Consider the following 115343-nt stretch of genomic DNA (forward strand, 5'->3'; position numbering starts at 1 on the left):
AAAAGGTAAGGATGGGAATATGATTATCGGATCATCTTTAGTGGAAATTAAATGAAAAGAGTCTTTATTATCTATAATATTGATATGTGAACTAATTTTAAGTCTATTCCAGTCATTTGAGAAAATCAACTGATGACTATTATTAAATATTTTTTTCTTTGTAAGAGTATTAAATCCCTTGGGTACAAATGGCAGCATTCTTTCTACCCATTCTTCAATGACAATATCCGGCTTATCTAATTTTATATTTTCTATTAAAGATAAGTAATTACTTTTTTCCCATACATAAGTGACCTGTTTAAATTTTCTTGAGAAGTAAGGCTCTAATGCCACAAAAAAAGAATCTCTGAAAATAAGTGTTTTAAGTTTTTGCCCCTCACATAGCATTGTATAATACTTTGGCCAGTTATCATTAGCATTAATAGCTCTTGTTGGTATGCAAGATTTATTAAAAATAGGTTGTGGATCAATATCAGCAGGAAACTCAACACCCATCAGTGTAGCTAAATCCATAGCCCCATTACGTTTTTTATCTTTTAGTTCTTTTAGTTCTACCTGAATTTTTCCAGGAAAGCGTTTTTCCACTTCTTGCATGATTTCATATTGTGCAATATTCGCTGCATAATGATTCCAATGAGAATCTATTTTATAATATAGTTGCTGTTTATCTCGTTGATTGATTAATTTCTGTCTTAAATCAATCACTGAAATATCTGTATGTTTTCTTAGATGCTCGATAATTTGATCAGTTGCAGAATATTTATTCACCTTATCAATATAATCTGGTAATTTATTCGCATAAATCGTATGTTTATTTGGTGCTATTACAAATAAATATTCAATGCCCTGTGCATTTAACCAGGAATTGAGATCTGTCATATAATTTGCAAATGCCTCTAAATCTTTTTGGGAATATAGATTGGTATTTCTATAATCTCCAACAGGATCATCGTTTCTGTTATAGCCCTTTTTTATGGATCCTAAAAACAACCAGCCATCCTTGCCTATCGTAACATCTTGGGATGGTGTATCACCCAGATTATATTTCACTAATTTATAATATGTTGTCAGCCAGTCTCGCAAACCAAAATTATCACTATAATAAGTATTAAATAATTTAGGAAATTTTTTAGCCTCTTCTATAGTATAGGGTAATTTTGGCCGCTTTGATAAAACCCTTTTTTCCACTTTAGAAACCTGCTTATCATTTTCAATAATACTGATAAAAAAAGGAACAAATATAGCAACTAAAAATATTATTGCAGTCAGTATTGCGTTAGCTTTATATAAAACTCTTATTTTCATCTTTGACCTTCTCCTAAAACCTAAAGTAAATAAATGGGTTATATGTAGCGGAGGCTATTTTTAAGATGCTAAAAAATAATAACAATGAAAGTATGAATAACTTGGGTATTTCTATTAAAAAAATATGCTTAATAGAGCTTCCCCTTGCGAGTTTCCCAATATTTTTATTTAAATATGGGTAAGTAGGGACAGATAAAATAATTCCGATAAAGAATGCATACATTGCCTCATGGGACACTACCTGTGAAAATTGTAATGATGTAGTTTGATAATGAAAGAAGTCTATCATTGAATGTAAATAATTGATGGCTTGTGACAGGGTATTAGATCTAAAAAACACCCAGCCAATAATAACAACCATAAGTAAATAAAAGTGTTGCACTGGTTGCCATAATTTTTTTAGCAGTTTTGAAAAACCAGCATGTTCACTGGCCAAAAATATTCCATGAAAAATCCCCCACACCAAAAAGCTCCAATCTGCACCATGCCAAAATCCAGTTAAAATAAACACAATGAGCAAGTTAAGGTAAACCCTGGTAGCTGATACTCTATTGCCACCTAATGGAATATACACATAATCTCTAAACCAGGTTGATAATGAAATATGCCAACGCTGCCAAAATTCTCGTAGAGACTTTGAAATATAAGGGTAATTAAAGTTCTCCAGAAATCGGAAGCCAAACATTCTACCCAAGCCAATTGCCATGTCGGAATAACCTGAAAAATCAAAAAATATTTGTAAGGTGTAGGCTATAATTCCTATCCATGCCAAAGGCATTGTTAGTTCATTGTCAGGAAGTAGGAAAATGGTATCTGCAACTTCTCCTAATGGGTTGGCAAGTAATACTTTTTTTGCAAGACCATAAATAAAACGCTGAACCCCGCTGGCAAATAATTCAACTGAGTGTTCTCTGTTGGTAATTTGTAATGACACATCGTGGTAGCGAACAATAGGACCAGCAATTAATTGTGGAAATAGGGAAATATAAAGTGCAAGATTAAAAATATTTTTTTGTGCTGGCACTTCTTTTCTGTAAACATCGACAATGTATGAAATTGCCTGAAAAGTAAAAAATGAAATACCTAAGGGGAGGTGAACGGGTGCTAATGTGATTGCCGGGAGGTTTATTAAGGAAAAAATAATATTAATATTGTCGGCAATAAAATTGGCATACTTGAAAGAAATCAATAATAAAACATTAATAATTATGGCAGATGTGATTAATATTTTTTTATATTGTTGATTTTTATCAATTAGTTGACCAAGAAAATAGTTAGAAATGATAGAAAATATCATTACTAAAAGATAAAAAACCTCACCCCAAGCATAAAAAGAAAGGCTGCATAACAACAGGGTAATATTCTTGATTATTTTTGGAGAAAGATAATAAATCAGAAGTGCTATTGGCAAAAATCCAAATAAGAAAATTGGGGTACTAAAAACCATATTTATAATTCAATTTTGATAAAAGTAGTATCAGTATTTTTGATTTTTCATAAAAAATCAAGTAATGATTGCTCGGTATCTGTAATATGCAATTGCTGACAGAATAACAGCCGAAACTGCGTTTCTTCCGCACCGGGTAGCAATAAGCGTTCTAATAAGCGATTCAGCGTCAGGTCAAAATAGCGCAAGGCTGCCCGATGTTGGCGCAACATCCGAATAAACCACTCAATCCGCTCCTGCTCTATTTCATTTAATAAACTTAATTCATCTGTAGAACCGATGCCACTGAATTCACTGAAACAGGCCTGTAAATCCAGACGGTAGCGTAAATTTGCTGGAAAAATATCTTGCCAGACATGACAATTGCTTGGCAACGGCAATTGTTGTCCGTAACAATTCAGCACTTCGCTTAATGTTGGCCAGCCTTCGTGGGCAATCCAATGTAAAAATGCTTCTTTGGTGTTAAACGGTTCGTACACTAAATAAGGTGCAATTTCCAAAGCGATATCGTACCAGTTCTGCTTGGGGCGATAACGTTGATCAATCTGAATAATGGTATCTCCCTCCGTTTTGTCTAATTGTTTCCAATCTTCTATTTGATCAATTTCTTCAGGTTGTAAATGCTCACCCTGCTCATAGCGTTGTACCAGCGCCCATTCTACAAAATAACCCGATTCAATGTCACTAATCAATTTTTCCAGGGCTTCAGCAACAATTTGCTCATTGCCTGGGGCGTTGGTTTCCAGCGTGATAAATTCGAAAAAGTCCCAAACCTGGATCTCTTGTGGAGAGCTTTGTGCATGGTGAGATGAGAATGGTGTCATAATGTTCCCAAAATCAATGTTTTTAAAATCAGATTTTTTAAAATTGGATATACAGGTGCATGAAGCGTTATACTACAAAAACCATCGTAAAAAATATTAAATGAATTTTTTTTTACCATCGATATTTATGAAAGTTTCCCAATACATCCCATTTAATAAACGTTTATCCACCCATCTGGCTGCCTGGGTGCTGGTGATAACGATCTCCTTAGGTTTGGTATTTAGCGCCTTACAGGTGTACCTGGATTATTTTAATGTGCGGGCTGAATTTGACAATACCATTAACCAGGTACTCAAAACTATGGAAAAACCTGCCGCGCAGGCAGCTTATACAATGGATGCGGTGCTGGCTTATGATGTCGTCATGGGTTTATTTAAATATGAGGCCATTCGCAAGGTAGCGTTGTTGGATGAAATCGATAATGCACTCGCTGAAGAAGAGAAAGAAGCTTTAACTTCAAAAATAAACTGGTTTTCATCGTTGTTTTTTGAGCGTCAGCGCATTTATACCGTACAATTATATGCCAACACTTATACTGAAAATGAAGAGGTATTTGGCTCACTGAAAGTGACAGTGGATCTGCACTTGCTTGCCAGCGGATTTTTAGATCGCGCCATGATTGTGCTGTTATCCACAATGGCCTGGAACTTGATTTTAGGTGCCTTAATCTTTTTATTGTTTCAATATCTGGTCAATCGCCCCTTAAATAAAGTGACTTCCACGCTGGCAACAATTGATCCGGCACATCCCCATCTCACTTTGAACTGCCCGGAACATCACCAGGAAGATGAACTGGGACAATTGATCAATACCACGAACACGCTGCTAAATGCCATTGATACCCGGGTGAATGAAAGGGAAGTTTTATTACAGCGTATGGAAATGGCGCGTCAGGCCGCAGAAGTTGCCAATATTGCCAAAAGCCAGTTTATTGCTAAAATGAGTCATGAGTTGCGCACGCCGCTGAATGCCATTATCGGTTACAGTGAAATGCTGCAAGATGAAATTGATGAAATGACAGAACAGGAAATGATTGAGGATTTAACCCGTATACATGGTGCTGGCACGCATTTATTGAATATGGTGAATGATATTCTGGATATTTCTAAAATTGAAAGTGGGCGCATGGAATTAAACATCGAAAAAGTGCCAGTTTGTGATTTAATCGAGGAAATTTTTACCATTGTCGAACCCAGAGCTGAAAAAAACAAAAATACCCTACAGTTTGAATGCCCCAAAACCCTGGACGATTTTTATACCGATGCCACTAAACTTCAGCAGAGTTTGTTGAATTTATTAGATAATGCTTGTAAATATACCGAAGCAGGCAATATTTCGTTTCTCACTAAAAAAATAATACGCGATGATCGTACCTGGCTGATTTTTCAGATTACTGATACTGGCGTCGGTATGAGTCGCGAACAACGGGATCAGGTTTTTGTGGCATTTTCACAAGCAGATGACAGCAGTACCCGTGCTTATGACGGTATCGGGCTTGGCTTGTCGATTACAAAAAATCTGCTTGATATGCTGGGTGGGGATATTTCCCTGGAAACAGAATCTGGAAAAGGCAGTACCTTTATTGTCCATATCCCTTCTCTTGAGCCAACTGAATAAATTAGGGCGGTGGAAGTGCTTTTTAGCAATGCAACAGCGAAAAGATACTTACACCAAACTTAGATTAATCAATAATACAATAAATTTAATAAAGGAGTCTTTATGTCTGTTTTTCCCCGCCGCAATGCGTTGATGCTGAGTATCGCACTGGCACTTTCTATTCCTCATGTACACGCAGAGACACCGGCTGCAACACCATTTGCACCATCAGCAGCATCGGAAGCTGCGCCAGCACCGGCAGCATCAGAAGATACATCAGCAGCAACCGCCCCTGCCGAAGGAGAGATGATATCACTGGATTATCAAATTGACAAAGGTGCGACAGAAACCGCTAGTACTGCGGGGGAAAACCCTTTTCCCATGCTGCTGGATATTTTGAAAAAGTCAATCGCAGCAGGTCAAAAAAATGCAGAAAAAGCCGTCAAAACGGAAGTGCATTTGCCTTATCCAGAAGATATGATTGAATCGATTGCAGGAGAACTGCCAAATTTATTCCTGGAAACCAGCGTTGATGCACAGGGTGCGGGTAGCACTGAATTTTCCATGGAAAAACTGGTCAGCGATATTGAAAGTGACGATGCTAAAGGTAAAATCAATTGGCAGGGGTTAAAGGGTAAAATTCAGTATCAAGCCGATCTGAAAAAACCCGGTGGTGAAGTCAGCATTCCAGGTTTAAGCATAGATGCGGCTGATGAGTTTGAAATGTCGATGGAAGGTTTGGCACTTTCCGGTCAATTAGACGACTATTTAGAACCACTCAAACTGAACATTGAATTACCTACGCTGAACTTCAAATCTGAAGATGGTGAGTTTGAGTTGCAACGCTTGAGCAGCGCAACGGACTTAAAAACTGGCCCATTTGGTCTGAAACTGGGTACCAGCGACATAAAAGTCGGTACGCTCAGTTTTACGGCAGAAAAAGATGAAACCGGCTCAATTCATGGTTTGAACATTGACGGCAAAGCCAAAATGAATGGCGATAAGCTGGTGGGTTACACACTGGGTTTTGCTATCAGTCAGTTCTTTTTACCTGAAAGCGTCGATACTGAAGGTCTGAAAGATATCCGGGTCGATTTCCAGCTGGATTTGCTCAACCTGGATGCGGAAAGTATCGGAAAACTGCAAGACACCATGCGTGAAATGCAGGCACAGGGCATGGGCGAAGAGATGATAGGCATGGCCATGATGGGGCAACTCATGCAGGCTGCGCCCGTATTTATTAAAAATTCTCCGGTTATAGCGATTAAAAAACTGCTCCTGAAAACGGCTAAAGGCGCGATTGATGGTAATATCAAAATTGCTTTAGATGGTAGCAAACCCGTCAACCTGCAAGACCCTAACTCCATTAAAATGGCTTTACAAGGGGATGCACATGTCAGTTTATCCGGTGAATTACTGAAAAACATTCTGACTCAACAGATGGCGGCAGAAATGCCACCAGAAACCCCGGAAAATAAAGGTAAAATGCCTTCTGCTGCGGATATGGCACAAATGCAGATCGATGCTTTTGTACAACAGAAATTCCTGGTGAAAGATGGTGATGATTACACCCTGGATGCCAAACTAGAAGGTGGTAAGCTGCTGGTGAATGGTCAGGAAATTCCTTTACCGATATAAAGATATTTTGATGCCCTCAGTGGTTTTATGCTGAAGCAGGATAAACCTGATAAGTTTCTAAAACTTGTCAGGTTTTTTTTGGCTTTTCTATAATTTTTGTGGGCAAGAAGCTAAACCCCGTTCACTAAGGAGTGAGGATAAAATAAATACAGAAACTGGGCGCAGGATTTTTATTCATTTTCAAGGCGCGAAAATAGGCGCATAGCAAGCTATGTAACTGCCTAAGTCCAAACAGGCGGAACGCAGAAAATGGAGAAAAAGACCAGCCAAGTTGCTGAAGTTATAAAATTCTCGCTCCTAATATAGAAATAGAATCAGTTACTTGAGTGATAAACTAGTTCCACCACAGGAATCAACCAGGCATCACAACGCAAACGCCTACGGTATTGTGCTTCACAATCTTCAGCATGACGTAATACAACAGCCAATACCCTTACCTGCTGGATATGTGACCAATGTCTTGCCCAGCGTTGTTGTCCACTTCGCGATAATTGCGCCAGCGCTACCTTATTTTCATTAAATAAAACTAAATGTTCGCCCTGCTTCTCAGGATATAGCGTATCACCTGTCTGTATTTTTTGCAGCACCTGGTGAATGTTTGCTTGCGGCGGTTGGCGTCCGGCAAAATCCAGAAAAATATCCTTGAGGCTGAGTATTTCATAACGCCAGGGGGGAAACTGCTGAGTCACAAAATTGTGCTGTGTCCGAAAATATAAATGCTCACCCGCATCTAACAGGGTAATATGTGGGTGTTGCCGGTTTTGGGTTTGAAACAATAATAAATGCTCCCGCGCCCGTGTCATTGCTACGTAATACAGGCGGCGACTTTCATCACTGGTTTCAAACCTGTCATCATCGGGAATGCACAGGACTTTGAACTCCAGACCCTTGGCTCGGTGTATTGTCGTCAGTAAAATACCTTGATGTTGATGTGCTTCGCGTTTCCACTCTCGCAAATTATCATAACAAAATGCCAACAAATGTTGATTGGGTAAAACATGATTCCCGACTTCATTTTGCCATGCCAGCAATATGTTGTGAATTAAATGTAACCAGGCATTGTTTTCATTTGCCGGATATAAAACCAGCCAATCAGTGACGCTTTGCTGTTGTTTCGCCTGTGTATCCAGTTGTTGCAGAAATGTCGCTATCTCACGGATGCGGTAAGGGCTGGGCAATTTTTCACTATCCAGCCCCCAGTTGACAGGAATATTTTGTTGCTCGCATAAGGCGCGTATGGGCATTAAGGTTTCCCAGGTGTGTGCCAGCACTGCGCAGTCCTGCCATTGCCAGTGCTGCTCCCGGTTTTTATGTACATCTGGATGCAGGGCTTGCAGGCGTTGCAGTTCGTTGAGTAACGTCAATGCTTGCTGCTGGGCATTGCTCACGCTGAAAATCTGCACCCGTCCCTGTCCCAGTGAATCTGCTTGTTGCCACGCCCCGCCTGCGGGTTCGTGCTGACGTTGGGTGTTAATGCGAATGACATGATCCTGTTTCATGCGCTTTGAGTTGTGTTGGATCAGGCTGTTTGCGGTCTGGATAATTGCGTCACTGGAGCGATAATTGTCCACCAGATGATAAATTTCAGCCTGATAGTCTTGCTGAAAACGCTGAATAAAACTGACGTGCGTACCGCGAAAGCTGTAAATATTTTGATCGTCATCACCCACCGCCAGAATGCTTAACTTGGTATCGGCATCCTGGGTACGTCCAGCCAGTGCAGAAATAAACGCATATTGCTGCGCGTCTATATCCTGATATTCATCCACCAGAATATAAGCATAACCCGCCAATAAACGCTCACGTAATTCATCGCCCAGCAGACCCGGAAAATCCTGATCGCCACGCAGTAGCGCCGTGGCCTGTACTATCAATTGTTCAAAATTGATGTCGGTTTTTGTGCCAGGGCTGACCATTGAACGCCCACACAGGCGTAAAGCCATGCCGTGATAGGTCTGGATAGTCACGCCAAAAGCATCATCACCCACTAAGTCACGCAGACGACGGCGCAGGCTGAGCGCGGCACTGCGGTTAAAACACAACACCAGGATACTGGCAGCCGCTACCCGCAACACCCGTAGCAGATAGGCGCAGCGATGTACCACAGTTTTGGTTTTACCGGAACCCGGCCCCGCCAGAATTAACATATTTTGTTCTGCGCTGGCGGCAACAATACTGGTTTGTACCGGATGTTGCAGACTTTCTACGATTTGATGATAAGACGCGGCACTGGTGGCGCGTTTAAGCATGGCCTTGTCATGCTTGAAATAACGTTGAATAAAATTTTTACGATCCAGCAGAAAATAGGCTGCCACCAGATTCAGCGCATCTTGAATTTTTTTCTGTGCCAACCTTGCGTATTCATTCATCACATGAATTTGTAGTATACGCTCGCCATAGTGATGATCCAGCGCGCCATAATCACTCTGGTTATAACGCCGCCCTTTGGCTTCTGGTTGTATCGTGATATGCATTGCCGCACGAAATATCGCCAAACCCTGCTGTAAATTTAATACCCCCTGCTCATGTAAAAATAATAAACCGCGTTCAGCAGCAGCCAGTGAATCTTTAAGTTGTGTTTGCAAGGCAAGGTCATTACTTAAAGCTTGTTGCAACTCATCCAGAGTAAAGCTCAGTAACAGTTCTTTGCGCTGGTTTTCACCGGTTGCCTGCGCCTTGTGCTGTAAATGTTGCACCAGCACCTGCGCCACTGCCTGACGGCGTTTAGCAGTCTGTTCCAAAGCATTCCAATCACGTTGCAGGTGCAGTTTGTAAAAATCCTGTGCAACATAGTGTAAACTCAAACTACCGCGATTACCTGCCAGCCCCTTGCCATCTTGAGACAGGCTTTTTAATAATTGTAATAAGGTTTGGGGATGGATTGCATGATCCCGTTCCAGCAAATGCTGGCTGAGCTGGCGCAGATTTAAGTCCATCCAATCACCTTCCTTCGCGTCAGGTTCCTGTTCGCGTAGCACACTGATCATTGCGCTTTCCAGACTGCATACCTGGCTTAATAGCTGCTGTGCATTATTGCGGCCTTTTGCCCGAAAAAAGGCAGTTAATTGCAAACCCTGATTAATAAAACCCTGCTGCGCCATGTCTTGTAACAAGCGTATGGCTTCCTTGGCAGGCGTGGTATCGGTTTCCGGCGCAACTTCAATCTGCGCGGTGGCAGCCAGCGCGTCAGCGGTCAGCCCTTCGTCAATATCCATATTCAGCAATACACTGAACAAGCGTAACCATTGCTTTTTTTTATCTTGAGATACATGCAGTTTTTCCAGTCGCGCTTCGGCCTGTTGCATATCCAGCAAAACCTGTCCCTGAAAAACCTGGGTGCTGTTTTCATCGCGCTGCACAAAACCTGAACGCTCCAACCAGGCAATTGCAGTTTTCACCTTGGTATCCATCATGTGATCAGTATGCTCAAAACTCAGGCTTTCATTGCCAAGCTGTTGCATTAATTCTCCGCTGCTAATCACCACAAGATTTTGATCCTGGCGACGGCTGCGGCGCAAGACCCGTAAAATTGTGCTGATGTCGCGTCGGGTCAGTTGTGATAAGGCGCTGAGCTTAAACTGCCGTTCAATATCGGTTTCGTCATAAAGCAAAATACAGTCAGCCGTTTCACGATCACGTCCAGCGCGTCCGGCTTCCTGTAAATAATTTTCTAAAGAGCCGGGAATATCGGCGTGAATAACCAGACGCACATCATTCTTGTCAATGCCCATGCCAAAGGCATTAGTGGCACAAATTACCGGTAATTCACCAGCGATAAAAGCATTTTGTAATGTATGTTTTTCTGGAGGTTCCAGACCGGCATGAAAAGCCGCTGCATGAATTGGCTGTTCATGTTCCGCTAAAAATGTGGCGATTTCTTCTGTGCGTTTGCGGGTAGTGGCGTAAACAATGGCGCAACCACTTTCCAGATGGTGTAACAAGTCGTGGATTCGCGTATTTTTTTCCATGCTGCTGGTGGGTATGATTTGAAACGACAGATTATCCCGTTCTACGCCACCTGCAAATAAGGTCAAATCCTGCGCTAAAAACTGCTTGAAATGTCCCCTGATTTCGGCAATAACATCCTGCTTGGCAGTAGCGGTAAATGCTGCAACGGGTGGTATAGGCTGTTTGATTGTGGCGGAAAACTCTCGGATAAAACGTGCGGCATACCAATAATCCGTGCGGAAATCATGCCCCCATTTTGACAGGCAATGCGCCTCGTCAAATACCCAGCAAGCAATTTCACGTTGTTTGATGGTTTCGCGGAAACTATGATTGCGTAATTGTTCTGGTGATACATATAAAATCGCGGTATCCCCCAGGCGTATCCGCTCCAGCACCTGCCCGCGCTCTGGCGATGTTAATAAACCATTTAAGGCATCGGCAAACGGCGTACCGGTACGCCGTACCAGGCCATCCACCTGATCTTTCATCAGCGCCTGCAAAGGAGATATAACAATGGTCAGTACGCCGCGCCGTTGATAATGTGCCAGCGCCGGAACTTGATAGCACAGAGACTTACCACCGCCAGTGGGCAGAATTGCCAATAAAGGCTGGCGCTGCATCCCTGCTTCCACTATGCGTTGCTGTAAGCTGCTGCCATCTTCAGCTTGCGGTATGGGGCGATACGCCTGAAAGCCAAAAAAATTCTGTAATTGTTTGACCGCATTGTGATGTTCATGACAATAAGCACAATCCGCCTGCCCACAATTTGTTTCTCGCAAACTGTGCAGAATGTCAATGATTTCAGGGAACTGATAACGCACCCAGGGCGGCAGCACAGAATTACCTTCCGCGACACTCAACCAGGCCAAGGCATAAGCCCAGGCTGGCGTAATCTTAAAATTTTGCAGCCATTGCGCCAAAGCATGAGCACATAAACGATCAGCATAACGCTTTTGTTGCAGCAGCGCTTTTGCGGTATTCAACTGGATTTCAGGGATACCCAATGCCTGAAAAAAATCTTGTATTCCTTGTTCCTGGGAAAAACAAAAACGATAAAATGCCAGTAAATCTCCCTGCCCGTTTTGCTTCATGCGTTCAAAGCTGTGCCATTCCTCAGTCAATAATTGTGCGGACAAACGTGCGTCAGCAACGGGATCATTAACTGTATCATGTACCAGTTTGTAATCTTTGACCAGATGGTGATAAGGAGTTTGCGGAAAGGCCAGCGGGGAAAGCAATAAGGTATCTAGCAAGGGTTGCTTGAGGATGAGCGCCTGTGGGTTGTGGCTTTGCAGCACGGGCATGTCATGGGCAACAATATTATGTCCCAGTACATAATCCGCAGTTGCTGCAAATTGTTCTAAATCAATTATCGCCTGTGCCAGATCAAAATGGCCTTGACGCATGAAAACCTGATCCCGGTAAACTGCACCAATTTTGAAAACAGTGTTTTCTGTATCGGTTTCCAAGTCCAACCAGAGACAGCGTTGTAAAAGCTCTGTTACCTGCATAACAGGCATTATACAAGTTCTGCGTTACATAAACAGTGATATAGCTTGCTATGTGCCTGTTTCACCTCATTCCTAACACTTTCGTTGGAAATAAGCTAATACACAAATCGCAATGTCCACCATGCGAATGTTGCGTTGCCAAAATCTGTACTTTTGGATACCTGCCTATTAATAGAATATTTTTGTCGATTTCAAGGTGGATGGGGTTTATCACCTGTCATATCATAAAAAATGATATGATAAAAATCCTCATCATGTAACTTGTAACCGACTGAAAAACAAAATTTGGCACTGACTATGAAAATCAACGAATCTGACTTTAATCATTTAGTTGATGCAACCCTGGAATGGGTCGAAAACTATCTGGATGAACGCGATGTTGATATTGATTATGAAACCAGTGCAGGCATTTTGACCCTGGAATTTGAAAATGGCAGTAAGCTGATTATCAATCGTCAGGCACCTGTGTCACAGCTCTGGCTGGCAGCACGTAGCGGCGGTTTTCATTTTGATTATGATGATGAACAGAAACAATGGCGTTGGGATAAAGATGGCACGACATTTTGCCATATACTTAATCAGGTTTGTCTGGAGCAGGGTGCTTTTAGCAGCAGCGATATTGATTTTTGCCAGGAGTAAACCCACTTGCAACAGGAAGAGTTACTCTTTATTTTTTTACTGGCAGTTGCCGCTCATAATGTATATCTCTGGTATCGATTGGGGCTCCTGAAAATACGCTATGATAAGTGTGAAACACAATATCATGACTTACAAAAGGAGTTTGAAAAACAAACAACCGCATTGCGTCATACTGAAGCCAATCTGGTGCGTGCACATCACATGGCAAAATTGGGGAATTTTCGCCATAACCTGATCACAGGGGAAATTATCTGGTCTAAAGAATTATGTCAGATGGTAGGACTGGGGGATCAGGAACGTTCTCTAACGCTGGATGAAGTTAATCATTTATTACAACCAGAAGAAATCAAGCGTTTAGAACAGGCTTTACATGAGGTAATCACCCAAGGTTGCGTGGCTGATCTCGATATTTCCATTTGTCATTCAGACAAGCAGGAATTTTCCTATTACCATAATCGTTTTGAAGCAATTTTTAATGAGCAGGGACGTGCTATTGAAGTATTTGGTACGCTTCAGGATATTACCATGCACAAATGCACGGAAAATTCCCTGAAAAAACAAAATGCTTATGAACATGCCATTGCAGAATGTTCCCGTAGCTTATTAATGCCGCCATTAGATAATGAGCAGAAAAAACGGGAAATCTTAACCCAGGCATTAAAATCATTGCTGGATGGTTTACATATCAGTCATGTTACGCTGATTAAAAATGTCCAGGATCCCAATCTCGGAGCCTGTCTTGAATATGTGGCTAAAGTTGCTGTAAAACAGGATGTTTTGCACCGGGAGGCACAATATTTACCGTGGTCAATTTTTCCATCAGAATTACAAGAAACCTTAAGGAAAGGCTACAGTATTGGAGGAATAACACATGAACTGTTCAAAGCGTATCCAATAGCACTAAAACATTTTGACACACTGTCTCAATATTGTTTTCCCATTCATTTTAATGATCAATGGTGGGGCGCTATTAGCTTTGGTGATTGCTTTGAAGCACGCAAGCTAGATGAAATGGAAATCATGCTGTTGCAAACCGTTGCCGAAATGTTCAGTAATACTTTACAACGCTGGGAAAATACCACAGCATTGAAAAAGGCCATTAAGGCGGCTGAAACTGCCAACCATGCCAAGTCAACATTTTTAGCCAATATCAGTCATGAATTACGTACCCCGTTAAATGGTATTTTGGGTTATACCCAGATTTTGCTGCGCCATGGCAACCTGGCTGAAAAACAGCAAAATAGCCTGGAAATTATTCAACAAAGCGGCAGTCACCTGCTGACATTGATCAATGATGTCTTGGATATTGCCAAGATAGAAGCCGGTAAACTCAGTTTAAAACCCACTTCGATTTATCTGAAAAATTTTCTGGCAGAAGTGGTTGCCATGATGCAGATGCAGGCACAGCAAAAAGATTTATCCTTAATTTATCAGCCGGATAATAGCCTGCCAGACATCATCTGGGTCGATGAAAAACGTTTGCGACAAGTGTTATTAAACTTATTGGGTAATGCCATTAAATTTACCGCGCAGGGTGAAGTCACGCTATCAGTATACGCACAGTCAAAAATACCAGAAACAACAGCCAAACCAACAGAGTCAGCACCGCAAATGGGTCTTTTTTTTGAAATAAAAGATACGGGTATCGGCATCACAACTGAGCTGCAAAAAAATATTTTCAAACCTTTCCAGCAGGCGAATATGAATGCAATGGGTACAGGTTTGGGTTTAACTATTTCCCAGCAGTTAGTTGAGAAAATGGGAGGGCATATTCAGGTAGAAAGCTTACCAGAACAGGGAAGCCGTTTCTGGTTTGAGTTGAAATTTCCTATTTCTGCCACCACCATTGCACCAGAAAAGCACTTAAACAGTGCTAAAATTACAGCTTATCGTGGTAAACCACGGCATATTCTGGTGGTGGATGATGTTGATTATAATCGCATGTTATTATCAAGTTTATTAAGTCCACTGGGATTTAAAGTGGGGCAAGCTGATAATGGAGAAAAGGCTTTAGCTTATTTGCAGCAACAAGCGGTGGACTTGATATTGATGGATTTAACCATGCCGGTAATGGATGGTTTTACTGCCTTTCAAAAGCTGCGCGCCTTGCCTGGATTGGAAAAAGTGCCTGTTATTGCAATTTCTGCTAATGTTTCACAAGCTGTTCAAGATCAAGTTAAAGCAATGGGCTTTGATTATTTTTTACCTAAACCGGTTGAACCCCAATGTTTGTATTCACAAATGAAAACCTGCTTAAATCTGGAGTGGATAGAAACCACAATATCACCACAACCCACAAAAAAAGTAGCTGATGCTAAATTTCAAGTACCTCCCTTGGCAAGTCTGATGCGTTTAAGAAGTTATGCTGAAACTGGAAATATGGCTCAAATACGGCAATGGATTACAGATATTCAGGCAGAAAATAAGCAATACCTGGCATTTTCTGAAAAAGTTGCAAAACTATCTGAAAATTATAATAATCAGGGGATTATAAGTCTTATTCGTTCTATGGAAACAAAAAAAGCTGAACTCAGGTAAAACAATGTTTCAAAACTCAAATACAAGCACCATGCAAGCTCAGACTCTGCTGATTATTGATGATGAACCCAGTAATCTTTGTATTGTAGAAAGTTATCTTGAAAAAGCTGGTTTTAACCTATTACTGGCTTTAAGTGGTGAAGAAAGCCTGCTGATCGCAAAAAAAGCATTGCCGGATTTAATTTTGCTGGATGTTATGATGTCCGGGATGAATGGGTTTGAGACTTGTCTGCAATTAAAAAAGGCTCCCGAAACACGAGAAATTCCAGTGATATTCATGACAGCCCTGGATAATATGGAAGATAAACTGAAAGGCTTTGATGTGGGTGCGGTGGATTATATTACCAAACCGCTCAATGAGAAAGAGGTATTAGCCCGGATTTCCACACATCTGCAATTACGCAGTCTGCAAAAGGATTTACAGGATAAAAACCAACGCCTGCAAGAAGAAATTCAACGTTGTACCACTGCTGAACTTGCCCAGAGAGAAAGCGAAACACAATTTCAAGTCATCTTTAATAATGCCTATGTGGCAATTAGTTTGATGAACGTAACAGCGAATTATCTACAAGTTAATGAAGAGTTCATCCGTTTATTGGGGTATTCCGCTGCCGAACTTGAGCAGGTACGATGTCAGGATATTACTCATCCAGATGACCAGGCTTTATCTGAACAAAATCTAAGCCGTATTCGTCATCGGGAAATCACCTCCTGTGCTTTTGATAAACACTTTATACGTAAAGATGGTTCGATGTTTCTCGGCAGTAATTGGTTGGCAGGGCTTTATGATGAAGACACCCAATGCTGTTATGGTTTTGTTTGTGTTATCACGGATCTAACTGAACGTGAGCAAACCTACGCTAAAATTCAAACCCTGTCACGGGCGGTGGAACAAACTCACAGTGCTGTGGTGATTACAGATAACACCGGCTGTATTGAATTTGTAAACCCCGCATTTACTGAAGCAACGGGATATTCTACTGAAGAAGCAGTGGGAGCCTATCCCAATATCTTAAAATCAGGTTATCAGGATCAAGCTTTTTATACCAACATGTGGGTCACCTTAAAAAGTGGTGAGTTATGGCAGGGGGAACTGGTTAATAAACGTAAAGATGGCACTATTTATTGGGAATATGTAACAATTTCACCCATTAAAGATGAACAGGATCGTATTATTAATTTTATCGCCGTCAAAAAAGATATTACAGAACGTAAAGCCGCAGAAATTGCCTTACAAGAAGCCAAAGAAAAAGCAGAAATTGCCAGCCAGGCAAAAAGTGCTTTTCTGGCAAATATGAGTCATGAAATTCGCACACCCATGAACGCAATTCTGGGATTTACTGAAATTCTTAACGGCATGATCACAGATCCCACACAGCAGGATTATCTAAAAACGATACAAAATAGTGGTGAAACCTTACTGGATCTGATTAATGATATTCTTGACCTATCCAAAGTGGAAGCAGGAAAAATGCAATTGGATGAAACACCGGTTAATCTCATCAAAGTGTTCCAAGAAATTGCGCAGATGTTTAAACCTAAAACTCAAGCCAAGGGATTGGATTTCCAAGTTGATATTGCCCAAGCGTTGCCAGAATGGTTATTGCTGGATGAAACCCGAATACGCCAGATCTTAATCAACCTTCTGGGTAATGCCATTAAATTTACACAACAGGGGGTTATTCGGCTCAGTCTTATTATTCATGATTTGGATATTAAAAATCATGTTTGCTCATTGGAATTTTCAGTGCAGGATTCAGGTATTGGTATTCCTTTAGAGCAACAAGAGAATATGTTTAAAGCCTTTGAGCAGCAAGCAGGACAAAGCCAGGCAAAATATGGGGGCACAGGTTTGGGACTGGCTATTTGTCAACAACTGGCAATGCTCATGAAGGGAGAAATTCAGGTTTCCAGTCAAGTGGGCAAGGGCAGTATTTTTACCATTAACCTGGATAAGCTGAAAATTCTGCATCCCCCAAGCAAAAGACTCAAAGCGCATCAGCCTGAACAAGACGTTAATTTTGCACCAGCGACCATCCTAATTGTTGATGATCAAATGGTTAATCGTAAATTACTGGATTTACAACTGAAAAAATATGGATTTAAAAATCTGCACGCCAATAATGGTGAAGAAGCGCTGTTTATTATAGAAGAGACCCAGCCGGATTTGATTTTGCTGGATATGATTATGCCCATTATGAATGGTATGGAAACCATACAACAGCTTAAACAAAATCCCAAAACAAGGGCGCTTCCAGTGATTGCAGTTACCGCAGATGCCATTACTGACGAAGCGAAGGCCTTCAGCCAATTGTGTGATGGCGCAGTAACCAAGCCCATTGCAAAATCAGAGTTATTGGAAATGCTGAAATCTTTTTTAACGATAGAAACTCAGACTCAAACTTAGATTCTGTTTCAGGTTAAGTTACCCAATATTCGCCTCAAATAATGAAAAAATCTGCCTCAAACCAGCTTTCCCTCGCTGCGGCCTCTGTTCTCGGACAGCCTCCTAGTCATCCGGCACTTCCGGCATAGACTGTGGCAAAGAAACAATAAATTCTGAACCCTTGCCTTCCTCGCTTTCCACTCGCAGTTTGCCACCCATCAAGTGACAAAAGCGTTCACTGATTACCAGCCCCAAACCCGTACCACCGTATTTTCTTGTTGTTGAGTCATCAGCCTGGGTGAAAGCATCAAAAATCTTTTGCTGCTGCGCCTTAGTGATGCCGATGCCGCTATCCTGAACATTAAAAACCAGCCAGGGCACTTTGCCTCTTTGCTGTTTACGGATTGTCAGGGTGATCGAACCTTTTTTGGTGAACTTGGCGGCATTACTGAGTAGATTAAACAATACCTGACGAATGCGCATGGGATCGGAATACATAAATTCGACTTCATCTGTCATGTTCAGAATAAACTGATTATGGCGCTGTTCAAATAAAGGAAATAAGGTATCACCAATTTCCTTGACTAACTGATGCAGGTTGAAATTTTCAGCAATTACCTGCATTTTGCCCGCTTCAATTTTTGAAATATCCAGGACATGATTAATCAAAGATAATAAATGTTTGCCGGAATTATTGATTTTTTCCAGGTCATTGTGGACTTCTTCAAAATTTAGATTTTCCGCATCTTCCATCAACATTTCACTGTAACCAATCACGGCATTCAGCGGCGTGCGCAGTTCGTGTGACATATTTGCCAGAAACCGTGATTTGGCCTGATTGGCTTGTTCTGCGGTATCGCGTGCCGCCAGTAAGTCATGGGTGCGTGACAATACCCGACTTTCTAATTCATCATTCGCTATGGATAAGGCTTCCACTGCGCTGTTCAATGCGGCTTGTTGGTATCGAATGCGGATGATGACAAATGCAATAATCAGAATACAAATGAGTACAGCAAAAATATCCAGTAAAATGACTTTGTCACGCGTGCCCTGATATTTGGCAACAATGGCTTTAACTTCCTGCTCGGCAATCTGGTTCCCCACCTGAATCATTTCTCCCAGTTCCTGAAAAATAATCCGGTTTACATCTTGTGCTTTTAACAAATCTTCGCGCATTTTGGTTATATCACTTTCACCATTGCGAATCATCGCCACCACTTCTCCGAGGGAGTTCTGCCCCGCCCCTAATACGTCACGCTGGGCTTCCAATTGCAGTAATTCTTCCTGACTTAAATCCAGTTGATAAAGCTGGTCACGGGTGATAATAAAACGACTGCCATTGTCAAAAAAATCATTCGTTTTTTCTTCTCTGATAAAAGGATCATTAGTGACAGTCATGTAAAATACATTCAACATGCGCTCACGGATGACATTGCGCATGGTGTTCATCAGTTCAGATTTTTTCTGATGTTTTTCAATCAGTTTTTCCAGTTGTTGATTGGCTTTTTCAACCTGAGACAAGCTGATATAGGTGACTGCCAGTAAAATCGTCAACACAGCCAGAAAGCCTGTTATCAGCAGGAAGCTTTGTTTAGAAATACGGGACTTTTTGGTTTTCATAATCAGCTGGTTAATCTGAACTCGATATAAGGTTTTTTAGAAAAATAGTAAAATCTATCGTTTTTCATAAAATAGTTTCACGGCTAACATCTTTTGAATAGAGGGAGTTATTCATCAGCCACCTGGAAATTATTTATCTGAAAAACGATATATTCAACTTATTTAGCCGGAGGCATATTTTTTTGCATTTGCTGGTTCATGCGCTGCATTGCCCGCTGCATCATTTGTTGCGGTGTCGCAATTTCAAAGCCTGTTGGTATAATAAAATCATTGGCAGGCACAGAGACATCCGTCTGAATTTTTAGAACTTCAAAATCTCTGTTGCCATCAGGTGACTGGGTGCGCAGTACAATGCCTTTTGCCAGCAAATCTCCTGCCACTTCTTCGGCAACGATAAAGCAAGGGTTCATTTTCATAAACGGCATGGCACCCACAGCTTTTTTACGTTCTGCATTCATTTTACCCATGCTTTCCATAAAGTGCTTCAGGTGTTTTACCTTAAGTGCTGGTTCGGAAACGTATTGATCGGCGCATAATTTACCATCGGCTTTCACCTGATAATGTGTTGTTGGGTAACCGGCAATTTCTGGGCCAGTTCCCACTTTAATCAATTCACTTTTAGCCGCAGGTTTGTCAGCAGGTGCCTGCTTGAGTTGTTTAGGCATTTTTGGCATTTGTGGTGGTGTTGACATGTCAATGACCATTTTTTCTTTTGGATTGACCATAAATGTTTTGCCAGCACCAACATCCATCAACACATATTGTCCATTGGGCAGAGCACCGTTCATACGTCCTTTTAAACCCTCAACCAACATTGTTTGTTTAAATGTTTTAACTTCTTTGGTCATGGGATTTGGGCGGGTTGATTGCTGTTCGATCAGCGTGGCTGCATTTGCAGCACTTGCAACGCTCCCGATTAATAAGGTATTAATCAGTATGGCGCGATAATTTTTTTTATAAAACATGGTTTTTTTCCTGTTATATGCATAAAAATAAATATTCCTTAGCATATCATTTGAAGTGTCAGGTTTGTAGATATCTGAAAAAATATTCATGCATAAAAAAACCCACGGTCTCTGATGTAAATCAGAGGCCGTGGGTTTTTTTATATACAGGATTAACTACTTAAACCGGCAAAAATTTTATCGCGGATATCGGTAACAGAGCCGATACCATCGACTTTAACATATTGCGGTGCACCCGCTTCACCGCCACTGGCCCAGCTTGAGTAGTAATTAACCAATGGCTCGGTTTGTTCATGATAGATGCTCAGACGTTTACGCACGGTGTCTTCTTGATCATCATCACGTTGAATCAAATCTTCACCAGTTTCGTTATCTTTACCTTCCACCTTGGGTGGATTAAATACAACATGATAGGTACGACCAGAAGCAAGATGTACCCGGCGACCTCCCATGCGTTTGACAATTTCTTCATCGTCAACTGCAATTTCAACCACATAATCAATGGCAACGCCCGCTTCTTTCATGGCGTCAGCCTGCGGGATCGTGCGTGGAAAGCCGTCAAACAGAAAACCGTTCGCGCAATCGGCTTCGGTGATGCGATCTTTTACCAGACCGATAATAATTTCATCAGATACCAAACCACCGGCATCCATGATTTTTTTAGCTTCCAAACCTAAAGGCGTTCCTGCCTTAACGGCTGCACGGAGCATATCGCCCGTAGAAATCTGAGGAATATTATATTTTTCAGTAATGTATTGAGCCTGGGTACCTTTACCTGCGCCAGGGCCACCTAACAGAATTAAACGCATGGCTTATTTCTCCGTGTTTAGGAGTGAGAATTTTCTAACACTCGAATTCGAGTGCTTATTCTCGCTCCTTAAGGGTGTAAAAAAACCCTTATTATGCCGCGTCATTATTAATAAGTGTATATATTTGAATTTATGGGGGTATCAAATAACCCAAGAGAGTAACTGTGTGATGATTTAAAATTGCTTATTCTAAAATCATCAGTTATAATCCGCGCCCTGATTTTGAGAAATTGCACCGGAGAGGTGTCCGAGCGGTCGAAGGAGCACGCCTGGAAAGTGTGTGTACGTTAATCGCGTACCGAGGGTTCGAATCCCTCTCTCTCCGCCATCATATTAAAATCAGGTTGTTATGGTGACCTTATCGGTTCCCTCGCGACGTGAAACTGTGAACTCCGCCAGGTCCGGAAGGAAGCAACGGCAGCAGTGGAGTCGTGCGCCGAGGTGTAGCTGCTAAGGTCGCCACCATTCTTAAAAGTCCTCATTTAATATCCAATAAAGCCGTAAACAGCGGTGCCGTTATCAGGTACTTAGCACAGGCTTTTTCAGGTGCCCGCTATGGCTGATATGGACACGATGCGTTATCAGGTACTTGCCCGTAAATGGCGTCCCCATAGTTTTGCAGAAATGGTGGGCCAAAGTCATGTGCAAAGGGTGTTGATCAATGCCCTGGAATCCAAGCGTTTGCATCACGCTTATTTATTTACCGGTACACGCGGCGTTGGTAAAACCACGATTGCCAGAATTCTGGCAAAATCCCTAAATTGTACTGAGTCTGGTGTCAGCGCCTACCCTTGCGGACATTGCCCCAGTTGCCTGGAAGTGGATGCTGGACGTTTTGTTGATTTAATTGAAGTGGATGCCGCATCCCGTACCAAGGTCGAAGAAACCCGCGAACTTCTGGAAAATGTGCAATATGCGCCCACTAAAGGCCGTTATAAGGTTTATCTGATTGATGAAGTCCATATGCTGTCAAACAGCAGTTTTAATGCTTTATTAAAAACTCTGGAAGAGCCACCTGAGCACGTTAAATTTTTATTTGCCACCACCGATCCGGAAAAATTACCCGCCACGATTTTATCGCGTTGTTTGCAGTTTAATCTGAAGCGCTTAACGCTCAGTGAAATCAGTAGTCATCTGGAAAAAATTTTACAGCAGGAAAGCATCGCTTTTGAAGCGCCTGCTTTGCAGCATATTGCAAAAGCTGCCGATGGTAGTATGCGCGATGCCTTAAGTTTGCTGGATCAGGCAATCGCTTATGGCAATGGGCAATTGCTCAGCGCAGAAATCAGCACCATGCTGGGTAGCATTGAGCAAAATCAGGTGTATCCTTTACTTGAGGCTTTAGTTGCGCAAGATGCTGGCGCGTTGATGGATGCTGTGGAAACTATGGCGGCTTATCAACCGGATTATGGACAGGTGTTAGCTGAATTGCTGTCCACACTGCAACAAATTGCCTTGCTGCAATATATTCCAGATTATCAGAATAAGGCTTCCCCCTTAGAGGATGACAGCGCGCAGGCATTATCTGCTTTTGCAAAGCAAATGACGCCGGAAAGCATACAGTTATTTTATCAAATTGCTTTATTAGGGCGGCGTGACTTGCCTTTGTCTCCAGAAGCCAAAGGGGGATTTGAAATGGTATTGCTGCGTATGCTGGCATTTCTTCCGGTAGCGGCAATAGATAATACTTCGCCTCAAACCAAAAGTATTCAAGCAAAACCAAATGCACCTGCTCCCGAGACTTCTGCAACACATGTCCAGCAAACTAAAGCCCCGTCCCGTAATAGCAGTAGTAATAATGCGGGTATCTCTTCCGCTCGTGCGGCACTAGGGCAGCTCCAACAAGATAACAAGCCGAAAAAAAAAACACTTAAATCCTTAGCTGCAAAGTCACAAATACCACAGAATCAGGTAAAGCCTGTCACCAAGTCATTGCCTGAAACCAGCTTAAGCAGCCACAAGGCACAATCAGTACGCTTGCAGCAACAGCAAGAGATGCCGGAGTCGGCAAAATTTTGGGCAAGCCTGTTAACACAACTTGAGGTGAGTGGTGGTAGTCGGGAATTGGCAAATCATTGTGTTTTATTACAACATGAAAACCAGCAGTTCGTGCTGCAACTGGATAAAATGGCATTACATAATGTCAAACGGGAACAGGATATTTATAACGCATTGCAGCGCCATTTTAGTGGTTCCGTACAATTACAGATTCAAAAAAAAACCCTTTCAGCGACCCAAAAACAACAAACACCCGCTGCTTTGCAGGCAGCGGCGAAAGTGAAGCAAAATCAACAAGCCTGGCAAACACTGGAAAATGACTCTACAGTCAAAGCGTTAAAAAATTTATTTGGTGCCGAGTTTGACCGTCAAAGCTTAAAAATTCTGGCTAAGGGTATATCTTAATTTTTTTATTATTGCTTATGCTCACTCCTAACTACCCCCTGATTTTTGAAAAATCTTTGCTGTCTGCCATATCAGCTATATAATGGCTTTAATTTGATGCGCCCTTAAAATAAACACTCTTTTCCATTCAGTTATCCAGGAATATTCCAGTGCCTTCAGTGTCTACAGAAGCTAAAGCCAAGGCTGAAGCCAAACGACTCATGGCCGAAGTGAATCAGCTTCAGGCCCAAGCAAAAAATCAACATGTCACCAGTTATCGTGAGACACAAAAGCTGATCGTACATATTAATCAGCTACAAGTTGCTGCGATTAAAGAAAAAAGTGCAGCTAAAGCGGAACAGGCAAAGCAGGAAACCAAACGTCTGTTTACAGAAAAATTTAGCCATATTCAGGATAAACAGAAAAATATCCACGCACAAATCAATCGTTTATTACAGGTCAAGCAGAAATATGATCTGCTTGCGAAAACGCAACTGGCTATTGGCAAAAAAGAAAATCCCAATGACACACATTTTCGTCAGCAATTGATGGGCTTAATTAAGCAGAAAAAAGAAGAATTTATCCGCACCAATAAAGAGGCTGAAAATATTCACGATCAGGCCAGAAAAAAATCAATCATACTGACTAAAAATGGTGAAACAAGCCAGGTTGTTGAGCAAGCCACAGAAAAAAAACCACAGGCTACGGATATCTCACCTTCTTTAAGTGACAAAGCAAAAGCTGAAGCAGAGAAGCTGATCACGGAAGTTACTGCGCCGAAAAATATGGTAACGGCGGATAAAGCTGAAGAAGTTGGAAAAATGATTCAGGAAATCAGTAAGCTGCAAATGGCTGCTGAGCAGGGTACCTTAACTGAAAGCGAAGCCTTATTGCTGGAAGAGCGTATCTTGAAAGTTGAATCAAAACAGCGCGAGTCGCGTGAGCAGATCAATCAACTGACTCAGGCTAAAATTAAGTATGAATTGGCCTTATCACGCAATGCTGAACAACGTAAACATCAGGATGAAAGATTACGCGGCGAACTGAATCATTTGATTACTGAAAAAGAGCAGGAACAAAATCAGCTGCTTGATGAATTAAATATGATTCGTATGCACTCAGAGCAGGAAGCCAAGCTGCTCAAGGCACAGCGTGATGCTGCGCGTGCGCTGGCAGAACAGCAATCCCAGGTTGATGCCAGCAAACTGCCGCAAGACTCCAAAAAATATGGCATGTTATTAGGAGTTGTTGTATTGATTTTATTATTAGGCGGGGGGGCAGGTGTGTTTTTTCTGACACCCTGGCTCAATCCTGATGAAGATGTGCCGCTGAATGATAAACTGATTAAAAACTCAGTTGCGCCCGTTGCAGCGGTTAGTCCCGTTGAAGAACAAGCAGCGCCACCTAAAGTAAAAAGAGCAGTCAAAAGAAAGCTGAAACCTATTCGTATTTTCCAGGATAAATTAAGCAGTGGCGCTTTATCACCAATCATGATACAACTGCCGGCAGGTGCATTTAAGATGGGAAGTCCGCCACATTACCCTTATACTGACGAGCATCCCCAACAAACTATTAATTTACAGAGTTTTTCTATCAGCCAATTTGAAATCAGCTTTGATGAATACCAGGTTTTTATTCGTGCCACTGGGCGTAAAATGCCTTTTGATAATAACTGGGGGCAGGATAAACGTCCGGTTATTAATGTTAATTGGCAGGATGCAACAGCCTATGCGCAATGGTTAAGTCAGGAAACAGGTTATCAATATTATTTACCCAGTGAGCGGGAATGGGAATATGCTGCAAGAGCTGGCAGCAAAACCACTTTCTGGTGGGGTAATAAAGTCGGTAAAAATCATGCCAATTGTGCTGTTTGCTCAAGTCAGTGGAGTGGTGTGAAGACAGCACCGGTTGGCAGCTTTTCCCCTAATTCATTTGGTTTGCATGACATGATTGGCAATGTTCTTGAATGGACTCGTACCTGTTACCATCCCAATTATCAAAATGCACCGACAGGTGGACAAAACTGGGAAGGTGGAAACTGCGCCCAACGTATGGTACGGGGTAGTGCTTATAACAGCTATAAACGGGATATTCGTATTACCCGGAGAAAAGCATTTACCTCAAAATCACGAAATACCAATTTAGGTTTTAGAGTGGTGCGCGTGAACTAGTATGCAGGAAAATCCGTTATGGATTTGGAGCCTTATCATGAAAATTAGTGAAGAACTTAGAAAACGCATTAAGCAACTGGAAGCAGAGCAAAATACGCAGGCTCAAGATTTAGCCGAGCTGGATAGCTTAAAAGATTTTGCCAGTATTGAAGAACTGGAAAAAGAGCTGTCCCACATTGATCAGGATATGCCGCAGGCAACACCTGAGTTACAACTTCAGGATATTAATTTAGAACAAGAACTCCTTCCCGAAGTTGAGCTAAATGATAAACTGGTAGAAACACCTGAGCTTCATGATATTGATTTATCTGAAGAAATGCTGGGGCAGGGCAAGCCCAAAGCAAAACAAACAACAGGAAATTATGCCGTTTGCCTGTTATTTAATGTCAAAATGCCTTCAGAGTGGTCGGAAGAAGCCGGAGGGGGTTGGCGAGGCAAAGGCCAGGGTACGCAGTATCCGAGTCAGGAAGCAGCAAATAAGGCGCTGAAACAACTTAAGAAAAAATGGCCTGATTACCCGATTAAGATTATGAAGAATTAAAAAAACAAAATTTTTACTTGACCACTGACATTTTATGTCCCATAATATGTCTAACTTCATATGTAGGAGGATGCAATGAGCTACCAACAGAGATTGACTGAACTGGCGACTGAAATTGATGGCGCTGTCACTGAATCAGAACTGGTTTTACGCACAGAACTGATTGAAGGTGAGGAAGGTGTTAACGTTTTAATTGTCAGCGTAGAAGATCGGGAAGAATTTCCAGTTTACATCACCATAGACGATAGTCAGGTTTTATGTATTTCACACTTATGGCTGGAAGATGAGGTGATTGCAGAAAAACGTGCTGAACTCTTAGATGCCTTATTGGCAATGAACGTACCGATGCCCTTGTCTTCATTTTCCAAGCTGGGCGATCAGTATTTGATTTTTGGTGCGCTAAGCAATCAATCTTCAGTTAACCATGTATTGGAAGAAATTGATATGCTCAGCAACAATACGCTAACTGCGATTGAAGAATTTGCAGACTTTCTGCAAGCATAAACTACCTAAAGCAAAATTTAGCATGAGATGGAAGCAGTTTTCAGTAGATTAAGCACTGAAAGAAGCTGGCATCGAACTTAGATTGAATAGATTTATCAGTATCACTGATATCAGGGGGTTAAAATGGGATTTTTTAGTAAATTATTTACCGCTTTTCGCGGTGCGGCAACCGAAGCTGGAGAAGCCATGGTGGACACACAAGCACTACGAATTCTCGATCAGGAGGTTCGTGACTCTAAACGCAGTCTGGACGCAGCTAAAGAGAATCTGGCTAAAGTGATTGCCCAGCAGATGGGCGTTGAACGCGAAGTTAAACGCTTGAGAAAAACCCTGGAAGAATACGAAGGTTACGCCTTGCAAGCCTTGGATAAAGGTGATGAAGCCCTGGCAACAGAGTTAGCTGAAAAAGTGGCTGAAATCGAAAATGAACTGGAAGTTCAGCAAAGTGTACTCGACAGTTATAAAAATAACGTCAGCACACTTAAGCAAACGGTGCGCAAGACTGAAACCAGTATTAAAGCGATGGAACGCGAGATTAATGTGGTGAAAACTTCTGCCAAGGTGCAGGAAGCCAATGAAGCGATTTCCTCCCGCTTTTCGGGTACGGATTCTTCGTTGAAAACAGCAACTGCCTCATTGGAGCGCATTAAAAAACGCCAGCAGGAAAAAGCCGATCAAATGACGGCGGCGATGAATATGCACAAAGAAGACTTAGGTGATAACTTACAAGACAAGCTGCGCGATGCCGGTATTGTCAATGCCAATTCTTCTACTAATTCTGTGTTAGAGCGCCTGAAAGCAAAGCGTAAACCTGCTGCTAAAGCAGGATCTGACACACCGCCTGCGGCTTAAGATAACGTAGAGACGTAGCACTGCTACGTCTCTACCCTACGATTTTATTATGACCGATTTACCCAATAAATGGAAAAAATCAGAAAAAAGCCTCAGAGCTGTACAACTGGCTTTTGAGTTTAACCAGCATATTTCTGATTCAATACGCACTGCCGCCAGCCGCCACGGTTTAAGTCCTTCGGATCAAATCAGGGAGGTTATCGGGCTGAAAGCAAAAAAACCCTTAAGGCCGCGCTTAACTGTTTCGCTCTCTGCGCAAGATTATGAGCACCTGGGCAAACGCTATGGCTTATCACCTGATGATAAAGCGGGTATCCGCAGCGCGATCTCAGAAGAGTTGATTCATTTCTCGCAAATAGAAAATGATAAACCAAATAATAAGGCATAGTCATCATGTTCTTTAATACTTACTTCAATAAACTGAAAAGTAATCCCTGGTTTTTCGGTGCCTTGGGTGTAGTCGTGCTTTATCTGCTGTATAAACTTTTCAGCGGTTTTGCCTGGTTTTTGATTCAAACTGTTATTTATGCGGTTTTATTACTGGTTTTTCTTGCTTTCTTAAAAAGAAAAGGCTTTTTCAAAGATTAAGGCTTATGTAAAAACTTAGGTTATTAGACCATTACACATGGCGCAAACGGTTTTCTGTCAAAAGCCATCCCCAAACGATAGTAAATATATTTACGCCATTATAAATGCTCGTCAATAAATTCTCTGACCCAATGCAAAGGTTTCGCGCTGGCAAAACGCCCGATAATTTCGCCATCCTTAAATAACAAGACGGTGGGAAATCCCCGTAACTTATAATGCCCGGCCAGACGCATATTATCATCCACTTCAACTTTTGCCAGATACCAGCTACCCGCATATTCAGCAACGGCAGTTTCCAGTATGGGCGTCAGCATTCGGCAGGGGGCGCACCAGTCCGCCCAGAAATCGACCAGAATGGGCTTGATGTGAGAGGCTTCAATCACTTGCTTTTGAAAGCTCTCTTCCGTGACATCAAATATCAGTCCCTTGGTTTCATCGTGTATATGATACATTTTTAATATCCTTTTAAAAATCTGATGTTATGCAAAGGCTTCTTTTTTATGCTGCAAAGTACAAAAAAAACCACCATTGCGGCACATGATTTAAAATTTATCAAACCACTGTCCCAGCGTTTCCAGGCTTTGATGCCGGGTTAAATCAGCATGTAGCGGCGTGATGGAAACCTGTTGCCGGTCAATGGCGTAAAAATCTGTGCCAGGGCCTGCGTCCTGTGCTTTTCCCGGTGGCCCCACCCAGTAAATCACCTGTCCCCGTGGATCACTGCTCTGAATGGCGGGTTCTGCCTTGTGCCTATGTCCCAGGCGGGTTACTGCCATGCCCTTGAGTTGCTCCCAGGACACATCGGGTACATTGATATTTAAGATTTGATCTTGCGGCAGTGGACGGGTTCGCATCTGCTGTAGAATCTGTACAATCACTTTTGCCGCTGTATCGTAGTGTTGTGGATCATGACTCACCAGAGAAACTGCTAAGGCGGGTAAGCCTAATGTGCGCCCTTCCATTGCTGCTGCCACCGTGCCGGAATACAGCACATCATCGCCCAGATTGCTGCCCGCATTAATCCCGGAAACCACCATATCCGGGCAGGTTTCCAGCAGACCGGTAACACCCAGGTGTACGCAATCGGTGGGGGTACCATTGACACAGATAAAGCCGTTATCAGTTGTGGTGGCACGCAGGGGTTGTTCCAGGGTTAAAGAATGACTGGCCCCACTGCGGTTTTGCTGTGGGGCGACCACAGTCAGTTGTTGAATAAAATCCAGTGAATCCAGGGCCGCAGCCAGGGTGCGTATACCGGGAGCCAGATAGCCGTCATCATTACTTAATAAAATATTCATACGGTGTTTAACAGAAATTCCAACAAGGCTTTTTGCGTGTGCAGCCGATTCCCCGCTTCTTCCCAGACCACGCTTTGCTGTCCATCAATCACCTCAGTGGTGACTTCTTCGCCACGGTGCGCTGGCAGGCAGTGCATGAATAAGGCATCTTTATGGGCGCGGCGCATGACTTCATTATTAACCTGGAACGGTGCAAAAATATTAGCGCGGTTATCCTGTTGGCCTTCATGCCCCATACTGGACCAGACATCCGTGACCACTAAATCCGAATCACTGGCAGCCCACTGCGGGTCATTACCCACTTGTATGCGATCCCCGGCAGCCGCCAGAATATTGGCATCCGGGCGATGACTGTCAGGGCAGGCAATACGTAATTCAAAATCATACTGACGGGCAGCATTGATAAAAGAATGGCACATGTTAAAACCATCACCAATCCAGGTGACACGTTTACCCTGAATTGAGCCACGGTGCTCATAATAGGTCTGCATGTCGGCTAAAAGCTGGCAGGGGTGGAAGCTATCAGTCAAGCCATTAATTAAAGGAATTGAGGCGTATTGTGCAAACTTTTCCAGGGTTTCCTGGTGAAAGGTGCGAATCATCACAATATCCACCATGCCGGATAAAACCCGTGCGGTATCTTCTACCGGTTCCCCGCGTCCCAACTGGGTATCATTGGGAGATAAAAAAATTGCACCGCCGCCGCCATGCAGCATGGCGGATTCAAAAGAAACCCGGGTGCGGGTGGAGGATTTTTCAAAAATCATTCCCAGCACCTTGCCCTGGAATAAGTCTTTGTTTTCACCGCATTGGTGTTGCGCTTTCAGTTCAATACCGCGCAGGATTAATTTTTGTAATTCTGCTGGAGTTAAATCCAGCAAGCTTAAAAAATGACGCTTCGTCATTTTATGTACCTTTAATGATGTTCTGATGTTACGCAATCTGGTTCTTTTTAGTTTAAACCCTGACTTGCCTTGGGCTAACTAAAAATCAGCACGGAGCAAGAAGCTGCTTTTTTGTACCTTAAAGCACATTGTGAAGTTTTTGCGTAACGCCAGTATGTTCTAAGAAAGAAAATCGTGAATTAAAGCAGAGACCGTTTTAATCATTTCATCGGCCTGCGCATCGCTGATAATCAATGGTGGTAACAAGCGAATAACCTGTCCGGCAGTGACATTGATTAACAAACCTTGCTCCAAAGCCTGCATGACCAGTTCCGGGCAGGGTTTATCTAATTCTATGCCAATTAATAAACCTTTTATTCGAATTTCGCTCACCCCAGGCAGGTCTTGCAGGGCTTGCTCAAAGCCTTGTTGAAAGCGAGCACCCAGTTCAGCAGCGCGTTGACACAGATTTTCCTGTTCAATAATGTCCAATACCGTCAACCCCACCCGACAAGCCAGCGGGTTGCCGCCAAAGGTGGAGCCGTGAGTACCGGGTTGCAGGCGTGAGGCCGCCTCGCCGACAGCCAGACAGGCACCAATAGGTACGCCGTTGCCTAAGGCTTTAGCCAGTGTCATGACATCGGGTTTGATATTATGGTGTTGATGCTCAAACCAGCGTCCGCTACGGGCAATACCAGTCTGGATTTCATCCAGCATTAATAACCAGTTGTGTTGATCGCACAAGGCACGCAGACGTGGCAGATAATCGGCATCAGGAATCTGTATGCCGCCTTCGCCCTGTATTGGCTCTACCAATATGGCAACAACATCCGTTTCCTGTTTGGCAACTCGCTCAACGGCTTCAATATCGTTATAAGCCACCCGGATAAAACCCTGCACTAAAGGCTCAAAACCGGCCTGTACCTTGCGATTGCCTGTTGCGCTTAAGGTTGCCAGGGTGCGACCGTGAAAACTACCTTCCATGACAATAATTTTGGGTAGGCTTAAACCACGTTGGTGTCCGGTCAGGCGCGCAATCTTGATCGCAGCTTCATTGGCTTCCGCGCCGGAATTGGCAAAAAACACCGTTTCCATGCCGGATAAAGCCACCAGCTTATCTGCCAGTTTCTGCTGCTTGTCGATACCATAAATATTTGAGGTGTGTAATAAAGTTTCTGCCTGTTCACAAATCGCATCACGAATGGCAGGATGCGCATGTCCTAAATTACATACAGAAATACCGGACAAGGCATCAAGATAAACTTGTTCTGTGTCATCCCATAATTGTGCGCCTTTTCCATGTATAAAACTGATCGGTAAACGGCTATAATTCGGCATTAAGGTGTTTTTCATCAACGGCTCTTCCTGCTTCCTAAAAACAAAAAAGCAGCCGGATAAAGCTGCCCTTATTTTTTTAAAAAACTTTAATTATATATGAATTTACCGCATCTTTTCTATATTTACCTAATAATTTTTTTGCTTATTGGCTGTACAGCCTCACCGCCACCGCTGAAAATACTGGCTGAAGACGATGTAATTCTGGCTTTTGGCGACAGTCTGACCTATGGCACAGGCGCGCAGCCTGAGGCCAGTTATCCCAGTTTACTGGAAAATCAGATTCAACGCCGGGTTATCAATGCCGGGGTTCCCGGCGAACGTAGTGGGCAGGGGCTGGCAAGATTGCCGGGATTACTGAAAAAGCACCAACCTAAACTGCTATTGTTGTGTCATGGAGGTAATGATTTTTTGCAGCACAACAGTGATCAGCAGGTGGTTAAAAATTTACGCGCAATGATTCAATTGGCGCAGCAGCAAGGGATTGAAGTGGTGTTAATTGCCGTGCCTAAACCTGGTTTTTTTCTTTCTGGCGCAGATTTATACCATGACGTTGCCAGTGAATTTAAGATTCCGATACAACAAGACATTATTAGCCAGGTATTATCCAAGCCCCACTTAAAAAGTGATCAAATTCATCCCAATGCGGAAGGTTATCAGCAACTGGCAGCGGCGCTTGCGGTTTTATTAAGCAAGGCTGGGGCGATTAAGGAGTGAGGATGAAATAAGTGCAGGAACTGGGCACAGGATTTTTATTCATTTTCAAGGCGTGAAAACAGGCGCATAGCAAGCTATGTAACTGCCTAAGTCCAAACAGGCACAACGCAGAAAATGGAGAAAAAGACCAGCCAAGTTTCTGAAGTTATAAAATTCTCACTCCTAAGTAAATATCTAATAAAGTTTCGGAGTTCATATTAGGCCAAAGCAACCAGCCAGTCCCTTGATTTATAAGAATTCAAGGCGCAAAGTCTTGCTATCAAGTTGCAAGGCTTGAACAAAAAAACCTTTTATGTGTTGCTCAATGGTTTTCATCACCCATTTCAGTGCCTCGCCAAGTACCTCTTTCTGACCAAATCCAGCTTTTTTGCAGTAGGTTTTGTGTTCTCGGACAGTCTCCTGGCTTCATGCCCTGTCGTTTCCAAGCCTTTAACATGCCATATTTTCCACTGCGCAGGGCATGAGGCTAACGCCTGTTGTGCCATTGCCTCATTGTCACAGGGTGCAAAAATACAGGCACCGGTACCGGTTAGGCGTGCGGGGGCATAGCCACTCAGCCAGTCTAACGCCGCTTTTACCGGGGGATAACACAAACTAACAAGGTTCTGGCAATCATTATGCACAGACGTGCCTTGTAAAAAATTTTGCAGACTGATTTTTGGTGTATTTCTGGGTAAATCCGGGTGTTGGAAAATACTTGCGGTGCTGATGTGGCAATCGGGTTGCAATAACAAATAATTACCTGTTGCTAAATTCTCCAAAGGCGTTATTAATTCTCCCACACCTTCTGCCCAAGCCGCTTTACCGTGGATAAAAATCGGTACATCCGCGCCCAGTTGCAGTCCCAGTTGTGCCAGTTTTTCCAATGACCAATGCAGTTCCCAGTGCTGATTTAATGCCAATAACACTGTTGCTGCATCCGAGCTGCCGCCCCCCACGCCGCCACCAACAGGGATACGTTTTTTCACTTGAATCGTAGCGCCCGCCGTGGTGTTGCTGTGTTGTTGCAGCAAACGTGCTGCTCGCAGGCTTAAGTCCTGTTCCGGGTTAATCGTTAAGCCATCATAAGCACAAGACAAAATGCCGGTTTTATTGGTTTGAAAATGCAACTCATCGTATAGATCGATAAATTGAAAGACTGTTTGTAATTCGTGATAGCCATCCGCACGGCGACCTGTAATATGTAAAAACAGATTGAGTTTGGCAGGTGCCAACCAGATGTTAGATGTTTGCATGTCAGTCTCGTTATACCGTTGAATAAATAATCACGTCTGGCAGTGGGGTAGAGATGTAGCATTGCTACGTTTCTACACTACTGTCCTGGTAATTATTGATTCTGGCGTGCATGGGCAGGCGCACACTGAAGCTACTGCCTTTGCCTTGTTCTGATTCAATGCTGATGCTGCCGCCCATCATCTGGCAAAAACGCAGACTGATGACCAGCCCCAAGCCATTGCCACCATAACGGCGGGTGCTGGAGTTATCCACCTGCATAAAAGGCTGAAATAAACGCTGTTGTTCGCTGTCACTGATACCAATACCGGTATCAGTAATCGTCATGGTGATCCAGGTACGATTTTCAATGGATTGCTGGATGACGGTTAAAGTCACTTGACCGTTTTGGGTGAATTTTCCGGCGTTGCTGAGCAGGTTGCATAAAATCTGTTTCACCCGCACCGGATCGGCAAACATTTCTTCAGCATTCGCCAGGTATTCCCAGTTAAACCGGTTCTGATTGCGAATAATTAAGGGTTCGAGGGTTTTTAATAGATCTGAGATGAGTTTGGGCAGGGAGAAAAACTGTGCATTCATTTGCATCTGCCCTGCTTCCAGTTTGGAAATATCAAGGATATCATCTACCAGGGACAATAAATGCAGGCCGGAATCATTCACTTGCTGTAACAGCGTTAAACTTTCTTCCTTAGGCAAGGTATCGTGTTCATCCTGAATGACATTAATATAACCAATAATGGCGTTTAATGGCGTGCGCAACTCATGTGACATATTTGCCAGAAAGCGGGATTTACTTTGATCCGCTTCCAGAGATTGATCCCGTGCTGTTTGCAAGGTGGCTGTACGCTCCGCAACTTTGGTTTCCAACGTTTCATTGGCGCTTTTAAGCGCAGCAACGGCTTTTTCCAGAGCAATTTCCTGGTGGATAATACGGTAGATTATCCATATCACCACGGCAATGCATAATAAAATCGCAAAAATGTTCAGGGTACGAATTTGTTGCTGGGTTTCCTGATAGGCAAAATCGACTCTTTTAAATGTGGGGTGGTTGGCAAAATTTAATTGCATATCACGAATAGAGGATAATTCGTTGAGAAGATAACTGCTTTCACTCTGAATTTTTATCATTTTATCAAGGGCGACTTCTCGCTGATTACTCATTGCCAGCGTGATTGCCTCGTTTAATTTATCTTGAATTTTCAGGAAAATCGGATGATGCGCTTCTAATTGATCGCGTTCTTCCTGAACCAGCGCCATTTTGAGTAATTGTTGTTGATTACGATGAAATTCTTTATCTTCAGTGCGATACTGTTCCCATGCCGTTTTTTGTGCGGTAGGATCGGTGAGTTTTACCACATAATAAGTACGACGAATTCGGGTATGTATCAAATCATATACCCGGTTTAGCAGACGTGCCCGGCTTTGATGCTCCGCCATTAATGCGGAGAGATTCTGATTCATTGCTCTGAGGTTTTGCAAACTGATATTGCTGGCAAATACCAGCGCCAGCAATATCAATGTAAAACCCATAACAATTAATATAGACTGTTTGGTAATAAGATTTGATTTTTTCATTGAAAATCTGTGATATGACCTGTATCCAATTCATCAGCAAGCTCTGTTAATACTTGTTGCTGAATTTTAATAAGCTGATCTAAATGTTTTTTCATACTCTCTATCATTTGTTGTGCCACTTTTAATTCCTGATGCAATTGCTGGTTTTCCAGCCGCAATTGCTGATGCTCTTCCTGTAAAGTCAGGCAAGTTGATTCTGCGGACACACGCAGAGGCAAGGCGTACAAAATCACCAGTAATAAAATCAGCAACCAGTCACTGATTTTTTGTGCTGACCGCGCCTTGCTCTGCCTTTGCTCATGACGTTTTATCGACAGTTTCTTATGCATCTTTACAGTTATTTTTGCTCAGATCACTTTTGAAAAACGCTGCTGAGTCTGTTGTTGTTGCAGATACTGATCAAAAATCATGCAAATGTTACGAATTAATAAGCGTCCGGCAGGTAATACCTGGATGTGACGGCTATCAAACGTCAGCAACCCATCTTCCTGCATTTTATCCAGCGCCTGCCATGCGTGGGCAAAATAATCCTGAAAAGACAAGTTGTGATCCTGCTCTAATTTTTGAATATCCAAGCGAAAATGGCACATCAAGTCCATAATAATTGCTCTGCGCAGCAAATCATCAGGCGTGAGTTCAATGCCACGGAAAATAGGTAAATGACCGCCATCGAGTACAGCATAATAATCATCCAGGGCGCGCAGGTTTTGGCTGTAGCTATTAGCAACTTTGCCGATAGAGGTCGCACCAAAACCAATTAAATCGCAATCTGCATGTGTTGCATAACCCTGGAAGTTACGATACAAACTGCCACTGCGTTGCGCGATGGTCAGTTCATCTTCCGGTTTGGCAAAATGATCCATGCCGATATAAACATAACCTGCTTGGGTCAGATGAGTGATAGTTTGTTGTAAAATCCGCAATTTTTCATCGGCTGAAGGTAATTCTGCTTCATTGATACGGCGTTGCGGCTTAAATAGTTTTGGCATATGCGCATAATTAAACACCGATATGCGATCCGGCGAGACTTCAATAATTTTATCCAGGGTTCGGATAAAAGAATCAACGCTCTGGTGCGGTAGCCCATAAATTAAATCAATACTTAAAGAATGAAAGCCTTCCTGGCGCGCGGCATCCAGCACCGTTTGGGTGACGGCTTCAGATTGAATCCGGTTAACCGCTTTTTGCACTTTGGGATCAAAATCCTGTACCCCCAGACTCAAGCGGTTAAAGCCTTCTTCACGCAACAAAGCAATGGTTTCAGCAGTCGCTTCACGCGGATCGATTTCAATAGAGTATTCACCCTTATCATCATTGCGTAAATTAAAATAGCGGCGCGTGTGTTGAAACAAGGCGTGAATTTCTTCATGGCTGAGAAAAGTCGGTGTACCACCCCCCCAGTGTAACTGGTCAACCACGCGATCAGTGTCAAATAACTGTGCCTGCAAGGCCATCTCTTTGTACAGATAATCCAGATAAGGCGCGCTACGACTGCGATCTTTAGTGACTACTTTGTTACAGCCGCAGTAAAAGCACACGGTATTACAAAATGGAATATGGAAATATAAGGATAAGGGCGGGTGCCCCTGATTGCTTTGTCTGGCAAGCTGCTGATAACGGGTTTCATCAAAGTCTTCGTGAAACTGTACCGCAGTCGGGTAAGAAGTGTAACGGGGTCCTGAGGTGTCATAACGTTGTATCAGTTCAGGGTCAAAAATAACGCTTTGTGTATCCATATAAAATACTCATTGTTTCACAAATCTGTAGAGACGTAGCAGTGCTATGTCTCTACGTGGTGCTACGTCGCTACCTGATAAATCCGGTTTAACGCTTGCCTTTAATCGTTGTTAAACCCAGCATTTCCCAATCCTGCATACCACCACGATACCATTTAATTTTGGCAGGTGGATAACCCAAGCCCAGTAAGGTATGGATATTGTTTGGCGACTGTTCGCACCAACTACCATTACAGAACATTACCAAAGTTTTGGCATTGGAAAAATTCCATTTATCGCCATCAGCTTTTTTTGCACCAAATGTATCAGTAAGAATCGCGTCACGGTTGGCGATTTCTTCAACCTCAAACGCTGAATTATTATTGGGGCTGATTTTCAGCCAAGGTACATTGATCGCACCAGGAATCGTGCCACGCATTAACCACTCAGGTGTGCGGGAGTCAACAACCAGGATAGACTTATCACCGTTACTGGCTTTATTCAGATAATCCAATACATCTAATTCACCAATCGTCTCGACATCGGCATGGAGTGACATTGGTGCAACACAAAATGGTGGGCAATGTCTGGAGGTTTTTGTAAACAACGGGTTAATTTTGTGATCTTTTTCCTGATTACGCATGATCACAACATCCTTACCCTCATGCTTTACAGTGACTGACCCCAGATCTTTGGTAATCTTCACTGCTAATTCTTCAGCATTCAGTATGCCGGAAAAAGCAATGCCGCCCAGTAAAACGCTCGCGGTCAGGATTTTTGAAATTTGCATTGTTTTTATTCCTCCAAAAAGTATATTTTAAGTGCTGGACTATTGTAGAACAAAAACGGCTTCAGCGCATGTTTTAAGAGATAGCACCTTGAATCAGGTATAATACTAAAAAATTTCTAACAACAGAGTAGTACGGGGGAGGAGCCCGGTGATGGACAGAAAACAACATTGGGAACAGGTTTATGCCGAAAAAAATGCCAAGGAAGTCAGTTGGTATCAGGCACACCCTGAAATTTCATTAGAACTCATCAAAACAAGTCAGCAAAAAAAAGGGATTATTGATGTTGGTGGCGGTGCTTCGGTATTAATCGACAAGCTGTTGGAATCCGCTTATCAGGATCTGGCAGTATTGGACATTTCTGCTGCCGCGTTGCGCATTGCTCAGCAGCGCCTGGGGCAAAATGCCACGCAAATACAATGGATTGAATCTGATGTAACACAATTTAAGGCAACGGAACAATTTAATCTCTGGCATGATCGCGCCGTCTTTCATTTCTTAACTGAAAAATCAGATCGAGCCGCTTATCTGCAAGTGCTGCGCAACAGTTTAAAACCCGGTGGCTGCGTGATTATGGCAGCTTTTGCCATCGCTGGCCCGGAAAAATGCAGCGGCCTGGATATCGTGCAATATGATGCTGAAAAGCTGCTAAAAGAACTTAATGGACAACATGCAGGGAAATTTACTTTGCAAGAACAAGTCTCAGAAAATCATAAAACGCCTACTGGCAAAATACAGGCATTTACTTATTATCGTATGCAACGCACAGCTTGATTAATAAAGGTAGGCAAAATGATGCAATTTACACAAATATTTCAAGGCTCATTTTTATTTTTACTGATATTTATTGTGCCACTCTGGTTATTTTTACATTATCGCCTGCAAGCCAAAAAAACTGAACACGGCATCAATGATACAGACATAGAGCGTCTGGAGAAACTCCAGAATAATGTTAAAAAATTACAAGAACGGGTGCAAACGCTGGAATTGATTCTGGATGAAAAAGTACCAGAATGGCGGCGTATACAATGAAACGGGCTTTATATAAAGACACTGAAAACGCCTTAATAGCAGGGGTGTGCGCTGGACTTGCTGATTATTTCAGCATCAACCGCGCTGGACTGCGCATGTTGGTGATCGCGCTTTGCCTATTCTCTCTCCCTCTGGTATTGATCAGCTATATAGCTTTAACAATTTTATTAAAAAATAAGCCAAAAATCCCGCAAAAAGTACCCTTTGATGTGGCGCAGCAAGAAAGCTTGTCTGCTGCATTTGCCAGGGCGCTTAATAAAAGCGAACAGGAAATTGCCACGCTGGAAACCAATATCACCCGGCTTGAAGCCTATGTCACTTCTGATCATTTTGAATTAAAAAGAAAAATTTGGGAACTCTAATGCAATTAACTTTTACCCGTCCTGATGACTGGCACTTACACGTCCGTGATGGCGCTGGCCTGCAATCTGTCATCAGCGCAACTGCGCGTTGCTTTGGGCGCGCGATTATCATGCCCAACTTAAAGCCCCCTGTGGTTACGATTGCCGATGCACTGGCTTATCGGGAGCGTATTATAGCGGCCCTGCCAGCCGACAGCGCATTTCAGCCGCTGATGACTTTATATCTGACGGATAACACCCGTATTGCGGATATCGAACAATTAAGCCAAACGCCGGAAGTGGTTGCAGTTAAGTATTATCCTGCGGGCGCAACTACCAATTCCGATGCCGGTGTCACCGACTTACGTAATGTCTGGGGTGTACTGGAAGCCATGCAGGATGCTGGCATACCGCTATTAATTCACGGTGAGGTCACTGCCAGCAGCGTAGATGTGTTTGATCGGGAATATATGTTTATTCGCCATATACTTGATCCTTTGCTGGAAGCTTTTCCAACGCTCAAAGTGGTATTGGAGCATATTACCACCAGCGAAGCTGTAGATTTTGTGCGTGCAGGGGAAGATCGGCTGGCTGCCACGATTACTGCACATCATTTATTAATGAACCGTAACGCCTTATTTACCGGGGGTATACGTCCACACCATTATTGCCTGCCGGTGTTAAAGCGGGAAATTCATCGGGAAACCTTAGTCGATGCCGCAATCAGCGGTAGTCCCCGGTTTTTTCTCGGCACCGACAGCGCGCCACATCCACGCCAAGCCAAAGAAAGTGCCTGCGGCTGCGCGGGCATGTATTCTGCCCCGATTGCCATTGAATTATATGCGGAAATTTTTGAACAGATGAATGCGCTGGATAAATTAGAAGCTTTTGCCAGTTTTTATGGCCCCGACTTCTATGGTTTGCCGCGCAACAGCGAGCAAATTACCTTGCAAAAAACCGACTGGACTTTGCCTGAAAGTTTTAACTTTGGTGAAGACCAGGTAATTCCCCTGCGTGCTGGAAAAACCATACATTGGCAACTGGAGTCTGCTTCATGATCCCCATTGTCAAGCGTTTTCGGGGCTTTTTGCCGGTTGTCGTTGATGTCGAAACAGCGGGATTCAACCCCAAAACTGATGCCTTGCTGGAAGTTGCCGCCGTATTACTGAATCAGGATGAAGACGGCCTCTGGTTTTGTCAGGATTCTCATTTATGTCATGTTGAACCCTTTCCCGGTGCTAACCTGGATCAAGCTTCACTGGAATTTACCGGTATTGATCCTTATCATCCCTTTCGTATGGCAGTTTCCGAAGCTGATGCACTGAATACGATTTTTGAACCTGTGCGTAAAGCGGTTAAACAGCACCAGTGTTCAAGAGCGATACTGGTTGGGCATAACCCCATGTTTGATTTGAGCTTTATTAAAGCAGCGGTGGCGCGTTGCCAAATCAAACGTAATCCGTTTCATCAATTCAGCACCTTTGACACGGCAACGCTGGGCGGTCTGGCTTATGGTCAGACCGTATTAGCACGCGCGGCACAGGAAGCCGGACTGGAATGGGATAATGAACAGGCACATTCTGCGCTATATGATGCGAAGCGCACAGCAGAACTATTTTGTAAAATTATTAATCGTTGGGACGCGCTGAAATGAGTTATTTCGATAACCTGCCTGCCGGCAATTTATTTTTAATCGGTCCGATGGGGGTGGGAAAAACCACCATAGGACGGCAACTGGCCCAAGAGCTGGGGCGGGAATTTAAAGACAGTGATCGGGAAATAGAAGAGCGCACCGGCGCAGATATTCCGCTGATTTTTGAACTGGAAGGTGAAATCGGTTTTCGCCGCCGCGAGCGGGAAGTCATTGATGAGTTAAGCCAATTATCCAATATCGTCATTGCAACGGGCGGTGGCAGCGTGTTAGATCCGGATAATCAGCAATGCCTGAAAACCCGGGGCACGGTCATTTATTTATACGCATCGCTGGATCAACTGGTAAAACGTACCAACCGTAACAAAGGTCGCCCTTTGCTGCAAACTGACAACCCCCGTGAAAAACTGGAAAGTATTATGCGCGAGCGGGAACCGATTTACCAAAACCTGGCCGATATTTCCATGGAAACCGGACAGGACTCTATCCGCCATGTAGTGCAGGTTTTATTGTCAAAACTGGAACAATAACGATGAGATTCAAGTCCAGCTCAGCCTTTTATCAAGAACTGCACGGCTTTTGTATTGAACGCCTTAAAGAATCGTTTAACCCGGATAGCCAATTGTTTGATTTACGCCTGCATAATCGTCACTGGGGGCTGGTGGAAGGTACGGAAAACAGCAGCAGCACCGCAATGGTGCTCATTGCCTTGCACCGCGCAGACATTGATGTGGAAGGCCTATTCTCATTACAAATAAAATCAGTGCTCAAAGCCCTGACAGATTTACACCGTTTTCCGGTTTATCACGAAACCCTGGGTTTGCTGATTTGGGCTAATGCCATCTGGGATGGTTCATCACTGTCGGATTTATTGCAAGAATTGGGTTTATCGCTGATTAAAATCCCCGCTTTAACCAGGAACCTGAAAAGTGCTGAACTCGCCTGGCTGGTGAGTGGTTTCGCACATGAATACCGGCGCTCTGGTGAGCAGGATGTGCTGGAAACCTTGAAGATTTTATTAACGCAACTGCAACTCAGGCAGCATAAAACCAGCCATGTGTTTTATCACTATGCACATAATGCCCCGTTGCGGCTACGCTACCGCCGTCATGTCACTACCTTTGCCGATCAGGTTTATCCGGTGCAGGCACTGGCTTTTGCCAGTATTTTGCTGAAAGAACCCGGTTATTTACAGCAAGTGCAGCCCTGTGTGCAGCAAATTGTTGATTTGCAAGGTAAGCTTGGGCAATGGTGGTGGCACTACGATGCCCGCAATGCCCAGGTATTACAAGCCTACCCGGTGTATTCAGTACACCAGCACGCCATGGCTCCGATGATGTTAATGGCTTTAGCCGCAGCGGGTGGCAAGGCGCATACCGCAGCAATGAGTCTGAGCCATGCCTGGCAGGATCATAATGAAATCAATGCCAACATGACTGACCGCGAAGTGGGTACCATGTGGCGCGACATTGAATATGATGAAAACAAACTTGCCAGCAGTTTCCGTAAAGCCCGCTCCGTGATGGGCCAGACCCGGGATCGGACAAGCCGCCTGCCAAAATTAAAAATTCGTTATGACACCTGGCCTTATGAATGGGGCTGGTGTTTATATGCACAAGCCATTGCAACGACTGCACCACCATCGCAGCACTTAATATAGCCAAGTTCCATATTTTTATTTGGGAGTGAGAAACCATGAATCTATCATACAAACAACTGTTTTTTCCTGTTATTGGCAGTGTTTTATTGCTCAATGCCTGTAGTTCTGTGATTGGTTCAAAAAATAATACGCCACAAACTTCCCGCACCGATCAAACACCCACCCGCCATCTCACACCAGGCGTTATCGGCACCGAAGGACAAACTGCGCAGGCAGAAGATATTGCCACGCTATTGCTTAATACCCATAACCAATGGCGGCAACAAGCCGGAGTACCTGCATTGGTGTGGTCTGAAGGCTTAGCCCAACACGCACAAAACTGGGCTGAGCAATTAAAAACAAAATACTGTATTTTACGCGCACAGCCGGATAATCCTTATGCTGAAAATTTATTTTCTGGCATTGCAATTAAGCCGCAACAAGTGGTGAATTATTGGGGGCGGCAACATTCAAATTATGATGCAAAAACCGGACAGTGCTTACATGGACGCGGCTGTGCGCATTATAGTCAGATGATTGCGCCAAATACCCAGGAAATGGGTTGTGGTATTGCCAGTTGCGATAATCTGAGCGTGTGGGTTTGTCATTATAACCCCCCTAAATAATCGCTTATAAAAGCACTCGAAATCCCACACGATAAAATATAGACAGCATGGCTTTATGATAAAATGCATGATTTTTATCATTAATCACTGATGTTACGCGCCCTGGTTATTTTTGGCTTGAGTCCCGCGCTTTTTTGGACTTACCAAAAAACACTTTTGCGTAACAGCAGTTAATCATTAACAGGAAAAACCATGTCACGCGCTTATAATTTCAGTGCTGGTCCCGCAATGGTACCAGAAGCCGTTTTACAGCAAGCTCAGGAAGAATTACTGGACTGGCAGGGAAGCGGCATGTCAGTGATGGAAATGAGTCATCGCGGTAAGGAATACATGTCGATTGCAACCCAGGCAGAAGCCGATTTGCGTGAGTTAATGGCGATTCCCGAAAATTATAAGGTTTTGTTTTTACAAGGTGGCGCTTCCAGTCAGTTTGCCATGGTGCCACTGAATTTGCTTGGTGATAAAAAGACCGCTGATTATTTTAATACCGGGCAATGGTCAAAAAAAGCCATTGCAGAAGCGAAGCGTTATTGTGATGTGAACCTGGTTGCCTCTTCTGAAGCTGAAAATTTCTGTACCATCCCGGATACGGCAAACTGGAACTTAAATGCCGATGCCGCTTATGTGCATTACACTCCTAACGAAACCATCGGTGGTCTGGAGTTCCAGGAAATCCCTGAAGTGGGTGATGTGCCATTGGTAGCTGATTTTTCTTCAACCATCTTATCGCGTCCTTTGGATGTTTCCCGTTATGGCATCATTTATGCCGGTACGCAGAAAAATATCGGCCCTGCGGGCATGGCGGTGGTGATTGTGCGCGAAGACCTGCTGGGTAATGCTGGAGACAGCACGCCAGCGATGTTTAATTATGCAACTCACGCTAAAGCAGATTCCATGTATAACACCCCGCCGACCTATACCTGGTATTTTGCAGGTCTGGTCTTCAAGTGGCTGAAACAACAAGGTGGCCTGGAAGCCATGGCAAAAATTAATCAGGGTAAAGCGCAGGCTTTATATAATGCCATTGATACTTCAGATTTTTATGCCAACCCTGTTGACCCACGTTATCGCTCATGGATGAACATACCTTTCACCCTGGCGGATGATGGCTTAAACGATACCTTTCTGAGTGAAGCCAAAGCCGCTAATCTGGTGACATTAAAAGGTCACCGCAGTGTTGGCGGAATGCGCGCCAGTATCTATAACGCCATGCCGGAAGCCGGTGTGCAAGCCTTAATCGCTTTCATGAAAGACTTTGAGCAGCGCAAAGCGTAAACACCCTCTACTTACCCTCGTTACCAGGCTCTGCTTGGTAACGTCTGTGCTTCAAGCTCCGCTTGGCGTAATGGAAGCAGAGCTTCCAGAATAGGCGTTCCCAATGAAGACATTGGGAACGAGGTTAATAAAAATCTCAGCCGGAAAACATTATGTATAAAATATTAACCCTGAATAATATCTCTACCGCAGGGCTTGATCGCCTGCCACGCGAAAGCTACGAAACCGCTTCTGAAATTCAACACCCGGATGGCGTGTTATTACGCTCCTTTAAAATGCACGACTGGGAAATTCCCGAGACCTTAAAAGCGGTAGGTCGTGCCGGTGCTGGTACCAATAATATTCCAGTTGACAAGATGAGCGAGCACGGCGTAGTGGTATTTAATGCACCGGGGGCTAATGCCAATGCAGTAAAAGAACTGGTGCTGGCAGGCATGTTACTGGCTGCGCGTAATATTTGCCAAAGCTGGGATTTTGCGCGCGCCTTAGAAGGTAGTGATGCGGAAATCGGCAAACAGGTCGAAGCCGGTAAAAAGAACTTTGGTGGTTTTGAATTGCCTGGACGCACTTTAGGTGTGGTAGGTTTAGGCGCTATCGGTATTAAAGTGGCAAATGCCGCGATTGCGCTGGGCATGAATGTGATTGGTTATGATCCACAGATTACCGTCAAAAGTGCCTGGCAATTATCGTCTAAAGTCAAACAGGCGCACAGCGTGGATGACATGCTCAATCAAGCGGATTTTGTCACCTTCCATGTACCATTAATCGATGCCACACGCAATATGATCAATGCCGAGCGCCTGGATAATATGCGCCATCGCGTAACAATACTGAACTTTGCCCGTGCCGGGATTGTGGATGATGAAGCTGTGGTTAATGCGATTCAGGCCGGTAAGGTCAACGCCTATATCTGTGATTTCCCAACCAATCTGACAAAACAGCACGAGCGCGTGATTACCTTGCCGCATCTGGGCGCATCCACCAAAGAAGCGGAAGATAACTGCGCAATCATGGTGGCAGAACAAGTCAAGGATTACCTGGAAAATGGTAATATCCTCAATTCCGTGAATTTCCCTGAAGTTCACTTGGCGCGCGCGGAAACCGGTTCCCGTTTGGCCATTGCCAACTCCAATGTACCGAATATGGTGGGGCAAATCAGTACCGACATTGCCAATGCGGGACTGAATATTATTGATATGATTAATAAATCCAGAGGTGACCTGGCTTATACGCTGGTTGATGTTGACGGTGAAATACCGCAAAGTCTGATAGATGCCATTAATGACATTGATGGAATTTTAAATTTACGGGTTTTATAAGATGACAGACAGCAATGCAAACATGCCCGATGCCAAGGGTTATTTTGGTGAATATGGTGGGCAGATTATTCCACCACAGCTAATTGATATTATGAATGATATCAATGATGCTTATGATAAAGTCTCGCAAACGGCTGGATTTCAGGATGAACTGCAAGAACTGAATGCAGATTATGTCGGTCGCCCCAGCCCGGTTTATTTTGCCAAACGTTTAAGCGAAAAAGTCGGTGGCGCCCGTATTTTCCTGAAACGTGAAGATCTCAATCATACCGGTGCACATAAAATCAATCATTGTATTGGCGAGGCCTTATTAGCCAAATACATGGGTAAAACCAAAGTGATTGCGGAAACCGGCGCGGGTCAGCATGGCGTGGCCTTAGCCACCGCCTGTGCTTTGGTGGGCATTGATTGTGAAATTCATATGGGTGAAGTGGATATTGCAAAAGAGCATCCGAATGTCACCAAAATGAAAATTTTGGGCTGCAAACTGGTACCCGTTTCTCGCGGCACCCGCACCTTAAAAGATGCGGTTGACAGTGCTTTTGAAGCCTATCTGGAAGACCCCGTAAACTATATTTACGCGATTGGTTCCGTAGTCGGGCCTCACCCTTTTCCAAAAATTGTGCGCGACTTTCAGAGCATTGTTGGTAAGGAAGCCAGGGAACAGTTTCTGGCAAAAGAAAATAAATTGCCTGACGTACTGATTGCCTGCGTGGGTGGCGGCTCTAATGCCATCGGTTTATTCACGGCATTTTTAGACGATGCCGAAGTTAAGATGATAGGCGTAGAACCTGCGGGTAAAGGTCTGGATACACCTGATCATGCCGCCACGCTGACCTTGGGAACAAAAGGCGCACTTCACGGTTTTGAGTGCTACAATATTCAAGATAAGGAAGGTAATCCGCTGCCGGTATATTCCATTGCTTCCGGTTTGGATTATCCTGGTGTTGGCCCCCAGCATTGTTATCTTAAAGATATTAAACGGGTGAATTACGAAGCCGTTGATGACAAAGCCTGTCTGGATGCCTTCATTAAATTGTCACGTTTGGAAGGCATTATTCCGGCACTGGAAAGCGCACACGCCGTTGCCCATGCGATGAAAATTGCAAAAACCATGTCTAAAGAGGAAACCATACTGGTGAATCTTTCCGGGCGTGGTGATAAAGACGCTGATTTTGTTGCGGATTATTTATCGCTTTAATCTCACTTGTGTCTGAGTACGCATTAAACTTTCCAGGTTTTTAAAACCTGGAAGGTTTTAATCCCTTAAAGAAAATACCACATTTATCCTATGGAATTGTTATAATAAAAAAATGTCTTATTTCCTTCGCTCTTGTCTATTATTGTTAAGTAGTACCTTGTTATTGGGCGGTTGTAGCAATATTCCGCTGCAAGAAACCGCCACAGAGGCAACACTGCAAACAACTTTCAGCCTGAAAACCGAGCTGGAATACGCACCACCGCCAGAAATCGAAACCACGATTCAGGAAGGCCAGTTCAGCAGCTTGAATCCACCCCAGAAAGTTCAGGAGGAGCCTGGAAATATCTGGGCGCGCATTCCTAAGGGGTATACGCTATTACCCACGCTGGAAAAACAGAAAATTGAAAAAGAACTGCAATTTTATCTGAAATACCGCAAGCGGTATTTCAGACGCATCAGCAAAAATGCAAAACCCTGGTTGCACCACATTGTTGAAGCCATAGAAAAACGGGGTATGCCGCTGGAACTGGCGCTATTGCCCGCAGTTGAAAGTGCCTATAATCCAATGGCCTATTCGCCTTATAAGGCAGCGGGGGTGTGGCAGTTTATTCCCAGCACGGGCAAAGTTTTTGGTTTAAGGCAAAACAAATGGTATGACGGACGCAGGGATGTCACCGCAGCGACTGAAGCGGCGCTGGATTATCTCCAGGAATTGCATCAACGTCTGGGCGGCAACTGGTTGCACGCTATGGCCGCTTATAACTGTGGTGAAGGCTGCCTGCGCAGAGCGATTAAAAAGAATAGAAAAGCAGGTAAACCCACTGATTTCTGGTCACTGGATTTACCTAAAGAAACCCGTAAATATGTACCTCGCATCATGGCCTTATCCACCATTATTGCGGATCCGGAAAAATATGATGTTACGACTTTAAAACCGATAGAAAACCGGCCTTATTTCACTAAAATTGCAGTTGAAGAACAAATTGACCTGGAGCTGACTGCAAAACTGACGGGGCTGAGCAAGCAGGAATTTATCCGTTTAAATCCTGGTTATAAACGCTGGGTTACAGCACCGGAAGGCAAACATTCTCTGGTGATACCCATGCAGCATGCAAAAGGTTTCCAGCAGAAATTCTCGCTGCAAAAAGTCAAACCAAAAACAAATAAATCAAAACGGATTCATTTTGCTGGAAATAAAACGAAAACAAAAACAAGAACAAAACGCAAGCGTTCTCGCACTTATACCATAGCCAAAGGTGATAATTTGTGGACTATTGCCAGAAAGCACAAAGCGACAGTATCCGCCTTACGTAAAGCCAATGGCTTATCTAAAAAAGCACGTTTGCGTCCAGGAAAAAAACTGATTATTCCGGGTAAATCTGTCAAGCTTGCCAGTCGTTCAAAAACGCAACGCAAATCCAAAAAACGAGTAGTCAATAAAACTGCAAAACACCGTTTGCATATTATAAAATCAGGAGAAACCCTGGGGCACATTGCCAGGCGTTATCAAATTTCCGTCAATGCATTGTGCCGACTCAATCGTATCGGCAAAAAAACGACCTTACGTGTAGGCAAGGCGCTGAAAGTACCGCGCACCCCTTTGAGTGCATCTCTGTAAGCCAGAAACACGTAAGCTGACAAGAAATGAAGCCCGTTGCACCTGCGACTGTTCACGCCCCCCTGCTATTACTCACAGCAACTTTTTTTATTGCCGTCAGCGGCCTGGTTTATGAACTGCTGACAGGTACCTTGTCGAGTTATTTGCTTGGCGACTCAGTGTATCAATTTTCCCTGGTCATCGGTTTATTTATGACCGCAATGGGCCTGGGTGCGTATTTTTCCCGTTTTATTCAAAGTAAACTCAGTCTGGCATTTATCCAAATTCAAATGCTGCTGGCCTTAACGGGGGGACTCAGTGCGCCTTTCTTATTTTATGCCTTCACTTATCTGGATAATTATTCAGCATTTTTGTGGCTCAGTTGTATTTTGACAGGTAGTTTAATCGGCCTGGAAATTCCTCTGATTATCCGTATTTTGCAGTATTATCAAATCTTAAAACTCAATATTTCCAATGTCTTAACCGCTGATTATATCGGCGCGCTGGCAGCCGCCTTATTATTTCCTCTGGTGTTGGTGCCGCAACTGGGTTTAATGCGTACCAGCTTATTATTTGGCCTGCTTAATTTGTTGGTGGCAGCACTGGCTGTCTGGATTTTTCACACAGACATCATCATTCGCCAGCGCTTAAAAATGATTGTGACGGAAGTGGTGCTGATTGCCACGGTACTTGGCAGCGCAATGGTCTACAGTGAGCAGCTATTACAATTTTTTGAGCTGCGTTTATATCAGGATGAGGTTTTATTTGCGCGCTCCACGCCTTATCAACGTCTGGTTGTCACCCGCAAAGGCCCGCGTTTTCGTTTGTTTATTAATGGCAATCTGCAATTTGACAGCCTGGACGAATACCGCTACCACGAAAGTCTGGTACATCCTGCCATGAGCTTAAGCCGACAGCGCCAGCAGGTATTGATTCTTGGGGGTGGTGATGGCATGGCAGTGAGGGAAGTTTTAAAATATCCTGATGTGGCGCAAGTGACGCTGGTTGATTTAGACCCGACCATGACAGATTTATTTCGTGATAACCCCTTATTAAAACAACTAAATGACAAGTCGCTCAGCCATCCTAAAGTTAAGGTGGTCAATGCCGATGCCTGGCAATATCTCCAGCAAAGCCAGGCATTTTATAATGTCATTATTATTGATCTGCCCGATCCGCATCATATCAGCTTAAGCAAGCTTTACAGTCAGGCATTTTATCATTTACTGAGCCAGCATCTGGCGCGTGATGGCATGTTAGTCACCCAGGCCACCTCGCCTTTTTATGCGCGCACAGCTTTTTGGTGTATCGCACACACCCTGGCAGCCAGCAAAGATGCCCTCAGCCATGAAAATACCTTATATACTCAGGCTTACCACAACTATGTACCCAGCTTTGGTGAATGGGGTTTTGTATTAGCCAGCCATCAGCAGATTTTCTGGGAAACAGCAAATTTTCAACAACAATTACCCGAAAATCTGCGTTATCTCAATACCCATGTTTTAGAAAATGCCATCATTTTTCCACCTGATATGCAGGAACTTGAAACCGAAGTGAATCGCCTGCAACAGCATCCTTTATTACGTTATTATGAAACGGCCTGGACGCAGTGGTTTCCCTCTTGAAAAAAGGCTTATTTAAATAAAATTCAAAAAATAAGTGCAATAGTAATTTCTCGAATGTTACAATACCGACAAGTAAGGTTAGATTGTGCATCAGATGCTGATAAGCCGATACCTACAGCAAAATTGCTTCCATAAACTCAATAAGTTAGCCTGTGAAAAATCCTTTTTTCCAGGAGCCTGCCTTGAAAATCTAAGTTTTAAAAAATATCCCTGAAATTTAAGCCTTAAAAAAGGGCTGCCAAGGTTTTATGATCTTCATTGTGCTAATTTTTTCTTGCATAGGTTTTTTTATCATTGATATAATGGATAGTTTTTTATAAACCGATACCTTTTGTTTTCCTATATCTTTTTTTTATTTTATTTGTTCCTCCAAGGAGAGCGCAGCATCCATGTTAACCACTGAACACACAGCAGAAATCATTAAACAGTTCCAGAAAAGTGAAAATGATACTGGCTCACCTGAAGTACAGGTTGCTTTACTGTCAAAAAATATCAGTGCTTTATCTGAGCATTTCAAAGATCACAAACATGACAATCATTCTCGCCGTGGCTTAATTCGGATGGTTAATAGCCGCCGTAAGTTACTGTCTTATTTGAAGAAAAAAGATGTAAACCGTTACCGCGAATTAATCGCAGCTTTAGGTTTACGCCGCTAATCCAGGTTTATACCAAACTCAGGTTAAACAATAAAGTTTTACCAATTATCAAAATCGTGGTTTATGCCGGAAGGTGCTCTATTTCAGCCTTCCAAGTGCCCACGTATTGGAAATAGAGATGAATTTGCATAAAAAAGAGTTTCAGTACGGTAATTATACTGTCACGCTGGAAACTGGTGAAATTGCCCGTCAGGCAACTGGCGCAGTTATGGTCAGCATGGGAGACACCAGCGTATTAGTGAGTGTGGTTGCTGCCAGAGAAGCGCGCCCCGGTCTGGATTTTTTTCCATTAACCGTTGATTACCAGGAACGTATTTACGCAGCAGGGCGTATTCCCGGCAATTTCTTTAAGCGCGAAGGCCGCCCCACTGAAAAAGAAACCCTGACTTCACGTCTGATTGATCGCCCAATTCGTCCTCTGTTTCCAAAAGGCTTTACCCACGAAACCCAGATTATCGCAACGGTCATGTCCCTGGATCCCAATATTGACCCTGATATTCCGGCCTTATTGGGTACTTCAGCGGCCTTATCCATTTCCGGCGTACCTTTTAATGGCCCGATTGGCGCGGCGCGTGTGGGTTATCTCGATGGCGAATACGTACTTAACCCAACATTTAGCGAGCTTAAAACCTCTCAGTTAGACCTGGTGGTTGCCGGTACAGAATCTGCGGTTTTGATGGTGGAATCTGAAGCTTCAGAACTGTCTGAAGATACCATGCTGGGCGCGGTATTGTTCGGTCATGAGCAAGGCAAAATTGCCATTGAGGCGATTCGTGATTTTGCAGCCGAAGCCAGCAAACCGGCCTGGAACTGGCAGGCATCCGCAGTAGATGAAGCACTGCAACAACGGGTTGCTGAAATTGCCAGCGATGAAATTCGCAAAGTTTATCAAATTCATGACAAACTGGAGCGTTTGTCTTCACTGTCCAAATTGCGCAAAGACACAGTTGCCAGTATTTGTGGTGCTGAAGGCGTGGAATGGTCAGAAGATGACGTTCAAGGCAGTTTTGAAAAGTTAGAAAAACAATTGGTGCGTGGCACCGTCATCAGTGGCGCACCACGTATTGATGGGCGTGATAATAAAACAGTACGGCCTATCACCATTAAAACTGGCATATTACCGCGTACTCACGGCTCTGCCTTATTTACCCGTGGTGAAACCCAGGCTGTCGTGGTCACTACGCTGGGCACGGAACGTGATTCGCAAATGATTGACGCGCTGGAAGGCGAATATCGCGAACCCTTTATGCTGCATTATAACTTCCCGCCTTATTGCGTGGGTGAAGTGGGTCGCGTGGGTAATCCCAAACGCCGTGAAATTGGTCATGGTCGATTGGCAAAACGTGGCGTACAGGCGATGATGCCAACCCTGGAAGAATTCCCTTATTCCATTCGCGTGGTTTCAGAAATTACTGAATCCAATGGCTCCAGTTCTATGGCTTCGGTTTGTGGTTCCAGTCTGGCAATGATGGACGCAGGCGTACCGGTGAAATCTCCGGTGGCTGGTATTGCCATGGGCCTGATTAAAGAAGGTGAGCAGTTTGTGGTGTTAAGCGACATCATGGGCGATGAAGATCACCTCGGTGATATGGACTTTAAAGTGGCAGGTACCCGGGAAGGGATTACCGCGCTGCAAATGGACATTAAAATCGAAGGCATTACCCGCGAAATCATGGAAACTGCGCTGGGTCAGGCAAAAGATGGGCGCTTGCACATCCTCGGCGAGATGGAAGCTGCGATTTCCACGCCGCGTGAAGAAATGTCTGAATTTGCTCCGCGTATTATCAGCTTTAATATCAAAGCCGATAAAATTCGTGATGTCATTGGCAAAGGCGGCGCAACCATTCGCTCCATTACCGAAGAAACCGGTGCCAATATTGACATCAACGATGATGGCCTGATTAAAGTTGCAGCGGTTGATTACGCAGCAGCGGAAGAAGCCAAACGGCGTATTGAGCAGATTACCACTGATGTTGAAGTGGGCGTGATTTACGAAGGCAAGGTCAGCAAGTTAATGGACTTTGGCGCTTTTGTCACCGTGCTGCCGGGTAAAGATGGTTTAGTGCATATTTCCCAGATTTCTCACGAGCGTGTTGAAAAAGTCAGTGACAAGCTGTCTGAAGGCGACATCATTCGGGTGAAAGTGCTGGAAATTGACAAGCAAGGCCGTATTCGCCTGAGTATGAAAGCAATTCAAGAAGGTGAATAATACCAATTTCAGAGCATCATTTAACTTATAAGTAGGCTATCAGGCTTATTTCCTTAAGTTAAATTGCCTTAAGAAATTGGTATCTATTAAGATTAAAAAAATGGGGCAATCATTAGATTGCCCCATTTTTTTTGTTAGCTTGAGTGCAGTGTAAGCTTCATTCAACGCTAAAAGCACTGAAAGCCGCTGACACCTCACGCTAAGTTATTAACTGCGGATAAGCCTGACTTTGAAAGAGCGCCCTTTTAATTTACCTTCCGATAGTTTTTTGAGCGCCGATTTCGCAACAGCCTGCTCAATGGCGACATAGGCTTTGTTATCAAAAATATGAATTTTCCCCACTTGTTTGCCACTGATACCCTTATCGCCGGTTAAAGCACCAAGAATATCGCCGGGGCGCAGCTTTTGTTTTTTACCGCCACTAATTTGCAAAGTACGCATCAGTGCTTGCATTGGAGGGTCTTCCAGTAAGCTCAATGGTGGCAGTGGCTCGGCTGCCATAATGGGATTGACATCAGTTTCCAGTGTCGCCACTTTATAAGTTTCTTTTTCAGTGAACAAAGAATAGGCCATACCTTGACTGCCTGCGCGCCCCGTGCGTCCAATCCGATGTACATGGGTGTCTGCGCCATGTGCAATGTGATAATTAATCACCGCGTCTAAGGCATCAATATCCAGACCACGTGCGGCAACATCGGTGGCAACCAGGACGGAAGTACTTTTATTAGCAAAACGCACCAGCATTTCTTCACGATCCCGTTGTTCCAGATCGCCATGCAAAGCCAATACGCTAAATCCCTCATGCTTGAGTTCATTGGCTACGGCCTGGGTTTCACGCTTGGTATTACAAAAAACCACGGTTGATTCTACACGTAATTGCAACAGCAGCAAACGCAAAGCAATAATGCGTTGCTGCTCGTCTTCAACCTTGTAGAAATGTTGTCGAATACTGCTATCATCATGACTGGTATCCACTTTGACATGGATGGGTTCCTGCATAATGTGCCGGGCAATAGATTGAATTTGCTCGGAAAAGGTTGCGCTGAATAACAGTGTCTGACGCTGCTTGGGTACTTGCTGAATAATGGCATCCAATGTCACTTGAAAGCCCATATCCAACATACGATCCGCTTCATCCAGCACCAGTGTGTTTACATTTTCTAATTGCAAGCGACCTTTACGCAAATGATCCTCAATACGCCCAGGGGTACCGACGATAATATGAACGCCATGCGCCAGCGCGCTAATCTGGGGGCCAATCGGCATACCCCCGCATAAACTTAAGACTTTGATATTTTGAATAGTTCGCGCCAGCTTACGAATTTCTTTGGCAACCTGATCGGCAAGCTCCCGTGTTGGACACAGCACCAGCGCTTGTACATTAAAACTTTTAATATCCAGCTTTTCCAGCAAGCCAAGGCCAAATGCAGCGGTTTTTCCTGAGCCGGTTTTGGCCTGCCCCATGACATCCTTACCTGCCAAAATCGGTGGCAGGCTTTGCGCTTGTATCGGTGTCATCTGCTCATAAGCAAGGGAAGCGAGGTTTTTTAACAGGTGTGGGTGTAGTTTAAGCGTAGAAAAGGCGGGTGGGGTCAAAATAGTGATCCTGGTTAAATGCTGAGTGAATTTCAGACCTTCCAGGTTTTAAAAGCCTGGAAGGTTTTTTTTGAAGTGTAGCGTAAGTATTCCGTCTCCCGTAGGGATAACATCTGAAATTGATTATTTTATCTTCGTTCCTTATATTGAATCCAGGCCAACTAATTATTTGTTTGCATTAGCTTTTGCTTTAATTTTAACAAGTTTGTTTCCAACCCGACAGGATAAGGCTTTTTAGTTTGTTGTTGTTGAAAAGCCAGACGTTGTTGTTTGGCATAGGCCTGAATTTCCGGCAGTGTTGGTTTTTGATAGACGATTTTACCCGTGTGCATTACCGGTTGTAACAGGGCTTGCCCTTGTGCGCCCACAGGCATGATTTGCAGGTTTTGTTCGCCAAAGTTCTGCCATTGTATGTGTGATAATTGTGGTTTATCCAGTTCATTGACCAGCACATCACCCAGCCAGATATTGTCTTGTTGAAAACGATAAACCTGCAATATACCAGGATTAGAAACTTTTATGGAGTCATTAGAGCGTTTAACTCGAAATTTCCATTGTTTATTTTCATCCTGGATGGCGGCAAGCTTATACACGCCGCCCAGCGCAGGCTGTTCATAAGCGGTTGCCAGACGTGTTCCCACGCCCCATATTTGGATTTGTGCACCTTGCGCTTTGAGTGCCTTGATTTTATATTCATCCAGATCGCTGCTGGCAACAATTTTCGCCTGGGGGAAACCCGCATCATCCAGTAGTTTGCGCGCACTGATACTTAAATCTGCCATATCCCCGGAATCCAGGCGTATACCTATCATCTCATGTCCCGACTCACGCAGTTGCTGGCCTGCAATAATCGCTTTTTTCACACCTTCCAGGGTGTCATAGGTATCAACCAAAAAGATGCAGTTATTGGGCATGGCTTCAGCATAGCGGGTAAAGGATTCCAGCTCATCATCAAAACTCATCACCCAACTATGGGCATGGGTACCACGTACCGGCACGCCGTGTAATTGCCCTGCAAGCACATTTGAGGTTGCCGCGCAGCCGCCAATGTAGGCTGCGCGGCTGGCTGTTGCACCGCCGTCAATACCTTGCGCACGGCGCAGACCAAATTCCAGCACCGGCTCATCCCCGGCAGCCGCGCAGATTCTTGCGGACTTGGTGGCAATCAGGGTGGGGAAATTGATGAGATTTAACAAAGGTGTTTCTAATAATTGGCATTGCAACAGTGAGCCTTGTACACGCAGCAGCGGTTCATGGGGAAACACCACTGTACCTTCAGGCACCGCCAACACATCACAGTCAAGTTTAAGTTGTTGCAGATAATCCAGAAAATCCGGTTCAAACAATGTCTGCCCATCGTTTCCAGTGAGTGTGGCAAGGTATGCCACATCTTCTTCACTGAAATGAAAACCCGCCAGATAATCCACCACAGCTTCCAGTCCCGTGGCAATGGCAAAATCATTGGCAAACGGGATTTTGCGAAAAAATAAATGGAACACAGCTTGTTGATCCGCAAGCCCGGACTTCCAATAACTATACGCCATAGTCAATTGGTATAAATCCGTGAGTAGTGACAGCGAACTGCGATAAAGCTGGCGTAGTGGTGCGCGGCTCTGGCTATTCAGTGGCATGTTATTTTGCATGATTTCACCTTAAGGAGTGAGAATTTTATAACTTCAGAAACTGGACTTATTTTATCCTCACTCCTAAGGCGCATTCCTTATTGTAAGCTTGGCTTGGTGGCCTGCACAGGGTGCAATTCTTCATAAAATGTTAACATGCCCACCCGCAGGTATTCGACTAATTCCATATAGGCTTTTTCATTCGCTTCATCTTCTTCTAACTGGGTGTCCATCTGCGAGAAGCGCAACACATCGTCAATAAACTCTTTAACATTATCAGAATCTTTTGTTGAAGCCTTAAATTGTCCTAAACTGATGCCCAGCAAAAAACCATCACACCACTCTGTCAAGGCAATCACCCGTGTTGCCAGTGATTCCTGGTCAGTAGGCAATAATAAATCAATCTGCATATCGGCACTGTTAAGCTGATCTAATACCCAGGTTTTGAGCTTGATTAAAACGCTTTTACCTTGCTCGGCCACAATATTACCCGCCTCAATGTCGCCAAGTACGACATGCAGCCAGCTTTGATCGCTGTTTGCAGAGTTGGCATTTGCTGGCCTGACACACAAATAACCACAAATAATACCGTGAACCTCAGCGGCATTCTGTTGTGCTTCAATACGTTGTAATGTAGTTTGAATGGCTTGATACATATTATACTTTATATTTTTAGTTTAAGGGATTCTGTTCATTGTCAATGTACTTATTAATAATCAAGGCTATTCTCAGGGGAAGAAAAAAGTAATGTGAAGAACATTCTGTACTTTTTGTTGTCTACTAGATCTATTTTTTAGCATGTTCATTTTCTGTAATACCAAGGAGTTCTAGTTTTGCTGGATCATCTATTTCTAACAACTGTTTTTGCACTTCCTCACCAATAGAATGAGTTGTATTATTGATTGTTATTTTAGCTTGTCCATCAAGAAGAATATTGAGTTCTTTAGCAATAATGACAGCAGACTTTGATATATGTTCTTTCGCCTCATTAATATCAATCCCTTGACTTTCTAGTTTTGATGTGAATTCAAGAACTGTATTAACGGCATCAACTTTCCTTGGTATACCAGACAGTTTCCCTTCTTTTGTATAATTTCTATAAATATAAGAAGCTGATGAATTTATGAACTCAATCATTAGGCTGATTATTTTATTGTCTCCTATAACCTTTGCCCACATACTTCCCGATTCTATTTTGTTAACTATCAAAGGGTGTTCAGATATGGAAACATTGAGTAATGAACAAAGCTCATTATATATCATATCAATTGCATTCAATTTAACTGCAAATTTATTTAAGCTCATAGATGAGGGAAGAAGCAATGAAAGTGCTTCATGATCTTCTAGCTCATAATGCTGCTCTTCAAGGTTGCTCTCAAAAAATAATAGTGCTGTTTTAAAACCATTTAGTATAGAGGAAAGTTTTCTTGCCTCTGTTATTACAGGTGCAGCATTTTGGGGGCTATATGAGCTGATAAATATTTCATATTTATTAGCAAACAAATCTATATTTTTAGAAATAGCATCTATCATACTTAAATCATCTAGCTCATAATTTTGAGTATTTTTTAAACTTTTTTGAAACCCTTCTAAAGATGAGTAAAACTCCCTTATATTAATATTTTCTACAATATTCTTTAATTGAGCGAGATGATTACGCAACTGATTTGCAGCAGCATTAGTTTTTTCTCCACCTTGACCAATTTGTACTAAATAATTATCTATCCCTGGGAAGCTAGAGTTAATTGCATTAAGCATTGAGAAGAATTGAGCTGCTTCTTCAAAAGCTTCTAATAACTTTTTTGCCTCATCTCTTAGTTGGAATGAAAGCACCTATATCTCCTTTTTAATATTAGTAACTACAATACCATAGTAACCCGCTCATGCTCACTTAACTCGTAATACAGGTTATCCAGTTGTTCGCGGCTTTGCGCTTGTATATTCACTGTGACGGAAAGGTAATTTCCACCCTTGCTGGCGCGGCTGCTGACCGCGCCTTCTGTAATATCCCCACAATGACGGCGGATGATCTCCACCACCAGTCTATCAAAATCCGGGCTTGACTTGCCCATGACTTTAATGGGGAAATCGCAGGGAAAGTTAAACAGTTCTTCTTTTTTTTCAGTCATTATTGTACCAGTTGATTCAGTTCAAAAATCGGCATCAAAATCGCCAATACAATGGTTAATACCACGCCGCCCATCAATAAAATCAAAAGCGGCTCAAACAAACCTAAAGCCACTGCAATCAGACTTTGTACTTCATGTTCCTGATTTTGCGCAGCACGCTCCAGCATGGCTTCAAGCTCACCGCTGTTTTCACCGCTGGCGATTAAATGCAAGGTAATCGGGGGAAACAGTTTGCTTTGTGATAAGGCATTATACAGGCTGCTGCCTTCGCGCACACGCTCACTGGCTTTTTGCACTGCCTGACGCATGGGCAGGTTATTGAGCACTGCGGCTGCAATTTTTAATCCCTCCAGCAAAGGCACACCACTGGCATTGAGTATACTCAAAGTGCGGGTAAAACGCGCTGCCTGCACGCCGCGTTCCAGCCGCCCGATGACAGGTAAACGTAAAATCAGATGATGAAAATGTATTTTTGCCGATTCAAAACGCAACCAATAACGCATTGCCAGGAACAGCAATAGCACCGCAAAAAATAACAATAAACCCCAGCTATTTAAAAAGTCGCTGAGCTGAATTAAAAAGCGGGTCAGCCAAGGGAGTTCCTGCTGCAAGTGAGTGAATACCTGTACCACTTCCGGCACCACATAAGCCAACAAGCCAAAGACCACCAATAAGGCAACACTGCTGAGCAGGGCAGGATAAAACAAAGCCAGCAATACTCTATTTTGTAATTGCTGGCGGCTTTCAGTGTAATCTGCCAGACGCTCTAATACCACATCCAGATGCCCGGATTGTTCTCCTGCTGCCACTGTTGCCTGATAAATTTCTGGAAATGCTTGGGGAAATGCCTTTAAGCCCTCAGCCAGACTGTGGCCTTCCACCACTTTAGAGCGCACTGCCAGTATCAAGCTTTTTAAGGTGGCTTTTTCACTTTGTTCAGCCACTGCGCGTAAGGCTTCTTCCAGTGCTAATCCTGCTTTAACCAGCGTTGCCAGTTGCCTTGTCAACAATGCCAAATCAGCCGCCGACAACGAGCCGCCACGCCGCCTTTGCCGGGTATTTTTGCGAATGACCTCTTCAACACTAAGTGGTGTCAATTGCTGATCCCGCAAATGCTGGCGCACCTGACGCGGAGTGTCGCCTTCCTGCACACCTTTACAGGTGCGACCGGCGCTATTTAATGCAGTATATTCAAAAGCAGGCATTGGTTGTTAAATAGAGTAGAATGGAGAGGTTTAAACATTATCCAATAATAATGTCATGGATGAAGTAAAAATGCGATTTAATTTTTTTAATATTTTTATACTGATGGTGTTGTTGAGTACAGCATTTTTAAGTGTTCATGCCAATGAAGCATCAGATTTTGAGCACCAAACCGGATTAGCCTCCTATTACAGTGATAAATTACAAGGCAGAAGTACAGCCAGTGGTCAGCCCTATGATAAGGATAAATTAAGCGCAGCACACTTATCATTGCCTTTTGGTACCTTGCTTCGCGTGACCAATCTTGCTAATGGCAAGCATGTGATAATCCCCGTTAATGACCGGGGGCCGTATAGAGATAAACGTATTATTGATGTTTCCCGTAAAGCGGCAGAGGCTTTGGATATGATTTCAGCCGGTATTATCAAGGTGAGTATTGAAATACAAAAATAATTTCCTGTTCCCGGACAGACTTCCTTTGTTTCATTATCCTGTCACTTTACTGGCTATTTTTTTGCGTTTATGTTGTTTCTGTTTACCTGCTTTCCATTGCCGTAACTTACGATAAATAGTTGAGGCATCAATTTCCAGAAAAATAGCCGCTCTGGAAATATCGCCATCACACGCTTTTAAGGCAGTTTCTATGCATTCTTTTTCCATCTGCCATAATGGACGAATTTGCTGGCTGACTGGATAATGGGACTCCGGCCTGGAATCTAGTATTTCAGAGAAATGATTGTCGGCTAAATTTATATTATCACTGCCAGGCAACTGGTTTAATGGTTCAGGCAGCATATCCGGTGTCATATAACGTCCATCATTTAAAACCACTGTATTATGTATGACATTTTGCAATTGCCGAACATTGCCCGGCCAGTGATACTGATGTAACAGATAGGCAGTTTCAGGATTAAACCCGATAAAAGATTTTTGTTCCTGACGGCTATATTGTTCTAAAAAATATTGTGAAATCATTAAGATGTCATTGTCACGCTTGTGCAGGGCAGGCAGCCGAATCGGTACGACATTTAAGCGATAATACAAGTCTTCACGAAACTTTCCTTCATGTACATCTTTGTCAATGTCATGGTTCGTTGCGCAAATAAACCGTACATCAACTGTTTCCACTTGCGAATTGCCAATTTTCTGAAATTGCCCGGTTTGGATAAAACGTAATAATTTTCGTTGCGAGTCCAGCGGCATATCCGCGATTTCATCCAGAAACAGCGTACCTTTATGCGCCTGACTTGCCGCACCCTGCCGGTTCTGATGCGCACCGGTAAATGCACCTTTGACATGACCAAAAATTTCACTTTCTAACAAATTTTCAGGAATGGCTGCACAATTAATAGCAATAAAGGGTTGTTCTTTACGGCGACTTTCTGCATGAATGGCTTGTGCGCAGAGTTCTTTACCCGTGCCGCTCTCCCCGGTAATAAATACCGGGGCTTTACTGGTTGCAACTTGATCGATAATGCGATAGATCGTCTGCATGGCAATCGAAGCGCCGATAAAATCATGATAATGATCACGGGAAACACCTTGTTGATAGGTATTTTCCAATTCGATCAATGTTTGATGGCGTAAAGCATTGTGAATCGTCATCACTAAGCGTTCCGTGCCAAAAGGATATTCAATAAAATCCAATGCCTGATATTTTTTTGCCCAGTGTGCAATTTTTTGCTCTACACAACCAAACAAGACCAGTGCTGGCATATATTTTTTCAGGCTTGCGGCAAACTCAGATTCATGTGCCTGTAATTGTTCTAATGCCAACAGCACCAAGCGTGGAGACTGCGTTGCCAGGACTGACAGCGCATTATTGAGTTGATTAACGCGGACAACAGACCAGGAGATATCGGATAAACCATCAAAACAGGCATTGGGCTGAGTCCCCATCGTTTCTGCTTCAATCAGTAAAATATCAACATTCTGTCTGGAAGTCCGGTTTAAATTTATTTTATCCATCCTTACACGCGCATTAAAAAATTTAGCAAAAAATAGCGCAGTCACAGTATATAATGCAGCGCTGTCAGTAATAAGCAGGTTGCCCCTGCTAAACGTTAATGCAAAAATTGTTTCAGGTATGATGGGCGCATGAAAAAAATTATTTATTTGCTTTGTATCAGTGCAGCGATGGTGGTGTCTTTCAGCCATATTCAAGCACGGCTGGCGCAGACCAGGGCACAAAATGGTATTAATGAACACGTCCAAACGCTGGCTTTGTTAAAACAACAAAGTCAGCATTTATCTATGGCGCAGCAATTACGCTCTGATTTATTACCCAGCATTGCAAACTTGACTGCCAAAATTGAATGGGAAAAAGAGAATATTCAGGCCGCCCAGACCTTTGCCGCACCGGCGGTAATGTGGTTAGCCCTCAGTTTGTGGGCTTTGGCATTGTTATTGTGGCTTAAGTGGTTTCAACATCTGGCAAAAAAACGTAAGCCCTGGAAACGCAAAAGCAGCAGGATGCATTGGCAACAACAAGCCGTATTTTTTTCAGGTTTGGGCTTTTTGCTCGGTAGCATTTTGCTGCCATTGTTTTATGCGCGCGTGGATATGTGGATGGTCTTATCATTAGCCGGTGTTGGTGTTGCTGTCACCTTATTAGGCATACGTCTGATGAAACCGAAAAAAGCCAATGTCAGCAGAAATGTTTAGCAATTGTCAAGGAGGCTGTCCGAGAACACAAGACCTACTGCGGAAAAGCTGGATTTGGCCAGATTTCTCCCTTATTTTCGTTAAATAGAACCACTATTCGCCTCAAATAATGAAAAAATCTGATTCAAACCAGCTTCCCCTCGCTACGGCCTCTGTTCTCGGACAACCTCCTACTCATAAATTCCCGGAAACACCAAACCTTCCAGGTCTTGGAGACCTGGAAGGTTTTCAGAAATCAGGCATAGCCATGTCATTATCTCGCCGCTTATATCTGGAACAAATGGGCATTACCCTGTGGCAACGCCGCGATATCACCTCATCACAAGGCGCTGACTTAGTGCCTGATACCCCTACTGTCGCTAAAACCACAGTTGCAACAACAACCCAGCCTGATGCAATGACAATAAAAACGGAAACCTTAAACGAACTAGCACCAATACAGTTTGCCCAAGAGCCTGTCATTCAGAAACCTGTTGTCCAGGAACCTGATCCCCTTATCCAGCCCCCCGCAACAGTTGAAAACACGGAAGCAATGATGCTGGAGCCACCACCCGCCTGGTTGGATATACCGCCAGAAGTTGATTTTGATGATGGCTTTGAACCTGTATTTCCTGAAGGCTTAGCTGAGCCTGAAGTGCCGGACATGCCACCAGCACAAGCTATCATCGATCCCTGGGTCAAGCGCGCACAGGACATCAGCCAACTGGATTGGGATGCCTTGCAACAACAGGTCAGCGCCTGCCAGGATTGTCCACTGGCACAGACCCGTCAACATACAGTTTTTGGTATGGGAAATAAGCAAGCGAATTGGTTATTAATTGGTGAAGCGTCGGGGAGTGACGAGGATCGTCTGGGTGAGCCTTTTGTCGGGCGCGCAGGAAAATTGCTCAACGCCATGCTGACGGCAGTTGGCGCTAACCGGGAGCAGGTTTATATTGCCAATACCGTAAAATGCCATCCACCACACAACCGTGATCCCAACGCCCCGGAAATTAAACGTTGCGCGCCTTTTCTGGAGCGCCAGATTCAGTTGCTGCAACCGCGTTTGATTCTGGCGTTAGGCAAGGTTGCCGCGCAACGTCTGTTGCAAACTGAAGCCGCGATGGCAAGTTTTCGTCAGCAACAATATACCTACGGTGAAAATAAAATACCGCTGCTGGTGACTTATCACCCGGCATATTTATTACGCAGACCGAAAGAAAAAGCCAAAGCCTGGGAAGATTTACTGCGCGCTATCACCTTGGTGCCGGTGACAGGGCAGGATAGCCCATAATGGAAAGGCCTTCCAGCCTCCTAGCCCACTGCTGTCGCAACCTGCTCTATCAACAACTTCACCTGTTGATATTTCATTTTCATTGCCGCCTTATTCACCACCAGACGGGAGCTGATGTCAGCAATATGCTCCATCGGCTCCAGACCATTGGCACGCAGGGTGTTGCCGGTATCCACCACATCCACAATCCGATCCGCCATGCCCACCAGCGGGGCCAACTCCATTGAACCATATAACTTGATGATTTCGACCTGCTCCCCTTTGCTGGCAAAATAGGAACGTGCGACATTAACAAATTTGGTGGCAATGCGTAAGCGTTGTTGCTTAATCACTTTGTTGGGATCGCCAGCAACCATCAATTTACACTGGGCAATTTTTAAGTCCACGGGTTCATAAAGCTCATTGCTATCATATTCCAGCAAGACATCTTTCCCCGCCACACCGACATCCGCACCGCCGTGTTCAACATAAGTCGGCACATCTGTGGCGCGAATAATCACCAGTTCCACATCTTTCTGATTGGTAGGTAAAATCAGTTTACGTGATGTTTCGGGGCTTTCCAGGGGTTTGATGCCTGCCTGCGCCAGCAGCGGCAGAGTTTCTTTAAAAATACGGCCTTTTGAGAGTGCAATTCTTAACATGGACTGATCCTAGGGTACGCGACGGACGGTTGCGCCCAATTGGTTGAGTTTTTCTTCAATACATTCATAACCGCGATCCAGGTGATAAATGCGATCCACCAAGGTATCGCCTTCCGCTACCAATGCCGCTAATATCAAGCTGGCTGAAGCGCGTAAATCCGTTGCCATGACTGGCGCGGCATACAATTGTTCAACACCGGTGCAAATTGCGGTATTCGCTTCAAGTTTGATTTGCGCGCCCATGCGTTGTAATTCCTGAATATGCATAAAGCGATTTTCAAAAATCGTTTCCGTTACGGTTGCCGTGCCTTGAGCAATGGCATTCATGGCGCAGAATTGTGCCTGCATATCGGTGGGAAACGCAGGATAAGGCGCGGTATGAATATCTACGGCATGAGGACGACGGCCTTGCATATCCAGGGCAACCCAATCTTCGCCAGTGGTGATATGCGCGCCGGTTTCCCGTAGCTTGGCCAGCACCGCTTCTAAGGACTCAGGATCGGCATTTTTTAACTTGACCGCACCGCCAGTCATTGCAGCGGCTACCAGATAAGTCCCGGTTTCTATCCGATCCGGCAGCACGGTATGTTCGCCACCGTGCAGACTGTCCACGCCATCAATAACAATCGTGTCGGTACCTGCACCCTGAATCTTCGCGCCCATGGTAATCAGGCAATTCGCCAGATCCACCACTTCCGGCTCACGCGCCGCATTTTCAATAATGGTTTGCCCCTGTGCCAGCGTTGCCGCCATCATTAAATTTTCCGTGCCGGTGACGGTGATGATGTCCAGATACAAGGTAGTACCTTGCAAACGCTTGGCTTTGGCGCGGATATAACCATTTTCCACATGAATGTCCGCACCCATCGCCTGCAAGCCTTGTATATGCAGATTCACCGGTCTGGAACCAATGGCGCAACCACCCGGCAACGAGACTTCCGCTTCGCCAAAATGTGCCAGCAAAGGCCCCAGCACCAGCACCGAAGCGCGCATGGTTTTAACCAGATCATAAGGTGCAGCATAGTTATTAATGCTGCGGCTATCCACTTCCACGTTAAGACGCTCATCCACCAGCACTTTCGCGCCCGTGTGACCCAGCAAACCAATCATGGTGGTAATATCACGCAAATGCGGTACATTTTTAATCTGTATCGGCGCATCTGCCAGCAGGGTTGCCGCCAGAATCGGCAATGCCGCATTTTTGGAACCGGAAACCCGAATTTCACCCTGTAAGGTCTGACCGCCACTAACCAGTAATTTATCCATGCGCCGCGCCTGGAAGCTGGGTTGTAATGGATAAGGCATGAATCTCTTCCGTTGCCATGCGTTGTCCCAGCGAAGCATACACCAACTGATGTTGCTTAACCCGGCTCAAACCCGCAAATGCCGGACTGATAACCGTTGCTTCAAAATGCCGCCCGTCACCGCTGACCGAGACTTGCGCATCCGCGATGTCTGCCTCAATCAAGGCTTTGATTTGTTCAGGTGTGATGTTCATCATAATTCCAGATACACATAAAACGGGTAATTTTACTTTTTATGGACTGAGAATGTAAGGTATTTATTGCACATGACATTTTACTTATGCCGGAAACTGCTGTTTTCTGGAATTTCCAGCTTCTCATAAGCCGGTTTGCCGCGTTTTTTCAAATCCGCCAGCACATTGCGCACTTCCTGTATGGTGACATGGGTGCCGTGCAAACGCACAGGTACGCCGGTGCCGGGGGTCATATAAAACATATCGCCATTACCCAGCAGATTTTCTGCGCCGGTTTTGCCCAGCATGTTACGGGACAGGTTGGCGTTATCGACCTGGAAACAGATACGGGTGGGAAAATTGGTTTTCATTAAACCCGTTACCACATTAACGCCGGGTTCGCGGGTGGCAAGAATCAAGTGAATACCAGAGGCGCGGGCTTTTTGTGCCAAGCGGGTAATTAATTCTTCAATTTCCCGACCATCTTCACCGGCAGTGATTTCAGCAATTTCATGCACGATCATCACAATGTAAGGAATCGGCGATAAGCTGATAGGGATGCCGCCCTGAGTTTCCTGCACTTCCGAGGCCTTAACCTTACGGTTATAACCATCAATATTGCGCACGCCCAAATCTGCCATAAGGCGATAACGCCGCTCCATTTCTGCCACCGTCCAGCGAAACGCCTGCTGCACCTTTTCTGGCGAGTGAATAATCGGCGTGAACAAATGCAGCAAATCCTTATAACGGGATAAAGCCTGATGCTTGGAATCCAGCATTAACAGGCGCACTTCATCAGATGTGGCCTTATATAGCAAACTGAGCACCGCGCTGTGTATGGCAGTATCAATATCATCACCGTTTTGCCCAGCCATCAGCAGGTGGGGCATACGCGCCAAATCCACAATAACAGCATTGCCGCTGGTTTCTTTCCCCAGTGCCAGGGTCAGGGGCGAGCGACTGTCCTGATACGCTTTCATGAGTAACAGACTGGATAAGGGAATTTGTTCAGGATTGGTCTTTGGTACTTCAAAAATAATGAGTTCCGGCGTGGCTTCAACCATGCGCAGATGTGATAAGTTTAATTCTTTAGTCAGACGCTGAATCAACGGATCAAGCTGGCTGAGTTTGGGGGAAGGCTGAATTTCCACGCGGCTGACCACCGGCCCTGGATAAATGCCTTTTAATACCGCTACCGAACGCAGTTTTTTCAAAATACTTTCAATTTTGGCCTTTAATATCGCCGGGTCAATGTAAACCTGCTCATCACTTGTTGCTGGTGCGTCATCAATCGCGGGATCACCGGGTAATAATAGATTGTTTAACGCCGGTAGTGTGGGTGCTTGATTTTTTTCAGAAAGCGTTTCTGCTTTAGATGACTGTTTATTGCTTGCTTTAGCAGACTTTGGGGTTAGGCTATCAGACTTTGAAACAGCAGAGGCCACTGGTTTTTCAGCGCTTGTTGTTCTCTGTTGTTGGTTTGCCGCAGGTTTAACCGGTGTTTTAGTCGCAGTTTTTTTCTGGACGGTTGCCGTCTCATCCTGTTCACTTTCATCAAGAGGCTCATCCTGCTCAAATGCCTGGTATTTTTCCTGGTGTTTTTCCTGCACCTTCTGCCATTGCTGTTGCGCCTGCACCAGCCCTTTTTCACTCCAAAACCATAACCAGTGAAAAAGTTGACTTAAATAGTTGGAAATCAACGGCAGCACAACTTCAGCCAGATATTGGCGCATAATCGGCAGATAATGCAAAGTATAAGCACCCAGCTTATCCATTAAGCGCACCCAGGACATACCCGTCAGCAGCGTGATACCGGTAAAAAATAATACCAATAACAGCAATGTTGCGCCCAGTGAGCTGATCATGTCTTTCAGGCCGTTGCCTATCCAGCCCCCCAATACACCACCTGCGTGACTAGGCAACAAGGCACTTTCTGCGGCAAAATGCACAATCGCCAAGCCGCAGCCTGCGGTCAGGGTCAGCAGAAAACCAAAACCGGGAACTATCAGATGTTTGGGTTCAGCTAATAAATCATGGTGACGGCCTTTATAAATCAACCAGCCCAGATAACCGACCATAAAAGCAAACAGATAGGCAAAATAACCAAACCAGTTAAAAAACAGGTCTGCAAACAGCGCACCTGCCAAACCGCCTTTATTATGGATTTCCACGGCAGCTTCGCTGTTATGGGAAAAACCGGGATCCAGGGGATAATAGGTGGCTAAAGACACAAACAAATAAAGCGCAGCAAAGCAGAAGAAAATAAAAACAATTTCCCGTAACCCGGTACCGATTAACTTGCTGTTGCTGGCGAGCTTTTTATTACGACGCGCCTGACTCACTGTTTTTCCTCATATAGGCTGATGTTACGCAAATATTTTTTTTGTGCTTTAAGGCACAAAAAAATAATATCAAATTCAGCGTATTTTAACCTGAAATCATAAATATGCATGGATTAATTAAGTAACTGTTAGGAGTGAGGATGAAATAAGTGCAGGAACTGGGCACAGGATTTTTATTCATTTTCAAGGCATGAAAACAGGCGCATAGCAAGCTATGTAACTGTTTTCACAACGCAGAAAATGGAGAAAAAGACCAGCCCAGTTTCTGAAGTTATAAAATTCTCACTCCTTATGGATTTACATTGATAATTAAAGGTTTATAGCTATTGCCTGACAATTTTTGTAAACCGTAAACCCTTTATCTATTCCCTGAATAAGTTTGGTGTCTCCGCAGCCGTGCTGATGCGCCTGCGATGGGCCAGGGCTAATTCTGCGGCTTCTTTAATATGCTCAGAGTTCACCGTCTTTTCCCCTTCAAATGCAGCGATCACACGCGCTGTTTTATAAATTGCAATATCTGAACGCATCCCGTCAATTTGCGCAATCCCACAAATATGAGCGATCTCTTCCAGAGACGCTTCACTCACTTCCACCTGATTGAGATAAGCGCGCGCGCGTTCAATTTTCCGGGCAAGTTCTTGTTCTACATTTTGCCATTGCTGGAAAAATGCACGAGGGTTTTTATTGTACGCCATGCAGCGTTTGATAATTTCATAGCGGTCTTTTAAATCCATGCGACTATCTGTAATCACGTACAAACCAAAGCGATCCAACAACTGAGGATGCAACTCTCTGCTATCGGGATTGGTCGTTGCCACCAAGATAATATCTGCCTGATGATCAAACGTCACGCCTTCACGCTCAACCCGGTTCACGGTACTGGTGACGGCCTCCAATATCACCGCCAGCAAATCATCACGAAAGTGATTAATATTATCAATATATAAAATACCCCGATTTGCGCGCGCCAATAAACCCGGTTCAAAATGCCGCTCGCCGGTTTGTAATACTTTTTCAACTTCCAGTATACCAGCCACCTGCTCTATGTTGCTGCTCAGGGGTAAGGTTAAAAACGGCGTGGGTACGCGCACAAACTCCTGGGTTCTGATACCTTTTCTGGGTGCCAGATTAAAAGCACTGCCCGGAATCATGCTAATTTCCGGCAATAAGGCTGGCAGTGCGCGCACCGTGGTGGTTTTTGCCGTGCCACGGGTGCCGGTGATCAAAACGCCACCAATTGCCGGGTCTATGGTATTAAAGATCAGCGCCCGTTTCATGCTCTGCTGACCAACAATGGCGGTAAAAGGATAAGGAGGTAAGTTCATATCAGCTTAATCTTTTGCTTTTTTAACCAGAATCTCAAATTTTCGCATCGTATAAGCCCGCCCGTTGCGCTCAATCTGACAGCCTGTTCCAGGTTTTAAGATTTTACCGGCAACCCAGGCTTTTTTGCGCTGAACCCGGCAAATGTATAAAAGATAAGCTTCATCTGCATCTTCCGCGCCACCAATGACTGCATTTTCAGGAATTGGCCCGGTTTGGTAAGCCTGCCAGATATAATCAGCCTGTTTGAGCAACACCTCATAATGTGGCGCGCGATTGGTACGACCCGACACGGTTATCAGACAAGCTCTGGATTGTTGGCTGAGCTTGCCAGGGTGCATAGCTTTATTATAATGCGCCCGACAAACATACCAGCGCTTACTGTCTACTGGCGTGAGCATATCAACCGGCATGGGGTTATCCGGCAACATGCCACGCTTCATCCGCTGCCACTGACCTTCCTCATCCGCAAACAGCAAATGCACCCAACCCGATAACAATACAATAATGCTTAATTTTATTAACCTGTTCATGCCTGAAAATAATAAACCAGTTTCATGTGAATCAAAAGTAAATTGTGTATTTTCTGCATAAAGTCACATATTCTCCGACTTATATTAAGGACTAAACAACCACCCGCTTGAAGCTGCGGGGCTAGAAAACCTGGTGGCTGAAAGCCGGGATACAAGGCGAACAAGCCCTGTTATTTATATTTTTCAGCCCTATTTGTCACTTGTCTGAATGCAATGGGTCTGATAAGTTACCTAATCATCAGCATCATTATCAAGGTGGCCTCACATGAGCAAGCAGACATCCGCATCATCTGCCGAATTAATTGCAAACGGCAGCCAGAACTTTATCCGGCAAGTCACTGTCTTCAGTCAACGCGCCCACGTCAGCCGCCGTGTTAATGCCTCGGCAACCATCGGGCTGAATCGTTTTGCGATTGAAGTCACCGCATTTGAAGTGGATGCGGATTCCGTGCAAGCGCGGGTATTTGGTGAAGGCGAAATCCTTGCCGTGCAATATCAACGCATTCCCGTACCGCAGATTGTGCAGGCGGACTTAAAAGCACTGGATGCGCAGGAACGTCAATTACGCCAGCAAAAAGACACGCTAAAAGCCAAGTTAAGCAGCGTACAACGCCAGCAAACTTTCCTCGATGCCGTTGCCAATTTTTCCAGCGTTGAAGTCCCCAAAGAAATCCAGACCAATATGCCAACGATTGGACATTTACAGGATTTATTACAATATCTGGATGACAATGCCCAGACGCTGCTGGAGCGCGAACAAAGCTTAAAAGCCGACATAGAAAACCTGGATAAAGAGCTGGGCGCAGTGCAGCAACACCTCAAACAATTACGGGTGAATCAAACCAAAAAAAATCAGCCGGAAAAAACCGTCATCGAAGTTCTGTTCCAATCTCGGCAGGCACAGCCGGTTGAAATTGAAGCCTCTTATGTGGCAGGGCGGGCAAGCTGGTTGCCTATTTATAAAGCCGATGTCAGTGCCAGTCATGACATCAGCCTTACCCTGTTTGCACAAATCAAGCAAAACACCGGCGAAAACTGGTCAAACAGTACGCTCAAAGTCTCCAACGCCATGCCCGTTACCACGGGCGCTTTGCCTGAAATCCAGTCCTGGATATTACATGAGTCTATGGCCTATTTATCAGAATCCCTGGATTTGGAAAAAACCGCATTATGCGCAAGCGCCATTGAGGCTGGCGCAGCACCCATGCAGGCTGCCGCAGCCATGCAACGCGCACCGGAAGCGCATTTTGCCCAGGCCAGCAGCACGGACAAAGGTACGCATTTTGAGTACGAACTGCCAAATCCCGTTGATTTAAGCAGCGGTGCGCGGGAATCCCTGTTACCCCTGCGGCGTTATTCTCCTCCCGGTAAATTTTTCCACTACACCATCCCCAGCGAGGAATCACTGGTCTATTGGGTATGCCGCTTATTACCCGATGCCGGTCTGCCCAGTGGACGCTTAAATATTCATTTTGACGGGGAATATATTGGCAAAACCCTGTTCACTGAAAAACGTCCCGGTGAAGATTTATTATTAAACCTCGGTGTTGAACGCCATATTAAAGTGCTGCGCGAGCAACTAGCCAACCAGAAAACCGAAACCTTTTTCAGCAAGGTGGAGCGCCACACCTTCACCCGCGAACTGGGTTTTAATCTGATAGTGGAAAACCTGAAAGCAGAAGCCGTCACCGTGCTGGTATTAGATGCGATTCCCGTCAGCGACACGGATCGTTATCAGGTCAAGGAAGTGACCCTCAACCCACAACCGGACGAGCGCGACTGGCAGGACAAAAAAGGCGTGATGGCCTGGCGCTTAAAACTGGAACCCAATCAGGAGCAACGCATACAACAGACTTATTTGGTGAAATATCCTAAGGATAATCCGCCTGAGGGTATTGATTAGGAGGCTGTCCGAGAACTCTGTTTTTCAAAAAATCGGGATTTTAACTCATTGATAAGTAATGAGTTAAATTTAGCAAAATCGCTGATTTTGCTATTCTCGGACAGCCTCCTAGCCTGAAAATCTAAAAACTTTAAAGATGCCCAAGTTTTGGCTCTCATCCTTATACATAAGTTACACGGATATGTTTTCCGCAAAACCAGCCCCATCGGGGCAAAACATACTAGGAGGCTGTCCGAGAACAGAGGCCGTAGCGAGGGAAAGCTGGTTTGAGGCAGATTTTTTCATTATTTGAGGCGAATATTGGGTATATTTAACGAAAATAAGGGAGAAATCTGACCAAATCCAGCTTTTCCGCAGTAGGTCTTGTGTTCTCGGACAGCCTCCTAGCCCAGGGCAACGCCCTGGGTTTGTAATGTGATGATACCAGAGCCCTGAAAGGGCGATACATAAATGATGCACCTTCTGATGTATCGCCCTTTCAGGGCTCTAATTCAACAAAACAACCTACCTGGGGCGCTGCCCCAGGCTGGTATGTATATCCCTTTCAGGGCTAAAAGGTCTCAAAGAGACTTGTGTATAAAAGACTTGGCCGGATGACGACACCCACCGCCTGCTGGCTGGGTGTTCACCCATAGATGGTTTTGCTGCTTGTTTGCAAGGAAAAGAATATTCCCATTTTGGTGAGATCGTGTTTCATAAGCAACCAGACAGAGTTTGGCATGGCTACCTCGACCCACGCCAAGCTATCCCTCGTGATCATATAGAAAAAGCCGCTGAAGAAGCTGGCGTGTCTACCAATAAAATAGACGAAACCGTACAATCTTTGTCAGCACATATGGGGTGGGACATAACAATCGGCAGTGAACAGGGAATAATTAACAATGAAGGCAGTGAGGATAGCGAACAGTGAGAACTTTGAGGGTTTTCATTGTTCATTGTGTATTGCTCATTGATATAAGTCAGAGTCACAGGAGTAAAGATTATGGAGCTTTCCGCAGTTCAATACATATCAGATAAACAAGGCCACACTACCGGTGTTGTGGTGCCGATTGAATTATGGCAGCGTATTCAAAAAATGATGGAAGAAAAGATACCAACACAAGAAGTAAATGCCTGGGATACGCTGCAAAATTTAACTGGCAGCCTCAGTGCCCCCTCTGATTGGGCGGAGGAGCACGACCATTATCTTTATGGCACCAATAAGCAAAAAACGAAGCAATCATGAAACCAGCCCGCTTATTTCTTGATACAGCTTTTGTGCAAGCACTGCTGAATAAAAACGATGACTATCACGAAGTTGCCAAAACCTTGTTCCCGACACTGCGCACAGCGGCGGAAGTGTGGACAAGCGAAGCGGTTTTAGTGGAAATCGGCAACGCTTTGAGCGCTACACAACGGGATACCGCTGTGCGTTTTATTGAGCAATGTTATACCACGCCCAACATGCATGTTGTCAGCGTGGATACCGCATTATTGCACAAGGCGCTGGCTTTATACCGCAAGCGTAACGATAAGGACTGGGGGCTGACCGACTGTATTTCTTTCGTAGTCATGCAGGAGCAGACATTATGCGAAGCTATGACGATAGACCGGCATTTTATTCAGGCTGGGTTTCGGGCATTGATGCGGGAACAAAAGGCATAAATTGTGAATGAGCAATAAAACAGATGGCGCTGCCAATATTTCCAGCATTACAATCACCTACGATGCTATTAACCCACCAGGGTTAAATAAATTGCCATTGAAGGTTAAAGAAGCCTTGCCAATCTTATACGAACGGGCGCAACGTGGCGATAAACTGGTTATTCAGGAATTGGAAGCCTTGTGGTCTCAATATCCGAAAGTGCCGAATTTCTCCAATTACTTGAGTGTTGCCTATGACCGAAGCGGTCAGCGTGACAAAACGGAAGCCTTGCTGGAGGAATCATATCGGCGCTATCCCAATTATTTGTTTGCCAGAACCAACTACGCACTGATTTGTTTGACTCGACACCAAGACCCAAAGAAAGCTTTTAAAATTTTAGGTGGTGTCCATGATCTGAAAGCATTATATCCGCGCCGCAATATGTTTCATATCACCGAAGTGCTGAGTTTCTACAGCACACTTGCTTTGTATTATCACGCTATTGGCAAAAAAGAGGCGAGCTGGCGATGGTATGAAATACTCAAAGAGCTTGACCCAGATCACCATCTGGTTAAACAGTTAAAACGAAAAATAAAACCTTCACTCATGCAACGTTTACTGAAGCCTCTGATTAAATGGGCACAGAATAAAGCTGCTGAAGATAAGTCGTGACACGCCAGCGTCGTAACCATTCAGACCCCGATTATTTTTTGCCGCAGAATATGCAGAAAATACAGAAAATACAGAAAATACAGAAAATAACCTAAAGTTAATCCATTCTGCGTATTTCAGCGAATTCTGCGGCGAAATCTACAATACGGGGCTGAAAAGCTTATCCTGCCTCATGTATTGGATAGCACACAATACTACACACGGCGCAGGCACGCCGCTACGGGTTCCCACGCATGGCGCGTGGGAACCAGAGAAGTTTGAAGACTGTTCTAAAACCTCTGCGTCTTTGCGCCTCTGCGGGAAGAAATTTGACGGTTTGATGACGGTTAGCAACTTTAGACAGGATAAAACCGTCCAGGTCTTAAAGACCTGGACGGTTTACGGTATTGAACTGTCCTGTATTAAGTTGGTGGCCTGAAAAGCATTAGTTTCTTATCTTTTGTATTACAATATATTACAAAAGGCAGCTAAAGAGGCACCATATGAAGACTGAAATGCTAAGCACCCGAATTGATCATGACACCAAAACCGCTTTTACCAGGATATGTGACGAAGTAGGACTCAGTCCGTCACAAGCAGTAAAGCTCTTTGCCCGCGCCGTTATCAATTATGGCGGTATACCTTTTGAGCTAAAAACCCGTCAACCCAATGAACAGACTGTTGCCGCAATGAATGAGTTAATCCAGGGGGAAGGTCAAAAAGCCGATTCCCGATATTGTGGAGGTGGGTCATGTTATTTCCAGGCTGCAAAGAGGTGAAGCGTTGGATGCAAAATATGTCGATCATCAACTAACAGGCAATTGGGCCGGATTTCGTGACTGTCATATAAAACCGGACTTGGTTTTAATTTATCGTATTGCCGGCGAAATATTGCAGCTTGCGCGGATTGGTTCACATGGTGAGTTGTTTTAGGCGAATGTAGAAGCACTCCATATATTCCTCTAACTCCCACGCATGGCGCGTGGGAACCAGAGAAGAGGCGTAATTACTCACGTATTTTCTGGCTTCTAACCACCAGTAAGCCAATGATAAACAACAACAGGAATATAGCTGCGGGTATCCCGTAGACTTTTTTCACATCCGTTTCCGGCGGTAACAACAACCAATACCAACTGGTCAGGGTATGTTTGGAACCTTGCTCGCCATTGCTGCCATCCCAGTTAGCAAAGGAGATAGGGATATAACGTCCTTCTTCAAAGTTAATATCACCGGATTTGCCGCCGGTGCGCGAGCGTTTCATGACGATTTGCCAGCGTCCATGCTGCCATTTGCCCGTGGCTTTTAAGTCTGCTGCCGATTCTCGCGGGGCGAGTTTGACATCCGGCCCGGTGGCATCAAACAACATGCTTCTGGCTTTGGCCTTGGGTTCTACGCTGCCTGCATTCCAATACCAGATAGTGGTGGGGTGCGCGCTGTCGCCGTGGCGGTAGAGCGGTTTAGTCACCATAGGCGAGGTTTCATACGCGCCTTCTTTGGGGAATTGCAGTGCAAAGGCATCGGCGCTGAGTTCAAAACGCTCATCTTGAATCTGCACGGAAACTTTTTCTCCGGGGCGGCTGTCGGTTCGGTCATTAAGCTCTAATAAGAACACGATGTCGTTTTTGTTATACAAGGTGCGCACGGTAATCGCTTCCGCTAAAGGCGTGAACAAACGCTCGTCTTTGATGATATTCGGCGCAAGGCGTAAACTCACGGCTTTGGCCTGCTGCCACAAGGCATCATCAGGGCTGTCAGGTAATTCACCGGCAATCGGCGTACCCCAGATAATATCAGTCTCACCGGGGGGTGGCGCGGCCTTATCACGCAGGGAATAGACAAAATTGGCAATGTGCCAGCGATCTTCCAGGCTGACGGGGTCTTTATTGCCTTCTTCCACAGCTCTATGCGCAGGCATGGGCGTACCAATGATGCCAATAGAGAGACGCTGGTAGATATTACTGATAATCTGAGCGCGTTGCTGCTCGTCTTGCAGTCCATCACTCACGGTATTGGTATTGCGCCACGTCCACGGGCTGGTTAAGTCTCTGGGCCAGATACGGTTTTCCCAGTCATCCGCCAGCCTTTTACCGGAAATGATATTACCCCGGCCTTCATCACCATGACATTCCGCGCAGGCTTTTTTGAACGCCTGCTGACCTTTTTGAATGGAATCTTCTGCATAAGGAACCTGACCTTCAGCGGGTTCACGTTCAGTAATGATAAGCGGGTTTTTACCGGTATACCGACCTTCATCATCAAATTCCTCATCTTCAGCCTCTTCCGGTGCCCAGGTGCCGGTAATATCAAAGCTTTTAATCACGGGTACCAGGCTGCTAACTTGTTGTGGACTCATCAGCGTGTGCCAACCGGGCATACCGGTGCCCTGCAAACCTTCGTTGATGGTTTTAATTAAATCCTCATCTCTGGGTGGTAAAGCGCCGGGAGAGGTTTTATATTTAAATAAACCCAAAGAGAAATCACGCGGTTTGGGATAAAGAAACTCGGCGGCAACCCCATCACCCACGCCTTCATCGCCATGACACACCGCGCAACGGAAATCATATAAATCCTTGCCCGTCATGGTGGCGCGTTTTTTGACCAGTTCATCTTTCATGCCGGTCACAACTTTGGATTGCGCAGCATCCCACATACGTGGCACCTGTCCGACATAATCATATAAATAGGTGATCACGTTCCAGACATCATCTTCGGACAGCATTTCATGCCACACCGGCATTGCAGAATTCCACGGCGTGCCTTCTTTGGGCAGACCCGGCCCGCCGGTGGTAATACGCCAGAATAAAAATGCTTCCTGCAATTGTGCAATAGTGCCGACATCCTGGAAATTAATCGGACGTGGATTAAAGGCATCGGCGAAATGTCCCACGCCATCCATCAAGTCGCCATGACAATAAAAGCAGTTCTGATAATAAACTTTTGTCCCGGCACTAATGGCTTCCTGATAGGTATTTTTTGCCATTTCCGGGTCGCTTGCCAGTTGCGCTACTACGGTGTTACGAATGGGGTTTTCCAGTGTGGTGAGGTTATAGGTTTTGTTAAACACCTTAAGCTTGGAAGGTGGCGCGGGGTGTACCTGGCGCAGTTCCACCGGGGCATCAAATGAAGGTTTTAAGACATTGTAACTGGTGTAGGCAATAATTGCCGGGATGGCAATTAAAAATCCCCAACGCACAATCAGCAGATTGGGTTGGCGCAAAACCGCCAGTATCGGGGACTTAAACTCAGTCCAGCGTGCTTCATCAAAGGAGAAAAACAATAAAACCCCGACGATGATGATGATCATGTATTGAATCAACAGGGTTTTTGGCAGCATTAAGGCGGGATAACTCAGACCCAGATACAAAATGGCAATCACCAGTACCGCTTGCCAGAAGGCAGGAATTCTAAAATTTTTCATTGATTTTCTCCTGTGGTGCTGGTGGTGCTGGTCGTTGCAACTGCATCCTGCGGAGTGGGTGCAGCCGCGTCTGCACTCAAATAATCAACAATTAAATCCAATTCCCTGATGGTCATTTTATCGCCAAAATCTTTTGGCATCATATCGACAAAACCCTCAGCAATCACCGCAGCCGGATCAATAATACTCTGGCGGATGGCTTCTTTATTTAAGCGGGATTTTGCATCGACTAAAGACGGGCCGACAGGTGATTCCGTAGCCATCATGCTATGACACGCCTGACAGCCATATTTTGCAGCAACGGCTTCCGGCGTGCTGGCAGATTCAACGGGCGCGGCAGTGCTGGTTTCGGTTTTGGCAACTTCAGCAGGGGCTTCTTTGGGTAGTTCAACCGTGACATCATTGCCGTCTTTGGCTTGCATAAACGCAATTACCGCATCCATTTCCAACTGGGACAGCAGAATTGGCGCTTTATCCACTACCGGCATGGGTGATACGCTATCGTTAGAACCTTTTTTACCAAAACCTTTGACCACGTAGATACTGGGATCAAGCATGGATTCGCGTAAATAGGCTTCGACATCGCTGGCTTTGCCTTTATAACGTTCATCTTTTAAGCGATTTTCACCATCTTGCACCATATTGCTGGCAAGAATATCGGGGGCGCGTCCCATGTTGTTATGACATAAGGTACAAGTGCCCTTGCCTTTGAATAGGGTTTCACCCAGCGCCACGAAAGAATCCATCGTTAATGCGCCTAAATCCACTTCTTTTTCAACCGGCGCTTCACCTTCTACCTGAGGCAGCAGGTTTGCAATCAGGGTAAAAACCAACGTTAAACCCAGGCAAAAGGCTAAAACCGTCAATAACACACCACCGGCTTGCTGTGGGTATGGTCTTGTCATGACTGCGCCTCCTCTGGATTGGCTTGTTTGGTATCTGCCAAGGAGGCGATCCAGAAAATAAACAACACCATAATCAGGAAAATAATGGTGGCGATGGTCATCATGTTGCCCGCATAACCGATAGCTGGCACATAGTTATCCGGTGAATTGTCTTTCATCACTGTATACACATGCCAATGGGTACGCACTGAGGAACGTACATAACCCATGAGCGCCATGAGCCAGGTGAAAGCAATCGGCAAGGCAAACAGGGCGTATTGCGAGCGATTAGTAACCTGCCCCCAGATGGAAGGCAGTTTTTTAGCATCCTTAAATAAGAAGGCATCTATGGTGACACCCGCAATAATAACAATCAGGGTGGATACCACCTGCATCACGCTGGAACCGACTTTGTACACGGTATTGGTGAAATAACCGTAATACACCCCGGCAAAAATTACATTGGCAATCGCCACCACATAAATGGCAACCATCAGCGCATTCAGCGCAGGCGCGTAACTGACTGTAGCAACCTTATCAGCGCGGCGATAAAGCTGGAACGACAGGAAGGTGAAAATCAGCATCAGGTTCACGGCAATATTTTTAGCCGGCATGATACCCAGCGGCCCCAGCAGATGATGGTGACTGCCGCCTAATTGTTTGATTTCATTTGCGCTGAGTATCAGGGTATGGGGTGTGACCCAGACTAAAAAGCAGGCCACCAGCACCATAGCGATATATTTAATCAACCAGGCATAGCGTTTGGAACCTTCGGTGCGTGACATGCCCGACCACAGGTAATAATTACCCGCTAATAAAATCGTGCCAATCAATACCGCCTGCACAATAAACAACCAGGCCAGAATACCACCCATTGCAGTAATGCCCATTTGCTGAGAGTAAGCATAAATTTCTGCCATCAGCCAGTAACCGGCAAAGGGCAGCGGCAAAAATGCTAAAATTGCAATGAAGTTAGCGGTATAACCCATCCAGTCATAATGCGCGCGCATTTCCTGGGTTCTGGCGGAAAGAAACTTAAACGCGGCATAAGCGCCGACAATCGCGCCGCCAAAGGCGATATTGGCAATAAAGCGGTGCAGATTCACCGGATTCCATAAGGGGCCTTTGATGATTTCCCAAATGTTTCCGGTGACCGCGCCGGTTGCGATGTCCACGCCGGAGGGAGCCATCATGAATGTGGCCCAGGCATTGGCGATTACCAGCAAGGTTGAACCCACGACGTTCAGCCCCAAACCAATGGTTAAATGCAGCCATTTGGCATTGCCATAGCGCAGCGCATACCAACTGTAATAATAAATATATAAAAACGCGCTTTCAAAAAAGAACAATAAAGCATAAACCAGCACCTGACTGTCAAATACCCGCATCATGTAACCCATGACCTGCGGATACAGCAGGAATAAAGAAAACGCCAGCAGACCACCGAGTAAGGCCGTGATGGAATAAGCGGTCATGGAGATTTTCATGAATTCGTGCGCCATATCATCATAGCGCGCGTCTTTGGTTTTCATGCCCACCCATTCAATGACCAGTACAAACAGGGGCACAGCCAATACAAAAGCGGCAAAAAATAAATGCAACTGCGCGACAATCCAGACCAGCCCCCGACTGCTGACGCCTACGCTGGGGTAATCTTCGCGCTTTAATTTAGGCGCGGCGGTGGAGAGGTCAAGCACCGCTTCCTGATGTCCGCTATCATGCGCAGCATCTGCGGCTGCTACAGTTTCGGCATGAGCTGTTGTAATCGGAGAAAAATCTGTTGCCAGTGATAATAGCGCCACCATTAAACAGGCAATGATGAACAATCCTGTTACCTTAAAAATGGGTACTTGGGAAATGGGTTTGAGTAGGATGTCTCGCTTCATGAGCTTGCCTTCATTGTGCAGGTGTTAAATCAATATTAAGCGGCAGTCCTTGCATTGACATAATGCCGTGATTAATGAGATAGAAGACCAGCAAAGTCACCGCAAATGCAGTAATCCAGGTCACCAGGGGGTTTTTAAAAAAATTCATGCTTCAGCCTCCATGCGGGGTGACGCCATGTGAATAAATCACCAGCCACCAGGCAAATATCAATGAAATAATCAGCGCAATTGTGAAAACTTTGGGGCCCCAATTTTCACCCAGCAAAGCCAGGAACCACTTTTTTAACATTACTTTCCTCCTTCATTGAAACATGAAACATGAGAGTGCAGGCAAGGAGTATACCAAGAAAAAGTAAGGTTTAAGCTGGAAAGAAAATGTCTGTTAATAAGGTCTTTTATGACTGATATTATTGGATTTTTATTTTTAGCATATCATTCAGGAAAATGGTTTTTTATCGCTGTGAGGGTGAAATTTTGCAGCTTGCATTCATGTAGACACAAAATAGTGAACAATTTGTTCAATCCGTATAAAAACAGTGGATTGATTTATATCAAGTTTGCTGAACTTATTCCTGGTTAAATACGTTAAGTAACTGAATTTTTAATTAAATTAACCTCTATTTTCCATTGGTATTATACTTGCCTTCTATCTTTTTCAGCTTTTGTAATTTCAGGATACTATTGTGGTAACAATCCAGGATCAAATCAGCACACGTTTACATCAACTTATCCAGGAAGGTGACGATGTCGATCGTTGTTATACCGTTCGCACTCTGGGTTTAATGCAGGATAAATCCGCCATTCCCTTATTAACAAACTGCTTGCATGATGAAGATGTGGATGTTTGTATTGATACGGTCATGGCCTTGGCAGATATGCAGGATGCTTCCAGTGCCGGTACTTTGATTGAATCGCTGTTAAAAGACCCTGATGGCGAAGTGAAAGTGGCTGCGGTTAAAGCGCTGGTTCAACTGAAAAGCGTTGAGGCCATTCCGCATTTACTGGAAGTGGCAGAGCATCGCCCGGAAAACATTAATTTTGAAAGCGGCGACTGGGATGACTGGTGGGATATTCAGTTAGAAGCAATTAAAGGGCTTGGAGAATTGCAGGTTACGGATGCGGTTCCGGTGTTAGAGCGCATTTTAACGGCAGATGAAGGCCAGGATATTGAAAGCGAGATTCTGACTGCCCTGGCGCAAATTGGTGGTGAGGCCAACGAGGTTTTAACGCGGCGTCTGCAACATGGTAGCGATAAACAACGCCGCAGGGTTGCGCGCGCATTGCGTAACAGTCGTGACAAAACCACATTTAAGCTCATGGAGCAGACGTTACAGGATAAAAATCATTATGTGCGCGCTGCTGGCATAGAAGCACTCAGAGAACGGCGAGCCGTACAATATTTACCCATTATATTTGTATTATTTCGTGATGAAGATCCGCAGGTCAGAAGTGTCGCCTTAAAAACCGCGCAGCAACTTATCCAGTTGATGAGTCAGGCCGGGATTAATAATATTCCTGATATGAGTGCTGAGTTATTGGGTCTGTTACATGATAAAGACTTTACGGTAAAAGCTAACGTACTTAAAGCCCTGTGTTATCAGCCGCTTAAACTTCAGGGCCGTGCTGAGCAGGATTTTATTGTTTTATTAAATGAATGTACGCAGTCCAGTTTATGTTTTGATGCCTTATGTCAATTTATCATAAAACAGCAGCTCAGCGCCGCTATAAAAAAACTGATGATTATCAGCCGGGAAACTCAGCAAAACGCTGAAGTGCGTGCCAGTGCATTAAAAACCCTGGGGCAGTTAAAACAGTGGCATTCAGCGATTGAACACACCATTTATCACTGCATGTACGATGATGAAAAACTGGTACGCTTAGCGGCAATTGAAGCTTTAACGACTTTAGACACCTGTTTTCCTGTAGGCAGTGATTTAAACGCTTTGCTCACAGAAGCGGCACAGGCAGAAGGCATTAAACCGGCAGGCAAGTTACCGATTGATATTATCACCGATGCGGTGGAAGGGCGCTTGACGCCGCCTGCGACTAAAAAAGTTATTCCGATTCAGAATGCAGAGACGCAAGCGGAAACAAGTGATGAAGTGACTGGAAAAGTGACTGGAAAAATAGCTGAGAAAACGGCGGAGAAAGCAGCCACAGATGACCAGGAAGCGCATACGGATTTTGTCGAAAATGCTTTGGAGCAAATCTCTGACAGCATCAAAAAAGGCGAGCAACCCCAACCCCTATCAACCCTGGATGCAATTGCCATCAGTCAGGTAGAACATCAATTGCAACAGGAAGAAGGCAATGAAACGCAACAAGCAGATGAACCGGCTGAAGACTTAGAAGACTTTTTAGAGTTAACGGAACAAAACCGGGAAACCGCAAAATGGCTGTTTACCCGCGACACACCGGATGTTGCAACGGATATACGTCGTCTGGCTGCGCGTTATATCCACCAGTCGAAAACCAAAACCAGCTTACAAACCCTACTGGCAACCTTAAATACAACGGAAGACACAATATTAAAACAGGAAATCATGAATTCCCTGACTGAATTAAGCGAATTAAAACCCCAGCTATCAGCACAGGAAGTAGATGAAATCCGGCAACAACTGCTTGATTTATTAAATGCAGAAAATCGGGACTTAAGAATTGTTGCCACCCGCGCTTTAGCCAAGTGGGGCAAAGCCAGTGATGTTGAAGTGCTGATGCAGGCCTTAAGCGACAAAGAAGTGGCGATGCAAATTCAGGTTGTGCATACATTGGCTGAGTTATCCGGGCTTGCAGTGGATGATGATGAGATTGATTATCCAACTATCATTGAACAACTATTACAGCAGCTTAAAGGCAATAAGGCCGGTACGCAGCGTGCGGTGGCAAACGTGATACCCGGCCTTTTGCGCAGTAAACCCAATAGCATAAGCGTGCCAACACTGGACACCATCATTGACCAGTTTATTGATGCCGGACTTTCTGGTAAAGACGGACAGGCGCAAGTGATGAGCCAATGCTTAAATCAAATTGATAAAGACCAGTCGAGCATACGTTTATTAAACAAACTGGAACAGTTGCAAACCAGTGTTGAGCGCCGCTATGTGGTGGAAATGTTAGGCATGTTACATCAGGTTTCTTGATGCTGGTGTTATGCAAAAGCTTATTTTTCACAGGTTTTGAAGCTTTAGAAACGTGAAAAAACCACTTTTGCTTCACGCTGGTTTTTCATAACCTGGCGTAAGTTTTTTTAAGAATAAGTAATGAATTTCAGTACTTGCTATCAAGAATTTAGCGTGAGGTGGAAGCGGTTTTTTGCACCCTAAGTGCAAAATGAAGCTTACACCGAACTCAGATTACTTAACATGGAGAAAGTTATGAAAAAGACCCCTTTAATTCTGGCATTAAGTTTAGGTTTAACTGTAGGCACCAGTGCTTATGCAGCGAAATATCAAGCTGTTGAAGTCAGTGGTGGCGGCAGCGTTAGCGGTAAAGTCACGTTCACGGGTGATGATCCCGGCCCTAAAATCTTTGCCATTACCAAAGACCAGGAAGTCTGCGGGAAAGGCAACCGCGAAATTGATTATGTCAAAGTCAGCAACGGTGGCTTAAGCAATGTTGTGGTTTATCTGGACAAGGTGAAAAAAGGCAAAGCCTTTGACGCGGCTCAGGAAACCGGCAAGGTTGATCAAAAAGGCTGCGCTTTCGAGCCATTTATCCAGGTCATGCATAATGACAAAGGTTTTACTGCGGTCAATTCTGATCCGGTTTCCCATAATATCCATACTTATGAAATGATGGGTCGGGCGAAAAAAACCCTGTTTAACGTCAGCCAACCTGATAAAGACAGCAGCATCACCAAAAAGGTCAAGCTCAAACGCGGCGTGGCAATGAAAATCGAATGTGATCAGCATGACTTTATGCATGGTTTTGCGTTTGTGGCTAAAAGCCCCTACTATGCTCTGGTTGCAGAAGATGGTTCTTATACCATTGATAACGTACCCGCAGGCAAGTATAAAATCAAAGCCTGGCATGGTACTTTGAAAGACCAGAAAGGCAGTGTTGAAGTCGCCGCAGGTGCTAACAGTGAAGTTAATTTTGAGTTTAAGGGCAAATAAGCCATGACTGAAGTCAAACAAAAACGCATTAATGGTTTCGACTATTTTGTGTTAGCCGGACTGCTGATGAATGTTTTGATTGTTGTCTGGTTATTTGGTTTTTGGCTGCTCCATTAAAAAATCATACCCCCCTTGCTGGGGGGTATGATTTTTTAATATTTAATATAATAAAAAACTATGTACATTAAATCATTACATGTAAACAACTATAAAATTCTTTCTGATCTTAAAATTGAGTTTAGTGCGCCTGAAGATCGGAAAAATGTGGTGAATGTGATTGCTGGGGTGAATGGTTGTGGGAAAACCAGTTTATTAAAAGGAATTTTTGAGTTAGATAAAAAAATATTGCTGGAATTTAATGATTTTTATAAAAAAAATGAAATTGATTTTCAAGAGGCTGTAAAAATATGTTTGGAATATGGTTGGAGGCTTATAAGTTCTTTAGAAAGTAAAATACAAAATGAAACAAATATTTTTGATGCTCCTCGTATTATTTTTATGCCATCACAACTCAATTTTGATTATCAAACTACGCACAAAATAGATACTACTTATAAATTTACGACCTTAATCAACGGTAATATTCTTGGTGATGCAGAGTTTTATATTAAAGAATACATATTGGCAAAAGAACGCGAAAGCCATATTGCTGATCCTGAACAACGTAAACAAGCAGCAATAGATTCATTTAATAAACATTTTAAAAATACCCGTTTACTGACTCAACTGCATGACTTGGATAAAAACCAATATAACCGTCCTGTTTTTCAAAATATCAAAGGTGACTTACTAACCATTGAGCAACTCAGTGATGGGGAAAAACAATTATATGGTCGGGTTGTGGCCTTGATGATGTTAAGACCACAAAACTCAATAATTTTGATTGATGAGCCGGAATTGGCCTTACATCCTGCATGGCAACAGGAAATTATGACGATTTACAGTAATATTGGTAAAAACAATCAATTTATTGTTGCAACGCATTCACCCCAGATTATTGCCAATACAGCGCATAAGAACCTGATTTTATTAACTAAAAAAGATAATAAAATCATTGCTATACCCCGTAGTCAACCACCTGTTGCGGTAGATATTAATGCGATTTTAGCAGAAGTGATGGGCGCGGCAATTCGACCACAGGCAGTTGAACAACTCTATAAACAATACCGTGAATTAGTGGATAAGCAACAGGAAGACACTGAGCAGGGACAAAAATTAAAACAGGCTATTTTAGATTATGAAAGTCCAAATTCAGCATTTATGCAGGAAATGGATTTAATAAAAAGTTTGCGATCACTGTCATGAGGTATATTCACAAACAAGCCGCGCCTGATTTTTTTGTCACAGAAATTGAACAGCCTGAATTTGATGATTCAACATTTTCTTTGCATTGCAAAACCCGGTTGCGCGAATACATCAGCACAGAACAACAGCAACTTTGTGCCTACTGTGAAGCAAAATTAGAAAAAAATCATTCTCATCTTGAGCATATGGAACCGCAAAAGCAAAACCCAAAACGCCGTTTTGACTATCAAAATTTAGTAGCATCTTGTGATGGCGGCAATGCCAGTTGTTCAGAGCAGGAACGCGATGCGTATGAAGGTTTTGATATAAATAGTTGTGGACACCGTAAGGACAATGCTTTTGATGAATCCTTATTTCTTAATCCGGTGGTTGTTAAAAATATCCAGGCACATTTTAATTATGATCGTAATACGGCTGAAATTTCAGCTTCTGAGCTTGCGCCTGCCAAGGCGAGTTATATGATTGACCTGCTGCATTTAAACAGTGTCTATTTATGCGTGTCACGCGATCAAGCTCGTATTGCTTTTGTTAAAGTGCTTATCAATAAAACACCACAAATTCAGCAGCAAATGTTAAAACAGTCCAGACCTTTTATCAGCTTTTTGCAAGCCTGTTTCCAGCAGAAAGAACCACAAAGTAAATAAAAAACGTTTATGACTCAAACACAAGCCAACATCAGCACTGATGCCGCAATAGAACCATTACCTGAATACAACAGTATTTTACTTGCGGCGGATTCTTCTGATCATGCCAATCAAGGCATTCAGGATACCCTGGAAATCGCCAAACTGTGGCAGGGAGAAATTACTGGCACCCATGTTTACGCCGCAAAAATGCACGATATGCGTTTTCGGCAGATGGAAGGCGGTTTGCCGGAACAGTTCCGCCAGGAAGAAGAACTGGAACGGCAGCGTGATGTGCATGATGATTTAATCAGCCGGGGCTTGTCGATTATTACCGACTCCTATCTGGATCAGGTAGACCAGCTTAGCCAGGAACAAGCCTTAAAGTTCAAGCGGCGTTCTTTAGAAGGTAAAAACTATCGGGAACTCGCCAAAGAAGCCAACCAGGGTACTTATGACTTGCTGGTCATGGGCGCTTTGGGCTTGGGCGCGATTAAAGGCAGTCTCATTGGCACGGTGTGCGAGCGCGTGGCAAGGCGCTCAGACATTGACACCTTAATAATCAAAACCCCGCAACAATCCATCCAACAAGGGCCAATCGTGGTTGCTGTTGATGGCTCGGAAAAATCCTATGGTGGCCTGCTGCGTGGTATCGCTTTTGCCAAACAATGGGCGGTGCCTTTGCATGTAATTTCAGCATTTGACCCGTATTATCATTATGTGGCCTTTAACCGCATCGCGGATGTGTTATCTGAAGAAGCTGGCAAGGTGTTTCGTTTTCAGGAACAGGAACAACTGCACGAAGAAATCATTGATTCGGGTCTGGCAAAAATTTATGACGGGCATTTAAGCGTTGCCAAAACCATTGCCGATGATTATGACATAGAAATTACAACGCAGCTTTTAGACGGCAAACCCTGGGATGCCATATTAAAATATGTCAATAAAATCAATCCCAGCTTATTGATTCTGGGCAAAACCGGGATTCACGCTGATGATGCACTGGATATTGGTGGCAATACGGAAAACCTGTTACGCCTTGCGCCCTGCTCAATCCTGTTAAGCCAGAAAAAATACATACCACAAATTGAACGCTTAGCCGATGTTACGACTTCATGGACGCTTGAAGCCGAACAGCGCATGAAAAATGTGCCCAGTTTTGTGCAGAATATGGCAAGAGCTGCGATTTTACGTTATGCCCAGGAACGCGGACATACGGTGATTACAGAAAGCATTGTGGAAGAAGCCACCCGGCAACTGATGCCCAAAAATGCCGAGCAGGTCATGCAGGAAATTGTTACAGCCCATGATGCCGGGGAACTGAAAAAAACCGTCACCCAGCAACCTATGCAATGGACGGCAGCGGCTAAGGAATTATTAAATACAATTAAAGACGAAAGCTTGCGCAGCAATCTGGCCTTACGCGCGGAGAAAAAAGCCCGTGCTGAAAATACCTATTGCGTAGACACAGCGCACTTAGCTGCTTTCCTGGAAACCGAACCCGCGCCGCTGCATTGGCAAGCCGCCGCCCTGGCGCGTCTGGCACGGGTGCCGGAAGGTTTCATGCGGGATATGAGCAAACAACGCATAGAAGATTATGCCAAAACTCAGCAGGCAGAAGAAATCACCCTGGAGCTTGCCGAAGCAGGTTTGGCGCAATCACGTCAAGTCATGGCAGACATGGAACAGCCACAACAGCCGAAAAAAGCCAGTGTCTGCCCCTTTGCTAAAATGGCACGAGCCAAGGCTGATAAAGCCGTTTCACAGCCCTGGACGGAAGAAGCCAAGCAACGGCTGTTGAGCGTACCTGCCGGTTATTGTCGTGACATGACCCTGAAGGCAGCGGAAAGTATCGCCCAGAAAAATAATATTAATACGATTGATGCGGATTTTATCCAGAGTGTCATGGCAACTTTTACGGAAGGCTCGGAAAAAGCCCAGGAAACCTTAAGCTGGGATGAAGCCGCCAGACAGCGTATCGCCAAAGCCCCGGATATGGTACGCGGCATGTTGATTCAGGAAATTGAAACCTGGGTTAAAGAGCAGGGTTTAGCACATGTTGATAGCAGTGCGGTTGATGAGATTAAACGCCGCTGGCAGGATAAGGGCGTGTTTCATATGGGGGCGGATGATCCGAGGAATGCTTGAATGAATTCAGGTAGGGTGGACAAAATGCCGCCGTGATGTCTGATTCTGGCAAGGTATTTATCAGCATTTTGCCCACCGTTTTCCACTACACACGGCACAGGCGCGCCGCTACGGGTTACCACACATGGCGCGTGAAAACCAGATGAAAATTGTGGTTTTCAACTTAGATCTCTCCATTCGCTAACTCCAAAATGACTATCTCGAATTTTGGAGTTGACCATAAAGACCATCCCATCCTATTCAAGATAGTTTTCTGCACTGCTGATAATATTGGCAAATAGTGTAACAGATCTTTCCCTGAAGCATCTTGGATGAGCGTCAGAGTAATTGTTGTCTAATATATTAGATCGCTCCTAATGACTCTCGAATATTATCTAATGCCGCAACCGGATCAGAGGCTGCGGTAATCGGTCTGCCGATTACCAGATAATTTGCACCTGCCAGCAGTGCTTGCTCCGGCGTTAAAGTGCGGGTTTGATCGTCACTGGCGCTTCCTGCCGGACGAATACCTGGTGTGACCAACTGAAAACTTTCTGGCAATTGGGCGCGTATGGGCTGAATTTCCCGTGGCGAGCAAACCACTCCATCCAAGCCGCTGTCATGCGCTAAATTTGCCAGCCGCAAAACATTATCTTTGGCATTACCCGACAAGCCCACTGCTGTCAGCTCATCATCATGCAGACTGGTTAAAATTGTAACCGCAATCAATTTAGGGCGCTGCGGATAGCCTTCCAAGGCTTCCCGCGCCGCGCTGAGCATCGCTTTACCGCCCAGGGCGTGAACATTGAGCATCCATACATTGAGGTCGGCAGCTGCTTGGCAGGCTTTAGCCACGGTATTGGGAATGTCGTGATATTTCAGATCCAGAAATACATCCAGTCCCATATCAGTCAATTTCCGTACTAAATCAGGCCCGGCGCGGGTAAATAACTCTTTACCGACTTTGACTTTACAGTTTTGGTCTTTGAGTTGCTGCGCTAAATTTAATGCAGTTTCAGCCTGGGCAAAGTCCAGCGCAACAATAATTTTTTCAGCATTTTTCATATACACTCCTTTGGTAAAGTCCTTTAAGCCTGCGTTTCCAGGCTATTGCAATGGGTAGCCATTGATAAGCACCATGTATTTTCAGATAAAATGTCAATGGCCCATCTTCAGGATACACGCTGCTACGTCCCAGTAAATAAGTATCACTGTCAGTCACAGGATCGGCGGCAAAAATACGTTGATAGCCCGTTTTTCTGGCGACTTGAATCACATTATTATCATAGCGCCCATAAGGAAAAGCCAGTAAATCCACGGGTTTATTCAGCAAGGTATTTAAGCAGGTTTTAGATTGTTGCAGCTCGGCCTCTAAATCTGCCGACTTAAGCTGGGTAAGATCAATATGATGATTGGCGTGAGAACCGATTTTAACCCATTGCTCAGATAAATTTTGCAATTGCTCAGCCGTCATCAGTATTTCCGTTTTATTCGGGTGATGTCCCGCCTGTAACCAAGGCGGGTACTGACCTAAGGCTGCTGTGGGAATAAACAGGGTTGCAGGTATCGCTTTAGCCTGCATCTGTGGCAAAGCGTGTTCCAGCAAATTAGCAAAACCATCATCAAAGCTGACTGCAAGCTGCCGGGTTTGACCGCTTGCCGGGGCATCGGCAAAAACTGCTTGGGTATGGCGCAGAATTTGTTGCAATTGTCGCTGAAATGCACCTGCCTGTTTGGCAGTGACTTCGTGATAACACAGCACCACCAGGGGATATGGACGATTTAACAGCCAGCGGCGCAAGCTGTCAAATACAAAATAAAACAGGGCTAAGATGAGTTTGATAAAATTATTCATATTATTGCAGACGCTCACGCGCCTGACCATTATCCAACACCTGACGAATCTGGGTTGCGGCATCTTGCAGATTATTTTGTTTTTTCAAATGCCATAAGCATAAGGCTCCAGTATAAATCAGTCCATCACGCGTGGGGCCAGCAGTGCCTTCCAACGCGGCAATACCTGTCTTTGCCGCAGCTTTAGCAATGCTTTCCCGATCCTGTGCCAGTGCCACTTCATCTTTTGTCGCCTCTAATGCCTCAGGAATATTATCTGGAATTTGCGCGGCGCGCACAGCCTGTTGGATATCCAGCATTCCAGGTTGCATATCAAATTCCTGTAAATCTTCATCAGCATGATAATAAAAACATTTACCCGCTTGACGCAAAGAAGGAATCACGCCACCTTCCACGCCGCGAATCAACAAGGCGGAATCAAACCCTGAATGCCGTGCTAAATAAGCATAGACCGCAGAATAGGGTTTATGTACATAACCAGTGACAAGGTGCGTTTTCTGCTTGCCCCGCAGCGGACCGACCAATACTTCAACGGCAGTAATCACCGAACGCTTAATCATTTTACGACGAAAATCAGTTAAGTCATGTAAACCCGGACAAAACGCTTTTTGATCAACATAGGCCCAACCTTCATCCGTCAGCCGCTCAGCCGCCTGTTGTGGCGATAAATCAACGGATACACCCGCCGCACGTAGCACCTGGCGATGGGTTACGCCAAACTTGGGGCTGACCGTCTCCATGCCATGACTGACGGCAGGTATGCCGCAAGCCGCTAATACCGCAGGTAAAAATGGCGAAGCGGGCAGGCTGCGATTATAGCCGTTGTAGGGATCAGCAATATCCACCACCTCATCCACTGCCGTGATAACAATTTGACTACTGTCTTTAATGCCACTCAGCACGCCCTTATTTTCTGCTTCCGTTTCCCGTTTCATGCGCAATGCAATGAAAAAAATTGCAGTTTGCACCGGGTCAATCCAGCCCTGAGTAATGGCATACATCGCCTGTCTGGCTTCTTCCTGGGAAATATCCTTACTCAGATCCGGGCCGGTGGCAATACGTTGGATAATGGAATGCATCAGTTGTCGGGCTTGCGCCTGTATTTGTACTTGTTCAGTCATTGTCTTAAATATCCTTAGGAGTGAGAATTTTATAACTTCAGCAACCTGGCTGGTCTTTTCCTCCATTTTCTGCGTTGTGAAAACAGTTACATAGCTTGCTATGCGCCTGTTTTCACGCCTTGAAAATGAATAAAAATCCTGCGCCCAGTTTCTGCATTTATTTCATCCTCACTCCTTATTAAACCTAGAATAGCAGTGATCATATGGATTCCATTAAGAAATGGGAATTCAACAAGCATAAAAAAAGGTCTGAATATGTGAGTCATTGAGTATGAAAAATGAATTTCCAAAAATTAGCAATTTTGCTATTCTTCAGAATGAGATTTATCACAAGCGGTGATAAATTCGCGTATTATGTAATTCCAGGTGATACACGGCATTGTCTCATATCAAAGCACTTCCCGAAAATCCTAAGAGGCTGTCCGAGAACAGAGGCTGTAGCGAGGGAAAGCTGGTTTGAGGCAGATTTTTTCATTATTTGAGGCGAATATTGGGTATATTTAACGAAAATAAGGGAGAAATCTGACCAAATCCAGCTTTTCCGCAGTAGGTCTTGTGTTCTCAGACGGCCTCCTAGCACACACCATCAATAACCTGGCGTGAGATGCCAGCAGTTTTCAATATATTTAGTACTGCTCAAGCTTACACTAAACTAAGGAATAACATGGAAATTCTCGTTTTATATTACAGCCGTTATGGAAATGTTGCCAATATGGCGCAACATATTGCCCGGGGTATCGAATCCGTGCCCCATTGCTGTGCCAAACTACGTACAGTGCCGCCGGTGTCAGAAACTTGTGAGGCGGTTGCACAAACAATTCCTGAGGAAGGTGCGCCTTATGCACAGCTTGAGGATCTGGAAAACTGTGCAGGCCTATTACTGGGCAGTCCGACACGTTTTGGCAATATGGCTACGCCGCTGAAATATTTTCTGGATAAAACCAGTGGCTTATGGCTTAGTGGCGCATTAATTGATAAACCTGGCGGGGTGTTTACTTCCACCAGCAGTTTGCATGGTGGGCAGGAAAGCACGTTACTGAGTATGATGATCCCCCTGCTGCATCATGGCATGATGGTGATGGGCTTACCTTACAGCGAAGCCGATTTAAGCCACACTCAAAGTGGTGGCACGCCTTATGGTGCCAGCCATGTGGCCGGTACTGATAGTCGCCAAAGCCTGACGGAAGAAGAGCAGCGCTTATGTCAGGCACAGGGGCGACGCATGGCAGAAACCTGCAAGCGGCTGGTATAAGGAGCGAGAATTTTATAATTTCAGCAACCTGGCTGGTCTTTTTCTCCATTTTCTGCGTTCCGCCGGTTTGGACTTAGGCAGTTACATAGCTTGCTATGCGCCTGTTTTCACGCTTTGAAAATGAATAAAAATCCTGCGCCCAGTTTCTGTATTTATTTTATCCTCACTCCTAAGAGTCTAAAATCATTTTTTATGCCGCATCAAGCATTAAAATTTCAAGGCCGCATTTTAATCATTGCGCAAGCTGCCGTGGATCTGGCAGAGTTGGCGTATTTATTAAAACAGCAGGGCTATAATACTAATGTTGCCACCACGCTGCAAGCAAGCACGGCGCAACTGGAAGGGCATTTACCCGATTTAATTTTATTGTCCATGCAGGCCCCTGGCGGCGATGCCAAGCTCTGGTGTGACAAGCTGAAAGCCAGTGCCGCAATATCAGATATCCCGATTATCTTATTGCTCAGTGCTGAGGAATTAAAAAATCGCCAGCTATTGTTTGCCAAGGGTTGTGTTGATTATTTATTGCGCCCATTTCAATCTGAAGAGATACTGGCGCGGGTGGGGAATCATATGATGTTATATCATTTGAAAAAAAATCTGCCCAATATTACACAGCATGATGACCTGTCGCGCTATGTGTGGATGGATGCGCAGCGCCTGGAAGAAAAGTTTGCCCAGTTATTACATAATTCAATGGAACTGGAAGAGCGGGTAAAGGCCCGCACTCAGGAATTAGCACAACTTAACCGTGTCTATGAGCGCTTTGTACCGCGAGAGTTTTTGGATTTTCTGAAAAAGCGCAGTATTATCGAAGTGCATCCCGGCGATCAAATTCATCAGGAGATGACCGTGATGTTTATGGATATTCGTGATTTTACTTTTATTTCAGAACAACTAACCCCCCAACAGACGTTTAATTTTCTGAATGAGTGGTTAAGTCAGACCAGTCCGGTAATCCGCAAATATCGGGGATTTATTGATAAATATATTGGTGATGCGGTGATGGCTTTGTTTCCTCATGGCCCGGAACATGCGCTGCAAGCCGCGATTCATATTCGTAAAAATTTATCCCGGTTTAATATAAAGCAACGCGCGCAGGGTAAAAAACCAATTGATATTGGCATTGGCATTCATACCGGGCGTTTAATGCTGGGTATTATCGGTGATCGTCAGCGTATGCAAAGCACGGTGATCGCTGATGCGGTAAATCTGGCTGCCAGACTGGAAGGTTTAACCAAAATTTATGGTGCCAATATCGCCATCAGTAAATATACCTTGCTGCGTATTCTGAACCCTAAAAATTATAATTTTCGCTCAGTGGGTAAAATTCGCCTGAAAGGTAAAAAAAATGCCGTATCAGTTTATGAAGTGCTTGATGGTTGCAAGGAAAAAGAACTGCGTCTTAAAATGAAAACGCGCAGTAACTTTGAAAAAGGCTTGAATTATTACCAGAAAAAAAAATTTGCTGAGGCCAGTATGCAATTTCATCAGGCACTAGAGGCCTACCCCGATGATAAGGCGGCAAGGCTTTATCTCACCCGTTCCGCACAATATCTGGTTAATGGCGTGCCCGATGACTGGGAAGGCATCGAGGTGATGGAAACCAAATAAAAGGAAAATAATATGACCCAGGATAATCCGTTATTATCACCGCCAGAACGCGTCATGTGCTTTAAGCAGCTTTCTTTGTTTTTGGAACGCTATCCCTGGCTGGGTGATCTAGGTGCCTTGCTTGCGGGTGGTCTTCTGGTGCTGGCTTTTGCCCCATTTGGTCTGTTTCCAGTTGCCATACTTTCTTTATTGATGTTATTTCTGTTATGGAAAGCCTGTAGCCCTGCGCGTGCATTCTGGCGTGGCTGGTTATTTGGACTGGGGCAGTTTGGCTTTGGCGTGAACTGGCTGCATATCAGTCTGGCGCAATTTGGTGGCATCGACCTGGCGGCGGCCATTGCGCTTAATGCCGCTTTTGTGATGTTGATGGCCTTGTATCCCGCCTTGCTGGGTTTGTTTATTCTTAAAGTCTACCCGGTGTGTAATAAGGTTCGCCTGTTGGTGGCTTTGCCTGCTGCCTGGACCGTGATGGAATGGGTGCGCGGCAGTTTATTTGGTGGCTTTCCCTGGTTGTTGGTGGGTACCAGTCAAGTTGATTCCCCACTTGCCGGTTGGGCACCGATGATGGGGGTTTATGCTTTAAGTTGGGCAGTCGCTTTCAGCGCATGTTTGATTTTATATAGCGTAATGGTGCGCCATCGTGCCTGGAAGCCATTGCTGGGTTTTATATTGCTCTGGGGTTTTGGGGCTTTATTAACCCTGGTTAACTGGGGCAACCCGGAAGGTAAACCGCTGAATGTTGCCTTGGTTCAGGGCAATACCCCGCAAGAAATCAAATTTATGCATCAATATGCAGAGCCTATCATTAAAAACTATCTGGAATTAAGCCGGCAACATCGTGATGCTGATTTAATCATCTGGCCGGAAACCGCAATTCCACTCTTTTTCCATCAGGCCATGCCTTTTATCCAGGAAATCATTCAGGAACATAAAGATCATAAGACTGATTTTCTGATTGGTATGCCCATGCAAGACCCCGATGATAATCAGATTTATAATGCGGTCGCGATGATCAACGCAGAAAAACCTGGCTTTTATTACAAACGTCATTTAGTACCATTTGGCGAATATATGCCGCTGCGCAGCCTGATTGAAGAATCTTTGGATTTTATTCAAATTCCATTTTCTGATTTTTCAGAAGGCCCGAAAAAGCAGAGCTTGCTCAGTACGCAGCGGCATTATATAGGGATTTCAATTTGTTATGAAGATGCGTTTCCCGCAGAAATCCGTCGCGCGCTGCCCGGTGCTAATTTTTTGGTTAATGTCAGTAATGATGCCTGGTTTGGTGATTCGCTGGCTCCGCATCAGCATTTACAAATTGCCCGGATGCGTGCTTTAGAAGCAGGACGTCCACTGTTGCGCGCAACTAACACCGGCATCACGGCAATTATTGACGCACACGGCAAGGTTGTTACGCAAATGCCGCAGTTTCAGCAGGGGGTGATACGCGCACGTATTCAACCTCGAAGCGGTGCCACCCCCTATGCTCTGGAAGGTAATATCCCTTTGTTATTTATTATGATCGTTTTTCTGGGTATCGGGATTATTCTGCATTATTTTTGGCATCCGGTTCATTCCACACCCTGCTAAACTCTGTTTTATGGCAAGCTGGACAGGGTGGAATCCGCCCTGGCTTGTGGAAAGTCATTTCTTTGCCACAGGCATTACAGGCGATAGTACCGGGGCTGGCAATTTCTCCGGTATGAATATGCGTGTCAGCCTGCGCCTGCTCAGCAATTTTATCCAGTTCAATGCGCGTATAATCCACCATGCCGCTGAATGAGTCTAATATCCGCCCTTCAATTAAACTTAAATCAAAGCGCATCCAGTCTTTAAGTTCCTTACCCGTTTCCACCAGAAATTTTGCCGCATCCTGCACGTCGCGATGCAAATAATTACCTAACTTACGCGCCTCCATATCATTGATTTCTTCTAACTCAATGGCTTTATTAACGGCGGTATCGATATACTGACGCAGATTTCCTACCCCTTCGCGGGTTTGATTGAGAGATTCTTTAACCCGCTGCATCAGCGTGTTATATGATTGCTCTAATTGAGCTTCCAGCTTTTCTGATTGATCCTGTTCTTGTTTTGACATGAGAAAATACTCCTTTATAGTTTTTTATTGTTCAAGTCCGGCAAACGTACGCTAAACACGCTGCCTTTACCCACTGTACTGGTGATAGAAATTTCTCCCTGCATCATTTCCACCAGACGTTTACTAATGGTTAAACCCAGACCAGTACCACCAAATTGGCGTGTCGTATGCGCGCCAGCCTGGGTAAAAGCATGAAATACCTTATCAAGTTGCTCCTGAGTCATACCGATACCCGTGTCTTCAACTTCAATAAAAAAATTTCCATCACATTTATTAGCGCGTAAATACACGTCACCATTTTCAGTAAATTTCGCAGCGTTACTGAGCAGGTTGACAATAATCTGACGCAGGCGCGTCAAGTCTGCATAAACGGGACTTATATCACCTGGACATTGGATGTGAAACTGGTTGTTATTGCGCTGTATTAAAGGCTCAGTGACGGTTTTGACTTCTTCCAGCAGATTAGGCAGGGTAAAGGTTTCCCAGAATAACTCAATTTTTCCAGCTTCGATTTTGGAAAAATCCAGGACATCATTGATCAAACTTAATAAATGTCGTCCCGCAATGCCGATACGATCCAGATCCTTTATCCAGGCTTCATTTTGCTCATCTTCAGCTTCTTCTTTCAGTATTTCGCTGTAACCAATAATGGCGTTCATAGGTGTGCGTAATTCGTGACTCATATTCGCCAAAAACTGGCTTTTAGCGTGATTGGCTTCTTCTGCAACTTGACGCGCTTTTTCAAGTTCCTGCACCATGCTTTCCAGGCTGTGACTTTTTTCTGATAAATCCTGATTTTGCCGGGTTAATTTTTTTTGCAAATGACTGATACGCAGATGGGTTTGAATTCTTGCCAGCAGTTCTTCTTGTTGAAAGGGCTTAACGATAAAGTCTTCCGCGCCAAGTTCTAAGCCTTTCACCTTATCCACAGTTTCTGACAAGGCACTCATAAACAAAATGGGGATATTCTGCGTCTCTGTCTGTTGCTTAAGGATGCGACAGACTTCAAAGCCATCCATGCCCGGCATCATGATATCCAGTAAGATGATATCAGGTTTGACATAATTGAGCTTTTGCAACGCTTTTTCACCGTCTTTAGCGATTAATACCCGAAAACCATAAGCATTTAAAAAGTCAAATAAAACCTGAAGATTATTGGGGTTATCATCCACCACCAATATAACATCTTGTGTTATCCCTTCAATCTTTGTCTGTGTGTTCATGGTTCCACTTAAAAACGATAACTGAGTTCAATAAAATAATTGCGCCCCGGCATAGGTAAGTCATCAGGCAGTCGCGCTTCACCAAACTCAGAAATTGTTGATGGCTCAATAACTGGCTCATCAAAAATATTACGAATACCAAATGCCAGATTCCAGTGGTTATAACGAATATCTTTATAACGTAAGGTTAAATCAATCTGTGTATAAGCACCTAAATCTTCACGGGCATCAACGGGGTTGCGTTCACGGCTACCCACCCAGTTAAGCTGTGCATTCAAATACCATTTTGGCATCAGCAACCAATCTGCGCGCAAATAAGCATCCTGAGATGTTGATGTTACATTTATATGTTTTGTTGTAATACGCTGTAGCGCGTAATTTGCCAACAAGCTGAGGCGCTTGCCGACTTTCCAGCGTGCTTCCAGTTCCAGACCCTGGCCTTTGCGCCGTTCATTATTTTGCACAATATACTTATGTAAATCAGGACTAAATTGAAACTGCAAGGCGTCCTGCCAGTTAAAGGTATAAATATTCACACCCAGGTGCAGACGATCATTGACATAATAATTTAATGCCAATTCCGTGGTATCAATGGTTTCCGCCTTAACATTCGGGTTTCCCTGAACGATAAGATTATTTTGGTTGTATAACTCAACAAAAGAAGGGGCACGAAAAGCATGACCATACAACAGTTTTGCGGTTAATTTTGGAATTGGCTGCCACACCAGTGCAAAACGCGGGTTCAGCGTACCGCCAAAATCAGAATAATGATCATAACGCAAGCCTGTCGTCAGCTCCCAGTTTTCATAAAATTTCCAATGATCCTGTAAAAATACATACCAGCTTTTACGTTTTTCTTCAGGCAAAAATACATAAGGGGTATCAGATAAGTTTAATAACCCCGCAGCTAAGGGCACCGGCATACCGGTGACAGGATCAATATTGGTTTCATGCGTGATTTCATATAACTGTCCATAAGAATAACCTGCTCCCATGCGCAAACTGTGCTGCTCAAAACCAAAATAAAATGCAGATACATCCAGGCGCATTTGCCGTTCATTGATACCGGAATTAAAAATAATACCTTCAGGATAATTCAAAAAATCCTGTCCGGTCGTTACTGGCACAGTAAAACCTGGTCGCGTCTGGATTTGGTTTTCAGTCGCTTTTGATTGCATATCCAGATAACTGAGGCGGGTTGTTACATCCCAGTTGTCAGCAATTAAAGGATTATGATAAGTTAAATCTGCACGATAGCGCTGATCTTCAAAACGGCTTTTGGGGTCTAAAATATTGTTATAATTAATGCCCAGGGCAGTATCATAATGGCCCTGATAACCCAGGCGCAGCTTCCAGTATTTCCAGCCCAGATCCAAATTCATATCCAGGTTTTTACGTTGTAAATTGGCCGTTGCCGGTGCAAAAGACAGAGCAGGTATAGCATAATGCGCAAGTTCCTGATCCAGCGTGCTTTGTCCATCCCTGCGTATGAGTGGATCGTGTCCATCCGTAGTTTGGTATTCCAATACCAGCCCCATATCAAGCGCCCCCAATTTTTGCCCATGCTCCAACCACACATCACGCATATTATAACTACCCAGGCGACTACCAATCCGGGTACCATCAATATCATTTTTATTTTTGGTAATGATGTTAATTGCGCCAGCAAACGCATCTGCGCCATGAACCGCAGAACCGGGGCCGCGAATAACCTCCACGCGGGCAATTTGTTTCACCGACATACCACCCCACACCGCATTACGCCCACCGGTATAAAGGGTATCAATTGGAATATCGTTAACCATCATCAGTACCTGAAAATCTGTCTTAATACCTCGCAGGCTATATATCGGGTTATAAGCTGTGGAATGGCGTGAGACATGAAACCCTGGAATCATTTCCAGTACCTCATCAATATCTCGCGCACCTGTGGCTTCAATATCCTGCGCGCTAATCACACTGGTAACAGCAGGCGCGCGGGCGATGGATTGTTTACTGCCAGTTGCAACCTGTACGTTTTGTTGTTGCACTAAAGCATCAAAGATGTCAAAAACATCGTCTAAAGTCACATCCACTTCTAATAAATCGGCTAAGTCCAGTTGTTTTAATTGTTCAATCGCTCCCCCCGTATCTGAAACAGAAAGCGCGTTTTCATCAGCATATAAAGCCTGGCTTGGTAATAATAAAAATAGCATAATCAACAGCAAACTAAAGTGGGCCGGGTTTAGTTTCAAAACTGGCATGAAAATCTATCCTTAATTATTGGCGATTAATAATGCGTGCAAGCTGTAATAAATTTGCACTAATTTTAAGTTTTGCCTCATTAACCGCCTGCGGATTGACCGCAAAACGTACCTTAGTGCCTTGTTGATAATAAGCAATCATGCCCCCTTCTAAAATAAAATCCTCGCCATTGCCAACACTTAAAATTGGATAATCACGAATATAGGCAAAAACTTCTTGCAGGGTATAGTTTTTTAACTCAGCAATAAATAAGACTTGGCAGGACTGAGTTTGCTCAATGGATTCAATCCGCAGTATTTCAATTTCACGCTCGCGTATGGTTTCACCTTCCACAGCAGCGTCTAATTCCGTTAAAGCATTTTCAAAGGTATCTTGTCCTAATACACAAATACGGTAAGGCGAGCCAATAGCTTGAAAAACGCTTTCCGGCCATTGGGTATAACGGGTAAAATTAAATAATAAAACAGCTTTTACATAACTTTCCCGAATAACCAGTTCAGCTTGGGGTAAACTGGGTAATAACAATAACAAACCAAGCAATCCACCTTTCAGGAAAGATAAACAACAACACTTCATACTCATAGCGGATCCAGAACAATACATAAAAATGAAATTTCAGATAGACTTTATCTTATTTTGACATAAAACACACATAAAACAGCGATGAAAATTCTCAAAAACTTATCAATCCGTTATAAGTTACGGATCATTATTACCTTGACCAGTGGTATCGTATTATTACTGGCCTCTATTGCCTTTGTCAGTACTGATATCAAAAGGTTTCGTGCTGACATGGCCAGTGAGTTACTGGTGCTGGCGGATCTGGTCGGACGTAACAGCACACCGGGTCTGTTATTTAACGATACTGAGTCTGCCACGGGTAATCTTCAATTGCTCAAAGCAGAAAAAAGGGTTTTGTTTGCGCATATCTTTGATAAAAAAGGCAATTTATTTGCCAGTTATTTTGCGGCGCAATTAACAAAAATACAACGCCAACACAGCCAGCACGATAAGCTGAGTAATTCCCCCTTTGTACAAAGCCGCCTGGGTCTGTTAGCCGAACCTGACGATATTCCTGAGGAAGGGCTGTCACTATTTCAGGACGACCATTTAGATACCTTAATTCCCCTTAAGTTTGAAGATGGCGCTTTAATTGGCGCAGTTTACATTCAAGCAGATACAGCGCAATTAACACAACGTCTGTTTAATGCCGCAAAAATTGTTGGCATCACGCTACTTATTGCACTGGTGCTGGCCCTTGTACTTGCCTCCAGCCTCGAATCTATTCTTACCCAACCCGTATTTCACCTGCTGGAAAATATGGGACACGTTGCCAAGATACGCGATTATTCGATTCGGGCCACCAAAATGTCCCAAGACGAACTCGGTCAGTTAACCGATGGTTTTAACACGATGTTGGGAGAGATTGAAAAAAGCAACCTGAAACTCAAGCAATATCAGGAACACCTGGAAGAAATGGTGGAACAACGCACCGCAGAACTGGCAGAATCCCGTGATCAGGCACTGGCAGCTAACGAGGCACTGAAAAAGCGTGGTGAAGAACTGGCTGTTGCGCGTGATGCCGCAGAAGCTGCAAACCATGCTAAAAGCACTTTTCTGGCAAATATGAGTCATGAATTACGTACCCCGCTGAATGGCATATTAGGCTACACCCAAATTCTGGGCCGTGATAAAGGCTTAAATACCAATCAAAAAGACGGTATAGAAATTATTCACCGCAGTGGTGAGTACTTACTGACACTGATTAACGATATTCTGGATCTCTCAAAAATTGAAGCCGGGCGTATCGAATTATTTCCCAATGATTTTATTCTGCATGACTTTATCCTGAGTTTACGGGAAATCTTTGTCATTCGCGCACAGGAAAAAGGTGTTATTTTTCAAACCTTGCTCGGCAGTGACAGCGGTTTTGACGTGCGTCCTCTACCAGTCGCTTTACATGCCGATGAAAAGCGACTACGCCAGATTTTACTCAACCTGCTCAGTAATGCCGTGAAATTTACCGACCAAGGTGAAGTCCGGCTTAAAATTGGTTATGACGCTCAAAAAATTTGCTTTGCAGTGGAAGATACAGGCGTTGGTATTGCCACTGAAGATATTGATACAGTTTTTGCCCCATTTCAGCAGGTGGGGGATGTTTTACATAAAGCTGAAGGCACAGGGCTGGGTATGCCCATCACCAAAAAACTAATCAATATGATGGGGGGGGAGATCGAACTGACCAGCACACCGGGCGAGGGTAGTTGTTTCAGCTTCTCTCTGGTTTTAGCGATTGCTGAAACAGTGCCTGAACACAGCACGCAAAAAATACTACCACTCCCTGTTGCCTACCAACGCCTGAGTGGACAAAATCACTGTAAAGTGCTGGTGGTGGATGACAATGCAGTTAACCGTTTACTGGTTAAAAATATGCTTCAACCATTAGAATTTAACATCATCATGGCAAGCGATGGACAGGAAGCGCTGGATAAAATTGCACAGGAACAACCCGATATCATTTTAATGGATCTCATCATGCCGGGGATGGATGGTTTTGAATGCACCCGTCAGTTACGCGAACACCCACAGGAAAACCTGTGTAATATCCCCATTGTAGTAGCCTCTGCCAGCGCCTTTGAAGCAGATAAAAAACGTAGTTTTGCATTAGGTGCAACGGGTTTTATCACCAAACCGATCAAACAAACAGAATTGCTGGAACAACTAGAACAGATATTACAACTTGAATGGATTTATGAAGATGATGAAGAAGAGCAGTCAGAGGAAGCGCAAACCTGGGTGCCGCCCACTACTGCGCAAGCTAAAGTCTTACAGGAATTGACCATAATAGGAGATTTTCGTGGTTTGCAGGAATATCTGGACGCTATTTTAAAAGAAAACCCACAGTTACAGCCTTTTTCCCAGGAAGTGCATAAATTGGCAAAAGCATTTGAAGAAGACGAAATATTAGAAATATTATCTAAAATCATCTGAGAGCCTGAGTTTGGCGTAAGTTTTTGATAAGGAATTAAAACCCATGCATACCCCCGGTTTCCCACAACTGCCAGAGGCTGAAGCTAATGTTTGAATTTGCTGATTTTCAGGGTTTTAGCATTGCACGTCTGCCACGTATTATTTTTGGCAGCGGAAAAATGCGTGAAATTGCAGAACAGACCGCACACTATGGCAAACGAGTGTTATTGATTACCGGCGCACGGTCATTAGAGCAATCAAAATACTGGAATAATCTGCAACATGATTTTCAGGCTGCGGGACTGGAATATACCCAGGTGAAAATTACTGGCGAACCAGGGCCGCAGCAAATCGATCAGATTGTGGCGCAGTTTTTCAGCGCCGATATTGAAGTGGTCTTAGGTATCGGTGGTGGCAGCGTATTAGATGCCGCCAAAGCCGTTGCCGGTCTATTACCTTCTGGCACCTCGGTATTAGAATACCTTGAAGGCGTAGGCCCGGAACGGCCTTACCAACCTCCGGCACGGCCTTTTATTGCCGTGCCCACCACTGCGGGTACTGGCAGTGAAGCCACTAAAAATGCAGTACTCAGCCAATCTGGCAATAATGGCTTTAAAAAATCTTTTCGCCATGATGCCCTGGTGGCGGAAGTGGCGATTATTGACCCGGACTGGTTAAAAAGTTGTCCCACTGACTTGATTGCCGCTGATGGCATGGATGCGTTTACGCAATTGCTGGAATCTTATGTCTCCACGCGCGCCAATCCCTTGACCGATGCCCTGGCTTTATCCGGCATGATGGCATTTCGTGATAGTTTTTTTCACATCTGGCAAGGCCAAGGCAGTGCTGAAGATTACGCCCGACTGGCTTATGCCTCATTATTGTCCGGCATCTGTCTGGCCCAGACCGGGCTTGGCAGCGTGCATGGTTTAGCTTCCCCGCTGGGTGCATTTTTTCCAATACCACACGGCGTGGTCTGCGGTACTTTGCTGGCAGAAGCCACAGATATAAATATTACGGCGCTGCAAAGCCGACAGGCAGACTCGCTTGCCCTGAAAAAATATACCCAGATTGGGCATTTACTGGCACGGGATGAAACCCTGGCTACGACCATTGCACAACAGAATTTAGTGCAACGCCTGCGCGACTGGACAGCACAATTGCAACTGCCGCGTTTGTCAGCCTATCAGATGCAGGAAAGCGATATCGCACGGGTGGTGGCTAACAGCCGGGGCAGCAGCATGAAAACCAATCCCGTGCTATTGACCGATGCAGAAATTGCAACATTACTGCAAAGGCGTTTGTAAGGCGATTGTTATAAGTGCTGCGCCGTTGTAGAAACACCCCCACGGGCGTGGGGAAGACTTAGGGTCTAACCACAGCACCTCAAGTTTATTAGAAACACCCCCACGGGCGTGGGGAAGACCCATTTCGTTTACCCATCAGATATGCCCAGGCAGAAACACCCCCACGGGCGTGGGGAAGACCCGTACCAGCTTTATTTTCCATGCACAAGGTTAAAACCTTCGCCTTTCAGGCAAACAGATTTGTCTCTAATGTTTAACGGTAAAACTTAAAATATGGGTTTTAGCACTAACACCCCAAAGGGGTATTTTAATATAGCCTGGGGCAACGCCCCACTGCCATTAACTTAAGACTTTTGGTTAAAAATTATTGCTTTATTCTCATTGGGTGAGCAAGTATATCCCTGAAAGGGATAAGCATACCAGCCTGGGGCAGCGCCCCAGGTAGGTTGTTTTGTTGAATTAGAGCCCTGAAAGGGCGATACATCAGAGGGTGCGTCATTTATGTATCGCCCTTTCAGGGCTCTGGTATCATCACATTACACACCCAGGGCGTTGCCCTGGGCTGGTATGTTATACCCCTTTGGGGCTGGCTGAATATTTTCTTAAGTTAATGGTAGTGGGGCAACGCCCCAGGGTAGAGAATGGCACGGATACAATTCCAGGGGTGTTACCCCTGGCTATATTAATGCGCCCCGTTGGGGCTAAACAACAGGGCTTGTCCGCCCTGTATCTCGGCTTTCAGCCACCAAACGCTCTAACCCACCCGTCTTTTAGCGGGTGGTTGTTTAGTTCAGGCTTCCAGCGCAGGAAACACCCCCACAGGCGTGGGGAAGACTTGCCGCTTTTGCTTGCTGCAATCCTTTAAATGGAAACACCCCCACGGGCGTGGGGAAGACGATTTGAGTTTAAGCGGGAATACTTCTTCAAAAGAAACACCCCCACGGGCGTGGGGAAGACTGAGTGCGCTTTGATAGTCACCAACGCCACGAAGAAACACCCCCACGGGCGTGGGGAAGACCCCCATTTTTTTGGGCAGTTCTTATGTAGCCTGGAAACACCCCCACGGGCGTGGGGAAGACAATTTGGAAGAAATCCAAAACCACAATGAATGGGAAACACCCCCACGGGCGTGGGGAAGACGTGGACGATGCTGAAGAGCGTCCCGTATTTAGAGAAACACCCCCACGGGCGTGGGGAAGACTTCTTCAAAATCCGTAAAATCTCGCCGTTCAAAGAAACACCCCCACGGGCGTGGGGAAGACCTGGCTCACAGTCGATACAAACGGCGGTGAAAGGAAACACCCCCACGGGCGTGGGGAAGACAGTTTTTTTAGTCTGCATTTAATATCTCCAAAAGAAACACCCCCACGGGCGTGGGGAAGACGTATTGTGTTTTATTCGCCCAGTTGGGATCATGGAAACACCCCCACGGGCGTGGGGAAGACGCGCTGCTGGTCGCGTTTCTGCTGTTCCGCTGGGAAACACCCCCACGGGCGTGGGGAAGACTGGCATCCAGACGGGCGGCAGGGGAGCAACTGTAGAAACACCCCCACGGGCGTGGGGAAGACCCGTTCCCCTGGTCGATTTGATAGCCAAACTCAGAAACACCCCCACGGGCGTGGGGAAGACTGTGGCGTGTTTGGTGCGCGTGAGGGGCTTGTAGAAACACCCCCACGGGCGTGGGGAAGACGACATATAAAAACGCGCTGTTTGCGTTTCCTTAGAAACACCCCCACGGGCGTGGGGAAGACCTGAGCATGATTCGCATCTTGTCGCATTGTAAGGAAACACCCCCACGGGCGTGGGGAAGACGTGGACGAAACCGGAAAAAACATGCTTGCAGAAGAAACACCCCCACGGGCGTGGGGAAGACTGTTTAGCTGCATGATTCCAGTGAATAAAACAAGAAACACCCCCACGGGCGTGGGGAAGACCTTTGAAATTCTTCTTTCCAATTACCTTAATCGGAAACACCCCCACGGGCGTGGGGAAGACAAGCTGGATACCCTCGCTTTGGTCTGCAACATGGAAACACCCCCACGGGCGTGGGGAAGACGAAGTTAAAACGGCTAGTCTCTCGTCAAATATAGAAACACCCCCACGGGCGTGGGGAAGACTTCCTGATAAAAGGGTCGCACTGAGGGCGCTACGAAACACCCCCACGGGCGTGGGGAAGACATTCACCAAATGTCATGGGGTGAAATACAATCAGAAACACCCCCACGGGCGTGGGGAAGACTCTCGTATATGTAATCGCCCATTGCTTTCTCAAGAAACACCCCCACGGGCGTGGGGAAGACTAAATGGCTCTGAAGCAGCGGCGGTATTGTCGAGAAACACCCCCACGGGCGTGGGGAAGACTATCACCGCTTAATAATGCCTGAATACGTGCAAGAAACACCCCCACGGGCGTGGGGAAGACCGTTTATTGGATGCGCCACTTGTAATACTCCTAGAAACACCCCCACGGGCGTGGGGAAGACTTGTTGGTGCTTTGGACGTTACAGGCGATGGTGGAAACACCCCCACGGGCGTGGGGAAGACGCTATTTTTTTCAGTGCATGATGATGGTGTATAGAAACACCCCCACGGGCGTGGGGAAGACGTATGCGATTTTATACCTTGAGGGCTTAAGCCAGAAACACCCCCACGGGCGTGGGGAAGACCCACCTTTGTTGAAGACGCAATACAAGCCCGTGGAAACACCCCCACGGGCGTGGGGAAGACTTTCCATAAAATCAGCTTTATATGATTTATCAAGAAACACCCCCACGGGCGTGGGGAAGACGAAACATTAGGATTTTACGTTCATCAAGTAGTGGAAACACCCCCACGGGCGTGGGGAAGACCTCGGTAGCTTTGCAGGCTTGCCGTTCTTGGGGGAAACACCCCCACGGGCGTGGGGAAGACCTGTAACATCTAGCAATACATGGGAGACAATAGGAAACACCCCCACGGGCGTGGGGAAGACAATTTTTGCGCCTTCTTGCGCGTGTTTTTCTTGGAAACACCCCCACGGGCGTGGGGAAGACACCCGCTTATCAGGGATTCCTGCCGGTCTGCCAGAAACACCCCCACGGGCGTGGGGAAGACCTTCATCCAGAAAAATATTTAGAGGTGTATGAAGAAACACCCCCACGGGCGTGGGGAAGACCCCTGCTACTGATGCAAAATGGGATGGTGGGCAGAAACACCCCCACGGGCGTGGGGAAGACCAGGATCAGATATGCCGTTCCAAGATAACGGTAGAAACACCCCCACGGGCGTGGGGAAGACTGTTGTTGTCACCATTACCGTTCCCCTATCACAGAAACACCCCCACGGGCGTGGGGAAGACTGATTATAAAGCGGTTTACGCTATCAGTAATCAGAAACACCCCCACGGGCGTGGGGAAGACTTTTGAGGATTTACTGGGCTATATCATAAAATAGAAACACCCCCACGGGCGTGGGGAAGACCTTTATTTACTGGAACAATAGAGATATTATCTAGAAACACCCCCACGGGCGTGGGGAAGACCGTTCTTCGATACTACCCGTGCCGCCTCGCTGAGAAACACCCCCACGGGCGTGGGGAAGACAGGCATTAGAGAATGACAAACATTGAGAACAGGGAAACACCCCCACGGGCGTGGGGAAGACGCTATTCATAGGAATCGCCCTGTTATGAGCGCAGAAACACCCCCACGGGCGTGGGGAAGACGCACTCCCGAAACTGAAAAGCTTTTTTATTTAAGAAACACCCCCACGGGCGTGGGGAAGACCTCTCACCAGTTTCTTCTAAAACTGCACATGGAGAAACACCCCCACGGGCGTGGGGAAGACATGCGCTGCATCTTGACCAACACCGCAAGCGCAGAAACACCCCCACGGGCGTGGGGAAGACTGCCTTAAAATCAACGTCAATAACATCAATCTGGAAACACCCCCACGGGCGTGGGGAAGACCTATTAAAACGGCGCGGCGGCATTGGGTATCAGGAAACACCCCCACGGGCGTGGGGAAGACAAACTAAGCGTTGCCATTCCTAATAATGAAAATAGAAACACCCCCACGGGCGTGGGGAAGACTTGCAGGTCATTAGCTGTTTGCTCAGTTAGTGAGAAACACCCCCACGGGCGTGGGGAAGACCGCTTTAGCTGGCTGTGCATCAGAATCCCGATGGAAACACCCCCACGGGCGTGGGGAAGACGTGTTAAATTCCGCGCCCCCTTGTCCGGCCTTGGAAACACCCCCACGGGCGTGGGGAAGACACCAAAAATGTTGATCCCGTCATTGGTCTGATAGAAACACCCCCACGGGCGTGGGGAAGACGAAGCGTGTTTGAGGCAAAGATGTTGCGTAATAGAAACACCCCCACGGGCGTGGGGAAGACGCTGTAATACGTCTTCACATACTCATTTTGCTGGAAACACCCCCACGGGCGTGGGGAAGACTGGCTGAATGGGTACGCGAAAAACTGCATATAAGAAACACCCCCACGGGCGTGGGGAAGACTACTCACTATTCAAACAGGAGATTGTGGTGAAAGAAACACCCCCACGGGCGTGGGGAAGACCTGCTGTCTGAAAGCGGCAAAGTTGCGTATCGAGAAACACCCCCACGGGCGTGGGGAAGACTCATATATAGCAGATATTCTGGGACACATGGAAGAAACACCCCCACGGGCGTGGGGAAGACTTTTTATCCAGCGTCAATGTCAGCATAATAAAAGAAACACCCCCACGGGCGTGGGGAAGACTCGCGCTGGTGCTGGCCGTAAACCTTTACCGGAGAAACACCCCCACGGGCGTGGGGAAGACTTGTGCGCTTTGATTATCTTGTTGAGCTATAGCGAAACACCCCCACGGGCGTGGGGAAGACGAGGGTGTGATCTGTAACACCGCTTGCGGGTGTGAAACACCCCCACGGGCGTGGGGAAGACGAACCAATATACAACGTCCTGCCGCCAATTTTAGAAACACCCCCACGGGCGTGGGGAAGACCCGCTTCTGCAATACATGAGTTCCGCTTTTCTGGAAACACCCCCACGGGCGTGGGGAAGACACCGTTTCTGTGTAGTTGGTAAAGCAATATCAGGAAACACCCCCACGGGCGTGGGGAAGACCGCTTTAGCTGGCTGTGCATCCGACCAAACTTGGAAACACCCCCACGGGCGTGGGGAAGACTCGATTTTGAAGGGGACGAAAAAATTACAGTCGGAAACACCCCCACGGGCGTGGGGAAGACCGGTTTTTCATTCCCCGGGGATTTTTCCCCGGAGAAACACCCCCACGGGCGTGGGGAAGACCTACTGTAGGCCTTATGAGCGCGAGCAGGTTTGGAAACACCCCCACGGGCGTGGGGAAGACGCCGCCGTTTCGTTTCCTGTCGTGTGAACCACGGAAACACCCCCACGGGCGTGGGGAAGACTTTAGCCAACTGGATTTACAAGTTTTATCAGAAGAAACACCCCCACGGGCGTGGGGAAGACCGTGCTTGCAGACGGCACAGCGGTAGCGCACATGAAACACCCCCACGGGCGTGGGGAAGACTCCACTTTGGTGGCGGTTGCACTGCACACACTGGAAACACCCCCACGGGCGTGGGGAAGACCACCACCACACGCCCTACATTTTCGGTTACTCAGAAACACCCCCACGGGCGTGGGGAAGACAACTCCTGTATCTGTTGCAACAAACTGAGACAAGAAACACCCCCACGGGCGTGGGGAAGACGACTAATAACATCAGTTCGACAGGCTTTTTTGGGAAACACCCCCACGGGCGTGGGGAAGACTTTAGTGTTGAAGCACTTTACCGGCTCGCTTGGGAAACACCCCCACGGGCGTGGGGAAGACCAGCACGTACTAAATTTTGGTGCAAGCGTACCGGAAACACCCCCACGGGCGTGGGGAAGACTCCCAGAATATCTGCTATATATGATTGCCCTGAGAAACACCCCCACGGGCGTGGGGAAGACTCACCCAGTTCTTGAGCCGTTGCACTGTGGTGAGAAACACCCCCACGGGCGTGGGGAAGACATGCTTGCCGTGCCTTTTTTCGGGAATTACAAGGAAACACCCCCACGGGCGTGGGGAAGACCCCGCCGATCATGCTCGACCGTTTCCGGCAGGGGAAACACCCCCACGGGCGTGGGGAAGACTTTTGAGAAAGTTATGGCAGATAATGTAGAAGAGAAACACCCCCACGGGCGTGGGGAAGACCTAATTACGAGCAGTACGGCTATGCGACATACAGAAACACCCCCACGGGCGTGGGGAAGACGTATCCCGGCTTCATTATTTTGCTTTGAGAAAGGAAACACCCCCACGGGCGTGGGGAAGACGCAATCCAGATTGAAGCCGATGGGATTTACACAGAAACACCCCCACGGGCGTGGGGAAGACTGCCTCGGAATCCTTCTGGTATGCTGTAGTCAAGAAACACCCCCACGGGCGTGGGGAAGACGGATTTACTGAAACGGTACGCAGTCCACCAACGGAAACACCCCCACGGGCGTGGGGAAGACTAGCTTCGCATTGGGTATGCTCCAAAATGCCTAGAAACACCCCCACGGGCGTGGGGAAGACTTTGCCGCTTTATTTGGCCTCATTTGCAACTCAGAAACACCCCCACGGGCGTGGGGAAGACTTGCGGGTTGCGAGGTCTACTGAGAAAGAAGAAGAAACACCCCCACGGGCGTGGGGAAGACTACCTAATATCAAACCAATGACGGGATCAACAGGAAACACCCCCACGGGCGTGGGGAAGACAGATTGCAGGAGGTGAGGTACTACAGGAAACGAGAAACACCCCCACGGGCGTGGGGAAGACCTATTGCTAATATCAATATAGCAACAAATGAAGGAAACACCCCCACGGGCGTGGGGAAGACTTGTCGGAAAATACCTGAAGAAGGGTAGCCAAGGAAACACCCCCACGGGCGTGGGGAAGACTTTTTAACATGATTTTTCCTTATGCTGGTGCGAGAAACACCCCCACGGGCGTGGGGAAGACTCATTCGTCAAATATGCTAATGCACTATCATGAGAAACACCCCCACGGGCGTGGGGAAGACATTTTGACGCTGTAAATGGTCTCCCTGCTAAGGGAAACACCCCCACGGGCGTGGGGAAGACTCCTACATTACCGGTAAAATCCATTGTCATATAGAAACACCCCCACGGGCGTGGGGAAGACGAAGATGCTCGACTTCACCTGCTGCGCTCATTAGAAACACCCCCACGGGCGTGGGGAAGACTTGTCCCTATTCCTACATTCCCGGTAAAATCCAGAAACACCCCCACGGGCGTGGGGAAGACCAGCGAAAAGCGCAGTTATCATGTGGCGTTTGGGAAACACCCCCACGGGCGTGGGGAAGACCATGATCTCATGAACCGTTTCAGCGTTATCCAAGAAACACCCCCACGGGCGTGGGGAAGACTTCAATGGAATTTGAGCGCCGTGATTTTACAGAGAAACACCCCCACGGGCGTGGGGAAGACCCGTTATCCAATTCCTCATCGGTCTGTGGACGGGAAACACCCCCACGGGCGTGGGGAAGACTGCGATAGTGATAAATCTTTTATGCTGCAAGGAGAAACACCCCCACGGGCGTGGGGAAGACTACCATGACGAAACCCACAAGCATTAAGCCGGGGAAACACCCCCACGGGCGTGGGGAAGACTATGTGGATGGGTTCAGGACGTATTGTGTCTTGGAAACACCCCCACGGGCGTGGGGAAGACCCCATTACACCCACAGAAATCATCACAACCGTAGAAACACCCCCACGGGCGTGGGGAAGACCAGATAAATATTTTGCAGCTATCATCCAGGCTAGAAACACCCCCACGGGCGTGGGGAAGACATACCGTTACTACTCCCGTTTGATGAAATCGACAGAAACACCCCCACGGGCGTGGGGAAGACCTGTCCAGAAAAAATAACACTGTATTCACCGGAGAAACACCCCCACGGGCGTGGGGAAGACCAGTCAGGGATCATCACCGCAGGTCTCAGTGTAGAAACACCCCCACGGGCGTGGGGAAGACGTATAGGAAATATATTACACACTGTCAAGGGAAGAAACACCCCCACGGGCGTGGGGAAGACTCATAAGACACGCTACCGCTACCAATCACCACAGAAACACCCCCACGGGCGTGGGGAAGACCCCTGTTCTATCTGCAATTTGGGATTTGCGGTGGAAACACCCCCACGGGCGTGGGGAAGACATAGCCAAAAACTTTACAACCATTTCACGCTCAGAAACACCCCCACGGGCGTGGGGAAGACCCAAGACCGGCACAGAATACAAGCCTAAAAGCAGAAACACCCCCACGGGCGTGGGGAAGACTTATCGGATAAAGGGGAAGCCGTGCTGGATGCAGAAACACCCCCACGGGCGTGGGGAAGACTTTGCTGGGCCGCATTTACTACACATCACATGGGAAACACCCCCACGGGCGTGGGGAAGACTGTGTCCTTGGCAGTGCCGCTGGTCTTTACATAGAAACACCCCCACGGGCGTGGGGAAGACAAAAGCGCACGGACTCAACTACAGTCTGATAAAGAAACACCCCCACGGGCGTGGGGAAGACTGAATGCCATGGGTATGGGTAGCGAGCAGGACAGAAACACCCCCACGGGCGTGGGGAAGACGAAATTTCGGCTTTAGCGGTTCGTCTGTTGAAAGAAACACCCCCACGGGCGTGGGGAAGACTAAAGTAAAACGGATAGGGAGCTGATATGAAAAGAAACACCCCCACGGGCGTGGGGAAGACCCACTAACCACGAATGACACTGAAAGCTGAGCAGAAACACCCCCACGGGCGTGGGGAAGACAAATCACTCTCTACTTCTCCCAGCAAGATATTAGAAACACCCCCACGGGCGTGGGGAAGACCAATCTGGATTGCATCATAATCACCTTTTTGGAGAAACACCCCCACGGGCGTGGGGAAGACCGACCGACACGACAATAAGAGCGTACAAGCCCAGAAACACCCCCACGGGCGTGGGGAAGACCTTACGGACTATTCCCGCCTCTTTTATCCGTGAGAAACACCCCCACGGGCGTGGGGAAGACATTAGGTTTATACGTGCGCTCTTTTTTGATAAAGAAACACCCCCACGGGCGTGGGGAAGACTGTTCTACTTCAGCGGCTACAATGCCCTTTCCAGAAACACCCCCACGGGCGTGGGGAAGACTAATGCCCGTGATGTCATGCCCAGGTAAGCCGAGAAACACCCCCACGGGCGTGGGGAAGACTGCCGTTGTTAAATGTCACATCATTTCCCCCTGGGAAACACCCCCACGGGCGTGGGGAAGACCCGCAAAAGTTTTCTTTTTTTGGCTTGCAATGGGAAACACCCCCACGGGCGTGGGGAAGACAGGTTAACGGGCGCGGAATCGAACCGCGCTTTGGAAACACCCCCACGGGCGTGGGGAAGACATCATTGTCATGGCCTTTGTTTTCGTTGCCGTAGAAACACCCCCACGGGCGTGGGGAAGACAATTTGATTAAAAAAGGAAGTTGAAATGAAATAGAAACACCCCCACGGGCGTGGGGAAGACGCGATTGGGGGCGGCTTGCTCATGGTGTGGGGAGAAACACCCCCACGGGCGTGGGGAAGACCAGCTTTATTTTCACTGGCGCTGCTGGCTTGTAGAAACACCCCCACGGGCGTGGGGAAGACCGGGGTAGCGATTGTGATATGCAGGCATTTTGAGAAACACCCCCACGGGCGTGGGGAAGACGACTGGCCCAAAATCGGGCGACCTTTGGTACTAGAAACACCCCCACGGGCGTGGGGAAGACTGCCCACAGCGTTTACAGGTTCGTGATGTGGGGGAAACACCCCCACGGGCGTGGGGAAGACGTATAGCGTGTATTCATTTTTATGCAAGGTTTAGAAACACCCCCACGGGCGTGGGGAAGACTAACCTCTGAGACTCTCGCGCAAATTCCATAAGGAAACACCCCCACGGGCGTGGGGAAGACACTTTATTAAATCAACAGCTTAGCCTTATGATAACAGATTTCCGCCCATCTTTTCCATGACAAGTTGCAGGCCGGAGAGTTCAGTAAGGCGGCGTTTGGTATCACCCAGGGTGTGAATTTCATAACCCGGTGCTTTTGATATGCGTTGGAAAACCATCAGGCCGCTGTCAGCAGGGCAGTATTGAAACAGGTAATCAATGACTTTTTGCGCTGTTGCGTCTTTGACGCCTGATACAAAAATATTAGGGCGCGGTTCAACAAACCAGAGTTTGATTCTGCCACGCACCGCTGGTGGCAAATCGTTTGCAATCATAACCAACATGTTTATACCCGTGTCAATAAAACATCTATATCATCGCCAATTTTTGCCAGTAAATCCATATCAATCACCCGTTTACGAAATTCATTAGCAACTTTGTGGCGATTATATTGCCCTGCCATGTCCAAAGTCAAAGCAAAAGCCAGATCAATGCACAGTGCTTCTTTATAGAGGTCTGCCAGGTCATAAATAAAGGGCAAGGGACTGCCGGAATGAATAAAACCGATATGCGGTGAATAACCCAGACTGTGCACCGCAGAACTGATAATGCCGTATAAAGCTGCATTACTCGCCGTGAGTATCTGATTGGTCAAATCCCCCATTTCAAATTTTCCCGGCGTGTATTTGCGTCCTTTCCAGCCGACATTATAGGTTTTGGCTTTTTCTTCGTATAAGTCTCGCACGCGAGCACCTTCCATGCCCATCATTTCCTGCAACGTTTTGCCTTTTAAATTGGCATCCGGGAAGCGTTTGGTAAACATGCGCCGTGCCACTTCCAGGGATTTTTTCTTATCGCCTGCCAGCCCTATCTGTTTTTTAAGTTGCCGCGTATTGGCGGTGGGGGTTTGTCCTGCGGCATAAAACAACAGGCTGTCTTCCCCCACCCAGCAAACCGAGCAGTTTGCTGCCGCCATAATTTTGATGGCTTCATGGGTTACGGTTGTGCCGGGGCCGAGCAACAGACAGTTAATTGTGGCGATAGGCAGGCGTACCACGTTATTATCGCAGTCTATCCATTTAATTGAGCTGTCATCAATTTCCAGGCGACCCCGTTCCAGATAAATGAACGGGTATTTGTCTTTTATCTTGGGCAGGGTGTCGCGTGTCACTTTGATGATCAGGCGCGTTATATCATTAGCCTCACTCATTATTTCGCTTTTAGTTAATTGTTAAAGAACAAGCTGTCAGGGGATAATGCTTCACAATTCATCATTATGATAGATAAGCGTAACGCGGCGATCCCGGTATTGTTTATATTCCCCGAAGCAAACCGGCACGTCGGTCAGCGTGAATGTTTCATCGCCATCATGCTCA

The 115343-nt window shown here is 45.3% G+C and carries 90 protein-coding genes, 1 tRNA gene, 1 other RNA gene and 1 CRISPR repeat array (1 of these 93 running past the window's edge); of the genes, 49 read left to right on the top strand and 43 right to left on the bottom strand.

Going from position 1 to position 115343, the window contains the following annotated elements; translation table 11 throughout:
* The 3 genes from QUF61_RS02370 to QUF61_RS02380 form a co-directional block, all read right to left on the bottom strand.
* On the bottom strand, positions 1-1305 hold a 1305-nt coding region (locus tag QUF61_RS02370), incomplete at its 3' end, for an alginate O-acetyltransferase AlgX-related protein (protein ID WP_289680287.1).
* Between the two features lie 13 nt (positions 1306-1318).
* Positions 1319-2752 carry an MBOAT family O-acyltransferase gene (locus QUF61_RS02375; protein WP_103922148.1) on the bottom strand — a complete coding sequence of 478 codons (1434 nt, stop codon included), beginning with the start codon at positions 2750-2752 and terminating at the stop codon, positions 1319-1321.
* 47 nt (positions 2753-2799) lie between these two features.
* Positions 2800-3576: a hypothetical protein gene (locus QUF61_RS02380; protein ID WP_103918552.1), complete on the bottom strand. Its 777-nt coding sequence runs from the start codon at positions 3574-3576 to the stop codon at positions 2800-2802.
* A 127-nt stretch (positions 3577-3703) separates the two neighbouring features.
* Here QUF61_RS02380 and QUF61_RS02385 point away from each other — a divergent pair, with 127 nt between their 5' ends.
* Together QUF61_RS02385 and QUF61_RS02390 are read left to right on the top strand one after the other, a co-directional pair.
* Positions 3704-5194 (top strand): ATP-binding protein, encoded by a 1491-nt coding sequence (locus QUF61_RS02385; protein WP_289680288.1) that lies wholly within the window; start codon positions 3704-3706, stop codon positions 5192-5194.
* 102 nt (positions 5195-5296) lie between these two features.
* The gene (locus QUF61_RS02390) at positions 5297-6811 is read left to right on the top strand and encodes a YdgA family protein (protein WP_289680289.1); all 1515 of its coding nucleotides are present in this window, start codon (positions 5297-5299) and stop codon (positions 6809-6811) included.
* Between the two features lie 314 nt (positions 6812-7125).
* Here QUF61_RS02390 and QUF61_RS02395 read toward each other — a convergent pair whose 3' ends face one another.
* Positions 7126-12279, bottom strand: coding sequence for a RecQ family ATP-dependent DNA helicase (locus tag QUF61_RS02395; protein WP_289680290.1), 5154 nt, complete (start codon positions 12277-12279; stop codon positions 7126-7128).
* 288 nt (positions 12280-12567) lie between these two features.
* On the opposite strand from QUF61_RS02395, the gene cyaY reads away from it, so the two are divergent.
* Genes cyaY through QUF61_RS02410 form a run of 3 tightly spaced genes read left to right on the top strand, consistent with a single transcriptional unit; the run spans position 12568 to position 17854 of the window.
* Positions 12568-12909: an iron donor protein CyaY gene (gene cyaY / locus QUF61_RS02400; RefSeq protein WP_177428137.1), complete on the top strand. Its 342-nt coding sequence runs from the start codon at positions 12568-12570 to the stop codon at positions 12907-12909.
* 6 nt (positions 12910-12915) lie between these two features.
* A complete protein-coding gene (locus QUF61_RS02405) occupies positions 12916-15447 on the top strand; it encodes an ATP-binding protein (protein ID WP_103918555.1) in 2532 nt (843 codons plus the stop codon).
* Positions 15448-15451: 4 nt separating this feature from the next.
* A complete protein-coding gene (locus tag QUF61_RS02410) occupies positions 15452-17854 on the top strand; it encodes a response regulator (protein ID WP_289680291.1) in 2403 nt (800 codons plus the stop codon).
* A 102-nt stretch (positions 17855-17956) separates the two neighbouring features.
* Here the strand turns inward: QUF61_RS02410 and QUF61_RS02415 are convergent, their stop codons facing one another.
* From QUF61_RS02415 to adk, 3 genes are all read right to left on the bottom strand, one after another.
* Positions 17957-19453, bottom strand: a complete 1497-nt coding sequence (locus tag QUF61_RS02415) for a sensor histidine kinase (RefSeq protein WP_103918557.1) — start codon at positions 19451-19453, stop codon at positions 17957-17959.
* Between the two features lie 158 nt (positions 19454-19611).
* The gene (locus tag QUF61_RS02420; RefSeq protein WP_289680292.1) at positions 19612-20418 is read right to left on the bottom strand and encodes a hypothetical protein; all 807 of its coding nucleotides are present in this window, start codon (positions 20416-20418) and stop codon (positions 19612-19614) included.
* A gap of 152 nt (positions 20419-20570) precedes the next feature.
* Positions 20571-21227, bottom strand: a complete 657-nt coding sequence (gene adk / locus QUF61_RS02425) for an adenylate kinase (RefSeq protein WP_103920887.1) — start codon at positions 21225-21227, stop codon at positions 20571-20573.
* Positions 21228-21464: 237 nt separating this feature from the next.
* Between adk and QUF61_RS02430 the strand changes: the two genes are divergently transcribed.
* The 8 genes from QUF61_RS02430 (at position 21465) to QUF61_RS02465 (ending at position 28065) form a co-directional block, all read left to right on the top strand.
* Positions 21465-21555 (top strand) — tRNA-Ser (locus QUF61_RS02430).
* Between the two features lie 31 nt (positions 21556-21586).
* Positions 21587-21683, top strand: an RNA gene (ffs, locus tag QUF61_RS02435) — signal recognition particle sRNA small type.
* 99 nt (positions 21684-21782) lie between these two features.
* The gene (dnaX, locus tag QUF61_RS02440; RefSeq protein WP_289680293.1) at positions 21783-23630 is read left to right on the top strand and encodes a DNA polymerase III subunit gamma/tau; all 1848 of its coding nucleotides are present in this window, start codon (positions 21783-21785) and stop codon (positions 23628-23630) included.
* Between the two features lie 149 nt (positions 23631-23779).
* Complete coding sequence (locus QUF61_RS02445; protein WP_103920889.1) at positions 23780-25780, top strand: formylglycine-generating enzyme family protein; 2001 nt, start codon at positions 23780-23782, stop codon at positions 25778-25780.
* Between the two features lie 37 nt (positions 25781-25817).
* Complete coding sequence (locus QUF61_RS02450) at positions 25818-26321, top strand: hypothetical protein (RefSeq protein ID WP_103920890.1); 504 nt, start codon at positions 25818-25820, stop codon at positions 26319-26321.
* Positions 26322-26396: 75 nt separating this feature from the next.
* A complete protein-coding gene (locus QUF61_RS02455; protein WP_103920891.1) occupies positions 26397-26825 on the top strand; it encodes a DUF2170 family protein in 429 nt (142 codons plus the stop codon).
* 123 nt (positions 26826-26948) lie between these two features.
* A complete protein-coding gene (locus QUF61_RS02460; protein WP_289680297.1) occupies positions 26949-27677 on the top strand; it encodes a PspA/IM30 family protein in 729 nt (242 codons plus the stop codon).
* Positions 27678-27726: 49 nt separating this feature from the next.
* Positions 27727-28065: a hypothetical protein gene (locus tag QUF61_RS02465; protein WP_103920893.1), complete on the top strand. Its 339-nt coding sequence runs from the start codon at positions 27727-27729 to the stop codon at positions 28063-28065.
* Between the two features lie 298 nt (positions 28066-28363).
* Here QUF61_RS02465 and QUF61_RS02470 read toward each other — a convergent pair whose 3' ends face one another.
* The 4 genes from QUF61_RS02470 to QUF61_RS02485 form a co-directional block, all read right to left on the bottom strand.
* Positions 28364-28717: a thioredoxin family protein gene (locus QUF61_RS02470; protein ID WP_103920895.1), complete on the bottom strand. Its 354-nt coding sequence runs from the start codon at positions 28715-28717 to the stop codon at positions 28364-28366.
* 90 nt (positions 28718-28807) lie between these two features.
* Positions 28808-29563, bottom strand: a complete 756-nt coding sequence (gene surE / locus QUF61_RS02475; protein WP_103920896.1) for a 5'/3'-nucleotidase SurE — start codon at positions 29561-29563, stop codon at positions 28808-28810.
* The gene (argF, locus tag QUF61_RS02480; protein ID WP_289680299.1) at positions 29560-30468 is read right to left on the bottom strand and encodes an ornithine carbamoyltransferase; all 909 of its coding nucleotides are present in this window, start codon (positions 30466-30468) and stop codon (positions 29560-29562) included. Before argF ends, surE begins: the two co-directional genes overlap by 4 nt.
* Positions 30469-30627: 159 nt before the next feature.
* Positions 30628-31800 carry an aspartate aminotransferase family protein gene (locus tag QUF61_RS02485; RefSeq protein WP_103920898.1) on the bottom strand — a complete coding sequence of 391 codons (1173 nt, stop codon included), beginning with the start codon at positions 31798-31800 and terminating at the stop codon, positions 30628-30630.
* A 123-nt stretch (positions 31801-31923) separates the two neighbouring features.
* On the opposite strand from QUF61_RS02485, the gene QUF61_RS02490 reads away from it, so the two are divergent.
* A complete protein-coding gene (locus QUF61_RS02490) occupies positions 31924-32499 on the top strand; it encodes an arylesterase (protein WP_286019433.1) in 576 nt (191 codons plus the stop codon).
* Positions 32500-32822: 323 nt separating this feature from the next.
* On the opposite strand, the gene ispE is transcribed toward QUF61_RS02490, so the two are convergent.
* From ispE to QUF61_RS02515, 5 genes are all read right to left on the bottom strand, one after another.
* Positions 32823-33734 (bottom strand): 4-(cytidine 5'-diphospho)-2-C-methyl-D-erythritol kinase, encoded by a 912-nt coding sequence (ispE, locus tag QUF61_RS02495; protein ID WP_289680301.1) that lies wholly within the window; start codon positions 33732-33734, stop codon positions 32823-32825.
* 64 nt (positions 33735-33798) lie between these two features.
* A complete protein-coding gene (locus tag QUF61_RS02500; RefSeq protein ID WP_103920901.1) occupies positions 33799-35307 on the bottom strand; it encodes a sensor histidine kinase in 1509 nt (502 codons plus the stop codon).
* The gene (locus tag QUF61_RS02505) at positions 35304-35636 is read right to left on the bottom strand and encodes a hypothetical protein (RefSeq protein ID WP_103920902.1); all 333 of its coding nucleotides are present in this window, start codon (positions 35634-35636) and stop codon (positions 35304-35306) included. Before QUF61_RS02505 ends, QUF61_RS02500 begins: the two co-directional genes overlap by 4 nt.
* A gap of 18 nt (positions 35637-35654) precedes the next feature.
* Entirely contained in the window at positions 35655-37043 is a 1389-nt protein-coding gene (gene hemN, locus QUF61_RS02510; protein WP_289680304.1) for an oxygen-independent coproporphyrinogen III oxidase, read from the bottom strand.
* Between the two features lie 88 nt (positions 37044-37131).
* Entirely contained in the window at positions 37132-37812 is a 681-nt protein-coding gene (locus tag QUF61_RS02515; protein ID WP_103920904.1) for a rhodanese-like domain-containing protein, read from the bottom strand.
* Positions 37813-37963: 151 nt separating this feature from the next.
* Here QUF61_RS02515 and QUF61_RS02520 point away from each other — a divergent pair, with 151 nt between their 5' ends.
* The 15 genes from QUF61_RS02520 to pnp all read left to right on the top strand — a co-directional run bounded on the left by QUF61_RS02520 (position 37964) and on the right by pnp (position 52981).
* Positions 37964-38584 carry a class I SAM-dependent methyltransferase gene (locus QUF61_RS02520; protein WP_289680306.1) on the top strand — a complete coding sequence of 207 codons (621 nt, stop codon included), beginning with the start codon at positions 37964-37966 and terminating at the stop codon, positions 38582-38584.
* 18 nt (positions 38585-38602) lie between these two features.
* Positions 38603-38842 (top strand): envelope stress response membrane protein PspB, encoded by a 240-nt coding sequence (gene pspB / locus QUF61_RS02525; RefSeq protein ID WP_286019434.1) that lies wholly within the window; start codon positions 38603-38605, stop codon positions 38840-38842.
* On the top strand, positions 38839-39204 hold the full coding sequence (locus QUF61_RS02530) for a PspC domain-containing protein (protein ID WP_177428517.1): 366 nt from the start codon (positions 38839-38841) through the stop codon (positions 39202-39204). Before pspB ends, QUF61_RS02530 begins: the two co-directional genes overlap by 4 nt.
* Positions 39204-40241, top strand: a complete 1038-nt coding sequence (gene pyrC / locus QUF61_RS02535) for a dihydroorotase (RefSeq protein ID WP_103920907.1) — start codon at positions 39204-39206, stop codon at positions 40239-40241. Before QUF61_RS02530 ends, pyrC begins: the two co-directional genes overlap by 1 nt.
* The gene (gene rnt, locus QUF61_RS02540) at positions 40238-40837 is read left to right on the top strand and encodes a ribonuclease T (protein WP_103920908.1); all 600 of its coding nucleotides are present in this window, start codon (positions 40238-40240) and stop codon (positions 40835-40837) included. Before pyrC ends, rnt begins: the two co-directional genes overlap by 4 nt.
* Positions 40834-41364 (top strand): shikimate kinase AroK, encoded by a 531-nt coding sequence (gene aroK / locus QUF61_RS02545; RefSeq protein ID WP_103920989.1) that lies wholly within the window; start codon positions 40834-40836, stop codon positions 41362-41364. The genes rnt and aroK overlap by 4 nt, the downstream gene beginning before the upstream one ends.
* A gap of 2 nt (positions 41365-41366) precedes the next feature.
* Complete coding sequence (locus tag QUF61_RS02550) at positions 41367-42494, top strand: hypothetical protein (RefSeq protein ID WP_289680307.1); 1128 nt, start codon at positions 41367-41369, stop codon at positions 42492-42494.
* Between the two features lie 35 nt (positions 42495-42529).
* Positions 42530-43099: a CAP domain-containing protein gene (locus QUF61_RS02555; RefSeq protein ID WP_103920910.1), complete on the top strand. Its 570-nt coding sequence runs from the start codon at positions 42530-42532 to the stop codon at positions 43097-43099.
* Positions 43100-43291: 192 nt separating this feature from the next.
* Complete coding sequence (gene serC, locus QUF61_RS02560) at positions 43292-44374, top strand: 3-phosphoserine/phosphohydroxythreonine transaminase (protein WP_103920911.1); 1083 nt, start codon at positions 43292-43294, stop codon at positions 44372-44374.
* A 152-nt stretch (positions 44375-44526) separates the two neighbouring features.
* Complete coding sequence (locus tag QUF61_RS02565; protein WP_103920912.1) at positions 44527-45693, top strand: phosphoglycerate dehydrogenase; 1167 nt, start codon at positions 44527-44529, stop codon at positions 45691-45693.
* Position 45694: 1 nt separating this feature from the next.
* A complete protein-coding gene (trpB, locus tag QUF61_RS02570) occupies positions 45695-46894 on the top strand; it encodes a tryptophan synthase subunit beta (RefSeq protein ID WP_103920913.1) in 1200 nt (399 codons plus the stop codon).
* Between the two features lie 112 nt (positions 46895-47006).
* Entirely contained in the window at positions 47007-48512 is a 1506-nt protein-coding gene (locus QUF61_RS02575; RefSeq protein WP_289680308.1) for a transglycosylase SLT domain-containing protein, read from the top strand.
* A gap of 26 nt (positions 48513-48538) precedes the next feature.
* A complete protein-coding gene (locus QUF61_RS02580; RefSeq protein ID WP_289680309.1) occupies positions 48539-50116 on the top strand; it encodes a polyamine aminopropyltransferase in 1578 nt (525 codons plus the stop codon).
* 389 nt (positions 50117-50505) lie between these two features.
* Complete coding sequence (rpsO, locus tag QUF61_RS02585; protein WP_103920916.1) at positions 50506-50772, top strand: 30S ribosomal protein S15; 267 nt, start codon at positions 50506-50508, stop codon at positions 50770-50772.
* Between the two features lie 118 nt (positions 50773-50890).
* Positions 50891-52981 (top strand): polyribonucleotide nucleotidyltransferase, encoded by a 2091-nt coding sequence (gene pnp / locus QUF61_RS02590; protein ID WP_289680310.1) that lies wholly within the window; start codon positions 50891-50893, stop codon positions 52979-52981.
* A 207-nt stretch (positions 52982-53188) separates the two neighbouring features.
* On the opposite strand, the gene dbpA is transcribed toward pnp, so the two are convergent.
* The 6 genes from dbpA to gspF all read right to left on the bottom strand — a co-directional run bounded on the left by dbpA (position 53189) and on the right by gspF (position 59533).
* The gene (gene dbpA / locus QUF61_RS02595) at positions 53189-54577 is read right to left on the bottom strand and encodes an ATP-dependent RNA helicase DbpA (protein WP_289680311.1); all 1389 of its coding nucleotides are present in this window, start codon (positions 54575-54577) and stop codon (positions 53189-53191) included.
* A 161-nt stretch (positions 54578-54738) separates the two neighbouring features.
* Positions 54739-56220: a nicotinate phosphoribosyltransferase gene (locus QUF61_RS02600; RefSeq protein ID WP_289680312.1), complete on the bottom strand. Its 1482-nt coding sequence runs from the start codon at positions 56218-56220 to the stop codon at positions 54739-54741.
* Positions 56221-56297: 77 nt separating this feature from the next.
* Positions 56298-56855: a UPF0149 family protein gene (locus QUF61_RS02605; RefSeq protein WP_103920918.1), complete on the bottom strand. Its 558-nt coding sequence runs from the start codon at positions 56853-56855 to the stop codon at positions 56298-56300.
* 130 nt (positions 56856-56985) lie between these two features.
* Entirely contained in the window at positions 56986-58032 is a 1047-nt protein-coding gene (locus tag QUF61_RS02610; RefSeq protein WP_289680314.1) for a hypothetical protein, read from the bottom strand.
* A 26-nt stretch (positions 58033-58058) separates the two neighbouring features.
* Positions 58059-58328 carry an HP0495 family protein gene (locus QUF61_RS02615; protein WP_289680315.1) on the bottom strand — a complete coding sequence of 90 codons (270 nt, stop codon included), beginning with the start codon at positions 58326-58328 and terminating at the stop codon, positions 58059-58061.
* A complete protein-coding gene (gene gspF / locus QUF61_RS02620; protein WP_289680316.1) occupies positions 58328-59533 on the bottom strand; it encodes a type II secretion system inner membrane protein GspF in 1206 nt (401 codons plus the stop codon). The genes QUF61_RS02615 and gspF overlap by 1 nt, the downstream gene beginning before the upstream one ends.
* A gap of 70 nt (positions 59534-59603) precedes the next feature.
* Between gspF and QUF61_RS02625 the strand changes: the two genes are divergently transcribed.
* On the top strand, positions 59604-59984 hold the full coding sequence (locus tag QUF61_RS02625; RefSeq protein ID WP_289680317.1) for a septal ring lytic transglycosylase RlpA family protein: 381 nt from the start codon (positions 59604-59606) through the stop codon (positions 59982-59984).
* 33 nt (positions 59985-60017) lie between these two features.
* Here the strand turns inward: QUF61_RS02625 and QUF61_RS02630 are convergent, their stop codons facing one another.
* Positions 60018-61499, bottom strand: coding sequence for a sigma-54-dependent transcriptional regulator (locus tag QUF61_RS02630; RefSeq protein WP_177428519.1), 1482 nt, complete (start codon positions 61497-61499; stop codon positions 60018-60020).
* A 129-nt stretch (positions 61500-61628) separates the two neighbouring features.
* Between QUF61_RS02630 and QUF61_RS02635 the strand changes: the two genes are divergently transcribed.
* Positions 61629-62195 (top strand): hypothetical protein, encoded by a 567-nt coding sequence (locus tag QUF61_RS02635; protein ID WP_289680320.1) that lies wholly within the window; start codon positions 61629-61631, stop codon positions 62193-62195.
* A 247-nt stretch (positions 62196-62442) separates the two neighbouring features.
* Positions 62443-63468 (top strand): uracil-DNA glycosylase, encoded by a 1026-nt coding sequence (locus QUF61_RS02640; RefSeq protein WP_289680322.1) that lies wholly within the window; start codon positions 62443-62445, stop codon positions 63466-63468.
* A 20-nt stretch (positions 63469-63488) separates the two neighbouring features.
* Here the strand turns inward: QUF61_RS02640 and hisG are convergent, their stop codons facing one another.
* The 6 genes from hisG to QUF61_RS02670 form a co-directional block, all read right to left on the bottom strand.
* Complete coding sequence (hisG, locus tag QUF61_RS02645) at positions 63489-64109, bottom strand: ATP phosphoribosyltransferase (protein ID WP_103920927.1); 621 nt, start codon at positions 64107-64109, stop codon at positions 63489-63491.
* 9 nt (positions 64110-64118) lie between these two features.
* On the bottom strand, positions 64119-65375 hold the full coding sequence (gene murA, locus QUF61_RS02650) for a UDP-N-acetylglucosamine 1-carboxyvinyltransferase (protein WP_103920928.1): 1257 nt from the start codon (positions 65373-65375) through the stop codon (positions 64119-64121).
* Positions 65368-65610 carry a BolA family protein gene (locus QUF61_RS02655; protein WP_306438052.1) on the bottom strand — a complete coding sequence of 81 codons (243 nt, stop codon included), beginning with the start codon at positions 65608-65610 and terminating at the stop codon, positions 65368-65370. Before QUF61_RS02655 ends, murA begins: the two co-directional genes overlap by 8 nt.
* A 77-nt stretch (positions 65611-65687) precedes the next feature.
* Positions 65688-67928, bottom strand: a complete 2241-nt coding sequence (locus tag QUF61_RS02660; protein WP_289680325.1) for a DNA translocase FtsK — start codon at positions 67926-67928, stop codon at positions 65688-65690.
* 362 nt (positions 67929-68290) lie between these two features.
* The gene (locus QUF61_RS02665; RefSeq protein WP_103920931.1) at positions 68291-69253 is read right to left on the bottom strand and encodes a magnesium chelatase ATPase subunit I; all 963 of its coding nucleotides are present in this window, start codon (positions 69251-69253) and stop codon (positions 68291-68293) included.
* Between the two features lie 6 nt (positions 69254-69259).
* Positions 69260-69784: a DM9 repeat-containing protein gene (locus tag QUF61_RS02670; protein ID WP_103920932.1), complete on the bottom strand. Its 525-nt coding sequence runs from the start codon at positions 69782-69784 to the stop codon at positions 69260-69262.
* Between the two features lie 265 nt (positions 69785-70049).
* Here QUF61_RS02670 and QUF61_RS02675 point away from each other — a divergent pair, with 265 nt between their 5' ends.
* The 7 genes from QUF61_RS02675 to QUF61_RS02705 all read left to right on the top strand — a co-directional run bounded on the left by QUF61_RS02675 (position 70050) and on the right by QUF61_RS02705 (position 74895).
* Positions 70050-71687 (top strand): mucoidy inhibitor MuiA family protein, encoded by a 1638-nt coding sequence (locus QUF61_RS02675; RefSeq protein WP_289680328.1) that lies wholly within the window; start codon positions 70050-70052, stop codon positions 71685-71687.
* A 652-nt stretch (positions 71688-72339) separates the two neighbouring features.
* Positions 72340-72597 carry a hypothetical protein gene (locus tag QUF61_RS02680; protein ID WP_103920934.1) on the top strand — a complete coding sequence of 86 codons (258 nt, stop codon included), beginning with the start codon at positions 72340-72342 and terminating at the stop codon, positions 72595-72597.
* Positions 72598-72669: 72 nt separating this feature from the next.
* Positions 72670-72912: a hypothetical protein gene (locus tag QUF61_RS02685; protein WP_289680329.1), complete on the top strand. Its 243-nt coding sequence runs from the start codon at positions 72670-72672 to the stop codon at positions 72910-72912.
* Positions 72909-73331, top strand: a complete 423-nt coding sequence (locus QUF61_RS02690; protein WP_103920936.1) for a type II toxin-antitoxin system VapC family toxin — start codon at positions 72909-72911, stop codon at positions 73329-73331. The genes QUF61_RS02685 and QUF61_RS02690 overlap by 4 nt, the downstream gene beginning before the upstream one ends.
* A gap of 7 nt (positions 73332-73338) precedes the next feature.
* Entirely contained in the window at positions 73339-73983 is a 645-nt protein-coding gene (locus QUF61_RS02695; protein ID WP_103920937.1) for a tetratricopeptide repeat protein, read from the top strand.
* 482 nt (positions 73984-74465) lie between these two features.
* Positions 74466-74741, top strand: a complete 276-nt coding sequence (locus QUF61_RS02700) for a type II toxin-antitoxin system RelB/DinJ family antitoxin (RefSeq protein ID WP_289680330.1) — start codon at positions 74466-74468, stop codon at positions 74739-74741.
* The gene (locus tag QUF61_RS02705; RefSeq protein WP_289680331.1) at positions 74707-74895 is read left to right on the top strand and encodes a type II toxin-antitoxin system YafQ family toxin; all 189 of its coding nucleotides are present in this window, start codon (positions 74707-74709) and stop codon (positions 74893-74895) included. The genes QUF61_RS02700 and QUF61_RS02705 overlap by 35 nt, the downstream gene beginning before the upstream one ends.
* 73 nt (positions 74896-74968) lie before the next feature.
* On the opposite strand, the gene QUF61_RS02710 is transcribed toward QUF61_RS02705, so the two are convergent.
* From QUF61_RS02710 to QUF61_RS02725, 4 genes are read right to left on the bottom strand one after another with little or no spacing between them, the layout of a single operon-like run.
* A complete protein-coding gene (locus QUF61_RS02710) occupies positions 74969-77380 on the bottom strand; it encodes a c-type cytochrome (RefSeq protein ID WP_289680332.1) in 2412 nt (803 codons plus the stop codon).
* The gene (locus QUF61_RS02715) at positions 77377-78285 is read right to left on the bottom strand and encodes a c-type cytochrome (protein ID WP_289680333.1); all 909 of its coding nucleotides are present in this window, start codon (positions 78283-78285) and stop codon (positions 77377-77379) included. The genes QUF61_RS02710 and QUF61_RS02715 overlap by 4 nt, the downstream gene beginning before the upstream one ends.
* Positions 78282-80150, bottom strand: coding sequence for a cytochrome ubiquinol oxidase subunit I (locus QUF61_RS02720; protein ID WP_289680334.1), 1869 nt, complete (start codon positions 80148-80150; stop codon positions 78282-78284). The genes QUF61_RS02715 and QUF61_RS02720 overlap by 4 nt, the downstream gene beginning before the upstream one ends.
* Before the next feature lie 10 nt (positions 80151-80160).
* Positions 80161-80298 carry a hypothetical protein gene (locus QUF61_RS02725; RefSeq protein WP_177428520.1) on the bottom strand — a complete coding sequence of 46 codons (138 nt, stop codon included), beginning with the start codon at positions 80296-80298 and terminating at the stop codon, positions 80161-80163.
* A gap of 535 nt (positions 80299-80833) precedes the next feature.
* On the opposite strand from QUF61_RS02725, the gene QUF61_RS02730 reads away from it, so the two are divergent.
* The 5 genes from QUF61_RS02730 (at position 80834) to QUF61_RS02750 (ending at position 88341) form a co-directional block, all read left to right on the top strand.
* Positions 80834-83290 (top strand): HEAT repeat domain-containing protein, encoded by a 2457-nt coding sequence (locus QUF61_RS02730; protein ID WP_289680336.1) that lies wholly within the window; start codon positions 80834-80836, stop codon positions 83288-83290.
* 234 nt (positions 83291-83524) lie between these two features.
* The gene (locus QUF61_RS02735) at positions 83525-84265 is read left to right on the top strand and encodes a carboxypeptidase-like regulatory domain-containing protein (RefSeq protein ID WP_103920942.1); all 741 of its coding nucleotides are present in this window, start codon (positions 83525-83527) and stop codon (positions 84263-84265) included.
* Between the two features lie 177 nt (positions 84266-84442).
* Entirely contained in the window at positions 84443-85570 is a 1128-nt protein-coding gene (locus QUF61_RS02740; protein WP_289680337.1) for an AAA family ATPase, read from the top strand.
* On the top strand, positions 85567-86214 hold the full coding sequence (locus tag QUF61_RS02745; protein ID WP_103920944.1) for a retron system putative HNH endonuclease: 648 nt from the start codon (positions 85567-85569) through the stop codon (positions 86212-86214). Before QUF61_RS02740 ends, QUF61_RS02745 begins: the two co-directional genes overlap by 4 nt.
* A 9-nt stretch (positions 86215-86223) precedes the next feature.
* The gene (locus QUF61_RS02750) at positions 86224-88341 is read left to right on the top strand and encodes a universal stress protein (RefSeq protein ID WP_289680338.1); all 2118 of its coding nucleotides are present in this window, start codon (positions 86224-86226) and stop codon (positions 88339-88341) included.
* Positions 88342-88683: 342 nt separating this feature from the next.
* Here the strand turns inward: QUF61_RS02750 and pyrF are convergent, their stop codons facing one another.
* Genes pyrF through QUF61_RS02765 form a run of 3 tightly spaced genes read right to left on the bottom strand, consistent with a single transcriptional unit; the run spans position 88684 to position 91295 of the window.
* Positions 88684-89385, bottom strand: a complete 702-nt coding sequence (gene pyrF / locus QUF61_RS02755; protein WP_289680339.1) for an orotidine-5'-phosphate decarboxylase — start codon at positions 89383-89385, stop codon at positions 88684-88686.
* Positions 89372-90175 carry a polysaccharide deacetylase family protein gene (locus tag QUF61_RS02760; RefSeq protein WP_177428522.1) on the bottom strand — a complete coding sequence of 268 codons (804 nt, stop codon included), beginning with the start codon at positions 90173-90175 and terminating at the stop codon, positions 89372-89374. The genes pyrF and QUF61_RS02760 overlap by 14 nt, the downstream gene beginning before the upstream one ends.
* 1 nt (position 90176) lies before the next feature.
* Positions 90177-91295, bottom strand: a complete 1119-nt coding sequence (locus QUF61_RS02765) for an anthranilate phosphoribosyltransferase (protein ID WP_289680340.1) — start codon at positions 91293-91295, stop codon at positions 90177-90179.
* Between the two features lie 664 nt (positions 91296-91959).
* Here QUF61_RS02765 and wrbA point away from each other — a divergent pair.
* The 3 genes from wrbA (at position 91960) to lnt (ending at position 95748) form a co-directional block, all read left to right on the top strand.
* The gene (wrbA, locus tag QUF61_RS02770; protein WP_289680342.1) at positions 91960-92547 is read left to right on the top strand and encodes an NAD(P)H:quinone oxidoreductase; all 588 of its coding nucleotides are present in this window, start codon (positions 91960-91962) and stop codon (positions 92545-92547) included.
* A gap of 192 nt (positions 92548-92739) precedes the next feature.
* Positions 92740-94158 (top strand): adenylate/guanylate cyclase domain-containing protein, encoded by a 1419-nt coding sequence (locus tag QUF61_RS02775; protein ID WP_103920950.1) that lies wholly within the window; start codon positions 92740-92742, stop codon positions 94156-94158.
* A gap of 12 nt (positions 94159-94170) precedes the next feature.
* On the top strand, positions 94171-95748 hold the full coding sequence (gene lnt / locus QUF61_RS02780) for an apolipoprotein N-acyltransferase (protein WP_103920951.1): 1578 nt from the start codon (positions 94171-94173) through the stop codon (positions 95746-95748).
* On the opposite strand, the gene QUF61_RS02785 is transcribed toward lnt, so the two are convergent.
* From QUF61_RS02785 to QUF61_RS02800, 4 genes are read right to left on the bottom strand one after another with little or no spacing between them, the layout of a single operon-like run.
* The gene (locus tag QUF61_RS02785; RefSeq protein WP_103920952.1) at positions 95702-96256 is read right to left on the bottom strand and encodes a zinc ribbon-containing protein; all 555 of its coding nucleotides are present in this window, start codon (positions 96254-96256) and stop codon (positions 95702-95704) included. The genes lnt and QUF61_RS02785 overlap by 47 nt on opposite strands.
* Positions 96257-96270: 14 nt before the next feature.
* Entirely contained in the window at positions 96271-97479 is a 1209-nt protein-coding gene (locus QUF61_RS02790) for an ATP-binding response regulator (protein ID WP_103920953.1), read from the bottom strand.
* Positions 97480-97487: 8 nt separating this feature from the next.
* Entirely contained in the window at positions 97488-99722 is a 2235-nt protein-coding gene (locus tag QUF61_RS02795; protein ID WP_289680343.1) for a TonB-dependent receptor plug domain-containing protein, read from the bottom strand.
* A 16-nt stretch (positions 99723-99738) separates the two neighbouring features.
* Positions 99739-100305 (bottom strand): TOL_0243 family YfiR-like periplasmic protein, encoded by a 567-nt coding sequence (locus QUF61_RS02800; protein WP_177428523.1) that lies wholly within the window; start codon positions 100303-100305, stop codon positions 99739-99741.
* Between the two features lie 81 nt (positions 100306-100386).
* On the opposite strand from QUF61_RS02800, the gene QUF61_RS02805 reads away from it, so the two are divergent.
* Entirely contained in the window at positions 100387-102714 is a 2328-nt protein-coding gene (locus QUF61_RS02805; RefSeq protein ID WP_289680344.1) for an ATP-binding protein, read from the top strand.
* A gap of 86 nt (positions 102715-102800) precedes the next feature.
* Entirely contained in the window at positions 102801-104000 is a 1200-nt protein-coding gene (locus QUF61_RS02810) for an iron-containing alcohol dehydrogenase (protein WP_289680345.1), read from the top strand.
* Between the two features lie 807 nt (positions 104001-104807).
* Positions 104808-113989: a CRISPR direct-repeat array (repeat unit 28 nt; unit sequence GAAACACCCCCACGGGCGTGGGGAAGAC).
* A gap of 25 nt (positions 113990-114014) precedes the next feature.
* On the opposite strand, the gene cas2e is transcribed toward QUF61_RS02810, so the two are convergent.
* The 3 genes in view from cas2e to cas5e are tightly spaced (at most 51 nt apart) and all read right to left on the bottom strand, a layout consistent with a single transcriptional unit that may run on beyond the window.
* Entirely contained in the window at positions 114015-114311 is a 297-nt protein-coding gene (cas2e, locus tag QUF61_RS02815) for a type I-E CRISPR-associated endoribonuclease Cas2e (RefSeq protein ID WP_289680346.1), read from the bottom strand.
* Positions 114312-114313: 2 nt separating this feature from the next.
* Entirely contained in the window at positions 114314-115177 is an 864-nt protein-coding gene (cas1e, locus tag QUF61_RS02820) for a type I-E CRISPR-associated endonuclease Cas1e (RefSeq protein WP_289680347.1), read from the bottom strand.
* A 51-nt stretch (positions 115178-115228) separates the two neighbouring features.
* Positions 115229-115343: the final stretch of a type I-E CRISPR-associated protein Cas5/CasD gene (gene cas5e / locus QUF61_RS02825; protein WP_289680348.1), read on the bottom strand. 620 nt of this gene lie beyond the right edge of the window; the window shows 115 of its 735 coding nt (coding positions 621-735); its start codon lies beyond the right edge, outside the window; it ends in the stop codon at positions 115229-115231.

This window comes from Candidatus Venteria ishoeyi (genome assembly GCF_030378065.1).
Classification (GTDB): Bacteria; Pseudomonadota; Gammaproteobacteria; order Beggiatoales; family Beggiatoaceae; genus Venteria; species Venteria ishoeyi.

Bases quoted from the DNA above. Each gene is read 5' to 3' on its own strand.
- pspB (WP_286019434.1), top strand. From the start codon at position 38,603: ATGATGCAATTTACACAAATATTTCAAGGCTCATTTTTATTTTTACTG.
- hemN (WP_289680304.1), bottom strand. From the start codon at position 37,043: ATGGATACACAAAGCGTTATTTTTGACCCTGAACTGATACAACGTTAT.
- surE (WP_103920896.1), bottom strand. From the start codon at position 29,563: ATGAATATTTTATTAAGTAATGATGACGGCTATCTGGCTCCCGGTATA.
- QUF61_RS02580 (WP_289680309.1), top strand. From the start codon at position 48,539: ATGAAGCCCGTTGCACCTGCGACTGTTCACGCCCCCCTGCTATTACTC.
- pyrF (WP_289680339.1), bottom strand. From the start codon at position 89,385: ATGAAAAATGCTGAAAAAATTATTGTTGCGCTGGACTTTGCCCAGGCT.
- QUF61_RS02685 (WP_289680329.1), top strand. From the start codon at position 72,670: ATGGAGCTTTCCGCAGTTCAATACATATCAGATAAACAAGGCCACACT.
- pyrC (WP_103920907.1), top strand. From the start codon at position 39,204: ATGCAATTAACTTTTACCCGTCCTGATGACTGGCACTTACACGTCCGT.
- QUF61_RS02465 (WP_103920893.1), top strand. From the start codon at position 27,727: ATGACCGATTTACCCAATAAATGGAAAAAATCAGAAAAAAGCCTCAGA.
- rnt (WP_103920908.1), top strand. From the start codon at position 40,238: ATGATCCCCATTGTCAAGCGTTTTCGGGGCTTTTTGCCGGTTGTCGTT.
- QUF61_RS02725 (WP_177428520.1), bottom strand. From the start codon at position 80,298: ATGAATTTTTTTAAAAACCCCCTGGTGACCTGGATTACTGCATTTGCG.
- QUF61_RS02485 (WP_103920898.1), bottom strand. From the start codon at position 31,800: ATGAAAAACACCTTAATGCCGAATTATAGCCGTTTACCGATCAGTTTT.
- QUF61_RS02800 (WP_177428523.1), bottom strand. From the start codon at position 100,305: ATGAGTATGAAGTGTTGTTGTTTATCTTTCCTGAAAGGTGGATTGCTT.
- QUF61_RS02500 (WP_103920901.1), bottom strand. From the start codon at position 35,307: ATGAAAAAATCAAATCTTATTACCAAACAGTCTATATTAATTGTTATG.
- QUF61_RS02450 (WP_103920890.1), top strand. From the start codon at position 25,818: ATGAAAATTAGTGAAGAACTTAGAAAACGCATTAAGCAACTGGAAGCA.
- QUF61_RS02600 (WP_289680312.1), bottom strand. From the start codon at position 56,220: ATGCAAAATAACATGCCACTGAATAGCCAGAGCCGCGCACCACTACGC.
- QUF61_RS02700 (WP_289680330.1), top strand. From the start codon at position 74,466: ATGAAGACTGAAATGCTAAGCACCCGAATTGATCATGACACCAAAACC.
- QUF61_RS02460 (WP_289680297.1), top strand. From the start codon at position 26,949: ATGGGATTTTTTAGTAAATTATTTACCGCTTTTCGCGGTGCGGCAACC.
- QUF61_RS02790 (WP_103920953.1), bottom strand. From the start codon at position 97,479: ATGAACACACAGACAAAGATTGAAGGGATAACACAAGATGTTATATTG.
- QUF61_RS02740 (WP_289680337.1), top strand. From the start codon at position 84,443: ATGTACATTAAATCATTACATGTAAACAACTATAAAATTCTTTCTGAT.
- hisG (WP_103920927.1), bottom strand. From the start codon at position 64,109: ATGTTAAGAATTGCACTCTCAAAAGGCCGTATTTTTAAAGAAACTCTG.
- QUF61_RS02735 (WP_103920942.1), top strand. From the start codon at position 83,525: ATGAAAAAGACCCCTTTAATTCTGGCATTAAGTTTAGGTTTAACTGTA.
- QUF61_RS02625 (WP_289680317.1), top strand. From the start codon at position 59,604: ATGCGATTTAATTTTTTTAATATTTTTATACTGATGGTGTTGTTGAGT.
- QUF61_RS02515 (WP_103920904.1), bottom strand. From the start codon at position 37,812: ATGCAAATTTCAAAAATCCTGACCGCGAGCGTTTTACTGGGCGGCATT.
- QUF61_RS02745 (WP_103920944.1), top strand. From the start codon at position 85,567: ATGAGGTATATTCACAAACAAGCCGCGCCTGATTTTTTTGTCACAGAA.
- gspF (WP_289680316.1), bottom strand. From the start codon at position 59,533: ATGCCTGCTTTTGAATATACTGCATTAAATAGCGCCGGTCGCACCTGT.
- QUF61_RS02760 (WP_177428522.1), bottom strand. From the start codon at position 90,175: ATGAATAATTTTATCAAACTCATCTTAGCCCTGTTTTATTTTGTATTT.
- QUF61_RS02575 (WP_289680308.1), top strand. From the start codon at position 47,007: ATGTCTTATTTCCTTCGCTCTTGTCTATTATTGTTAAGTAGTACCTTG.
- QUF61_RS02520 (WP_289680306.1), top strand. From the start codon at position 37,964: ATGGACAGAAAACAACATTGGGAACAGGTTTATGCCGAAAAAAATGCC.
- QUF61_RS02605 (WP_103920918.1), bottom strand. From the start codon at position 56,855: ATGTATCAAGCCATTCAAACTACATTACAACGTATTGAAGCACAACAG.
- QUF61_RS02505 (WP_103920902.1), bottom strand. From the start codon at position 35,636: ATGCATAAGAAACTGTCGATAAAACGTCATGAGCAAAGGCAGAGCAAG.
- QUF61_RS02640 (WP_289680322.1), top strand. From the start codon at position 62,443: ATGTCATTATCTCGCCGCTTATATCTGGAACAAATGGGCATTACCCTG.
- QUF61_RS02775 (WP_103920950.1), top strand. From the start codon at position 92,740: ATGCCGCATCAAGCATTAAAATTTCAAGGCCGCATTTTAATCATTGCG.
- QUF61_RS02630 (WP_177428519.1), bottom strand. From the start codon at position 61,499: ATGGATAAAATAAATTTAAACCGGACTTCCAGACAGAATGTTGATATT.
- cyaY (WP_177428137.1), top strand. From the start codon at position 12,568: ATGAAAATCAACGAATCTGACTTTAATCATTTAGTTGATGCAACCCTG.
- murA (WP_103920928.1), bottom strand. From the start codon at position 65,375: ATGGATAAATTACTGGTTAGTGGCGGTCAGACCTTACAGGGTGAAATT.
- QUF61_RS02555 (WP_103920910.1), top strand. From the start codon at position 42,530: ATGAATCTATCATACAAACAACTGTTTTTTCCTGTTATTGGCAGTGTT.
- dnaX (WP_289680293.1), top strand. From the start codon at position 21,783: ATGGCTGATATGGACACGATGCGTTATCAGGTACTTGCCCGTAAATGG.
- QUF61_RS02385 (WP_289680288.1), top strand. From the start codon at position 3,704: ATGAAAGTTTCCCAATACATCCCATTTAATAAACGTTTATCCACCCAT.
- aroK (WP_103920989.1), top strand. From the start codon at position 40,834: ATGAGTTATTTCGATAACCTGCCTGCCGGCAATTTATTTTTAATCGGT.
- wrbA (WP_289680342.1), top strand. From the start codon at position 91,960: ATGGAAATTCTCGTTTTATATTACAGCCGTTATGGAAATGTTGCCAAT.
- cas1e (WP_289680347.1), bottom strand. From the start codon at position 115,177: ATGAGTGAGGCTAATGATATAACGCGCCTGATCATCAAAGTGACACGC.
- QUF61_RS02695 (WP_103920937.1), top strand. From the start codon at position 73,339: ATGAGCAATAAAACAGATGGCGCTGCCAATATTTCCAGCATTACAATC.
- QUF61_RS02785 (WP_103920952.1), bottom strand. From the start codon at position 96,256: ATGTCAAAACAAGAACAGGATCAATCAGAAAAGCTGGAAGCTCAATTA.
- QUF61_RS02375 (WP_103922148.1), bottom strand. From the start codon at position 2,752: ATGGTTTTTAGTACCCCAATTTTCTTATTTGGATTTTTGCCAATAGCA.
- QUF61_RS02670 (WP_103920932.1), bottom strand. From the start codon at position 69,784: ATGAACAGGTTAATAAAATTAAGCATTATTGTATTGTTATCGGGTTGG.
- QUF61_RS02455 (WP_103920891.1), top strand. From the start codon at position 26,397: ATGAGCTACCAACAGAGATTGACTGAACTGGCGACTGAAATTGATGGC.
- QUF61_RS02715 (WP_289680333.1), bottom strand. From the start codon at position 78,285: ATGACAAGACCATACCCACAGCAAGCCGGTGGTGTGTTATTGACGGTT.
- QUF61_RS02765 (WP_289680340.1), bottom strand. From the start codon at position 91,295: ATGACTGAACAAGTACAAATACAGGCGCAAGCCCGACAACTGATGCAT.
- QUF61_RS02615 (WP_289680315.1), bottom strand. From the start codon at position 58,328: ATGACTGAAAAAAAAGAAGAACTGTTTAACTTTCCCTGCGATTTCCCC.
- serC (WP_103920911.1), top strand. From the start codon at position 43,292: ATGTCACGCGCTTATAATTTCAGTGCTGGTCCCGCAATGGTACCAGAA.
- QUF61_RS02795 (WP_289680343.1), bottom strand. From the start codon at position 99,722: ATGCCAGTTTTGAAACTAAACCCGGCCCACTTTAGTTTGCTGTTGATT.
- QUF61_RS02810 (WP_289680345.1), top strand. From the start codon at position 102,801: ATGTTTGAATTTGCTGATTTTCAGGGTTTTAGCATTGCACGTCTGCCA.
- cas2e (WP_289680346.1), bottom strand. From the start codon at position 114,311: ATGTTGGTTATGATTGCAAACGATTTGCCACCAGCGGTGCGTGGCAGA.
- QUF61_RS02635 (WP_289680320.1), top strand. From the start codon at position 61,629: ATGAAAAAAATTATTTATTTGCTTTGTATCAGTGCAGCGATGGTGGTG.
- QUF61_RS02390 (WP_289680289.1), top strand. From the start codon at position 5,297: ATGTCTGTTTTTCCCCGCCGCAATGCGTTGATGCTGAGTATCGCACTG.
- QUF61_RS02665 (WP_103920931.1), bottom strand. From the start codon at position 69,253: ATGAACTTACCTCCTTATCCTTTTACCGCCATTGTTGGTCAGCAGAGC.
- QUF61_RS02380 (WP_103918552.1), bottom strand. From the start codon at position 3,576: ATGACACCATTCTCATCTCACCATGCACAAAGCTCTCCACAAGAGATC.
- QUF61_RS02710 (WP_289680332.1), bottom strand. From the start codon at position 77,380: ATGAAAAATTTTAGAATTCCTGCCTTCTGGCAAGCGGTACTGGTGATT.
- adk (WP_103920887.1), bottom strand. From the start codon at position 21,227: ATGCGTTTAATTCTGTTAGGTGGCCCTGGCGCAGGTAAAGGTACCCAG.
- QUF61_RS02410 (WP_289680291.1), top strand. From the start codon at position 15,452: ATGTTTCAAAACTCAAATACAAGCACCATGCAAGCTCAGACTCTGCTG.
- lnt (WP_103920951.1), top strand. From the start codon at position 94,171: ATGACCCAGGATAATCCGTTATTATCACCGCCAGAACGCGTCATGTGC.
- QUF61_RS02565 (WP_103920912.1), top strand. From the start codon at position 44,527: ATGTATAAAATATTAACCCTGAATAATATCTCTACCGCAGGGCTTGAT.
- rpsO (WP_103920916.1), top strand. From the start codon at position 50,506: ATGTTAACCACTGAACACACAGCAGAAATCATTAAACAGTTCCAGAAA.
- ispE (WP_289680301.1), bottom strand. From the start codon at position 33,734: ATGCAAACATCTAACATCTGGTTGGCACCTGCCAAACTCAATCTGTTT.
- QUF61_RS02550 (WP_289680307.1), top strand. From the start codon at position 41,367: ATGAGATTCAAGTCCAGCTCAGCCTTTTATCAAGAACTGCACGGCTTT.
- argF (WP_289680299.1), bottom strand. From the start codon at position 30,468: ATGACGAAGCGTCATTTTTTAAGCTTGCTGGATTTAACTCCAGCAGAA.
- trpB (WP_103920913.1), top strand. From the start codon at position 45,695: ATGACAGACAGCAATGCAAACATGCCCGATGCCAAGGGTTATTTTGGT.
- QUF61_RS02720 (WP_289680334.1), bottom strand. From the start codon at position 80,150: ATGAAGCGAGACATCCTACTCAAACCCATTTCCCAAGTACCCATTTTT.
- QUF61_RS02750 (WP_289680338.1), top strand. From the start codon at position 86,224: ATGACTCAAACACAAGCCAACATCAGCACTGATGCCGCAATAGAACCA.
- QUF61_RS02415 (WP_103918557.1), bottom strand. From the start codon at position 19,453: ATGAAAACCAAAAAGTCCCGTATTTCTAAACAAAGCTTCCTGCTGATA.
- QUF61_RS02655 (WP_306438052.1), bottom strand. From the start codon at position 65,610: ATGATGAACATCACACCTGAACAAATCAAAGCCTTGATTGAGGCAGAC.
- QUF61_RS02530 (WP_177428517.1), top strand. From the start codon at position 38,839: ATGAAACGGGCTTTATATAAAGACACTGAAAACGCCTTAATAGCAGGG.
- QUF61_RS02675 (WP_289680328.1), top strand. From the start codon at position 70,050: ATGAGCAAGCAGACATCCGCATCATCTGCCGAATTAATTGCAAACGGC.
- QUF61_RS02690 (WP_103920936.1), top strand. From the start codon at position 72,909: ATGAAACCAGCCCGCTTATTTCTTGATACAGCTTTTGTGCAAGCACTG.
- QUF61_RS02470 (WP_103920895.1), bottom strand. From the start codon at position 28,717: ATGTATCATATACACGATGAAACCAAGGGACTGATATTTGATGTCACG.
- QUF61_RS02805 (WP_289680344.1), top strand. From the start codon at position 100,387: ATGAAAATTCTCAAAAACTTATCAATCCGTTATAAGTTACGGATCATT.
- pnp (WP_289680310.1), top strand. From the start codon at position 50,891: ATGAATTTGCATAAAAAAGAGTTTCAGTACGGTAATTATACTGTCACG.
- QUF61_RS02420 (WP_289680292.1), bottom strand. From the start codon at position 20,418: ATGTTTTATAAAAAAAATTATCGCGCCATACTGATTAATACCTTATTA.
- QUF61_RS02395 (WP_289680290.1), bottom strand. From the start codon at position 12,279: ATGCCTGTTATGCAGGTAACAGAGCTTTTACAACGCTGTCTCTGGTTG.